Genomic DNA, 115,343 nt, shown 5'->3' on the forward strand with positions numbered 1-115,343 from the left:
AGCAGAAGTTCGGAGATGGCGGGCCCGGGTTCGTGCAGGCGGGCCGGCCGTTTGCCGGGTTCCGCCGGTTTGATGCCAGGGCGACGATGTCGCGCAACTGGAAGCCGGAAGGCCTGCTGGCCCGGGAAGGCGATGGTTTGTATGGGATCGCCGGGGTGAGCCTGGCTACCACGCGAGCGAACGAAACCATCTCGCTGGAAGCGGAAGGGCAGACGCTGGAGTTCTATTATCTACAGCAGCCCGGCGGCGGCTCGTTCACGTTGGAAGACAACGATGTGGTGTTGGACACGGTTTCGACCGATGGTACAGTCGGGCCCGGATTTTACCGCAAGGAATTGGCGGCGGGCGCACACCACCTGGTGTTGAGGACGGTGAACAACGCGCCGGTGCGTGTGCACGGCTGGGTGCTGGAAAAGCGCGGCGGCATCACGTGGGAGCCGTTGGGCATCAATGGCGCGCAGGCCGATCTGTTGCTGTTATGGGACCAGCAGGTGTTGAGGAAAGAGATTGAACGGCGGAATCCGGCACTGGTCGTCCTGGCTTACGGAACCAACGAAGCGCGGCGGCCTGACTGGACGAGCGAGTCGTATGCGCAGGCGCTGGGGCAGGTAGTGAAAGCGATTCGAGCGGCGTCCCCGACGACGAGCATCCTGATCATTGGCGCCCCGGATCAGGCAATCTATTCGCGCCGGCGTGTTGTGCCGTACGAAGCGGTTGATAAGATCTTAATAGCGCAACGCGACGCCGCACTGGCCAACGGCTGCGCATTTTGGAATTTGAGAACGGCCATGGGCGGCAAGGGATCCATGAAACAATGGGTCCAGGCCGGTCTGGCACAGGGCGATTTCGTACACCTGACCTCGCCAGGATACCGCCTGGTGGGGGATTCTTTATTCGAGCTCATCATGGGCCAGTACGGAGTCTTTCAAACCGTGCGACGCCAGGTATTAGGAGCTAACGAAAATGGACCGTCGATCAAAACTCATTGAAATCCTGAAGACAGTGACGAAGCAGGACACCTTACCGGCGCCTGGCGACTCGCTGTTCGATTCCGGATTGCTCGACTCGTTCGCATTGCCGGACCTGGTGAGCGCCCTGGAACAGGAGTTCTCCATTCAGATCCCCGATGCGGATTTGAACCCTCGCAAGTTTGACTCTATCGAGCGGATCGAAGAATATCTCGACTCTAGGAATTGACTCGGGCAATGGCATTTATCAAGGAATTCGGAAGCTGGCTGCCCGAGCGGGTGGTAACCAGCCAGGAGGCTGGCAGCTGGGTGGGCGCTGACTCCACCTGGGTGGTCAACGTCTCAGGGATTGAAGAGCGGCGGTTCGCCGTGGATGCAGACACCGTGGCCGACCTGGCGGCGCGGGCGGGCCGGGACTGCCTGGAACGCGCCGGCGTGGCTCCAGGTGACCTGGGCATGGTGATGGTGGCCAGTGGATCGTCGGAACGCTCGTTCCCCGGCCCGGCTTGTGTCGCGGCGCAGAAGATGGGCGCGGCCGGGGTGCCGGCCGTCGACCTGCCAATGGCCAGCGCAGGTTCCCTATTCGGCCTGTCGATGGCGGCGCGGCTAACCTCCCAGATTGGCCCGATTCTCGTGATTGGCGCGGAGAAGATGTCGCGGATTGTCGCGCGCGAGCCGCAGGAGCGCGGCGTAGCGGTACTTTTCGGCGACGGCGCTGGCGCCTGCCTGATTACGGCAGAGAAGGGCCGCGCTGAAATTGTGGACTCCGTTTTGGGCACCGACGGCAGCTACTCAGAAGACCTGACGCTGGAAAACGGCATGCCTATCAAAATGAACGGGCGCAGCGTCATCCTGCAGGCTTCGCGCAAGATTCCGGCTGCGATCCGGTCGCTGCTGGACCGGTACAAGATTCAGCCGCCCGAGGTCCTGGCATTCCTGATGCACCAGGCCAACCAGAATCTCATCGACAGAGTGGCCAGCACGCTGGGCGTACCCAGTGCCAAGTTCTTCTCCAACATCCGCAAGTATGGCAATACGTCGTCGGCCTCCATGCTGATTGCCGCATGTGAATGGAGCCAGGACAATGACTTCGAGCCCGGCTTGCCCGTAGTCTTCGCGGCCTTCGGCGCCGGTTTCAACTGGGGCGCACTGCTCGTCCGCGGAGTATAAGTTCACACATCCCTTGTTCGCTGCGTCTACTCTGTAGAAAATGGCGGAGGAGACGCAAGGGCTGGTCGAAGCTGCGCAGCGCGGCGATCGTGCGGCCTTTGGTTCGCTTTATGAACGGTATGGCCGCATGGTGCATGCCGTGCTGTTGGCCCGCGTCCATCGCCAGGAGACCGACGATCTGGTCCACGAGGTCTTCCTGCAGGCTTGGCGGGCCCTTCCTTCCCTGCGGGAGCCGGCCGCCTTTCCAGGCTGGCTGGCGCGTATCGCCCGAAACAAAGCCATGGATCATTACCGGCGGAGCCACGAGGAGGAGGAACTGCCTCTGACTCTGGAGGGCCGTGGGCGTCCGGGTGAAGACGGCCAGTATATTCTCGCCACCGTGCGGAGCTTGCCTGAGGCGTATCGCGAGACCCTGTTGATGCGTCTGGTGGAAGGGATGACCGGGCCCGAGATTTCGGTGCTGACGGGACTGACTCATGAGTCGGTACGGGTGAATCTGTCGCGGGGCATGAAGATGCTGCGCGAAAAGCTGGCGCCGGGATCCGGTGAACCAGGATCGGGCGCGGAGAGACAGTCATGAGCGACTGGCACGACGACGAACTCGAGCGGATGCAGCAGGCGCTGCGGCCCCTGCGCTACGAGCCCAGGCGGGCTGAGCTGGAAGCGCGCCTGGAGCCGCGTGTCCCGGCGTGTGTCACGCCCTGGCGCCGGTATGCGATCGCCGCCGGCGTGCTTCTCACGGTGGCCGCAGCCACGGCCGCCTATCTCTATCAACAATCCCCGGGATGGGCCATTGCCAGTACGGACGGGGAGGTCCGGCTGAACTGGGGTTCCCGCTTGACGCGGGTGCTGCGGACTGGGGAGCAACTGGAGACGGCGTCAGGCCAGGTGCAGTTGCGCGTGGGTAACATCGGCGACCTGACCATCGGGAAGAACTCACTCATCCGGCTGATGTCCGCGTCCCCCAACCAGCAACTGGTCTCGCTGGAGCATGGCGAGATCCGGGCGAGCATCCTGGCGCCGCCACGGCTGTTCCAGGTCGTCACGCCGTCGGCGAAGGCAGTGGATCTGGGCTGCGCCTATACGCTCAAAGTCGACCACGACGGCAACGGGCATCTGGAAGTGACGATGGGCTGGGTGAGCTTCGAGGATCGCGGACGGCAGTCATTCATCCCGGTCGGTGCCGCATGCCGGACGCGCAAGGGCCTGGGGCCCGGGACGCCCTACTATCTCGATGCCGGGCCCGGCCTGATTCGCGCGCTGGAGCAGGTGGATTTCGCGGCCCAACCGGCGGAACGGCTGGCGGCCCGGAAAACGCTGCTGCCGTTGGCGCGGCGCCGGGACATCCTGACGTTGTGGCACCTTCTCACCCGCGGGACCGAGGAAGAAAGGGCGATGACGGTGGACCGGTTGATCGTCCTTGCTCCGCTGCCACCGGGGGTGACCCGTGACGCTCTATTGAAGCTGGAGCCCGCCGCGCTGCAACAGCTGTGGGATGGGATGAACCTGGGTCCAGGCGCATGGTGGAAACTGTGGGGCTTCACGCCACCGCCGGCTCCGGTGGTCCGCCGGTAGCGGGGCGAAGAGCAGGGTGCCGGGGCAGCCTTGCTGGGGTATCCTGGGATCACAGGAGACTTTCGATATGGGATGCGGCGGTTCGATGCCACCGAGAGAAGAAGATTTGACGGGTAAGCGCACCGTGATGTGCGTGAAATTCGGGAAACAGATGGTCGGTCTGGATGAAGCTCCGTTTGACGGGCATCCCCTGGGCCAACGGATCTACGAGAACGTCTCGAAAGAAGCCTGGCGCATGTGGGTGGAGCACATGAAGATGCTCATGAACGAGTACCGCCTGAATCTGGGCACCAAGGAAGCGCAGGATTTCCTGTTGGTGCAGATGGAGCAGTACTTCTTTGGCGATGGCGCGCAGCTGCCGCCGGATTTCACCCCTCAAAAATCAAAGAGCTGAACGCTGTGGCTTTGCCATCACCGGCAGGGCCGTGGCGAATTGGAATTGCAGGCAGCCATGGGCCCGGCGGAGCGAGGCTTCGACCTCCGCCGGAGCCGGCCCCCTCGCAAAGAGGAAGCCCAGATAGCTGCTGCCCTCCGGCAATTGCTGAAACCGCTGTCCAGGCTGGGCTGTAATTTCCACCCCGTCGATTCCGCCCACTCCCAGCGCCGCTTCCACTCCCGAACAGCCTTCATAGAGACCATTGCGCGGAATCGGGATCATCATGACGCCCGAGGCAGGTCCGTCGAGGGTGAGTTTCCCCAGCGGATGCCCGAGCGCGTGGCGCAGGATCACCTCCTCCAATGGGGTACCTCCATTGAACGTGAGCACGCGTGAGCAGAGGCCGCCGATGGGCCGGGCCGCGACTTCCAGCACCCAGGCTCCGCGGTCGTTCCAACGCAGTTCCGAGTGGATGGGACCGTCGGACAGTCCCAATGCGGTGGCGGCGCCCTGAATCGCCTGGCTCATGGCCGCCTGGGCTTCCAGGGGTTCGCGGGAAGGGGTGACGTAAAGGGTCTCTTCGAAGAACGGGCCCTCCAGTGGATCGGGCTTGTCGAAGATGGCGAGCGTTTGGAGCTTGCCGCGGATCATGAGTCCTTCGAGGGCGAATTCACGTCCCGGGATGTACTCCTCCACCTGAATGAAGCCGAGGGCCGGATGGCGGTGGCGCAGCAACTCCGGTGCATTCAGCAAAGTGCGGATTCTTTCAAACGCCGTGACAAATTCATCCGGATTATTGGCCCGGATTACGCCGCGGCTGCCGGATAGGCCGAGCGGCTTGAGGACGCAAGGCCAGGGGGCGCGCAGACCGGCTTCGGCCGGATCAGTCGCCAGGGGGACTCGGAAGAAGGTGGGCACCGGCAGGCCGGCGGCGGCAAACCGCTCGCGGGCGAGGTATTTGTTGCCGGCTGCCTCCACGGCGGCGGTCGAGTGAAAGGGCAGGCAGAGACGCGCCGCTATGTGTGCGGCGGCCACGGCCGGCAGGTCGCCGACGGCCACAATGCCTGCGATGCCAGAGATCTCGCGGGCCAGCCGTTCGGCGGACTCGGCGGGCTGGTGGAACTTCAGCGGGAAGGCCTGGTCGCCCCAGGGATCCTCGAGCGAGCCGCAGCGATCGGTGGCCAGGATGGGTTCCAGGCCAAGCCGGCGAGCGACTTCCGTGAAGCTCCGGGTCTGGTAGCCGAGCTTGGAAGCAACGATGAGGATCTTCACCAACATTAATTCTAGCTGGTGAAAAATGGGTGCGTTATTGTAGAGCCATGAAGGGCCTTTTCTGTTTATTTCTCGCACTGGCGCCGCTGCAGGCGCAGTCTTGGTCAGTGGGCATTCCGGACTCCTTGATCACCTATCTCGCGTTGACGAGCCGCCAGGCCGATCAGCTCGTGCGGAATAACAATGCCTACTCAGAGCTGGTATCCCGGAAGAATTCCCGGATCTACGAGGTGCAGAACGAAATCTCTACGGAGACGGCCAAGGACCCTATCGATCCCAGCGCGCTAGGCGTGCGGTACATGGAGATCGAGCTGATTTGCCGCGACATCAAGCAGGCTGGAGACGACCTGCGCAAGAACAACACAGCATTGCTCACGGATGCGCAGAAGTTGAAGATGACGGCGCTGGAAGAGGCGATGAAGCTGGCTCCGGTGTACACGGCGGCTCAGAACGCGAACCTGCTTGCGGGGATACGGAGCGGGGATTTCTCGGCGATCATCGGCATACCGTCCGCTGCGGTCTTCTACCAAAGTGGGCCTGCTGCCTGCAACACGCCATCCGCTGTTTTCATATACGACCCGCTGGCCATGCCAACACAGCGGCCGTGCCGGGACGCCTCCTGCGCCGACAAGCAGAAGTAGGAATTAGAGAAGAGCAACCTGCTCTTCGGTGGGTTCCGCTCAACAGTACCAGGGCTCGTCCAGATAAGGCACGGCGGCGCGTGGGATGAGGTCGAAGTTTTCCGGCGGCGCAGCACCGTGGGCCAGTTGCCAGATCTGGCGGAAGATCTCGTGCGGCGGATCGGCCGCCTTCTGACGGGACGCCACCAGTTCGAAGATGCGGCGGGCCAGTTGGTCCACACTCGGATCCGGGTGATGCCAGCGGTGAAGGAGCCCGGCCGGATCGAAGCCGTCCAGCAGCGGCTGGACGTCCGGCAAGTCCAAAATCAGAGAATGCGCCGGGATCAGCAGCCGTAGGGCGAGCTGGATGGGTGTGACAGAGCGCGCCAGGCCGGTTTCCAGCAGAACCCGAAGCAGATCGCGGAAGCCCTCCGGTGTCGTCCATGGAGTGAAAGGCACGAAGGTCGGATTCAGGTGCAGCCCGGCTTCGCGGACCAGAACCAGGGCGGCCAGGAAATCGGCACGGGTATGGCCCTTGTCGAGCTTCTCCAGCACCAGATCCTCGGTTGACTCCACGGCGGTCGTGATCAACAGGCAACCGGTGCGGCCCAGGGCGGGCAGCAGGTCGCGGTGCTTGAGCAGGTGCTCGACCTTGATGGTGGCATCGTAGGTGACCTCCGGCCATTCCTGGTGCAGTTGCTCCACGAGGCGCATGGCGTGGGTGGGGCCATTGAAGAAGTCGGGATCTCCGAAGGTGATGTGTTGCGCTCCGGCGCTGACCTGGCGGCGTATATCCTCCAGGACAATGTCTCCCGGAACGACGCGAAAGACACCGTTGTAGACCGGGACAACGGGACAGTGCCGGCAGAGGTGTTTGCAGCCGCGGGAGGCTTCGGTGTAACCAACGACGCGGCGCTCGCCGTTCACGTGGAGGTGGGCGTAGCGCTCGAGCTTGGGCAGGGTCGAACGATCGGGTACAGCGAACGCCTGGCGCTCCAGTTGAATCAATGCACCCGCCGGGCGTCCCTCCACGGCCTCGGCCAACGCGGTCTCGAATTCGCCGCCGATGATTTCATGGACCCCCAACTGCCGCAAGTACTCCGCATTGAGCGGCGCATAGAGGCCATAGGCTACCAAACGAACCGAGGGGTTTACGTCGCGAACGCGCTCGAGCACCGGCAGGGCCATGCGCGTAGCCGTGTGCATGGGCAGGTGGAAGGCGACACAGTCCGCCTCACGGACAGCCTTCACCGGAAGGAGTCCGACGGCCAGGTCGGCGCAGGTGACATCGTGCCCGCGGGCGCGCAGCCAGGCGGCCGGGGACGCCAGTCCGAACGGCTGCCGGCCCAGTTCGTAGGTGGAGATCAGAACGACGCGCAAAAGGTCCGCCTGCTTTCATTATCAGGCCTGTACAAAAGAAGAGGCTCCGTCCGAAGCAGGGGGAATCGGACGGAGCCAGCGGCGAACAGGGCCGTCGAGTTAGAAGATGTACTTCAAGGCGAACTGCAGATTCCGCATGTTGGTGCGGGTACCGCCGATCACACCGTAGCTGCCGGCATTCGTGATATTGCCGGAGGAGTCGCGCTGGATCTGTCCGGCATTGGTGTCCGGATTGCCCCAGTTGGGATGATTCGGCAGGTTGAATGCCTCAAAACGGAATTGCAGAGTGTGATTTTCCGTCTTGGGGATGCGGAAGTTCTTCAGCGCCGAGAAGTCGACACCGAGGATTGAGGGGCTGATGAGCGTATTGCGGCCCACATTGCCGAAAGTGCCGAACGGTTGCAGCACAAAGGCCGCGGGGTTGTACCAGCGCTGCGGATCGCGATTGCTCAGGTTCGGGTCGGTGCCCGAGTTATACATGGGGCGGTCGAAGCCGGCGCCGGTATTCGACTGATCGCGGCCGGAGGTGACGGTGAGTGGGAAGCCGGTGGAGGCGGTCACGATGGTGCCCACCTGCCAGCCGCCGATAATCGCATCGGCGAACCCATTCGATACGTTCCAGCCCTTGCCCTTGCCGACAGGCAGGTCATAGAGCAGCGAGGTGACAAAGCGATGGCGCGTGTCGAATGCGGAAAGACCGCGCTCGCAGCGCATGCAGTAGCTGTTCTGGGGGAAGAGCGTGTCGCCGTCGTTCACGCGGATGCCCGAGGTCTCGTCAATGGACTTCGACCAGGTGTAGGACATGAGCGTGGAGAGGCCGCGGGAGTAGCGCTTGGTGACCTTGACGCCCAACGAGTTGTAGTTGCCGCGGCCGCCGTTGTCAACCAGTTGGATGCGCCCAAAGAAGGGATAGGGAGAGCGCTGGACGACGCTGCCTGTGGTTCCAGGCAAGGCTTCGTTGACCGCGCGCAGTGATTCCAGCTTGCGGCTGACTGAGCCGAGGTAGCCGGCTTCGATGACGAAGTTCGACGTGAATTCGCGCTGCACGTTGAAGAGATACTGCATGGAATAGGGTGTGCGGCGCTCATACAGGTTGGCGAATGAGTAGGGATTCGCGATCTGCGGGAAGGCGCCTACGATGGAGGAGAACGAGTTCGCCCACTGGCTGTCGGGCCGGTCGCTGACCGATTCCTTGCGGAAGCGGCCGGCGGTATTGCGGGCCAGATCGAAGCGGGGATTGCCGGTGTCCTGCGTATAGAACATGCCGGCGCCGGTACGGACGACCCACTTGGAGGTCGGACTCCAACTGATGCCGATGCGCGGGGCAAAGTCGTTCAGGTCGCGGCGGACCAGGGTGTTACCCAGGCGGCCGTCCTGCGCCACATCGATGCCGGGCCAGCGGATGGCGATTCCTTCGTACGGATCCTTGCCGATGCCCTGGCGCAGGAAGATGGGGTAGCGGCTACGGTCCTGGATCGCCGGAGTGGAATCCATGAACGGCATGTACACGGTGAATAGACGGCCGCTGTCATCGGTCCAGGCCGGCGTGTTCTCGTAGCGCAACCCGAGCGACAGGGTCAGGTTGGACGCGATCTTCCAGGTGTCGTCCACGAAGAACGAGAAACTGGTGGCGCGGAAACGGGCACTGCCGATGGCGACGGCCTGCTCCGCGCGCCTAACCTCGCCCAGCAGGAAGTCGGCGAAGGCGTCGCCGCCCAGATTCGTTCCGGTGGGTCCACGGCGGGAAGCGTTCACTTCAAAGCCGAACGAGCCGCGGGCGAACTGGTTGCCATCCTGGTTGAACTGTTCGTTTCGTACCTCGCCACCGAAGCGGAGAGTGTGGTGGCCGTGGATCCATGACGTGTTGTTCAGGAACTGCATGGAGCGGTTCTTGTTCTCATAGGGTCCTTCGGAGTCGTCGCCAAAACCGGAGTAGTTGGTGAGTCCGATGGCCGGAATGCCGTAGGTAATGGGCGCCCCGCCCTTGAGTCCGGGAATGGCGAGTTCGTCCACGACATTGCGGACGTTGGCCAGCTCCCGGGCGGTGGAGTTGTAGAACCGGGTGTAGCCGAAGCGGGTTTCGTTCACAATGTTCGGCGTGAGCGTGCGGGTGTTCGAACCCATGTACTGCTCGACATTGGTCAGCACCTGGGATCCGTTCAATTTGAGCCCGGCGTTGAGCTGGGCTTCGTCACCCCAGCTGTAGCGGCCGGCCCATTGGGATTTCGGCGATTCCACCCAATCCATGCGCAGGATGAACTGGTCGCGATTGATGGGGGCGCCCTGGGCCTGTTGGAAGTTGTTTACTCGCGGGGTGGAGGTGGCCAGGTTGGGCGCCGGGTAAAACTCAAGCAGCTTCTTGGAGATCCCTTCGATCCGGTTGGCTGGGATGATGCCCCCTGCGAACGGAGTGGATGTGATGGATCCGTCGGCGCCTACGGTCCGGGTCTTGGGGTCGTAGATGCCGCCCGCGATCTCGCTGAAATCACCACCGCGCATGGCGGCGCTGGGCAGGCTGTATAGGGACTGAGTGGAGCGGCGCTGGCGGAACGCTTCATAGTTGCCCATGAAGAACAGCCGGTCTTTCCCATTCAGCAGTTTCGGGATCATTACCGGCCCCGAGAGAGTGCCGCCATACTGGTTCCACTTGAAGGGGTCCTTGGGCGGGCGGGCGCTGCGGAAAGCGTAGTTCTTGGCGTCCAGTTTCTCGTTGCGCAGGAACTCGAAGACCGTGCCATGGAACTGATTCCCACCGGACTTCGTGAGCACGTTGATCTGCGCAGTGGCGCGGCCGAACTCAGCCGGGTAGACACCGGTCTGGACTTTGAACTCCTGTAGGGCGTCGATGGACGGCTGGATCACGAATGTGTTGAAGTTCGGATCCGTATTTTCCACGCCGTCGAGGGAGTAGTGGTTGAACGAACTGCGCTGCCCGGCGACGGCGATGGACTGTTCTGATCGGAACCCGCCCTGCCGAGAGCGAGCCTGGCCTGCGGAAGGGAATCCCGTGGAAGTATTCGGCGAGAGGGAAACCAACTGGAGGTAGTTTCTGCCGTTCAAAGGCAGCTCCACGATGCGTTTGTTCTCGACAACCGTGCCCAGGGTGGAGTTCTCCGTCGTCAGGGCGCTGGCTTGCGCCGTGACCTCGATGGTTTCCGAGACTGAGCCGACAGCGAGATCGAGGTCCAATCGGACCGTTTGCTGGACCTGGACTTCGATGTTGGTGGAAGCGGCTGCCTTGAACCCGGGCTTTTCGGCCTTGAGGTTATATGAGCCCGGTGGGAGCGAAGGGAAGCTGTAGATACCCGCGTCGTTCGTTACGGAAGAACGGGTAGCGTTTGTGGCCAGATTCACAATGGTGACCACAACTTCGGGCACGGGCGCCGAGGTTGTGTCGCGGACCTGGCCGGTGATTTCACCCAGAGTCTGCGCAAGCATGGGTAGGCCCAAAACGAGCACAAAACAGACAACGTAGAAGATCCTCTTCATTGAGGCACCCCAGAGAGTGATGTATCGCCACGAGGCGAAAGTGTAGGTGGAGCATATCAGTACATATTGAAGATTTCAAGTTTGTGAACAGAACTTATTTGTGATCGGTTCACGTAAACAGACACGAAACTCCAGTTTCCAGTGGGGATTGAAGCGAGGAACCGGCGTATCAGCGGATAGCCTGAGAAGGCTCAGATTGGGCATTCTGACCTGGCCAGAAAGCGGCGCTGCTCTCGCTGCGAAAACCGGCTATCTGTTCACCTCACAGCCGGTAAACAACTGATTAGTGGTGGTATGCGGTGATCGCCCCAGTCAAAGGAGCGACGGCAGGCGATCGGCCAGGGCCAAATCAGCGGGAGAGTTCAATCCTCAGCCAGCAACATGCTCAAGTCAGTGCGGATTGACCGGATGGTGCGGCGGCACCCCGAATACACACAACTCACAGTTTTGATATGAATCAATTCACGCGGGGCCGGACCCGTCCCGCCTGCCCTGATGCAGGTCGGGCGGCGGACTGCCAACACGGCGTCCCGCCGCCCGGTTCTGAGTTGATTCAAGCTGTGGCCGCAGGGCTAACTGCGGGCGAAGTAGAGATACACAGCGCGTTCGATGTCCGGCTTGGTGACCTGCAGCGGCCGGTTCTCGTACTGGCTGATGGAACCGATGATGTTGATGATGTCGAGCGGATAGCAGGCTCGTAGCTCGGTTCGCCCGCCGGCCAGGCAAAGCTTGCGGAGATACTCGCAGCTATCGTATTCGGCCGGGACATTCTTGGTGGAGACGACCCGCTGGAAGATCATGTCGAAGACTTGCGGCGCCACCGGTTCGACTTCGATCTTGTTCTGAATACGGCGCAGGAAGGCTTCATCGGCCAGGTCCGAGGGGTCCAAGTTCGTTGAGAAGACAACCATCAACTCGAATGGAATCTGGAACTTAACACCGTAGCGAAGGGTCAGGTAGTCGACGCGGCGATCGAGAGGCACGATCCACCGGTTGAGCAGGTCGCGCGGGCTCATCAACTGGCGTCCAAAGTCGTCAATGATGAAGATGCCGTTATTCGCCTTCATCTGCAGCGGCGCGGCGTAAATGCCGGATGCCTCATCCAGCCGCAATTCCAACATCGACGGAATCAGTTCGCCGCCGACGACGATGCAGGGTCGCTTGCAGAGCACCCAGCGAGGGTCAATGTCCGGATCGTCGAGTTCCAGCCGAGTGTGCACTACGGGGTCGTACAGACTGAGGATCTGGTTGTCGACTTCCACCGCGTAAGGGATCAGGACGGCGTCCTGGTAGACGCGCAGCATGCGCTCGGCGATCGAGGTCTTGCCGTTACCGGAAGGACCGTAGAGGAAGATGGAGTTTTGCGAGATCAGCGCGGGGCCCAGTTGATCCAGCAACCGGTCTGGCACCACAAGGTCTGAGAAAGCGGCGCGCAATGCGCGGCGGTCGATGTTGACCTTCGCCGCCTGGCGCTTGGTGGCGGCGTGATAGTCGCGCAGCGCGACTGGACAGGCGCCGGCATACTGCGAGATCTGGAAGCGGTCGGAAGCCAGTTGCTTGCCTGCCTGCGTGAGCACGAACGAGTAATCGTTGCCCACCATTCCTTTGACTTCGATAATCTGCTGCTGGCGCAGCTGACGAAACGCCTGGTCGATGATCGGCAGGGATAGGCGGAGGGCGCGGCTGAGGCTCTCCAGCGTGCTGAAGCCTTCGAGCATGGTGCGTCTGACCACGAGGTCGATCACCAGGGATTGGGAGATGCCCAGGTCCTGCAGGTTCTGGGGGACAGGCGGGGCATAATTGGCGCGAGGACCGACCAGGGAAGTCATGGCAGTGGTCTATCGGCAGAATCTTGACGGGAGTTTAGCCGAACCAGGGACGAATCAGTCTGCACGTCCTGCCAGGGCAGAGCGTCAATCCTGGTGTATTGCTGTCTCTTCGCATCTACGCGCTCGCGTTCTGTCTGTGCTCGGTCGGGATCGCCGGCGAGAGTGCTTCCTCGCTCTACAAAAAGGCTCGCAAAGCTGAGTCCAAGCGCGACTATGCGGCCGCCTATCTCCTTGCTTCCCAGGCGGTTGCCGCCGATCCGCAAAAGCCTGAGTATTGGAATTTCGCACAGGCGGTGCGCAGCAGGGCGCTGCCCAATCTAAAAGTCGGACTGGACCCGCTGCCCGTGGCCGCCGCACCAGGCGTCGCCTCGGCTGCGGTTCAGGAAGCGGAGGGCCAGCCGTCTGGCGGCGCCGCTAAGGACGCCGGGGCGTCCGGCGCTCCGGAAGGCATCACGTTCCCGGAGATCACCGAGAGTGAAATTCGGGAAGCGCGGCAGATCCGCCCGCTCCCGACCCTCGCTGGCAGTTCCGCCCTGAAGAGCTTCAACTTGCGCGGCGACGCCAAGCGGCTGTTTGAACAGGTGTTTAGCGCCTACGGGTTGAATGTTGTGTTCGATTCGGACTACCAGGCGGGTCCGCCGGTCCTGTTCCGGGTGGAGAACATCGGCTGGCAGGAGGCCATCCACGATCTGGAGAATGTAACCAGTTCGTTCGTGGTGCCCATCAGCCCCAAAGTCGCGCTGGTGGCCAAGGATACGACGCAGAAGCGAACTGAGATCGAACCCGTCATCTCCGTGATTATTCCCTTCCCTGAGCCGCTGAGCCCGCAGGAAGTGCAGGAAGCCGCGCGCGCGGTGCAATCCACGTTTGATATGACGAAGATGGGCATCGACAACGGCCGCCGGCTCGTCCTGTTCCGGGACCGTGTGTCGCGGCTGCAACCGGCCATTCAGGTCTTCCAGGAACTCATGCTGCATCGCGGCCAGATCGTGACGGAAATAGAGCTGATTTCCGTCAACCAGGATTCATCGCTGAACTACGGCATGACATTGCCCTCCAGCTTCCCGTTTACCTTCGTGGGCGATCTGTCGCCCATCGGCTACACGCCGGCCTACAGTTCGACCTCCAGCCCCTACGCAACCTTCGGCGGAGGGCGAAGCCGCGTCGCGATGGGCCTGGTCGGCGCCAGTTTATTCGCCAGCATGTCGCGCGGCCAGACGAATTCGCTGATGAAGGCGGAACTGCTCGGCCTGGATGGGCAAGCGGCGCAATTGCACGTGGGGGACCGCTACCCGATCATCACCAGCATGTACTCGGGTGCGGCCACGGGTTCCACCACCGGCGGCTATGGCACAGCACCGAGCATTAACTTCGAGGACCTGGGCATCGTGCTCAAGGTGACACCGCACCTGCATGGCACAGAGAGCGTGACACTGGAAATCGAGGCAGAGTTCAAGTCGCTGGCCGGCTCGGCCGTCAACGACATACCGGTTATCTCCGAGCGTAAATTCTCGACCAAGACGCGGCTGAAGTACTCGGAAACTGCTGTGATTGCAGGACTGGTGCGCGAGACGCTGACTCAGAGCTGGAGCGGCATCCCGGTCATCTCCGTGCTGCCGCCGTTCCGTTCGAACGACAAGTCGATGGAGCGGACACAGTTGCTGCTGACCGTTCACCCCAGGCTGGTAAACCTGCCGCCATCGGAGTTCCCTGCCCCCCAAGTCTGGGTGGGTTCAGAGACCCGGCCGCGGACGGTTCTCGAACCAACCGCCAATTGACAGCAGCCCACCGGATGCTGTCCGATCAAGAATAGACTATGCTTGGCTCTGAACCGCATGTGCGGACAAAGGAAGGAGACGGTTAATGAGCGAAGGAACTGCGAAATCCCCTGAGGAACTGGCCGCTGAACTGGAGAAGTTGAAGGCGGAGAATGCATCGTTGAAGAAGGCCCGCAATGCGGGTGTCAGCTTCAAGGTGAGTGAAAAGGGAGCCGTTTCGGTCTACGGCCTGGGCCGTTTTCCCGTCACGCTGTACAAGGAACAGTGGGAACGCCTGCTTGCATCCGGCGACCAGATCAAGTCATTCATGGCCGATAACGCAGACAAACTGAAGATCAAGGAGTAGACTCCCCCCTCCATGTCGAAAATGCTGGCTGAGATCCGTGAGCAGCCCACGGCGCTCGAACGGACACTGAAAGCGGAGCTGCGCGGATTTGAACGCCTGCGCGCCCGCTTCGAGAAGGAGCGGCCTCGCCTGGTTGTCCTGGCAGCCCGTGGGACTTCCGACAACGCAGCCCAATTTGGGCGCTATCTGATTGAAGTGACAACCGGAATTCCGGTTTCGCTGGCCGCTCCATCGGTCTCGACGCTCTATCATGCCAACCTGCGGATGGAAGGCGCCCTGCTCGCCGCTGTCTCGCAATCGGGCGAATCCACCGACACGAATGTAGTCCTCGAAGAGGCGAAGAAGCAGGGCGCATTCACCATCGGCATCACCAACGAGCCCGACAGCACCTTGGCCCGGATCGCCGATCACGCGGTGTTGGTTCGCGCGGGACGGGAGAAGAGCGTCGCGGCGACCAAGACATACACCGGCCAACTGCTGTCGTTCTACCTGCTGGCGTACGCGCTGGGGGCGAAGATCCGGATCGACGATCTACGCCTGCTGCCGGATTTGGCGGCCAAGGCGCTTACATTGGAGAAGGAAGTGGCGGCGCGGGCCGAGAAGTATAAGTACGCCCGGCACGCCGTCGTGATCGGGCGTGGCTTGAACTACGCGAACGCGTTTGAGTGGGCGCTCAAGTTGATGGAGACCTGCTACATCATTGCCGAGCGCTTCTCCCAGGCCGACATCCTCCATGGGCCCATCGCGATGGTCGAACCGTCGTTTCCGGCGTTTGTCCTGGCGCCCCCTGGACCGACCTGGCCCGTGATGAACGAGATGATCGCCAAGCTGAGCGGACTGCATGCCGAAACGCTCGTTCTTACCGACAAGTCGAACGGAGAAGCGCCGAAATCCGCCCTGCGCATCCCGGCGAAACTTGCCTTCAAACCCGGCAAGAACGGACCAGCGCTGCCGGAAGATCTGCTGACTCCGATTCCCTACATCATTCCCGCCCAGATCTTCGCCGCCTCTTTGTCGGCAGTGAAGGGACTGGACCCGGATCAACCGCGGGGACTTTCAAAAGTCACCCTCACCCTCTAGCCGTGTAATACGATACAGGGCAGTCATGCTCAAACAGACTGCCCTGTCCGCCCTCTTCTTGTGCCTGCCCGGCATTCCTCATACACCCCTCTTCGCGGAAGACAAGATCGTCGGCGGTCCGTTTGCCGTCAATGTGACGGGGAAGAGCGCCACAATCGGCTGGGTGGTCCAGTCGGGTGACGTGAAGGTCGGGGAAACCCGCCTGGTTCCGGTCCTCCGTTCTGAGAAGGTCACGATGACCGGATTGAAGGCCGGCGAGACGGTGAACTACACCATTCCAGGTGGGCTGCGCGGGTCGTTCAAGACCGCTCCAGCGAAGCCGGCCGCATTCGAAGCTGTGGTATTTGGGGATACGCGGACCCGCCACGACCTGCACCGCAAGATTGCGGGCGCCATCGAGAAGGCGAATCCGGACCTGGTCTTCCATACCGGCGATCTGGTGACGGACGGGCTGGATACAGAGCAATGGCCGCGGTTCTTCGATATCGAACGGACGATGCTCAGCAAGACGGCATTCTATCCGGTGCTGGGCAATCACGAGCGGAACAGCCGCCGTTTCTACGAATTCTTCGATGTGGGCACGCCGTACTACTCGCTGGACTGGGGTGGCGTCCACTTTGTCCTCCTGAATTCTGATTTAGGGAACGCTGCGCTGAGTGCCCAGGCCCGGGAGGCCTTCTGGTCTGAGCAATTGCGCTGGCTGGACGAGGACCTGGCCAAAGCGCGGAAAGCGGAGTTCCGCGTGGTGGTCATGCACCACCCACCGTTCACAGCGATGAAGTCCCGGCAGGCCGGGGACACTCCGGTGAAGGCGATGGTACCCGTCTTCGAACGAAACAAGGTATCGGTGGTCTTCAGCGGTCACGATCACAACTACCAGCACCATTTGAATCAGGGAGTGCACTATGTCGTCACCGGTGGCGGCGGTGCTCCGCTGTACCCGGTGGATGCGCCCATCGAGGGTACGACGGTGAAGGTGGAGAGCACTGAGCATTATGTCCGGCTGGTGGCAGCGCCGGGCTCCCTCCGAATGGAAGCGATTGCATTGGATGGCCGGATCCTTGAGATCTTCGAGTTGAAGCCGTGAGCACGAGCTGAGCAACTGCTGTTGAAGTTTTCGATACACCGGGCTCTCTTTGTGCCCGAAATCGGACCCGAAGCTCCGGAGCAGGCTACGCTGACAGGGTCCGGCAGTATATGATGTTGTTTCGGTTCGCGCACCATGACCCTACACCTTATTGACTACGTCGTCTTGACGCTGTACTTCGGGTTCGTCCTGGGTATCGGCTGGTTCCTTCGAAAGAACGTCAAATCCAGTTCGGACTTTCTGACCAGCGGTCACTCGCTGCCGCTCTGGATTACCTCTCTGGCATTCCTGGCCGCCAACATGGGCGCGCTGGAGATGATCGGCATGTGCGGCTCGGGCGCAAAGTACGGCATGATGACGTCGCACTTCTACTGGGTGGGCGCTATCCCAGCCATGCTGTTCGTCGGCGTTTTCATGATGCCGTTCTACTACGGCAGTAAAGCGCGCAGCGTGCCGGAGTACCTAAAACTCCGCTTCGATGAGAAAACCCGCGGCTTTAATGCCATTACGTTCGCCATCATGACGATCTTCAGCTCGGGCATTTCGATGTACGCGCTGGGCATCCTGCTGCAGGCGATCTTCGGCTGGAGCTTCACGTTCTCGGTGCTTGCCTCGGCAGGCATCGTCCTGGCCTACACCTACCTGGGCGGCCTCTCGAGCGCAATCTACAATGAGGTGCTTCAGTTCTTCCTCATCGTCGCCGGATTCGCTCCGCTGGCCATCCTGTCAGTGAACAGGGCCGGCGGCTGGGACGGTATTGCTTCGCGCCTCAGCCCGAAGATGACGCAGTCGTGGCAGCACATCGCCGCGGCTGGCGACAATCCGATGGGTGTGGAGATCATCGGCCTGATCATGGGCCTTGGGTTCGTTCTGAGCTTCGGCTACTGGTGCACGAACTACCTGGTGGTGCAGCGCGCGATGGCGGCACGCAACATGACGGATGCGCGCAATACGCCCATCGTCGGCGCATTCCCGAAGATGTTCATCCCGTTCGTGGTGATCGTGCCAGGCATCGCCGCCGCGGCTCTCGCCTCGATGAGCGTCGGCTACGCGCTGCCTCTCAAGAACGGCAATCCCGACTACGACAAGGTCCTGTTCAGCCTGATGTCGCAGTTCTACCCCAGCGGCATGCTGGGTGTCGGACTCACGGCCCTGGTGGCCTCTTTCATGAGCGGCATGGCCGGAAATGTAACCGCCTTCAACACGGTGTGGACCTACGACATCTATCAGAGCTACATCCGGAAACATGCCCCCGACGAGCACTACCTGTGGATGGGCCGCATGGCGACCATCTTCGGCACAGGCCTTTCGATCGGCGCGGCCTACATGGCACAGTCCTTCAACAACATGATGGACTTCCTGCAGCTCATCTTCGGTTTCGTGAACGCACCGCTGTTCGCTACGTTCCTGTTGGGTATGTTCTGGAAGCGGTCCACCGGACATGGAGCATTTGCGGGCCTGGTGAGTGGAACCGCGGCCGCCGCCGTCACCTACGGCATAACGGAAGCCGAGGGCAAGGGCGGATGGCTGAGCGTCCAGTATCACTTCCCCTCGTCCATGGCCCAGAATTTCTGGGTGGCGATCTCCGCTTTCTGCTGCTGCCTGGTGGTGACAACGATTGTCAGCCTCGCCACCAAGGCCAAGCCGGATTCCGAACTGGTGGGCCTCGTGTACAGCGTGACACCCCGCCAGACTGAGGAAGCGGAATGGTATCGTCGTCCCGCAACCCTGGCAATTGTGGCCAGCGTGATTTGCATTGCGCTGAACTTCGTATTCTTCTAAAGGGATAACCATGCTGGATCTGAGAAAACCGGCCGGCTACTTCTTCGGGCTTCTTGGCCTGCTGCTGACGGGGACGGGGCTGATGGCGAACTTCAACGCGCCATTGCTGGACTCCAACCTGAATCTGCATTTCGGAGTTTTTTCCATCGCATTTGGAGGCATCTTTCTGTGGCTCGCGCGCCGCGCATAAAGCATTATCACGCCCCAGGGCGCGTCAACCTCATCGGTGAACATACGGATTACAACGCAGGCTTCGTCATGCCTATCGCCATCGCGGTGGGCTGCGATGTCCGGGCTTCCTCGATCCGTAAAAAAGAGATCCGGTTGACCTCAAAGCAGTTCGCGGGTGACCTGGCTTACCCGATCGATTCGATCGCGGGCATGTCAAAGACGGGCACCTGGGCGGATTACGTCCTGGGAGTGGCCAAGCAGATCCTGGCGCTCGGTTTCGAATTGAAACCGATGCAGCTGGCGATTGATTCTTCCGTTCCGACAGGCAGCGGCCTGAGTTCCTCCGCGGCATTGGAGGTCTCCAGCGCCCTTGCCCTGCTGGGCGATAACGAAATCTCCAAACTGGAACTGGCGCAACTGTGCCAGCGGGCCGAACGCGAGTTCGTCGGCATGCCTTGCGGGATCATGGATCAATACGCCTCTGTCTTCGGCGAGGCGCACAAGGCGATCATGCTCGATTGCCGGTCCAATACCCACAAGCTGGCGCCCATCCCTGAAGGCGCGGAAATCGTGGTCGTCAACTCCATGGTGAAGCACGAATTGGGCTCCTCGGCCTATCGTGACCGGGTGGCCGAATGCCATCAGGCGCTCTCGCACTTCCCCGGCAAACCGGCGCTACGCGATGTCACCCTGGGCGAACTGGAGCGCACCGCGTCCAGGATCGAGGAGATCCCGCTGGCCCGCGCACGGCACGTCATCCTGGAAGATATGCGCGTGGAAGACTTCCTCGCGGCGGCTCAGAACAACGATCTGCCACTGATGGGGAAGCTCATGGTGGAGTCCCACCGCAGCTTGCAGCACGACTACGAAGTGAGCTGCGTCGAGCTGGATTCCCTAGTGGATACAGCCCTTACCATCGACGGCGTCTATGGCGCCCGCATGACAGGCGGCGGCTTCGGCGGCTGCACCGTGAACCTGGTGGAACCGCCAAGCGTTGATCAATTCGAGAAAGAGATCAGCGCCCGTTACCATGCCAAATGGAATCTGACCCCGGCTGTTTACCGCTTTACGCCTTCAGCCGGCGCGCGGCGTGTGGAATAGGCTCCTGCACAGGCGGGCCGCCTGGCTTGCCTGTGTGCTCGTCCTCGTCACGCTGCAATTCGCCCGGCAGTTCACCGCGGCCCTCCAGGAGACACAGGTCTTCGACGAGGGCCTGCACCTCTCCGCGGGCTATACGATTCTGCTCACCGGCGATTACCGCCTGAACCCCGAACACCCGCCGCTGGGCCGCATACTGAACGCACTGCCGCTGTTGTTCCTGAAACCCGACCCGAAACTGGACACGCAGGGTTGGAAAGATGCGGACGCCATCACCGTCGGGCGGGAGTTGCTATATCGTCAGCCGCACCTGACTCCGGACCAGATCTTGTTGCCTGCGCGCCTCGTCACGATCATCCTTACCCTGGTCCTGGCCCTAACCCTGGCATTCTGGGTGCGAGCCCGCTACGGCCCGGGGGCAGCGCTGCTGGCCGTATTCCTGGTGACCCTCGACCCGAACTTGTCGGCGCATGGACACTACGTCACCACAGACTTTGCCGCGACCCTGACGTGCTTCCTGGCCGTCATCGCCTTTGACCGGATGCAGCGGCGCAATCGAGTGCTGGATATTCTGTGGGCCGGACTCGCCCTGGGGGCAGCCCTGGTCTCCAAATTCTCAGCCGTCTTCCTACTTCCGGTATTCGCCGCGCTGTGGCTGCTGCACCGGACTTCCTGGCGTGCTGTGCTGCTCCAGTCGGCCGGCCTGATCCTGCTCAGCGCAGTGGTCGTCGCTGTCAGCTATGGTCCGGAGACCTGGCGGTCGCGCCATGCCCCCAGGCTCAACGAAGTTGTCAAGAAAGACACCGCGATCGGCTATGCCCTGCGCGTGGGCGGACGCTATCTGCACCTGCCGGCGCATCCCTTCTTCCTTGGCCTGAATGAGATGGCGCTGCACCAGAAAAGCGGCCATCCCTCCTACATGCGGGGGACCGTACGCCAGCACGGCTCCTGGGATTACTTCCCCTTCGTCTTCGCCGTGAAGACTCCGCTGGGCACACTGCTACTGTGCCTGCTGGCGCTGCCGCTATTTCGACGGTTCAGTCGTGACCTGCTCGTGATGGCGATTCCGCTGTGTATCTATTGGGCGCTTTGCCTGACCAGTGGGATCAATATCGGAGTGCGCCACCTGCTGCCGGTCTTCCCCTTTACATATGCGTTGGCGGCCATCCTGATTGCGCGGCACGCCGCTCAGTTTTACAGGCAGGCCGCTCCGGGTCTGGTGGGTGCGGCCTGCCTCGTTCTGGCATGCGAGTCTGCCTATATCGCTCCGCACGATATCGCTTTCTTCAATGCCGCGGTGGGGGGACCCGCGAACGGCCCCAAGCTGCTGCTGGACTCCAATCTCGACTGGGGGCAGGACCTGGGCAATCTCCGGCGCTGGCTTGACGCACGCGGGCGGAATGATGTCTGCCTGGCCTATTTTGGCTCGGCCGACGAGAAATACTATCGCTTCCAGGGTTGGGCGGTCCCGGCGAACATGCACCTGCGTGCCGGTGAGCGGCCGCCCTGCCATTTTGCGGCCATCAGCGTAACTCTATTGGAGGGCGTGTATCACGAACGCGCCTGGTACACCTGGCTGCGCGCGCGACAGCCGCTGGCTCGCATCGGTTGGTCGATCTACGTCTACGATGTGGCCGACGTTTCGGAAGGCAAAGTCCCCAAAGAGAGCTTTTGACCGCCCAGCCGCGAGCGATGGCGGAACACTTAGTCCGTGGCGCCTTCCACCCGCCCTGGAATAGGCTGGCGGTGCTTCTTCTCCAGGTACTCGGACAGCTTGAGCAGGGTGCGCCCGCCTCGGTCGACATATCGGTTGGCGGCCTTCTGGTAGCGGCGCAGCACTTCGCGGCGGTTGGCATCACGCAGTTCGCAGGATTCGATGTCCAATAGCACCTCAACCTCCCATGACTGGAAGGTGTTGCGCTGGATGCGGCCTCTCAGCAACTCCTGCATCAGCTTGTTGAACTGGTGCAGACGTGCCTCAAGCTCGTGAACTGGTAAACTCATTTCCTCCGAGTACTGATTTTAGCTGGAAATTGGATGCAATGGCGGGATTCATTCCGTGGGAACCACCATCACGGCGTAACGAATCGCAGCCAGCTCTCCACGAGGCCCGCTCTTGGGTTGTCTCCGGCTCGGCGGTAGGAGCCCCACAAATTACGCAGCATCCGGGCCACAATCGACCGCTTGTCGCACGGCGTGAACTGCAATTCCACCTTCTGGCCGGGCCGGGCGGTGAGTTCCCGTATCTTCTCGACACAGTCCTCTTCCGTCAGCAGCCGGCCCTGATCGAACACATCGACGTAGACCCGCACCAGGCCATCGTTGTACTGGCACACGAAGTGCGCAGGTAGAGCGACCCCGTAGACCGGCCTCAACAGCCGGCGGGCGATTTCCAGGTAGATGACCGAAAGCGTGATGGGCAACCCCTTCCGCCGCTCGATCACGAGGGGCAGGCAGCTGTTCTCCGCCGCATAGTAGTCCTCGTGATCACCACGCAGGCCTACTCCATCAAATAGAACCCGGTTGACCGCACTGAGGAAGTGAGCCCCACCCGCGCCCGGCATCAGCATCTGGTCAATCTGTCCGGCCCATTCGTCCAGCAGGCGCAGCACCGGGGCCGGGTCGCAGGGTCCGGTATGGATCGAAGCCAGTTCCACAGCGGCCGCGTCGAGCTCCATTGCCTGCTCGTCGCCGGCCATCAGGGCCTGGAATGCGGCCGAAGGCTCTACCAACATGTATTGCGGCAGGATTGTCTCCCATTCCCGAACGCGGATGGCGTCACGCCCACTGGCTCAATCCACCGGCCAGCGAGACAACCCCGAGTGTCGCGACTACGGCGCCCGCGATGCGAAACGCTGCGCCCGCCGGCGGGTGATCTGGCAAAGTATCCGGGTTTGCTTGCCACCAGGGCGAGCCGCGCAGACTGCTCTCGAATCGCTGGATGCCTTCCACCAGACCCTGCATCAGGCGCCAGGCGCCGGCGGGCTGGAGGACTATCCAGACGCCCGCGTAGATCAATCCAGCGCCCACCATCACCGGCGCCATTCCGTTAGCTGAACCGGTCGAAGGCAAAAGCATGCCTCATGCTACCACTTGGGCGAGTGCACAGACCCGCCACGGTTCACCCGCCGCCCGGCACTGCTGCGGCCTCGTTACTTGAAGAAGATGTCCAGGAATTTTGTGTTGCGCCCGGTAGCGTCGACGCAGTACTCAAACGGACTGAAACTCAGGTTCCGGTCCTTCCGGTCGACGTACAGCAGGACTTCTTCCTTCGGAAACTGGAGAATCTGAATTACGCCGCCATCGCACGATCGCGTGCGGCGAATGCTCGCCACAGTGATATCGGCATGCGCGCTTTTCGGTCCCCAGTCCTCGAGGAATTTCTGCAAGTTATAGTCACGACACGGCTTAGCCGGGTCGCAACCCCACAGACGATAAGCGTCTTCGTACTTCTTGTCCTTCAACAGGTCGAGAAACTTCGAGATCTGCCGCTTCTCCTGGAAGTCGTGCAGAAAGAAATATCCGGCCAATGAAAGAAGGACGACAGCCACGGCGGCGATAACGACGCGCTTCACTCCACGTTCGCGCTTCGAATCGGAGACTCCGTAGCTGTCCAGATACCCGGCCATGATGCGGGTCCTCCTGTCCTACACTACTTCTTCGACGGATACGCTTTGTCGTAGGCGGCGGTGACGTCGGCGGAGATGTCCAGTGTCGGCTTGAAATAGAGGAGGTTCGCGCCATCGACCACAAGATCGAAGCCCTTCTCTTCAGACACCTTCTTGACGACTTCCTGCAGCCGCTGGCCAACCCGCTGCAGAATGTCCTGCCGCTCGCGATTGACTTCGTTTTGGAGGCCTTCGCTGTTGCGCTGCAACTGGCGCTGCTTCAATTGAATCTTGGCGGCCATGTCGGCCAGGGCGGATTCGTTGTACTTGGCCTGATTGGCTTCGTAGTCCTGGCTCAGCTTGGCGACTTCCTTTTCGAGGTTCGCCAATTCATCCTGGCGAGGCCCGAATTTGGCCTTCAGATCGGCTTCAGCCTGCTTGATTTCGGCCGTGTCGGCCAGAGCCTTTTGCAGGTTGACAGCCGCGACCTTCACCTGAGCCGAAGCAGCCAAGGTGGCGCAGAGCATCAGAGCAGCCAGACCGGCGAGACGTTTCCAGCGGATCGCAATCATGAGAATCTTCAAACTCCTTAAACTTACTTTGAGGGGCCCAGCTCTAGCCGAGCACCGCCAGAATTTCGTCCTCGCGTAGAATCAGGTACTCGACTCCATCAATCTTTACATCCGAACCGGAGTACTTGCCGAAGAGAATGAGGTCACCGGATTTCACTTCGAGACCGCAACGCTGCCCATTCTGCAGCAACTTACCATTGCCGACGGATACAACCTCACCCCGCTGCGGCTTCTCCTTCGCGCTGTCCGGAATGATTATACCGCCCACCTGCGCTTCGCCTTCCTCTACGCGCTTTGCCAGCACTCGGTCGTTTAACGGGCGCAGTGCCATAGGTTCTCTCCCTCGCTATTAGACGCCAGAACTTCGAATTCGGACGCACACCCGCCATTGTTGCGGGCCGTGCTCGTCCATCTTGCATTGTAGAATCCCGGGGGCCACATCCTCAACTGCCGAATGACCCCCTCGTCCGTTATCATGATCTCTGGAAGATCGCCTGCAGCAAGGTCGCACGGATTTGTTCCCGCGAGCCTCAAGCGCTGTCTTAACCGTTGTATGACGGAAGCGGGCATCCAGGCGTTTCGGAAAGATACAACGCCGCATGAACGAATTCAGCGACGAAGAGCTGGTGGCTCGGGCGCTGGAGTCCGGCCCTCCGGACCCGTCAAATCCTTGGCTGCACGAACTTTTCTCCCGGCATCAGCGCCGCGTCGTCCTCTGGTGTCTGCGGTATTCCGCCAACCGCGAGGAGGCCCTCGACCTATCGCAAGAGGTCATGGCCAACACCTTCAGGCGCCTCGAAACCTTCCAGGGCAACTCGAAATTCACCACCTGGCTCTTTACTGTCTGTCGCAATCATTGCCTCAACGCCATCAAGAGCAAGGCCAGCCGGCCCGAGTCCGGCGGCGAAGAACTGCTGCTCAGCCTGGCTGCTCCTTCCGGTCCTTCCATCGAGGATCGTCTCACCCAGGAATCGCAGCTCGAACTGGCCAGGACTTGGATTCGGGATTCCCTCGACAAGACCGAACAACGTGTGTTTGTCATGCACTTCCTGGAAGAGATCCCGCTGGAAGCCATCACCCGGGCCATGGGACTCACCAATCCAAGCGGGGCCAAGGCTTACATAGTCAGCGCCCGCCGAAAACTGTCCGAAGCAGCGCGCCGCTGGAGGTCGCAGCATGAACGATAACGAAGCGCTCCGCGCCCCCGGCCACTGCCTGGAACCAACTGAAATTGAAGCCTTTATCGAAGGACGGGCGGATCAGTTCGCGGCTCACGTGGAGGCCTGCCCCGCCTGCAGCCATGTGGCCGCCTCCTATCGGGAGTTCCTGGCTGCCGACGTCCGGATGGAGGAAAAGGCTGACCTGGAGTGGATCGAGTCCCGTCTCAAGAAGCAGGCGCCGAAACGCAACTGGTTCGCCTGGCTCGGCCCCTCGCCTTTGCCCCGCTGGGCCTTCAGCCTCGCTGCGATCCTGCTGATTGTGGCCGGATCCCTGCAACTGCGCCGCATGGCCGGCCCCGGACTACGGCCGCCCGATTCGGGCTCCAGCGTCGTCCGCTCCGCCCAGGTCCACCTGCAATCGCCCTCCGGGGATGTCGAAACCGAACCCGCATTCTTTCAGTGGGATCCGGTCGACAAGGCCAGCGCCTACGAGTTTCAGATCACCGAAGTGGACGGAACGCCGCTTTGGACGTGCCGGACAAATCAGACGAAACTAAATTCTGCGCCGGACATCCAACGCTTCATGCTTCCGCGCAAAGCACTGCTTTGGCGGGTCAAGGCACTTACTGCCTCAGGTGGGGTGATTGCAGAGTCCGCCTCCGAGCGGTTTAAAGTCCTTCCTTCCACCATCGGCAAGTAAGCTATCCTGTTCGAAACGCACGTGTGCGTGTCAGAGGGCAGATCGCATGAAACTGGTGTTGGTTTTCCTCACAGCCGGGCTGGGACTGTTATCAGCCGGCGACTACTCCGGATACTACGGCGGACGATATAAGGGCCTTTGGCTGGAAGTGTCGAGCGAAGCAGCGCCGCCGGGTGGCGTCGCCCAGGTTCGCATCACACTGACTGAGCCCAAACCCATCATCCGCACGAAACTTTACCTCGAGTTCGACGAGCAGGTGGTCGACCAGATCATGTCTGTCGGCGCTTACAGCGAGAACGTCGAGGCTACCGGCATTGCCGTACGAAAAGGTAATGTACTGATCGTCGAGGCCGCCTCGCCCACTGGGAACCTGGGTAAGATGCCGTGGTACCCCATCTTCTCCATCTCGGTGAAGTTGCGGGCAGGCCTGCCCGCCGGGACCACGACACTCTTCTCAGTCGGGGCGAATTCCGAGTTTTACCAGCCGGATGGGACACCCTGGACGATCGAGAGCAACAAGGCCGGAACAGTGGCCGTGGACGGGTCCCTGTCCATCGATGACGTCTTCCCGGGCGGCGGAACGATCCAACCCGGCGAATTCGTGAAGATCACGGGCAGCGGCTTCACTCCGCAGAGCCAGGTGGTGGCCTATAGCGCCCCCGGCCTTACGAATTACGCGACCGATGCTCTGCGGGTGCAGTACGTCTCCTCGAACGAACTCCGCGTCAGCGCGGAAAACGCCTTCAGCCTGGATCTGCGCTACCTGGAAGTCATCAACCCGGATCAGTCTGAAAAACGCTTTTACACCTCCCTCAGCGGCATCGACACCTCGCCCAGCCTCTTCGACAACCTCAGCGCGGCAAAGCCGTTATTCGCACCGCGCGCCTTCGATTCCGCCACCCTCGCTTTGGCTGCGGCGGGCTCGGATTCGGGCGCTTTTCAGGGAGTTGCCCTCCAGAACCCGTCCCAGGACGCAATCGCTGTCCGGCTGGAATTGGCCGGCCCGGATGGCCTGGGCCTGGCCGCGTCGAACGCAACCCTGCTGCCACGCGAACAGCTATTGAAAGATATGGAAGAAATCTTCCCGGGCCTCACCGTACCAGCCGGGGCCACGTTGCGAATCCAACCCAGCGCGCCCGTAAGGATCATGGGGATCGCTGGTGATCGCAATGCCGGCACAATCCAGCCGGTTATCCCTTCTTCGCCCGCTTCGAACTAAGAACCAGGCCGGCGGCCACCAGCACGGCGGCGCCGCCGGCCAGCAATACACTCCACGACCAGTAAGGCGTGAGCGGGCTAAGTCCGTCTCCAGACAGGACGAAGGCGGCCCAGTCCTCCACCGGCGCACCATTCCGGATCATTTCGAGCTTGGCCGTGCGCAGTGCCTCGCCGCGCGGCGTTCCATTGCCCAACTCGCGGTAGAACCTCCGCATGAAATCGTCCGCGGCCGCATCGCGCACCGCCCACAACGAGCCCACCACGCTCCCGGCACCCGCTTCCAGGAAAGCGCGGGACAGGCTCATGGGCGAATCTCCACGGGCCGCCGCGCCGGCCTCAGTTTCGCAGGCGGAGAGCGTCACCAGTTCAACCCCGCGCAGGTCCAGCTTGGCTACATCTCTCAGGTATAGATACTCCGGCCCCGAGAAAAGAATGCGCGAGCGCGCCGGATTCTCGAAATCAGCGGCCGCGTGCGTAGCTAGGTGGATCACCCGGAAATCGCGCGCCTCATTCAAGGCCTGCTTGCGAGCCTCGCTCTTCACCCGCAGGTCGGACTGTCCATTCAGCTGCTTCGCCACCATGACCAGTTCCGCCGCGGCCCGCGGCAGATGGACCCAGTCCGGGTCGCCCGGCAACGCCGTCCTGACCTCCGGATCGCCCACACCCAGGAGTTGCGCCTCCCACGGCCAGCGCGCCCGGGCATTCCGGGCGGTAGCCGGCAGAAAGGTGGAGGAAGGCAGGCTCCAGGTCTCGTAGCGTTCCACCACCTTCGTCCCATCGGCCCAGGCCAGGGCATCGAATGCGATGCCGGCCAAGGTTCCATCCGGCACCAGGATGAGGCGGCGGACTCCGGCCAACGCAGGCACCACGTCCTGTGCCGCACGCGCCGGGATGCGCACCGCGCTCCACTCGCTGCCCGCCGCCGTGATCTTCAGCACGCCGGCCTGCTTTCGGCCCACCCAGTAAACCAGGAGGGCCGAATCCGCGGGCACCTTTTGCCGCAATTGCAGCAGGGGCAGCGCGCTACGCCCGCGGGAACGCTCCAGCCAGTCCAGACGCTCGGCGTCTGTGGACGAACTCTCGATCAGGGCATCGAACACATCACGCTTGTCGGCCAGGAAGCCGCCGCGCAGCTCCGCCCGGCGCAGGTCGGCGCGCGTCGATTCAATGACCGCCGCGGCGGCCTGCCAGTGCGACCGGTCATGCTCCACCCGGCCCAGCCCGTAGAGCGCTTTCCACTCCTCTTCGGGCAACTTGAGGCTGCGCGCCTTTTCCAGCACACTGCGCCACCTCAGCCGGGCTCCGGCTTCATCTCCGGAGCGGAACAGCGCCTCGCCCAGGTAGAGTTCGCACTGCATCTCTTCCCTCTGGTTACCACTGCCCTGTGCCAAGGCGAGGGCGGCGGTGAAGCCCGTGCGGGCCGCGGCATAGTCCTGGAAATCCATGGCCTGCGCAATGGCGATGTTCTTCATGGCGCCCAGCTGCCCGTCAATGTCCCGCACTTGGCGGAACAGGACCATCGAGGCCCGCTCCGTTTCCAGCGCCTTATAGGGATCGCCCAACCGGCGGTAGAGCGCACCAAGGTTCGCCAGGACCCGCGCCTCCTCGGCCGGTTCCTGTTTCTGGCCCGCGCGGCGCAGCTTCAGGTAGATCTCCAGGGCATCGTGGTCCTTACCCAGCTTCTGCAGCAGCGCGGCGCGGTTCACGTCGACGAATTGCAGTACGTCCGGCGCCCAGGGTTCACGGGCGCGCTCCTCCGCCATCGCCGCGGCGCGATTGTAGACGTCCCAGGCCTCGACATAGCGGCCGCGGTAGAAGTGGACCGCGCCAATGTTGACCCACGAGACCGCCTCCTGCTGCGTTGCCCCGCGCTCGTGAAACAGGATGCGGGCCTTGCCAAACGCATCCAGCGCTTTCTCATACTCGCCGCTGTACAGGAATGCCCCGCCGGCTTTATTCAGCGCCTGGGCTTCATTGGCGCCCTGCGCACAACATGCGGATGCGAAGGCGATCCAGATCGCCAGGCCAATGATATGATGGCCCGGAAACGGAGCCTCTCCCCTCATGAAAACCCTTCGAATCGCATCCATTTGCCTGATCGCTTTGGGCTTGTGCGCCCCCGTCAATCATACCCTCCAGGCCCAGGCCCGCAAGAAGAGACTCCTCGTCATCGGAGCCAACAACACGGTTGGTGAACGCCAGGGCTTTCAGCACGACTCAACGTCGCAGGCCATGGCGACTCTCTGGAATCTTGGTCGCGAGTCCACCCTCTGGGATACCTACTTCAAGAGCGACACCTACCTGCTGACCAAGCAGAAATTGCCCGGCAACGCCAAAAACCTCGACTATTTCGACGCCGTCGCCTTTTACACCACCGGCAACTTCCAACTCACCGACGAGCAGAAGTCCGCAATCCTCTCCTTTGTCCGGGACGACGGCAAGGGCTTCATCGGCATACACTCCGCGCCGGACAGTTTCTACGACTGGCCGGAATATGGCGAGATGATCGGCGGCTACTTCGACGGTCATCCCTGGAACACGTTCCAGGCGCCTGTCATCGTCGAGGATCCTTCCAACCCCATGGTGCGCCACTTCCCGAAGGAGTTCGCGACACTCGATGAGATCTACCAGGTGAAAAACTTCTCCCGTGACAAGTGCCGCGTACTGCTGCGCCTGGATGAGAACAAGCTCGACCTGGCCAAGCCGGCCGTCAAGCGGACCGACAAGGACTTCGCGGTGGCCTGGATCAAGAACTACGGCAAGGGCCGGGTCTTCTATTCCACCTTCGGCCACACTCCCGAATCCTGGGATCGGCCGGACGTTCGCCAGATGTGGCTGGAAGCGGTGAAGTGGACGATGGGCCTGACGCAGGCCGATGCCACTCCTCGCCCCCGTCCCGCAAAATAGACATCTCCTCAGGCGCACCCTGGCCCAGTTTTGCCAGGGTGCGCTCACCACTCAGGTTTCGTTCCACCCGCCCCACCATCCGCTTGACCGCTTCGCCGCTTCTCCGCTATCGTTCGCTCCCGCTCCGTGGATGGCTCGATTCGGGTGTGAATTCGCACTTCCCCACTAACCCTCGCATGGTCGGCCGCTTACACCAGGGGGGTGGCGGCTGGAGGTTTTCCGGCAGGGCCGGCCTCTCTCGCTCTGCCCGAAAGACAGGGCCGCGCGAACCGAGGCTCCAGGGTAAGATCCTACCCGGATCGTCAAGTTGTCTCAATTCGGCGTAACGAACGGTTGAGCCCGGATCTCCGGCCGTATTGGAAACTCCGGCACCCCTCTGATCCCTGGCAGTTCGAGTCGTTCCCTATCGCCGGCTGCATTGTCCAAAGAAAAATACGGAGGGCTTTCATGACGACTCGATTGCTGATGATTACGTTCGCAGCCGGGAGCTTCGCCGGGCCCGCGCTGCTGGCCAGTCCCATCGCTGGTTTCACGCAAACGAACCTTGTGTCCAATATCCCAGCCCTGGCGGTTATCACGGACGCCAATCTGAAAAACCCCTGGGGCATAGCAATGAGCCCCACCAGCCCGTTCTGGATTTCTGACAACGGCACCGGACTCAGCACCCTCTACAACGGAGGAGCGACGAAAATCGGCTTGGAAGTGACAATCCCCGGGAATGGCACCCCCACGGGACTGGTCTTTAACGGCACAGCGGGCGCTTTCAATGGTGACGCCTTCATCTTCGCAACGGAGGACGGCAGGATCGCCGGTTGGCGAGGCGGGCTTGGCACAAACGCGGAAACTCTCGTGGACGCCACGGGCTCGGGCGCCGAGTTCAAAGGCCTGGCGATCGGGACGAATGGAGGGGTCGTCACGCTCTACGCGGCAGACTTCGCCAATGGCACCATAGCAGCCTTCACCAACGGAGGGGGCCCCTCTCCTTCCGGATCCTTTTCCGACCCGAATCTCCCCGCCGGCTTCGCTCCCTTCAACATTCAGAACATCGGTGGGGCCCTCTATGTGACATACGCCAAAGTTGGCGTAGGCGGGGATGACGAAGCCGGCCCGGGCAACGGTTTCGTTTCGAAATTCGACCTCGATGGTAACTTCCTGCAACGTGTGATCACTCAAGGCGCCCTGAATTCTCCCTGGGGGCTTGCCATCGCCCCGGCAGGGTTCGGCGGGCTCGGCGGCAAACTGCTGGTCGGTAACTTTGGAGACGGAAGGATCAACGCGTTCGACCTCAACGGAACCCTGGTCGGCACACTGGCCGACCTTGGCAGCAATCCCCTGGTGAACAACGGTCTGTGGGGACTCACCTTCGGGAACGGAAAGCAGGGCGGCAGCGCGAATTCGCTCTACCTGACCGCCGGGTTGAACGATGAGGCCGACGGCCTGTTCGCCCGCGTGGATGCCGTACCCGAACCGGCCACCTGCACCCTCATCGCGGCCGGACTGCGCCTCTGTACCCTCGTCCGCCGCAGTCGGCGCGACAGGAGTGTCACCGCGGACTGAACTGCGCGGCGCCGGCTAATATGGCTCCGCTCGCGCTGGAAAGACGCGGGCGGAGTCTTTCGTTGCGTGCTCAGCGCCGCGCAAATTCGTCATAGAGCTTGGCAATGTCGGGCGCACCCTCATAGACAACAGCCCTGTAGCGCAGCACCAATCTCTGGCCGGCCGGCAGCGTATAACCGCCGTCGGCGTTCGGATCCTTGGTGAAACTCTTCAGCGCGAAGGGATTGGCCGCGTTCAGGCCATATCCTCGCGCATGCCAACGCGTGGGATGCCGCAGGTTCGACGGGTGGTCGAACAAAGCCACCCCAGCCTGGCCGCCCTCCACCACAGCCGAGTAGTCCACCCATCTCGCGGGCTTGCCCCAGATCTCTTTCGTGCCCGTGAGAGCGTCTGAGTTGCGCAGCCGCGCGCCGCGGTCCTCTCGGAACGACTCGTTCAGGCGGAAGGCGAAACCGCCATCGTCGCTATCGCCAAATACGAGGTCCACGCCGCAGTCGGCCAGGATTGTGATCTCCGCGTCGATGGTGCGCAGGCTGCCTTTGTCGGCAAAGTGGAACTCCTGGCGCATCTCGCCCATTGCCTTGCCCGAGGGAGGGGTCATCGAAAGAGCAACCGCGACGATCCCTTTGCGCACGAGCGGCTGGGCCTTGTTGATCAGGCGGGCGGTCTTGTCCCGGCCCTGCTCCCGCCAGAAGTCCGCTCCGTTGATGCTGCCGTGGCCGTACCAGAATCCGCGGTGCCAGGCATGGTCCTTGCTATCGCCTTCGTTCGGTTCCAGCGGCCAGCCCCTCGACAGCACTTTGCCCGAGACCGTCCTGATGGGATACAGAAAGGGCTTGTCGTAAGCTTCGCCGGAGTAGAAGCCCGCGGCCACCTGCGATCCCACCTGGATCGGCAGTGGGCCATCCTCGGCCGCCATCAGGCTGGCAGCGCAGCCGAACAGGAAGTTTCTTCTATGCATGAGAGCCTTTCTCCACCGAGGCCTGCCTCGACGCAAGCCAATGCCAGACAGTGCCCTTTGCGCCCGCCTCGGCTGGCCGGTCCAGCAGGCTGGCCGCCAGGCCGGTCACAAACAGGATGATGTTCCCCGCCGCTCCAATCGTCAGGTCGTCGCCGGGATAGTTCAGCGGCGCGAGATTCACCAGCGGAGCCGCTCCTTTGGTGAGGACCGCCCAAACGGTGAAAACGGAACTGCAGGCGATGCCCACCCAGGCGCTGCGGCGGGTCGCACGGCGGCTGAGGAAGGCGAGGAAGAAGAGCCCGGCCAATCCGCCGGAGGCGATGGCGGACACCGCGAACCACATGGACAGCGCGCTGCCTTTCGTCTGGACCAGGATAATCGCTGTCACAACATTCAACAGGCCAACGGCCACCACCAGCAATCGGGCTACTTTGAGGCGCTCTTTGTCCGTGGCCGCGGGCCGTGCGGACCGGTAAAAATCCTCCACCAGGACCATCGCCAGTGTATTGAGGTCGCTGGCGAGCATGGTCATCGCCGCTCCGGTCAGCGCGGCCAGCAGCAACCCCATCACACCAGGCGGCATATGTGCGCTCAGAAAGTAGGGGAACATCTGATCGGCCTTCTGGATCGTCTTCGGGATCGTCTCGCCCGTCAGCCGGAAGAACGACCAGACGCACGTGCCAATCAGCATGAAGAAGGCCCACACAGGCACGCATAGCAGCGCCCCCATGGCCACGCCCCTCATCGCCCCGCGATCGGATTTGGCCAACAGGTAGCGCTGCACCATGGTCTGGTCGGCCACATAGCGCTGGCCGTACCAGAACAGCCCATACAGGATCGCCACCGGCACGGTGGGCCGCGTGAAGTCGAAATCCGGGCTGCCCAGTGCGAATTTTCCGCTCTTTGCGGCGACTGCGAAAACGGCGGCGGGTCCGCCGGGCGGCAGGAACAGCAGGTAACCTAGCGCCACGGCGATGCCCGCCCACATCACAAACCCTTGCACAACGTCCGACCAGACCACCGCCTCGATGCCGCCGATCACGGTGTAGAACACCATAACCACGGCGACCACGCAGATGACGGTGACGATGTCCCACCCCGTCATGCTGGCGATCGTCAACGCCATCAGGTAGAGCACGAAGCCCATTTTGCTGAAATGCGCCAGCGAAAAAGCCACCGCCGCATAGATCCGCGCGGGCCGGCCAAAGCGCCGCTGGAAATATTCATAGGCGCTCATCCCGACCTCTTCCCGATAGAACGGGATGATGATCCGGCCGATCACCGGCAGCAAAGCCAGCAACAGGAAGCCGGGCACCAGCAGGGACCAGTCCTTCGCATAGGAGGATCCAGGGTAGGCGACGAAAGTCACGCTCGAAACCATCGTGGCCAGCATGCTCATGCCCATGGCCCACGAAGGCACAGAGCGCTTTGCTACAAAGTAGTTCTCAGTCGAGGTCTGGCGCCTCGAGAACCACAACCCCAATCCCGCCATAAAGGCCAGGTAAATGGCCACAATGGCCAGGTCGAAAACACGCGTCATGAGGCCACCTGGAGCCGTCCGCTCCCCTCTCGCTCTAACCGCATGCCACCATCCCCATCATTCTCCTCTGGAATTCCTCACCACGTCCGGAAGCGATTCGCATGACGTCGCTCAATTCAGCCGGCCCGTGGTCCGCCGCAGTACCGGTGACCGCGCAATTACCTTGCCGCCCGCAAACACCAGCAGGCCTTTACCACGGCCGAACTTGCGCCCCGTACGATCCCACAGGATGGTGAGCGTCGTGCCGTGATACGGCACATTGTCCAGGCAGAACCAGTCCCAGCGTCCGGCCGGCACCAGGGGATTCACTTCCACGATCCCATCGGCCCTGGGCCGCAAGCCGGCCAGGCCGGTGATCACAAGGTCGTTGTAGGAAGAGTGGTTGTAGTGGTCCCCGCGCGCCGTAAACTTGCCCTTCTTAATAGCCAGGGCCCGCGCCCACCACTCGCCGGTCTGCGGATGCAGATTCTCGTCGATAAACGGCACGACCGACCCGTCGGGCCGCCGCAGTGTCTGGCTCTTTGTATAGATCTCGAATGTCTTGAAGTAGTCCTCCACCGAGATCTCGCGCTGCTCGTAGTCGTTAAGGACGTTCGCCAGCGCTTTCAGCGTGATCGCCGTGGAGAAAGGCCAACTCGGGCCGTTCCATTGGCAGTTGTCGCCCACCTCGCGGATGCCATAGGCCGGGTGCCGCTGCTCAGCCGTCGTGGGTCCGTAGGGGGCGAAGAAGCCTTGCGGATCCATCAATTGCTTCCAGGCGGCCTCAAAGGTGTGCCGCGGCGCGGGCAAGTCGAACAGCCAGGGGGTGAAGCCGATCTCCTCCCGGACACTCGCCAGTTGCCCCGTGTCCAGGCGTGCCTTGAAGAACTGCGCATCCTTGTCCCACAATTGCTGCTCCACCAGCTCACGCAGCCGCGCGGCTTTAGCCTCGTACACCTGGGCCAGTTCCACCTGCCCGGCAAGGCGGGCGATAGCCGCGATGGCCTTCGCATTGCCGAACATGTAGCTGTTGATGGTGGGCCTGGCGTTCTTGTTCTTCCTCGAGCCGCTGGCCGACTCCTCCATGCCATCCCGTACGTCATACTGCCAGAACAGGCCGCTGGGCAGCAGTCGGTCCCTCTCCCATTGCTCGTAATCACTCACCAGCACTTCCAGTAGGGAGGTGACGTATTTGGTATCCCCGTCGGCCAGCCATCGCTCATAGGCCGCCCACGCCGTCCAGCCGCTGTACTGGTGATAGTGGCGCTGCATGCCGCCTTGCTCACCCTTGCGCAGCCAGAAGTCGAGGTATTCGTCCATGTAGCGGCGGTCCCGCAACCAGCGCCCCTCGGCCAGATGGTGGCCCAGCGCGCAACTGATCGTGTTGTGCGCTCCGGCGTGCCTCACCGGCCGCAGGAACTCGGTCAACACAAACCCGTCCGGCGTCTGCTTGATGTGCTTGCGGAAGGTCCACCAGCGGTAATACCAGGTGCGCTCGATGTCCGGGTCCGGGCATGTGAACAGAGGGGTGTTCTGCGCCATCCACTCCGCCGCCTGGGCGTCGGGAATCGCGTTGACCAGATCCTCCGGGAAAGCGCGGTTGAACTCCTGCGCGTAGTGCGTGAAGTGCGCGCTCCGCAGCACCGTCTGGCCGCCGGCCGCCGCGGTGAGGATCAGGAGTCCAATCAGTGTTCGCATATTTCCAGCGCCCGGCTCCATCCTATTACGGGACGGAGCCGGACCATGGCCCCCACCATCAGAAGCTGAACCTCGCGTTGAACTGCATCACGCGGGCGCCCCGGGTGGAGGTGAAGCGGCCAAAATTGCCCGCCTCGATCGCCGTGGAAATGCCGGAAAAGTTCGTGTGGTTCAGCGAATTGAACATATCGGCGCGAAGCTGCAGCCGGTAGCGCTCAGTGAAATCCAGATTCTTGGCCAGTGCCATGTCCAGATTCCAGAATCCGGGCGCACGCAGCGCGTTGCGGCCGATATTGCCAAAGTGCAGGGGCGCATTGGCCATGCCCACCGGAATCTTCGCGAATACGGCCTTGTTCAGGAACTGCAGTGTGGCGGACGCATCCGCCGTGTATGCATTCCCGCCAATGTAGTCGGGCCGCGTGCTCTGGTACGACGTGCTTTGCGTCAGGTTGATCGGCGGTCCACTCTCTGCCGTGTAGATGCCGGAGAACTGCCAGCCGCCCAATAGCAGGCGGGCGCCCCTCCCGGTTCGGCCCGTCAACTTCATCAGCGGAAGTTCATACAAATAGTCAATGTTGAACCGGTGTCGGATATCGAACGGGCTCGGCCCGTAGTCGCCGCGAATGTTGTTCGAGTCCTGGGGAGGATTCGGGAACCCGATGTTGGCTGCGTTGCTGTACGACATCGACCGCGCCCAGGAGTACATGCCGCCCATCTGGAACCCGTTCGAAAAGCGCCGCCTCACCGTGTTCTGCCAGGCGTTGTAGTTCGTGCTCTCTGAACCATCGTAGTAGTTGTACTCCGAGTAGCCATCGTACGGACGCAGACCAGTCAGCGGGTTCACCTGGTTGATCCTGCGCACAACATTGGCGTGGATCGCATGGTTGCCCATGTACGCCGTCTCAACCGAGAGAGTCTTCCCGATTTCCCGGGAAACGCTCATCGTCCATTGAATGCTGGAGGGTTGCGGAAAGCGCTGCCCGATCACCGTACCCGAAATCGGTCCCGCGCCCTTCACCAATGGCAGCACCGTCGCATTGGTCGTCGGGTAGGAGATGCCGAAACGGCTGGCTTCCACGGCGCTGAACACCACTCGGTTGGGCTCATCTATGGCGTTCTGGATCAGTTCCACCGGCCCGCCGAACTGGTTATGGGCGCTGGTGAAGATGCCGCTGCCCGCCCGGATCACGGTCTTCGGCGTGATGGTCCAGGCGAAACCGGCGCGCGGCGAGTAGTCAAACTTGCTGCCGCTGTAGATACTGTCGGAACTGGTATACGGACCGATGCCGAAGGGGCCCGTGCGGTTGAAAATGCGGCCGGAATCTTCCGTAGGCACCGAGAACCAGTCGGCGCGCAGGCCCAGGTTCACCATGAAGTTCCGGCTGACGCGGAAATCGTCCTGCACGAAGAAGCCGGTGATCCAGTTGCGCAAAGTATATGGACGCACCCCAAAACTGATCGTCACCTGGCTCGGCTTGTTCGCCAGCAGATCGTTCGCATTGGCGAATTGGAACTCCGGAACCGTCTCGTTATTGCGCCCCGACTCATACATCTGGAACAGGCCGCCAAACTTGATCGAATGCCGGCCGCGGGTCAGGGCGATGATCTGGTCGAAGCTGTAATTGACCCCCAGGTTCTCCATCAGCTCCCCGGAGTTCGAGAACCCCAGCGAACCGGTGATGGCGCTCACCCCCAATGTGAAGATGTTGTCGAGCCGCGCCCGTTCAAACCGGTTGTAGCCGACTCGCGTCTCCGCACTGTAGCCGGCGCTCGAATGGATGTAGCTCACCACGCCCTTGTGCGTCGTCACATCGAACGTGCGTGTGTTTTGCGGAGATACGCGCGGTGTCAGTTGGAACGGCGTGTCATAGGTGTAGCGCACCGAAAACATATCGCGGTCGGTCATCATATAGTCGCCGCGCATGCTGTAGTGATTGCTGTCCTCCACCCCCGACGCGGCGCTCTGGTAGAAACCGGTCACCGCTCCGGCCGCATAGCTGGAGTTCGGCAGAGGGAACGTATCGAAGAAGGTCTTCATCGCCGGATTCGCCGCCGTCACCAGCGCGCGGAATTCGCCGGTCGGCACATTGCCGCTCACCGCCGTGAATGCACGTGAACGGTAGCCTTCATAAACACCAAAGTAAAACAGCTTGTTCTTGAGGATCGGACCACCAATGGAGCCGCCAAACTGGTTGAAGGTAACCGGAGGGCGCGTCATCAGGAACTGGTTGCGGGCCGCGACGTCTTCCGTACGATTGTTTTCAAACAACGACCCGTGCAGATCGTTCGTGCCGCTCTTCGTGATGACGTTCACGTTGCCCGACATCGTGGGGCCTGTCTCGGCCGGGGCGATGCCGCTGGTCACGGTCACTTCACGGACGGCCTCCAGGCTCACGGCCTTGATATAGCCCAGCGAAGTGAGCGTCTCCGATTCTCCACTGCCGCTCGCGTTCGCCCCGTCCACCGTGAACCGGAACCCGTCCTGCGGCAATCCATTCATTGAGACCGCGTTGTTGCTCACCGTCATGCCTGCGCCCAGGCTGAGCAGCGAGCTCCAATCCCGATTCGCAGTGGGTAGTTCCTTCACTCGTGCCAGGTTCAGGTTCAACGACTGCTCCGCATTGGCCGTATTGATGAGCGGAGTCTCCGCGCTGACCGTCACGGTCTCTGTCACGTCTCCCAACGCCAGGGCATACTTCAGGCGCAACTCCTGGCCCCCGGAGAGCTCAATGCCCGTATTGCGGGATTCCTTAAACCCGGCTCCTTTTGTGGTGATGGTGTACAACCCAGCCGGCAGGAAGGTGAGCGTGTACTCGCCCTGCGCGTTGGTGACCGTGTTCCAACTGCCGCCGGTCTGCAGATTGGCCGCATTGACGGCAGCCTGTGGAATGGCCGAGCCGCTCGGGTCCGTGACAGTACCATAAACTGTTGCGGTATTGACTTGAGCGAGGCAAACCGCGGACCAGAGCACTGCCGCGGCCCAAACCCGGGGCCAATGTCCAACTTGAGACATGGTTTACTTCCTCCCAACTTCTGTTCGTTCGGCTGTGGTTCAAACCCCGCGCGGCTTCGACCAGTGATCACGGTAGGTACGCCTGGTGAGCTTGGCTGCCTCGGCGTCGCCGGTCACCGAATCGGTGTTCGCGTCATAGTGAACCGTCCGGCCTGTTCGCGCCACGATGTTGGCCAGGTGGCAGTGCACCACCGAGCGAAATCCCACTTCGATCTCCGCGTTCGGCGCCTTCCGCGACTTCACACAATCCAGGAAGTTCCGCACATGCGCCTCATCCTCGCCCGGGCTCTGCTCGTGCTTCACCAGCTTGCCCTTCTCGTCAAAAACCTTGTAGCCCCACTGCCGGTCCCACTTGCCGATCTGCACCATGCCGTTTCCGCCGTAGACCGCCACACCGTTTTCCACCCCTTCCAGGCCGTACGGATTCCAGATCCGCAGCTCGAACATCAGCATTTTGCCCGGATAGCGGAAAGTGGCGTTGATGGTGTCCGGCGTCTGCTGGTCGTCTTCGAAATAGAGCTTCCCGCCGGTGCCCGCTGCTTCGGTGGGTAGCTCCACGCCCAACGCCCAGCGCGCCATGTCGATCTGGTGCGCTCCGTCATTGCCTGCGTCACCCGTCCCGAAATTCCAGTGCCAGTGCCACGTATAGTGGAACCGGTTCTCGTTAAAGGGCATCAGTTGGGCCGGACCCACCCAGGTGTCGTAGTCGACCTCGGCTGGAACCGGGCTGTCTGCCTTGTGGCCGATATCACTGCGCCGCTGCACGTCCCACGCTTTGGCCATCACCACTTTGCCGATGTTGCCGGCGTGGATATAGTCGATCGCCGCCCGTGTAATCTCGCGGCTGCGCGACTGCGTACCGTGCTGCACGATTCGCTTGTTGCGTCGCGTCGCTTCCACAATCAGCCGGCCCTCGCGGATGTTGTGCGAGCACGGCTTCTCCAGGTACACATCCTTGCCGGCCTCACAAGCCATAATCGCCGCCGGTGCATGCCAGTGGTCCGGAGTCGCGATCACCACCGCATCGATCGACTTATCGTCGAAGACACGCCGCATGTCGCGCACTACCTTCGGCGGCGTCCGTCCCGCCTTCTCCAGTAGAGCCGCCGCAGCGGGCACCACCCGGTCATCCACATCCACCAGATACTCGACATTCGCGTCGGCCAGCTTCGCAAATCCGCCGGTCAGGGCCCTGCCCCGCCCGCGCACCCCGATCACCGCCACATTCACTCGGTCGCTGGCCGCCGGTGCCTGCCGGACCGTACTCAGTCCCGCCGCTACCGTCGGCAGGAAATATCGCCTGTTCATTTTGGCTCCTTTCGGAATGCGAAACTATATTCGGATTTGTGTTGATGTTGACGTTATCATGCTATGAAAAGCGCGTCAATACAGGTGTACAAAGTTTGCCGGTTGAGTTAGCATGATGTTTTCGATGAAAGTTTCGGATACCGAGTCTTCCAAAAGTACGGTGATGTCGCTGGCCAAGGGCTTCCGGGTCCTCGAGGTCTTTGACGCCCGCGAACCCGAGCTGACCCTCTCGCAGATCGCTGCCCGGGCCGAGCTAGACCCCGGCACCACTTACCGCCTCGCCAAAACCCTCGTCATGCTCGGCTACCTGCTACCGGCCGAAGGCAAACGCTACCGCCTCGGTCTCAAGGTCCTGGATCTTGGCTTCAATGCCTTCGGACAAATGGACCTCAACACCATCGCCCGGCCCATCCTGCGATCGCTCATGGGGCCCATCAATGAGGCGGCAAGCATCGCCGTGCTGGACGGCCCTGAACTGGTCTATGTGGAACGCCTGCAGATGCCTCTCGGCCGCCTGGGCATCTCCCAACGTGTAGGAGCGCGGGTGCCCGCCTTCTGTACCGCCATCGGCCACGCTATCCTGGCCCACTTGCCGCTGGAAGAGCGCCTCCAGATCCTCAACGCCAAACCCCGGACGAAGATGACCCCGAACACACCCGTCACCATCCCGGAAATCGAGTCGCGGCTCCAGAAGGTCCGCGAACTCGGCTACGCCGTCTCCGATCAGGACACGGTGATCGGGGTCCGCGTCATCGCGGCGCCCATCTTCGATCCCGATGACCGGCCGTGGGCGGCCATCAGCGCCGCCGCCCCCTGGATGGCCTGTTCACTCCAGGAGTTCGTCGAACATACGGCTCCGGCTGTGGTCAGCGCAGCCAAGCAGTTGACCAAGGTCTCGCGCATCTCCGGCTCAACCGGATTCGCGCCAGTGCGGCGGGGGGCTTGATGGACCGCGTGGGCATCATTGGCATCGGCCTCGTGGGCACTGCCGTCGCTGAACGCCTTCTGGCTTCCGGCTACACCGTCACCGGCTACGACGTCCGGGCCGAGCAGATGGACGCCCTCCAGTTGCTGGGAGGCGAACCCGCCTGCTGCGCTGCGGCTGTGGTCTCCGACTGTGAGCGGATCATCCTCAGCTTGCCCACCTCCGCCATCGTCAGTGCCGTACTGGACGAAATCAAACCCAAACTGAAACCCGGCTCAATCTTGATCGACACCACAACCGGCGATCCCGAGGATGCCGTCGCGTTCGCTTCCATGCTCAGCCCACTCGGCGTCGACTATGTGGACTCCACCGTGGGCGGCTCCAGCCGCCAGGTCAAGACCCGTGAAGCCATCTTCCTTTGCGGTGGCTCCGACGCTGCTTTCGCACGCTGCCACGACCTCTTCGAACAGTTCTGCAAACATGCTTTCCATGTCGGACCGGCCGGCAGCGGAGCGCGCATCAAACTGGTGATGAATCTGGTCCTCGGCCTCAATCGCGCCGTCCTCGCCGAAGGTCTGGAATTCGCCCGCGCCTCCGGCATCGACCCCTACGTCGCACTCGAAATCCTCCGCGCCGGCCCAGCCTACTCCCGGGCAATGGATACCAAAGGCCCTCGCATGCTCAACGAGGAGTTCGAGCCCGAGGCCCGTCTCTCCCAACACCTGAAAGACGTCCGGCTCATCCTGGCCTCCGGCGAACGCCAGGGTGCGCGGCTACCCCTGTCCCATGTCCACCTGCAACTGCTGGAGGCTGCGGAAAACGCCGGCTTTGGCGCACTGGACAACAGCGCCGTCATCAAAGCGTTTCAAAATGGGTTACCCAAGGAGTAACTCCGCTCCGAAGTTACTGCCGCCGTCCCCAAGCCCGCTCAGCTCCTAGCCCAGCACCTTCTGGATTACTGCGAGCAGTTGTTCCGGCCGGAACGGTTTCACGATCCACGCCGTTGCCCCGGCGGCTCTTGCGGCTTGCTTCTTCTCCGCCTCCGACTCCGTCGTGAGAACCACAATCGGCACGTACTTGAAAGCTGCGTGAGCGCGCAACTGGCGGATCAACCCGATGCCGTCAAGATTTGGCATGTTCAAGTCGGTCAGGACCATTCCAAGCGCCACGGGATTCGCAAGCTTGGACATTGCATCCTGCCCATCGCGGGCCTCGATCACCTCATAGCCCGCGGAAACCAATGTGAACGAAACCATCTGCCTGACGGTGCTCGAATCGTCCACGGCCAGAATTTTCTTACCCATTCCGCCCTCTCTCTCGTTGGCCGAGTCTCTCCATCATTTCATTCACCCCTCCCATTCAGCCCCACGTCCCTACTAGAAGAATTCGACATCGTCCCCATCTCCGCTCTCGCTGATCGCCGGCACACCGTCTTCATCCTTTGGCGTCCGCCCATCTGACAGTGCGGCGTGGATCGAGCGCTCAGACCTCATTGTGTAGTTCACAGGGGCCGCCGCCGAATTCCGCGGATCGGGCATTGGTGCGTCGAGCGCCGCTGTTTGCAGGACACCGCTCGCCCACGCCAGAATTCCGATTGCCTCTTCCTGGGTGCCAAATCCGTCGACGCTGGCGGCGAGACTTTGCTTCAACCCTTCGACTAATTCCATAGACTGCTGGTAGTCGCGGCCCGCATGCGCCTGGGACTGGTCCAGTGCCGCTCCGTCCTGGCGCAAACCCGCAATTTCTGCTTCAGTCTCGCCAAATGACTCGGCCGTCGACTCCAGGGAGTTGGCCCCGCTGCTGATCCCTTCCAGCAGCTTCTCAGTCTCCTCGGACGCCTGCTCCGCCTCCCTCGCCAACTCCTGAATAGCGTTGGCGACGATCTCCATGGACGCCCCGGCCTCGCCTAGCCGGGCTGCCTGAATCGTGGCGTTCAATGCGATTCGCTGCATCATCAGCCCCACCGCCCGGACTCCGGCAATCGCTTCGACAATTTCGCTCACGCTCTGGCGGACTGTGGCTGCGGTGGCCACCAGACGCTGTTCCGCTTCCCGATTGCTGCTCAGAAGCTCCACTGTGAATCCCAGGCTCTTCCGGACACCCCCAAAGAAGGTGGGCTCGCCGCCCTCCGAGGTTCCCAGCAGGTTGGTCGCCTCCGTTGCCACCTCGCTCACTTTCCTCTCGATCAGGCACAAGGCGCCCCGCACCTGATGGACGGATGCTTCAAAGACAGCCCTGGCATTGTTCAGTTGCGCGGCCTGCAATCGAGCGATTGCCGGCAGCTGACTCCGGGGTCCGGATGCGCCACTGCACTCGAGCAAGGCCTGCTGCACGTGCTCTATCTGCTGCCGCACAATATCCTGCGCTTGGAGCGCAACGACCAGATCGCCCACCGACACCGCAATCCCATCGAATTGGGAGGCCAGGTGAGCACTCGCCTTCGCTATCTCACTTCGATGCGCCCCAATCTGGCGCAGCCCCGTGCTCGTCTGCTCCATCAGCGGCTCGAGATTCTCCTGCCTCTGCGTCGCGACCGCGGCTGCTTCCGCCGCCGCCGCGGAGACGGTTCGCAGCAGCACCGCGACTGACGTCGCACTTGAGCCCACCTGCTCACGAATCTGCTGCGACAATTCCAGTACGGAAGTCGCCAGCCCGGCGAAGCTGCCCTCCACGTCAGCAAACCGCGCGCTCTCGATTCTGGTCATGACCGCCAGAACGTCAAAGGTGTGCAGAATCGGCGCAAACGCCTCAATCGTCGATCCCAGTGCTTTTGCGTCCGTGCGCAACCCCTTGACGCAGTCAGCGATGCGCGCCCCCGCGCGATCGCCCCCGGAGGCCAGCAACACACGGTCCAGCGACGTCACCGAAGCGTCATGGTCGGAGAGCCGCCCAGCCACGCCGGCCACCTGTTTTGCTACCGCCCCCGCCGTGGATTGGATGCCCATCAGGCGCGCGCCCACCGGCAGGAAGACCTCTTCGGTCAATCGGTTGAAGTCCGAAAGTCTCGAACCCACCTCTTGCATCGCTACGCGTTCTTCGGACGCCGTCAGACGTCCATGTCGGTCCACTATGCCGCCTACCCTCTTCCACAGCCTTAGGCAAGTCGACGAAATCGACCCGGCGCTGGAGTCCATGACCTCTAATTTCCATGACATCGACGCACTACCTCGGCCGCAAGATCACTGAGGGCCAGCACTCTGTCAACTCCACCAGCCTTGATGGCCTCGGCGGGCATGCCGAACACCACGGAAGTCGCCTCATTCTGCGCAAAATTAAAGCCGCCGGCCTGCTTCATCTCCAGCATTCCCTTCGCCCCGTCGTCCCCCATGCCCGTCATGATCACCCCAATCACATTTCGCCCCCCGTACCGTGCAGCCGACCGGAATAGGACGTCAACGGAGGGTCGGTGGCGGTTGACCAGGGGCCCGTCCTTCAGCTCGACATAGTAGCGGGCTCCGCTCCTCTTCAACAGCACATGGCGGTTGCCCGGTGCGATCAACGCCTGGCCGCGAATCACTGAGTCGTTGTCCTCCGCCTCTTTCACAGAGATCCGGCAGGTCTGGTCCAGCCGCTGCGCAAATCTGGCCGTGAAGGCCTCCGGCATGTGCTGGACAATGACGATACCTGGCGCGTCCAGCGGCATTGCGCTCAGGAACTCGCGCAGGGCCTCGGTTCCCCCCGTCGACGCACCCACCACAACCACGTTCTCCGTAGACTGGATCAACGCCTTCGATACGGTGACGGCAATTACCGCATCCGCCGACAATTTAGGTTCGACGGGCTTGAAGTTCACTCGATGCTTCTGCAGCCTCGCGCGCGCAGCCGATTTGACCACATCGCAGATGCGGACGCGCGCCTCTTCCAGGAACTCCTTTGCGCCCAGCTTTGGCTTGGTGATGATGTCGACGGCGCCCTTCTCCAGGGCTGCCAGCGCCGTGTCCGAACCATCGCCGGTGAGCGTCGAGCAGATCACCACCGGAATCGGATGCTGGCTCATAATCCGGTCGAGAAACGTGAGGCCATCCATGCGCGGCATCTCGATATCCAACGTTATGACGTCCGGGACTTCCTGCCTGATTCGCTCCACGGCAACATATGGATCCTGCGCGACGCCAGTGACCTGGATCTGTGGGTCGGACTCCAATATCTCCTTCAGCACCTGCCGCACCGAAGCGGAGTCGTCCACAATCAAAACGCTCACTTTTCCGGGAGACTTCATCTCAGGACCTCGCACCCACAAACGCTAACCCCGCCTCTGGTAAATCGCAGTTCCAATCGCCTTCAGGGGCACATCCAAAGCGGAAAGAGATTCCGAATGGCTGGCGAAGAAGTACCCGCCGGGAATCAGATTGCGGCAGATCTTGTTCACCACCGCCTCCTGGGTCCGCAGGTCGAAGTAGATCAGCACGTTGCGGAAGAATACGACATCGAAAATGTCCTTGATGTGGTAATCCTCGTCCATGAAGTTCAACTGGTGAAAACTGACCCTCTTTCGCAGCCCCGGCACAATCCTCATCAGCGGCTCCGAACGGTTGCGGCTCCTCAGCAAATACTTGCCGCGCATCTCCTTCGGAATGGGCTCAATCAGGGACTCCCGGTAAATTCCATTGCGGGCATGCTCCAACACCTTCGTTGAGATGTCGGTCCCCAGTACGGCGAAGTCGAAGCCTGGGTTCACGCTCGAATACTCAGACAGCACCATCGCAATCGTGTATGGCTCCTCACCCGAAGAACATCCGGCAGACCAGACCTTCAGGCGCGACTCGATCCGGTTGTTACCCTGCATCAAACTCGGGATCGCAACACTTCGCAGGAATTCGAAATGCCCCGCCTCGCGGAAGAAGTCCGTCTTGTTCGTCGTCATGGCGTTGATCAGATGCTCCCGTTCATTGGCGTTCGAGGCAGCGAAGAAGTACTTTTCGTACTCATTCAGCGAGCCCAGCTTCAGCTCGCGCGCCCGGCGCATCAGGCGGCTTTGCACCAATGCCATTTTCGAGTCCGGCATCTTGATCCCAAGCTGACCCGTGATGTATTGCGCGAACCGCGCAAATCCCTCCCGGGACAGCTCGATGAGACCATCCGCGACTTGACCTGTCACACTAGCCCCAGACTGTCTCATCTCGTCACTTCCTTTTCACTTCACTCGATCTCCCTCTGCAAAGGCCTCATTGGGCCATCCGCCACACCCTGGGCCGTCCGAGGATTCGTGGCGCCAGTCATCAAACCAGGGGCTGAACAGTCTGTGGCAAAAGCCCCGCTAGCCGCGCGGCAAGGGCTTGCGGACCCAGGGCGCAAATGGCCGGCCAGGCTAGTGCCGGCCACCCGGAGGTCGGCTCGACACTCCCCTGGGCCGCAACCCCTTGCCCCCCGTGACCGGCGGCGGTGCGAACCGGCTGCGCGACTTCTGCCGTCGGCTGTTAACTCAGCTCTTTTGGAGGCTGCCTTCCAATGCTGCGTCTATCGCGGCTAACAACTGCTCCTTCGTAAAGGGCTTTCTCAAGGTCTGGCAAGCCCCCATCAGGCGAGCTACCTTCAACATGTCCCGGGGACCGCTCATGCCGCTCATTGCGACGATCGGAACACCAGGACACACGCTCCGCCGCGCACGGATCACCTCCAATCCGTCGGCGTCCGGCATGTAGATGTCCGTGACAATCAAATCCACCGCCTCTTCCTGCAGCCTTTGAAAGGCGGTCGCCGATCTCGAGTGGATCAGCACCTCGAATCCGTGGGCTTGCAGCATTGCCTGGATCGCCTCCAGGACCGACGGGGAATCATCTATCACCAGGATTTTGGGCATGGGTCTCTCCGCTGAAAGGCTGGTCACTGCTCAACTCCGGGCTGGTTCCATGCTCAACTGAAGCTCCTCCGCCTGCACGCCCGGTTCACCCGGCGGCGAAAGCTCTTCGGATGAAAATACGGCATTGACGTCGAGAATGATAATGAAGTCCTCCCCACGTTTTCCCATGCCCCGGATAAAGTCACTCCGCCACTGCATGGCTATGCCAGGAGCAGGAACCGTGTTGCTTGCATCCAGCTCGATCACCTCGTGCACGCTGTCGGCAATGCCTCCCAGCACGGTCGGCTGCCCTCCCAACTCCAGCTCCATGACAATGATCCGTGTGTGTACTGTGTCAGCCCCCGGAGGTAACCCAAATCGCACCCGCATATCGACGACGGGTGTCGCCTGCCCGCGGACGTTGACTACGCCACGCATGTAAGGCGGAGCCGTCGGCACCTTCGTGACCTGGCAAACCTCCAGCACCTCTCGCACCTGGGCGACGTCGATCGCAAACAACTCGTCTCCGAGCTTGAACGTCATATATTGACTGCATCCGGTCAGCATGGCTTCTTTCCTCTCCGCAACTACTCCTGGTATTGCGAGAACTCCATATCGCGCGCGTCCGTACCCCCGGGATTGCTGTCGAGGTCGATAGCCGCACCTCCGCCAAGCGCTTGATGCATCTGCGCCAACCCGGCGGAGGTTGACCTGCGCGTCATGTTCTTGCCTTCGGCTCCACCCATTCGCGAAGCTTGCTTGCGCCGCCTTTGGGTAGCCCGGAAGAGTTGCTCGTCCCCTGTCTTGAAGAAACCGATGCTGGACTGCAGTACATCCGATTGGCTCGCCAACTCCTCTGCGGTCGACGCCATCTCTTCCGATGCCGCAGCATTCTGCTGTATCACCTGGTCCAGTTGTTGCATCGCCTTGTTTACCTGATTGGCTCCGATGCTCTGTTCCAGGCTCGCAGCTGCGATCTCCCTCACCAACTCCGCAGTCTTCTGGATATCCGGAACCAGCCTATGCAACAGATTTCCCGCTCCTTCGGCCACCCGTACTCCATCCACGGTCAACCGGCTGATCTCGGCGGCCGCTGTCTGGCTACGCTCCGCCAGCTTGCGCACTTCCGAAGCCACCACTGCGAATCCCTTGCCGTGCTCGCCGGCCCGTGCGGCCTCAACCGCTGCATTCAGCGCCAGCAGATCCGTCTTGCGGGCAATCTCCTCGATGATGTTGATCTTCTCCGCGATCTGCTTCATCGCTCCGACAGTCTGCACAACGGCCTCTCCGCTCGCCCTGGCATCCTCTGAAGCTTTCGACGCGATCTTGTCGGTCTGCCTCGCATTGTCGGCATTCTGCTGAACACTGGAGGCCATCTCCTCCATCGCAGAAGTGCTTTGCTCCGCCGCCGCCGCCTGCTCCGTGGCGCCTTGCGCGAGTTGCTGGGCAGTCGAGCTCATCTCAGTGCTGCCGGTAGCAACATTGGCCGACGCTGTCGCGACCTCAGATACGGTTTTCCGCAAATTCGTCAACATGCGGACCAGCGCCTGCCCTAACCGGTCCTGCCCGGAACGGGCGTTGGCCAGCACAGTCAGGTCTCCCTCCGAAATGCTGGACGCCACCTGTGCCGCTCCATTCAGGTTGTCCACCATCCCGTTCAGGGCCACCAGCATCTGCCCGAGTTCGTCCGTCGACTTCACCTCTGCCTTGTTCGTCAGGTCGCCTTCGGCCACCTGGTTCACCAGCTTGACGGCTCCTGCCAAGGGTTTGGTGATACTACCTGTCACCAGAATCGAGATCAGCAGCGCCATCGACAAAGCGATTGCCAGTCCCGCAATAATACCCACCCGGGCGCTGCTCACTGCCGCCTGCACCCCCTGCGAAGCACGATCGGCGTTTGCCTTGTTGTAATTCACCAGGTTCGTGCTGGCATCCAGGTAGCGCAGGAACAGCGGTCTTTGCCTGTTTGCCAGTTCCAGGGCCTGCTTCACCGCCTCCGGCGCCCGCTGCCGGCTCACCCGGTAGATCTGATCCGCCGCGCCATTGTATTCGCTCCTGGCCGCTTTCAGGCGTTCGAACAGCTCCCGATCCTTGTCATCGATCAACGACTTCTCGTACGTCGCATACAGCGTTGTCGTGCGGCTGCGCAGATCCTGCACTTCTGTGTCCAACCGATCCATCTCCTCCTGGCTTCGACTGATGATGTGCTGCAGCTCCAGGCTGTAGGCCGCCTGTGTGTTCGCTTGGATGATGCCGATGACATAGACCCCCGGCAGGGCCTCCTCTGTTACCAGGGCCGCCCCCCGGTGAATCCGTTCCACCTGGGTGTACGCAAACACTCCAAGCACCAGGGCAATCGCAATCACTATTCCGAATCCAGCTGAGATTCGTGTCCCGATCTTCCAGTTATTCATGTCCTTCTTCCTTCCTGGTCTTCCTGCCGCGACAGGATTCGCTCAACTGCCCCGGGCTTTCTTTTCCGTACGTCCGCCGTGTCCGCCACGGAGTAGACTTCCTCTCTCGAACCTTCAAGTCACATGACGCACACAGGCTCCGCGTGTTGCTCCCGCGCCAGCCTGGAGATTCTCGCCGCGGCCTGCGCGGAACTTGTAGCCCTCGCACCAGCGCCCGCCGCGTAGTGAGCCTGAGCCATTCGCACCACCGCCGGGATATTCAGGATCAGCGCCACTCGTCCGTCGCCCATGATCGTCGCGCCGGAGACAGCTTCGATATTCCTGTAGAACTCCCCCAGCGACTGGATCACTGTCTGGTGCGTACCCAGCACGAAATCCACCACTAACCCAACCCGTTGATCTTCATGCTGGACTATGACGACCTTCTCGATCGGCAGCGCTGCGCCATCCACTCTGAACATGCTCCGCAAGTCGATATAGGGCACCAGGTCACCCCTGACGGCGATCAGATTCCTCCCGTTGCTGCTCGCACGCTGCGAGCGCAGCAGCTCAACGTTTTCGTTGACCACCGCCATCGGAACAATGAACTGGTCGCTCCCAATCTGGATCAGCAGCCCCTCAATGATCGCCAGCGTCAGCGGCAGCGTGATGCAGATCCGCGTGCCTTTGCCGCGTTCGCTGGTAATCGCCAGGCTGCCTCGCAGTGCGTCAATTTGCCGCCTGACCACATCCATCCCAACCCCGCGGCCTGACACATTCGTCACCTGGCTGGCCGTCGAGAAGCCGGGAAGCAGGATCAGGCCCAGCAACTCTTTCTCAGTGAGACTGGCATCCGCGGCAATCAGTTGCCTCTCCACCGCCTTGGCTCTCACCGCCTCCAGGTCGACGCCTCGTCCGTCGTCCTCAACACAAACCACGACGCTCGAGCCCATGTGCGCGGCGGAGAGACGCACTTTCACCCGCCTCGGCTTACCCAGGACCTCCCGCTCATCCGGCAGCTCCGCTCCATGATCCAGGCAGTTGCGCAGGCAGTGCACCAGCGGCTCACCCAACTGATCCAGAATGCTCTTGTCCAGTTCGGTCTCCGCCCCCTCAGTCACCAGCTCCGCCTCCTTGCCCAGCTCATTGGACAGATCGTGCACCAGGCGGCGGAACCCGCCGAACAGGGTGCCGATGGGGAACATACGAATGCCCAGCACGTTATCCCGCAGCTCCGCCACCAGGCGCTCCAACTCCTGCACGGGGTTCGCCAGCTCCGGCAACTTGTGCTGCGATGCGGCTTGGGCCAGGCGCGACTGGTTCATGACCAGCTCTCCCACGAGGTTCACCAGCCGGTCCAACCTGCTGGATGGCACGCGGACGGTCGCCTGCTTGGCCACACTCCTTCCGAACGGCGCTGCTGGCGTTGCCGGCGCCACTGGTCCGGCCTCCGCAAGCTGGACCTCCGGTGCGCGGCTGGAGCTCGCCAATCCTTCGCTGAGCTTCACCTCCAGGCGGCTCTCATCCTCCACGAAGATGAAGACATCCTTCACCGCATTCTCGTCGCACTGGGAACTGAGCCGGATGCTCCACCACAAGTAACATTGGTCCGGCTGGATGACGTCCAGTTCCGGTACGAGATCGGTATGCGCCTCCACCTCACAGGGCCCAAGGCGCCGCAAATCCTTCAACAGCGCGACCGGGTTACCCCCTCTCGCGAACAACCCGGCATGGGGGCGAAACTCGATCAGCCATGTCCGCTCGCTTGCAGCCGGGCCAGTCGCTCCAACGGGCTTTCGTATCGCCGGAGGCCGCTCGATTCCAGGCGCGCCCGCCCCGATGAATCGACGCACTTCGGCAATCAGCTTCTCGCTCGATCGTGCCGGCGGCTCCACTCCGCCCTGCTCCGCGTTGAGCAGGCAGCGGACCTGGTCTTTGGCCAGCAGGATCAGGTCGGCCAGGTCAGCCGATACGGGAATCGCACCGTCCCGCACCTGGGCGAGCAGATTCTCGATATGGTGTGTGAACTCAGCCAGGGCATCCAGCCCGCACATCGCACCCGAGCCTTTGATCGTATGGAACGCACGAAACAGGAGATGCACCGTCTCTTCGGGCTGCTCCTCGGCCGCCATCGACAGCGCCGCCATCTCAATCTCAGCCAGCAGGTCCTCCGCCTCGTGCACGAAGGTATCGACGGGGTTATGCGGCACGCCCGCCTCCAGAAGTAGATTCCTCACAGGCCAGTACGCTCCCCGCCTCAAAGAGCCCCAGTCCCAGGCTTTCGCAGCACTCACTCACAGACGGTGAGGGTGCGGAGAGCCGCAGCCGGCCGCCCAGCCGCGTCGCCGTCTTCACCGCCGAGTAGAACAGCTGAACCGAGGTCGAGTCGCAGTGAGACACTTCCGACAAATCCACTTCCACCACGGAATGCCCCCCCACCATCCCGCACAATGCATCGTGCAATGCATCTGCATCGGTGATCTCGATCGCCCCGCTGATCTTCCATTGCCAGCCGGATCCGGCCTGCAGGATCTCCACTTCGTACTCCCTTCGACACCGTCCACTTCAACCCGGCGCTTGGCCCGCAAGGTTGCGGTTTCGCCATAAGGGCGGAAGTACGCCCTCGCCGGATCATATCGGCCGTCTCCGGCCGAGCTATCTGGAAAATGCGTTGCCTCAGGGATGTTTTTGTGAATCGGCGCCTGGCTCCTCGCTGCACGCCGCTACTGGCAGGCTAAAACCATCTGGAAGGGGCTGCCTGGCCACGCCGGCCGACCCATCATGGATCCGGTTTGCCGCCTGGGAATCGCAAATCTTGCCCCTACCCGAGCCCCCTCGGCTGCAGGCCTGTTCAATCCGCCTGCCCCGTACGCGATAATCTAGCTCAATGCCCGAATTGGCAATCACAGCGCCCGACGGTAGCGTTCGCAACCTGACACTGGATCAGGGCCACCTCTCGCTGGGACGCTCAGGGGACAACAACCTGCCGTTCCCCGAGGACGATTCCCTCTCGCGGCACCACCTGCTCTTCGAATCCTCAACCGACAGCTGGTTCGTCACCGATCTCGGCAGCAAGAACGGAACCTTCGTCAACGGCACCCGCATCCCCAGCCGCCGCACCCTCGCCCCCGGAGACGTCATCTCCGCCGGCCGCGTCCGCATGCAGTTCCGCTCCGCCGGTCCTCCGCCCGCCCCAGCCCCCGCCATCTTCGACGAAGACAGCTCCCCTTTCCGCCTCACCGCCTCCACCAATCTCGCCAGCGTCCTCTCCGCCCATATCGCCGGAGCCGCCCGCTCCGATCGCACCATCTCCATCCTGCTCCATGCCGGCCGCGAACTCGCCGCCCGCCGTCCGCTCGCTGAGCTCTTCCCCCTCATCCTCGACCTCGCCATCGAAGCCTCCGGCGCCGAACGCGGCATCGTCCTCACCCTCGACAACGCCAACCTCGTCGCCCGCGCCTCCCGCGGCGAAGGGTTCCGCATCAGCAGCGCCATCCGCGACCGCGTCCTCCACCAGCGCGCCTCCCTCCTCGTCCGCGATACCAGCCTCGAGGAATCCCTCCGCGACCGCCGCAGTATCGTCACCCAAAGCGTCCGCTCCTTCATGGCGGTCCCACTCCAGACCGAGGACCGCGTCTTCGGCCTCATCTACGTCGACGCCAGCGAATTCGTCCACTCCTTCTCGCCCGGCGACCTCGATCTCCTCACCGTCATCTCCAACGTCGCCGCCATTCGCATCGAACACGAACGCCTCGTCGACATCGAACGCCAGGACCGCCTCCGCGAGGCCGAACTCGAACAGGCCGCCCACATTCAACAGGGCCTGCTCCCGGGCGAGCCCCCCAACCTCCCCGGCATCGACATGGCCGGCTTCAACGCCGCCTGCCGCACCGTAGGCGGTGACTATTTCGACTACCTGCTCACCCCCGATGACCGCCTCGCCATCGCCATCGGCGACGTCGCCGGCAAGGGCATGCCCGCCGCCCTCCTCATGGCCAGCCTCCAGGCGCGCGTCACTTCCCTAGTCGAATCCGCCGTCTCCACCGCCAGCCTCGTGCGCAGCCTCAATCGCGGACTCTCTTCCTACTGCCCGCGCAACCGCTTCATTACGTTCTTCATCGCCCTCCTCGATCCCGCCTCAGGCGAACTCCTCTACACCAACGCCGGCCACAATCCCACCATCCTCATGCGCAGCGGCGGTCAGGTGGAACTGCTCGACGACGGCGGCCCCGTGCTCGCCATCCTCCCCTCGTTCCCTTACTCCGAACACCGCACGCAGCTCCGCCCCGGCGATCTTCTGTTTCTTTATAGTGACGGCCTCACCGAAGCTGAAAATGCCGACGGACAGGAATTTGGAGAGACCCAGTTGCTTTCGATTCTCTCCGCCAACCCCACCGCTTCAGCCGATTCGCTGATCACAGCCGTTCGTGGCGCCGTCCAGGACTGGACCGGCGGCCGGGCGCTGGCGGACGACCTCACCATGCTGGCAGTCCGCCTGGCCGGTTAACTGGGGCGCACCGCCCCTTACTCCTGCGGCTTGCCGTTCTTGAAGATCCGCGACAGCCCCTTCAACGCGCGATCCACTTCCTTCTCCGTAATAATGTACGGCGGCAACATCCGCACCACGTTGTCGTGGGTGACGTTGAACAGCATCCCTAACTCCATCCCCTGCTTCACAAAGTGACGGCACTGGAAGTCGATCTCGACACCAATCATCAGCCCGGAGCCGCGCACGTCCCGCACAATCGAATGCTTCTGCTGCAACACCCTCAGCCCATCGAAGAAATACCCGCTCACCCGCCGCATCTGCGGCAGCAGCTCTTCCAGGATGTCGTAGAACTCCAACGCCACCCGGCAGGCCAGGGCCCCGCCGCCAAACGTCGTGCCGTGCATCCCCGGGGCAATCGACGCCGCCGCCTTTTCATTACACAGGACCGCTCCCAGGGGCAGCCCGCACGCAATCGGCTTGGCCATCGTCACAATGTCCGGCAGAATCGCCGGCTCGTGCAGTTGGTACGCGAAATGGGTGCCCGGACGCCCGATTCCGCACTGGATCTCGTCAAACACCAGCAGCGCATTGTGCTGCTCCGTCAACGCTCTCGCCCTCCGCAGCAGCTCCGCCGGCATCGGGATGATCCCGCCTTCGCCCTGGATCGTCTCCAGGAACACCGCCGCCGTCTTGTCCGTGACCGCCGCCTCCAGCGCCGCCCCGTCATTCATGTTGACGAACTTCACCCCGGGCATCAGCGGCTCGAAGTCATTGCGGTACTTCGGCTGTCCCGTGATCGACAAGGCGCCCATCGTTCGTCCGTGGAAGCTGTTCTCCAGCGCCACGATCTCCACCTTCGCCGGATCGATCCGGCGTCCGTGGGAGTGCGCCATCTTGATAGCGCCTTCAATCGCTTCAGTACCCGAATTGCAGAAGAACGTCCTCTGTAACCCGCTGGTCTCACATAACTTCTTCGCGAGTGGGCCCTGGTATTCGTGGTAGTACAGATTCGAGCTGTGAATCAGCTGCCCAGCTTGCTCTTTCATCACTCGCAGAATGCGCGGATGGGCATACCCTAACGAATTCACACCAATGCCCGAGATCAGGTCCAGATAGCGCTTGCCTTCCAAATCGGTCAGCCAGCAGCCTCTCCCTCTCTTCAGCACCAGTGGATAGCGCCCGTAATTCTGCAAGAGATACGCGCGCTCCAGTTCCATCACCGCCTGCGTCGGCGAAGCCACGTTTTCCATTTATCCATGGTACCGTCCTCCGCCCGCCCGGTCATCGGCGGACCCTCAGCGCACCACAAACCCGTCCAGGTCCAGATAGCAGCTCGCAATCGGTAACTTGCTGACTCCCTGCGGGAACCGCATCTGCATCAGGTGGTCCCCCTCACTCAGCGCACTGTATTCCGGCGACAACGTCTGCCACTTCGTTTCCAGCGAGAACTCGTTCAGCGCCTTCTCTTCGCCCTCGTCAATCGAGACCAGCCCCGAACACCGGTTCGCCGCCGCCGTATACCGCAGCTGGATCGACCGCCCGTGGAACCGGATCAGCAGCCTCGACCGCGTGTCGTTCGTATACACCAGCGTCCCCTGGTACGCCTGCGTAAACTGCAGGTCCCTCGACCACCGGCCCGAATAGTGGCTATACCGCGAAACTTCGTCATACGACCCCGGCGGCGCATGCGCCGGCGGCGGCCCCTGCATCCCCGGCTCCGGCGGAGACCACACCCGCAACTCCACATCCCCAAACGTCACCACCGGCTTCGTGAACGCATCCAGGAAATCCCGCGAGTACACATTCGTCGCCGGCTTCGCACTCGACGCCGAGGGCGCCACAAAATACTTGATCTTCAGGTCCTGCGCCAGCCAGGAATGCCCCTCCGGCGATGTCGAATCCCTCAATCGCGTGGAAAACAGGACACTGTGCCACGAATTCGTGTACGCATACCCGTGGAAATCCGCAATCGCATTGCTCTCCATCCAGGCCGCCCGGGCATTCGGGTCATTCGCATTCAGCCAGTCCACCAGCTTCCGCTCCGGCGCGATCTCCGCCAGGTAGGCGTCCACCTGCGCCCGGCCCAGAATCTGGTTGAACGCAAAATCCCGGTGATACCATCCGGCCGCCGGCAGGAAGCACAGGTTCAGCACCACCGTCAGGCCCGCCGCACACCCCAAAGCCTTGCCAAGATCAGGCCCGTGCGCCCGGAATGAGGAGATCGCCACCCCAATCAGCAGCGTCAGCATCGGCAGCGCCGGATACGCATACCGCACGTTCGATTGCCCGGCAAACGTCAGCGCCAACCCCGTCACACCCACCCAAAGCAGCACGAATCCGGTTCTCGGCCACCGCCGCCTCACCCCGATCAACGCGACCGGAGCCAGCAGGAAGAAGAAGAACCCCAGGCCCCCATCCAACCCTTCCAAATACCGCGAGGTATGGAAGGTCATGTCGTACCACGCCCGCCAGGTCGCCGGAGCCGTAAATCGCGGATCCGTGAAATTCCTCTGCGCGTCGTACAACGGTGAATGAAACACCGCGTTGAAGAACGGGAAAACCGGGTTCGAAGTCCGCAGCCACGCCGCGAAGTACGTATACCCGCCCACCAGCACCGCAATCGGCAGCCCCAGCACCAGGTGCCGGAACTTCACCAGGATCACCGCCGCCACCAGCAGCGGCAGGACAAACGCCAGCGCCCCCACCTTCGTCGCCAGCGCCATCCCGGCCAGGAAGCAGCTGGCGTAAAAATACACCCCGCGCCGTTCCTTCACGTGAATCCTCAGCAGCAGCGCCGCCCCCAGCAGCAACACCGCCTCCAGGTTCTCCACAAACAACGAGCCCGTCACATGCTGCGTCAACGGCGTCGATAGGAAGGCCGCCACCAGCACACCCGAAATCCAGCCCGGCACCCGAGCGTGCAGCCGCTCCATCAGGATCCAGACAATCAGCGCCAGCAGGCCCAGGTTCAGCAGCCGCGCACCGTACTCACCAGCCATCTGCCACCCGATCGAGTACAGGAAATCCCCGCCCATCGGCATCACGGCCCAGATGAACTCGTGAATATTGAAACTCCAGGCATGCGCATAGGTCATCCGCGCCGGAATCACCATGTGCATCGCCAGCCCGTCCGCGCTCACCTCCGGCTTCAGGCTCACCAGCCAGTGGCACACCAGCGGGAACAACGCCACCGACATCGGAATCAGGTCGTGCGCCGTCTTCGCGTACTCAAATTCCAGCTTCGGCAGCCACTGGTAGCGCAGCGCATAGTAAATCGGGATCGCCGGCAGAATCCAGTACAACACCCGGTAATGGATCGGCAGCGACGCCGTCACCAGCACACAGAACACATAGGTCGCCAGGCCCGTCAGCATCGCGATCTGTGGATTCCGAGCCGTGAACTCCGGGTGCCGCCGGAACCAGATCCCACCCACCGCGAAACTCGACGCGCCAAGGTAGCCCACCGCCAGCGGTGCCAGCGGCCCCACCGTCAATACCGTGTACACCAGCGTCACCCCGGCCAGCGCCGGCAAATACCACCTCGGAGCCAGCCGCAGCATCGCCGCCGTGAACAACCCGTACAACACACCGAAAATCGCAAACCGCACCAGCCCGGCCGCCGTCCACACACGCTGCCCCGCCAGCCCGTTGTGGACGATTCCGAAAATCGTCAGCAGCAGGAGGATCGCCAGAACTGCCCACGCTAGGGCGCGTTGTACCATAGCTGCGTCAACCCGCTTACTGGGCCAGGCGCGCCAACGGCTGCGGATCGTTTTCCGGAATCTCTCCGAAATTGATCCCCTGCTTCGCCGCGTTCTGAATGAAGTAACTCACCGCTAACTCCGCCGCCGATGTCTTCAGAATCTTGAAGTTCCCCTTCAACGGAGGCTTCAGGTCAAAACTCACCACTTCACTCACCAGCCGCCCTTCAAAGCTGAAACTCACCTTCGGGTTCAGCTTCTCCCCAGCCGGCACCGCATACGTGCACTCATACTTCCCCTGAACCTTATCGCCTTCCTGCGTGATCTCCGCCCGAGCCGCAACCCATTGATACACATCACCGTTCTTCTTGGCATTAGGATTGGAGTAGGCCCAGATTCCCGCCAGCGTCGGTAGCACCATCTGCATCGCGGCGGCTGGTTCCCCCCGTCCGGGGGCGGTCGGCAGTTCCTGCCCGGCCATGGCTTCAACCGCGGCCAGCATCGTCAACAGGGGCACAGCTAGATATCGCATGGAGAAAGACCAGTGTATCTCCACTCCAGCGGCCTGTCATGGATTCCGGCATAGCAGCCCGTAGACAATGCCTCGAACCATGTCTAGCCAGGACTACAATCGTCCCCAAGCCGGACGACCTGACTGCCCATACGGTTTCTCCTCCAGAGCGCCACCGTGCATCGGTGTTCAAAGCTGATAGCTGAGAGCAGCTAGCTGCTAGCTTCTGGTTGCTAGCTCCGCCCGAGCTGCGATTTCAGGTGAGAATAAGCCGTCCAGCCATCACGATATTGAAGGAGCCTGTCCTGTCAACAGCATGGACAGGGCACCTCGCCTGCGTTAGGATTAGAAATTATTATTTTAAGGACGGCCGGCCCTTCGTGTAGGTGAAAATACTACCACTCGCCTGGGGCTCGCTGAGCGGCAGCTTTGTCTCAAAACAAGCTTTCTCACAACCCGCCAAACTGGTATGCCCTGCGCGTCCGGCCCAATGCGGAGAAGGCCGCCGCCGAATACCTGCGCCTCGCCGGCCTGGAGGAGTTCCTCCCCCTCGCCCGCACCCGCCGCAATTGGTCCGATCGCGTCAAATTGCTGGATATTCCTCTTTTTCCCGGCTATTTATTCTGCCGAGTTTCTCTCGATATTCCCTACCGCATCGTCGATACCCCCGGCGTCATCGGCTTCGTCGGCTTCCACGGAACCCCCGAACCCATTCCCGCCGTTGAAATCGACGCCGTCAAACGCATGCTCGATGCCCGCCGCCGCCTCCGCTGCATGGCCCTCCTTCGCGAAGGCCAGCGCATCGAAGTCCGCGACGGCCCGCTCGCCGGCCTCCAGGGCGTCCTCGCCCGCATTAAGAACGAAAATCACTTGGTCGTACACCTCCACCTGCTGCAACGCTCCGTAGCCGTGGAATTGGAAGGGGATGCGGTAATTCCTTATGCCTGAAGATAAATTCGACGCGCTGGATCTCACCGGGCCCGTGCGCCGCATGACGCCCGCTATGGCCTATCAACAGGCTCCGCTGGCGCCCGCCACCGTGATCCTGTCCGAAAGCGACGCGGATCAGGTCTCCCTGCCCCTCTCGCACTACCTCTGGATCCTCCGCCGCCACCTCTGGAAGATCGTGGCGTTCGTCGCCGTCATGCTCATCGCCACGGCCGTCGTCAGCCTCCGCCTCACCCCCGTCTACGAATCCACCTCCACCCTCTACGTCGACCGCCAGGAAGCCAAGGGCATCGTCGGCCAGGAATCCCAAAGCCAGGCCTACTCCACCCTCGACGCCGAATCCTTCCTCGCCTCCCAGATCCGACTCATCCAGAGCGATTCCGTCGTCCGCCCCGTCGCCCAGCGCTACAACCTCCTCGAACGCGAGAAACAGATCAAACAGGAGTCCGACGTCGCCCGCGCCAAAGACGCCCCCATCCTCCTCAAGCAGCTCAAAGTCACCCGTCCGCCCAATACTTATCTGCTCCAGATCAGCTATCGCTCCACTGATCCCCAACTCGCCGCCGACGTCGCCAACCAGGTCGCCCAAAGCTACATCGAGCACACCTACAACATCCGCATCCGCAGCTCCGTCTCCCTCTCCAAATTCATGGAACGCCAGATCGAGGAACTCCGCGCCAAAATGGAGTCCTCCTCCGGCCGCCTCGCCCAGATGGAACGCGAACTCAACGTCATCAACCCCGAGGAAAAGACCAATATCCTCTCCTCCCGCCTCCTCCAGCTCAACACCGAGTACACCAAGGCCCAGTCCGACCGCGTCGCCATCGAGGCCGCCTTCAACTCCACCCGCGCCGGCTCCCTCGAATCCGCCCAGGTCTCCGCCCAGGGCGAGGCCATCCGCCGCCTCATGGAACGCCTCAATGAATCCTCTGAGCGCTTCGCCGAGGTTAAGTCCCACTTCGGACCCAACCACCCCGAATACCGCAAATCCCAGGCCCAGGTGAAGGAAATTCAGGAACAGGTCGACGCCACCCGCCAGAACGCCATCAAACGCGTCGAAGTCCAGTACAACGAAGCCAGGGCCCGCGAACAGATGCTCCAGAAGAGCGTCGCCGAGACCAAGGGCGAATACGATACCCTCAACCTCCGCAGCTTCGAATACCAGCGCGCCAAACGCGAGGCCGATGCCGACAAAAACCTCTACGACGAGCTCGTCCGCAAGATCCGCGAAGCAGGCATCAACGCCGGCTTCCAGAACAACATGGTGCGCATCGCCGATCTCGCCCGGCCCGCCTGGAAGCCCGTCTTCCCCCGGCTCAGCCTGAACCTGCTCCTCGCCCTCCTCTTCTCCACCCTGCTCGCCATCGGCGTCGCCATCCTCACCGATACGATGGACAACACCATCCGCGACCCAGAGCAGGTCACCCGCACCCTCAAGACCCACATCATCGGCACCCTGCCCGCCGTCAAGAACACCAAGGAACTCATCCTGCCCGCTGTCGTTGACGGCGCCGGAGTACTCCAGGCCGACGGAGCGCTCGTCAAGGTCCCCGGCAAGATCATGGACCGCCAGTTCTCCACCTACGAAGAGGCCATCCGCACCATCCGCAGCTCCGTCCTCCTCACCGACTTCGACCGCCGCCTCCGCACCCTCCTCTTCACCTCAGCCACCGCCAGCGAAGGCAAATCCACCACCGCCGGCCACCTCGCCTACGCCCACGCCGAACAGCAGAAGAAGACCCTCCTCATCGACTGCGACCTGCGCCGCCCCTCGCAGCACAAACTCTTCGGCATCCAGCTCCACAACGGCCTGTCCAATGTTCTGAACGGCGAAACCAATTGGCGCGACGTCATCGTCCACCCCGCCAATAACCCCTACCTCGACATCATCTCCGCCGGACCGCCCAGCCGCCGCGCCGCCGACATGATCGGCACCCTGTTAGGACCCATGATGGAAGAGATGGCCCGCGACTACGACTTGGTCATCCTCGACGCCCCGCCTCTGCTCGGCTTCGCGGAAAGCCTCCAGATGGCCAGCTCCGCCGACGGCGTCATCGTAGTCACCCGAGCCGGAGAAACCAGCCGCAAAGCAGTAGCCGCCGCCCTCTCCACCCTCCAGCACCTCCGGGCCAACGTAATCGGCCTCGTGCTGAACCAGGTGAAAAAGCACCACTCGGATCACTATTACTACTACGGCTACTACGGCAAATACTACAAGAAGTACCAGGCCGCCTCCGAATCCGCCACCTAGCAGCGGGGCCGTTCAACAACTGTCCCAGCAGCGGGGACGTTCATCCCCTGTCCCAAATCGTCGTCGATCCCAATCAAATCGAACGACTCCAGGTGGACAGGGCGAGAACGTCCCCCTCCGCCGCAGCAACACCGTAAACCCCAACCGAACGAAACGACACCAGCCGGACAGGGCGAGAACGTCCCCCTCCGCCGCAGCAACGCCGTAAACCCCAACCCAACGAAACGACACCAGCCGGACAGGGCGAGAACGTCCCCCAACGCCCTAGCACCGAACACCACCCAACCCCACCCACCACCCCCAGCCCCAAACACCCAAACACCCAAACCCCCAAACACCCACCCCCCGTGCCCGCCCCCACCCCACCACCATCCGTCCTAACCCCCCACCTCCTGGGCGACCTCCTCGCCCTCTACGGCGTCCAGGCCATGAACTTCGCCGTCCCGCTCCTCACCCTCCCTTACCTCACCCGAACGCTAGGCCCCTCCGCCTGGGGCGCCCTCGTCTTCGCCGAAGCCTTCGCCCGCTACTCCGCCATGCTCGTCGAATACGGCTTCCAACTCTCCGCCACCCGCGAAATCGCCCGCACCCGCCACGACCCCGCCCAACGCGCCGCCCACATCGGCGGAGTCCTCGGCGGCCAACTGCTCCTCGCCGCCGCCGCCCTCTGCGCCATCCCGCCCCTCCTCCTCTGGAGCACCCCCTTCCAGGGCCGCGGACCCCTCCTCTGGACCGCCCTCGCCTGGGGCCTCGCCCTCGCCGCCAGCCCCCTCTGGTACTTCCAGGGCATGGGCCGCATGAAAGTCATGGCCACCATCGACATCACCGCCAAAATCATCGCCGCCGCCGGGCTCTTCCTCCTCGTCCGCCACCCCGGCGACGAAGGCCGCGCCGTCGCCCTCCAGGCCTCCATGGCCATCTGCTCCACCCTCTCCGGCTTCCTCCTCGTCGCCCGCGAAACCGCCCTCCCCCGGCCCTCCGCCGCCGCCGGCTGGGCCGCCCTCCGCTCCGGCTTCAGCATGTTCCTCTTCCGCAGCGCCGTCAGCCTCTATACCACCGCCAACGTCCTCATCCTCGGTCTCTTCGCCGCCTCCGCCTCCGTCGGCATCTTCGGCGCCGCCGAACGCCTCATCCGCGCCGCCATGGCCTCCTTCGCCCCCCTCAACCAGACCTTCTTCCCGCGCATCTCTTACCTCATGGAACACGACCCCGCCGCCGCTCGCCGCACCACCCGCGCCTCCGCCCTCATCATGCTCGTCCTCGGCCTCGCCCTCGGCCTCTTCCTCGCCGCCGCCGCCCCCTGGATCGTCGCCTTCCTCCTCGGACCCCGCTACGAAGCCGCCATCCCCATCCTCCGCGTCCTCGCCCTCCTCGCCCCCCTCGTCGCCATCAGCAACGTACTCGGCATCCAGTGGATGCTCCCCCTCGGCCTCGAACGCGACTTCAACGCCATCCTCCTCGCCGCCGGACTCCTCAACGTCGTCTGCGCCTGCGCCCTCGCCCCCCGCTTCGGCGGACTCGGCATGGCCTGCTCCGTCGTCGCCGCCGAAACCGCCGTCACCCTCGGCATCCTCCTCTGCCTCCGCCGCCGCGGACTCAACCCCCTCGCCCCTCCTCGGTCCTGGGAGCAGGCCGCCGCATGACCTTCCCCTGGCTCATCGTCGGCGCCGGTTACGCCGGCTCCGTCCTCGCGGAACGCATCGCCTCCGTCCGCAATCAGTCCGTCCTCCTCATCGATCGCCGCGATCACATCGCCGGCAACGCCTTCGATGCCCTCGACGAACACGGCGTCCTCATCCACCGCTACGGCCCCCACGTCTTTCACACCAACTCCCTCCGCGTCTGGGACTACCTCTCCCAATTCACGGAATGGCGCCCCTATCAGCACCGCGCCCTCGGCCTCGTCCAAGGCCAGCTCGTCCCCGTCCCCTTCAATCTCGAATCCCTCCGCCGCCTCTGGCCCCCGGACGCCGCCGCCGCCCTCCAGGCCCGCCTCGTCGCCGAATACGGCATGGACGTCAAAGTGCCCATCCTGCGCATGCTCGAGCACGCCGACCCCGCCATCCAGCACCTCGCCCGCTACATCTACGACAACGTCTTCGCCGGCTACACCCGCAAACAATGGGATCTCGAACCGGAGCAGCTCGACCCCTCCGTCATGGCCCGCGTCCCCGTCCATGTCAGTGAGGACGACCGCTACTTCCAGGACCGCTTCCAGGCCCTCCCCCGTGACGGCTACACCGCCATGTTCCAGCGCATGCTCAGCCACCCCAACATCCAGGTGCGCCTCAACACGGACTACCGCGCCCTCCCCCCCGGCCTCTCCTGGGGCCGCATGGTCTATACCGGACCCGTCGACGAATTCTTCGACCACCGCCACGGCCGCCTGCCCTACCGCAGCCTCCGCTTCGAGTTCCCCCATCAGCCCACCGACCGTCACCAGCCCTGCGGCCAGGTCAACTACCCCAACACCGAACTCTTCACCCGCGTCTCCGAGTTCAAACACATGACCGGCCAGGAAATCGCCGGCACCACCCTCGCCGTCGAATACCCGCAGCCCCACGAACCCGGCCGCAACGAACCCTACTACCCCGTGCCGCGCCCCGAAAGCGCCGTCATCCACGAGAAATACCAGGCCGAAGTCGCCGCCCTCGCCGGCCAGACCATCTTCGTAGGCCGCCTGGCCGACTATCGCTACTACAACATGGACCAGGTCGTCGCCCGCGCCCTGAAAGTCTTCGAGGACACCATTGAGCCACTCGACCGCGACTAACCCGGCCTGGCCCGATCTGCGCCCCATCCCCCTCCCCCCGCTGGAGCCCAACCCCCTCGTCTCCATCCTCATCGCTAACTACAACTACGCCCGCTACCTCCCGGATTGCCTCAACAGCGTGTTCGCGCAGTCGTACAGCCATTTCGAAGTCATTGTTTGTGATGACGGCTCAACGGATGAATCGCTACAGGTCCTTGCCAGGTTCGCAGCGGCGGACCAGAGGGTTCGGTTTGTCGCACAACCGAATGGCGGAATGGCCTCGGCTCTCAATCATGCGTACGAGCAAGCCCAGGGCCAACTGATAGCGCTCCTCGACGCGGACGACGTTTGGTACCCTTCCAAACTCACAAAAACCGTCCAGGCGTTCCTCCAGAATCCCGAGGCCGGTATGGTCACACATCAACTTTGCGCGGAGGAGACTGAAGGGAAAGTCGTCCGCCGGTTCCTGCCCCCCAGGCTCGACAGCGGCTGGCTCGCCCCACAGTGCGTCAACGGCGAGTCGCTTCGCTTGCCCCCGTGTTCAGCTCTTGCCGTCCGGTCCGAGGTAGCGAAGTCGATCTTCCCAATCCCACCCATCTTCAGAAGCTCGGCGGACAGGATCGTTCAGGAGGGGGCGCTGCTCCACTCACACGTGGCCGCTATTCCCGAAGTCTTGGCAATGTACCGGGTTCATGGCAACAATCTCACTGGACTCGCCGGTCCTCTGGATTCACAGTCCATCCAGAAAACGATAGCCTTCCTCGAGAACGTCTGGAGAACAAGATCGCAGTTCCTACACCAATTGCACGGCATCTCGTTGAAGCCAGATCGTTGGCAACTCGCCGAAGGCTCCGAATATCGCCTGGCTCTCTCCCTTCTGGCGAAGGATAGAACCGCACGCCCGGACATTAATCTCATCACCGATAGGAAACGTCGAATCGCGTGGTCGATTCTCACCAAACTGCCCGATGCTCTCGCCATTCAAGGTCTCCGATTCTGGTGGAGGCCGAATCCTGTGAAGCGGATCACCGATTCCCTCAGCCGCCTCTTCTCTTAGTGCTTCGAGACACCTCACCAGTGCGAAACCAACGGTTTATCAATCCGGCCAGGGTCAGCCACAAACCACAATGCAGGTGACATTCCTACCCACTGGCGAGACCGTCGTCAAGCTCTCGGGAGCATTGGCACGTCAAGTTCAGTCCGACCCTAAGCCACTGCCTCGCTACCTCTCGATTGCGGTCATCGCGATCCAGACCTTGGCCCTGTTCAAGTTGACTACCCGAGACCCGCTCGCAACAGACTTGGGCATCCAGGCCACATTTGAAGTAGCCTGCGCCGGGCTTTCCCTCTTTCTCGCGGTCTGGACACAACTACTTTCGAAGCGCCGCATCCCGATCAAACCTCAGTACTGGATTCTGGCCCTTGTCTACCTGATCTGCCTCGCCTCCAGCGCCAACTCCTTCTATCCCGTCTTGAGTGCGGCCAAAGCGCTGCTCTATCTCGCAAACCTCTGCACGATTATTCTCGCCAGCCGGCAACTGGGCGCAGACAGGACCCTCAACGTCATTTACTGGACGTTGTTCTCCGTCATTACCCTCGGACTTTGCATCGGGCTGTACCGTCCGGACATTTACCCACTGTTCCTCGGTGAGTACGGCAACTGGAGAAGCCGCTTGGCGGTCTTGGCCCTCCACCCGGGACTTTTGGCGGAGATGGCGGGCATTGCATTGCTCATCGGCGCATCCCCTCGCACGTCGAAACACTGGGCAACTCAACTCTTCTTTGCTACGGTACTTCTCCTGACGGTCGCGCGGACAAGTATTGTCGTCGCACTGGCCATCTTCGGAATCGCGATCGTCAAGAACCACACTGCTGCCGCACGCCGGGCCATCGTCGGCCTCAGCTATTGCTTCGTGTTTGCCCTGATCGCGGCTGTCCTGATTACTCTCCAGGGAGATCTGATCCAGCCAATCCTTGGCTATATGGATTCGGTCTATTTGCGGACTGTCAATGACAGCACGCTGAGCGGCCGCAGCTTCCTCTGGGCACCAGCCATGGACATCCTCCTCAATTCCTGGGCGTTCGGCTATGGTGTTGGCGGTGCCCGAGGACAACTATTGAGCACTGTCGCGTGGGCTGGGGAAGCACACAACAGCTATTTGGACATAGGCTTGGCCTGCGGCTTTATAGGCGGAATCCTGTTCCTGCTTGCCTGGTTCCTGGTAGTCAGGCAAGGTCTCCGGGATTTCGGCAGGAACTACTTCTACCGTCTCCTCATCCATCTGTTCCTGTTCTCAGTCTCATGGGTCGGCGCTCTCATGTCCCTGGGCAGCACGATCGGAATTCTGATACTCATCGTCCTTGCATCGGAGGAGCCTGAGGCGAATTACGCTCACATCATCAAGCGAGCTGAGGCTGCACTCAGGGCTGCGGGCCTCAAATCCTAGTCGTCTCATGCGCATCCTCCTTGCACATTCGTTCTACAGGGCTCGCGGAGGCGAGGATGTAGTTTTCGAGGCGGAGACGGCCCTCCTTCGGCAGCATGGTCATAGCGTCTTCTGCCTCACTCGCCAGAACAAGGACTTCGAAATCCTCGGCGTCACCGGGCAGCTTTCTTCCATGATCTGGAATCAGGGCATCTATCAGCAGACGAAGCAATTGGTTAGGGACCACCAGATCGAACTGGTTCACGTCCATAACACCTTCCCCTCGATGTCCCCTTCGATCATCAGGGCAGCATGCTCTGAAGGCGCCTCAGTGGTTCAAACACTGCACAACTACAGAATCTTCTGCCCCGCTGCAACTTTCCTTCGAAATGGAGCGAAATGCGATGAGTGCCTTGGCTCAACGCTGATGTGGCCCGCCGTTCGCCACGGATGCTATCGACACAGTTCTGCCGCCTCGGCGGCAGTCGCGGCAGTGTATTCAACACACCGCGCAATGGGCACGTGGACCAGGCATGTCGACCGCTTCATCGCACTTTCCGACTGGATGAAAGAGAGAGTCGTGACGGCTGGGTTGCCCGAGCCAAAGGTTGCGGTCAAGCACCACTTTGTGGAAAACCCGCACCCTGTCTTGGATCGCCCCCGCAAGGGAGCATTGTTCGTCGGACGTCTGACCGAAGAGAAGGGACTTCGGACCTTGCTTAGCGCCTGGTCACTGCTTGAAGCGCCTCCACCCCTCACAATAGTCGGAGAGGGTCCACTGGGGTCGGAGTTTCAGTCCAGCCTCTCCCAAAGAGGAGAAATTCGATGGATGGGCCAACTCAGCCGGAGTAAGATCCTGCAGCTAATGGAGGAGGCGGAATGCCTCATCGTCCCGTCCATCCTGGAAGAACCATTTGGGCTTGTCGTGATTGAGGCTTACTCCGCTGGGCTACCTGTCATAGCCTCCCGCGTCGGCACTTTGCCCGAACTCCTGGTTGGTGAACAAACCGGCTTTCTCTGCCAACCAGGAGATCCACATCAACTGGCAGCTGCAGTGCTCAGGATGTTCGCCGACTCGACACCTCGTCATCGCCTACGGGAACAGGCACGGGCGACCTACGAAACCAGCTACCAACCGGAAGCGAACCACCAATTGCTGATGAAGATCTACCAGAATGCCAAGCAAGATCGCCACGCACGGAAACAGCCGGAATAGCGCCATCTTGCGTAACACTGCCGGCCGGGACACAACCAACACCCGATGATCTGCATTTCCTATCCTCAAGGCGAACCAAGAGAGCCACGTTGTTGGTCTGGAACGCCGAGCAACATCGTTCGGAGCCTGGAATCCATTGGCCTTCCAGTGCAGACTGTGAATCTCGATTACCCCAAAGCATGGAAGGCTATGTACCTTGCCTTGGCTGTCGTGCAGGGCCTCGGAAGAGACTTCCACCGTGCTCGCAATCTTCGAGCCGCAAGTTTCCACAAACTGGAGAATTTCATGGCGACTTGCGGCAGCCGCCAAGCGCTCCACATGACGACGATGTCGATGCCCGGCATCAGCACGAATCCCGAGCTTCAACACTTCGTGTATATCGACTCCACCTATGCCCTTCAGCAGGCCCAGCGGCCGGGGGTCGACCCGCCTCACGCCAACAGGCTATTCGATGAACTCGAGAGAGAGACATTTCGCCAAGCCAGGCACATCTTTACTGTTGGTGAATACGTTCGGGAGAATGTGATCTCCCACTACGGGATCGATCCGGCCTGTGTGACTGCCGCAGGGACCGGCCGTGGCAGCATTGCGCCCTTCGATGGGACCAAGAACTTTGAAGAAGCCCCAATCCTCTTCGTAGCCAAGGAGAGATTTGTCGAAAAGGGTGGCATCTTGCTTCTGGAAGCCTTTCGGATTGCCCATGCCCGGAATCCGCGCCTCAGCTTGGTAATGGTCGCTCCGCCGGAGTTTCGCGGCCTCATCGAGGGCAGGCCCGGGGTGCAGTTCCGCACATCCTTGCCGTGGTGCGAACTGGAAGCTCTGTTTCAGCAGGCTGCGCTCTTTGCAATGCCGGCTTTATATGAGCCATGGGGCTTGGTATTCCTGGAGGCGCTTGCGTGTAAGTGTCCGGTTCTTGGCATGAACCGCAACGCGTTACCTGAACTTACTGCAAATGGCAGCTTCGGGTTTCTGATCCAGGAACCCACCGCCGAAGCCATCGCCGAAGGCCTGCTGGATGCCTTCAGCGATCCCGAGCGGCTGCGGCGCATGGGCGACGCAGGTCAGGCTGAGTGCCTTCGTCGCTACACATGGAAGCGAACGGCGGAGATCATTGCCAATGTGCTGGATGGACAGCGCACCGGACTTAAGCCGATAATGTCGAGCGCAACCTCAAAGGAGTCTTTCGAATGAACAACGCCCGATGGATTGTCGTAACAACAATCAACCCGCCCACCGAGACGGTGCGGCGGTTGGTCGATCTGTGCCCGGAGTGGCAGATCCTCGTTGTTGGCGACAGGAAGACTCCACCGGATTGGCATTACCCCGGGGTTCGCTTTCTGAGCGTGGATGAACAAAAAACTTTGAATTTTGCGCTCGCCGAGAGTTCGCCATATAACCACTACGCGCGCAAGAACCTGGGGTACTTATACGCCATTGCGCACGGAGCGGAGGTTCTGCTCGAAACGGATGACGACAATCTTCCTTATGACTGGTACCCCGGCTCCGTAACCCCTGAGGTGCTCGCCCGGCGAGTTGAATCAACCGGCTGGCAAAACGTCTACCGCCATTTCTCTACCGCCCGCATCTGGCCCCGCGGATTTCCACTGGAACTGGTCAATGAGAGCCTGCGGACAGACAGTTCACTCTCTGCTCCGAGTGCTCAGAATTGCGCCATTCAGCAATTTCTCGCCGATGAGAATCCGGACGTGGACGCGGTCTACCGGCTCACTGCGGAAGGTGACATCTTCTTTCGCGGAGAGGATATCGCTCTCGAGTCCGGCTCCTGGTGCCCATTCAATTCGCAGAATACGCTCTGGTGGCCGGAAGCATTCACCTATCTGTACCTGCCTTGTAGCGCCACATTTCGTATGACGGACATTTGGCGTTCGTTTGTGGCCCAGGTCTGCCTCTACGCCTCTGGAGGACGCTTGGCATTCCGCGGCGCGAATATGTTCCAGCGCCGCAATGACCACAGCCTCATTCGGGACTTTGCCGATGAAGTCAGTGGCTACCTGAACAACATGGCCATCATGGAGAAGCTCAGCCGGCTTCAGTTGGCCGGCTTCGACCCGGCCCATCAACTGTACGCCTGCTACGAGGAAATGACGACCGCAGGCTATCTCCGCCCGGAAGAACTCCAACTCGCCCGCTTCTGGCTCGACGATCTGCACTCTGCACGTAACTCCGCTCTCGCTTCCAGAGAGGGCACGCCCCTCCTTCGATGACAGTTCGTTTCCAATGAACACTGAACCGACACGCTACTCGCAAGCGCTCAACGCTCTGCGTTTCTTCGCCGCAATGTGGATTGTCTTCGCACATTTCGGCATTCGGCCGCTCGGCACACTCGGCATCCCCGCCGGGGTTCTGGACCTCCTGCAAACGAGGTCGCTTGCGACATCCTTCTTCTTCCTTCTCTCCGGCTTTCTGCTTACACAATCGCTCTATGGAAAAAATGTCCGCATATCCTCATTCCTAACCCGTCGGCTCACCAAGCTCTACCCTGTTCATGCCTTGTGTTTCCTGGTCATGGTCCCGACTGCTTTCGTCGGATACGAGAGATTCCGGGTCGAGGACGTTGCTGTCCACAGCCTACTGTGGCTCAGCATGCTTCATGGCTTCTTCCCTCGAGTTCAGCTCCTGTACAATTCCCCGGCCTGGGCCGTCACCAGCTTCGCGCTCGGCTACCTCGCAATCCTCTGGACACGTCGTTGGGTGCGCTGGGGGACGCCCAGCCTGCTTGGGGTGATGGGCATCCTCTGGGTCATCGACCTGACGCCCAATCTGTGGCTCGTCACCCATTTCCAACAGTCCTTCCAATACTCTTTCCCAGGTGATCCAGCCGTCCAGGTCCCCCCCGCAGTCAATTGGGCTACCTCGTTCATACACGGGTTTCCTCCCCTTCGGATCATCGAAGTTATGTTCGGCTCAGTGTTGGCAATCCTGGCTCGCCGGGTGAAACCCAATGCCGAATCTCGATGGTGGGCCGGAGACCTGTTCCTCAGCGTGGCCGGAATCGCGTTGGCGTTCGCTCTTTCTGTCCTGGGCGGATCTTACATCACTCGGTATCTCGCCGGCCACGCATTGCTGCTTCCAGTACTCGCGGTTCTCACCCTGGGTGTCTGGTTCAATCGCGCATACCTGGAACGCATCCTTTCGAATCCCACCTTGCAGTTGGCCGGCAGTAGCTCCATGTTGATTTACTTTGGCCATTGGCCCGTGTGCTGGGGCATCGTCTGGTTTGCTCGGAATTTCGGCGGGATGCCCAGCCAGGAGGTGATGCAGAGCCCGGTCATCTTCCTGCTCATGCTGATTGGTTCGGTATTGCCTGCATTGCTTCTCCAGCGCCCCTATGATAAGTTTTGCGGCGTTGTTGCACGCCGTCTGGCCGCCTTCTGGGTGACAGCCGCGGCGATGCCACCAAAGGGAGCGGATGCAACAGTTGCCCGGTCTCAGGCCTCGGAACCGGCCGGCGCAGCAAGGTGACAGGAAAGATCGATTAGGAGGAGTGCAGGGTTTGTCCGGTCGTCATCTCGGTGCAATTTTTCAGCCGCTCTTGCTGCTCGGCGCAGGCCTCGGGAACTCTAACCTCGCGGGCGAAACCCTTCTGCCTGTTGATCTCCATGCGGCGCCCATCGAGGCGGCTCCGACTTGCGCCGTCTCAGCCTTTGCCTCCAATTGGATCACCCAAACCCCGCCAGCCTCCGGCTCGCGAAGAATCGTCATCCTGGGTTCGTCCAGTGCTGCGGGCCTTGGCGCCAGCCGCTACGATCTGTCGTGGGTAGGCCTCCTCACCCCTGAACTCCACAATCGTGGTTTTGAGGTCGTCAACAGCTCCATCAGCGGTAGCGGGACTAGCACTTCGCTAGCCCGCTTCGACACGGATGTGGCCCCTCACCAACCGGATTTCGTAGTGCTGGCCACCTCCATCTTCAATGAGGGATTTGTCAGTGCACCCCAGCCCGCGCTGAACCGCTACATCATCAACACCCGTGAGCTGATCCGAAAGACACGAGAACTCGGGGCCATCCCTATCGTTGTCGGGATGTACCCAAGCGACTTCTACAACTCCACGAACATCTCGTTGATCTCCCAGTTGTATCGGACCGAGGAAACCTTGGGCGTCCCTGTTTGGGATTTTTGGAGCATCGTCTCCGATCAAGCAGGAAACTGGCTGCCGGGCTTGACCAGGGATGGGCTCCATCCGACAGACGTCGGTCATAGTTACTTCTTCAATTCGATTCCCATCTCACTATTCGACGTCGCCTACAGCGCGCCCCACGTAGATTTGGCAACCGTTCCAGGTTCGTGGCGGACTCCACAACCAGCGGAAGGGCAGGACCACGGCAGAATCGACATCAGGCTCGATCGTCCCAGCGACTCGTGGACCTCTGCTGCATGGATCCAGGACTCTGGAGTGGATGCCTGGCAGGTTTATCTGCGTTTTGGATCGGACAAGGGTGAGCGCTTCCGCCTCGAACGGCACGGACCCGAACTGGTCCTGAGGGAAGCCGAGGATGAGACCCTCCGCGCGCCACTGACAGTTGGCTCGGAGCGGTCTTGGCATCACGTCGCCGTCTCCTACCAGTTCGCCACAAGAAAACTGCAGGTTCTCCTGGATGGTTCAGTCGCGGGTGAACTCCAAACCAGTCAGGTCGAACCGATGTCCTATTTCGAGTACGGCAGTGGCTGCTCAGGTTGTTCTTTCAGTGATCTGGTCGCGTATAGAACAAACCTGGACATGGATCAGGTAGCTCTCATCAAGAGTGGTCTCATACCCAGGCGCTCACTGGAGTTTTGGGCGCCCCTCCGACAATCCACGATGGACTCGCTCAATCTGGCTCGGACCAATCCATCTCTGACCATTACCGGCAGTTGGCAGTACCAGGCGGGTGAATCCCCGGCCTCCTGCTCACTTGAGCCAACTCAGCAATCCACCGGAATCCAAGGATCCATGCCCAGAGCTTCGAGTGCCTTCCACTGAGTTGACCGTGGCAGGAAACGCAGTTACCCTCGGCTCACTTCGGGACGATAGAAGCCAGAAATCATGAGCAGTGTTGTCCAAATTCCGCAGGCACAGACGAGCCGGCAAATCCTTGGGACCCGTGTGGATGCCACCTCGTATGAACTCGCATCCTCGAAGGCCTGCGCCTGGGCCCGGCACGCCGAGTCCCGCTATATCTCCACCGCCCCCGTCTATAACGTCATGCTCGCTTACGACGACCCCGCCTACCACCAGGCCCTCTCCGGCGCCGACCTCGTCGTCCCCGATGGCGTCCCCGTCGTCTGGGCCCTCCGCCTCCTCGGCGCCCGCCACGCCGCTCGCGTCTATGGCCCCGATCTCACCCTCCACCTCCTCGCCGCCGCCCAGCATCTCAATCTCCCCGTCGGCTTCTACGGCGGTACCCCCCAGGTCCTCGACCTCCTCCTCCTCAACCTCCGCACCCGCTTCCCCCAACTCAACATCGCTTACGCCTTCGCTCCGCCCTTCCGCCCCCCCACCCCCAGCGAAGACCTCGAAACCATCGGCCAGATCCGCGACTCAGGCGCCCGCCTCCTCTTCGTCGGCATCGGCACCCCTAAACAGGACTTCTGGATGGCCCAACACCACGGCCGCATCCCCGCCGTCATGGTCGGCGTCGGCGCCGCCTTCGACTTCCTCGCCGGCGCCAAACCCCAGGCCCCCCGCTGGATGATGCGCTCCGGCCTCGAATGGCTCTTCCGCCTCGCCTCCGAACCCCGACGCCTCTGGAAACGCTATCTGTTGTACAACCCGCGCTTCGTCGCCCTTTTCGCTTTACAATTGCTTGGATGGCAGCGGGGCGATCAAAGCCGCTGAGATTCCTGGCCGCCTGCCCACACGAAGTTATTGTGCATACCGCCCGCCCCAGTCATGCCGGCCTCCCTCCAGGCCAGCCCGCGGACTCCGACCTGTCTCTCGGAGACGCCTTCCCGCGGCTCGACGCCGAATCTGCTTCCGCTCACCCCCAGGTCCGCGCCTCCGGCCGCGTTCGCGCCACCTGGGCCATCCTCCTCGCCGATCTCGTCGCCCTCGAGCTCTCCCTCTTCCTCGGCTACTCCCTCCGCATCTTCTTCCTCCCCTGGTTCCCCCAGGAGTTTCAGCCCCAACACTACAAAGGTCTCGCCCTCGGCGTCCTCGTCATCCCCCTCGTCTACTTCCTCCTCGACCTCTATCCCGGCTACGGCATGAATCCCGCCGAGCGCCTCCGCAAACGTGTCCAGGCCACCTTCGTCGTCTTCAGCCTCCTCCTCGCCTGGGACTACCTCGTCCAGGGGCACCAGTGGTCCCGCGGCATCGTCCTCTGTACCGGCCTCTTCGCCTTCCTCCTGCCGCCCCTCTTCGACGAAATTGCCCGTCATTTCCTCTCCAATGCCGGCATCATGGGCATCCCCGTCCTCCTGCTCGGCGGCGGCAAAACCGGGCGTCACATCCTTCGCCATCTCCTCGAAAACCCCGGACTCGGCCTCCGCCCCGTCGCCATCCTCGACGACGACCTCGCCCTCGAGGAAACCCGCATCTATGGCGTCCCCGTCGCCGGAACCCTCGACGAAGCCCCCCGCTTCAGCCGCACCATCGAAACCGCCATCGTCGCCCTCCCCGGCATGGAGGAAGGCCGCCAGTCCCGCCTCATCCAGAAACTGCCCTTCTCCCACGTCATCGTCGTCCCCAATCTCCAGGGCATTCAGAGCCTCTGGGTCACCCCACGCGACCTCGGCGGCATCCTCGGACTCGAGGTCAACAAAAACCTCCTCATGCAGTCCAACCACACCATGAAACGGTGCATGGACTTGGTCATCGCCTGGCCCCTCCTCCTCCTGTCCCTCCCCCTCATCGCCCTCTGCGCTCTCTTCCTCAAACTCCTCAGCCCCGGCCCCGTCTTCTTCCGCCAGCCGCGCGCCGGCAAAAGCGGCCGCCTGTTCAGCATGTTGAAACTCCGCACCATGCACCCCAACGCGGAGCAACTCCTCCGCGAACACCTCGCCCGCTTCCCCGATGAACAAACCAGTTGGGCCCGCTTCTTCAAACTCAAATCGGACCCCCGCATCATCCCCTTCGTCGGCTCCGTCCTCCGCCGCTTCAGCCTCGACGAACTGCCCCAGCTCTGGCACGTCATCACCGGCCACATGAGCCTCGTCGGCCCCCGCCCCTTCCCCGCCTACCACCTCGACGCCTTCCCCACCGAGTTCCGGGGCCTCCGAGCCAGCGTCACCCCCGGCCTCACCGGCCTCTGGCAAGTCTCCGCCCGCAGCGATGGCGACATCGACGTCCAGGAAATCCTGGACTCCTACTACATCCGCAACTGGTCCCCCTGGCTCGACCTCCACATCCTAATCCGAACCTTCCGAGTAGTAGTCCTAGGCCGAGGCGCCTACTAACCCGCCCCCCAAACGCCCAAGCCGCCGCAACCGCCGAGCGATCCGCGAAACCCGTGCAATCCGCGAACCCATCGCGAGCCGCAAACGCGTTGCCACCCGCGACAACGCAACAACGCGGCAACGCAACACATGGAGCCGCGAACGTAAGTGAGTCGGTGGAGTCTCCGCAAACCCCACACCCCAATCGTGCACCACCAGCCACGCCCAACCAACGCGAAAGAACCCGCTTTCAGAGCCGCGAACGTAAGTGAGTCGGTGGAGTCTCCGTAAACCCCACACCCCAATCGTGCGGCACCAGCCACGCCCAACCAACGCGTCCACAAACAAGAGAGCCCCACCGCGCTGCGAACCGCGACTGGCAAGAAGCGGGCCACGTCGAAAACCTCTCAACCGCACCGCCCCCCCAATCCGCCCCATCCGCGCCAACCGGTGAACTAAACCGCTAACGCGGTATCCCCCCTCGGCCTTTTCCGAACTCCCTGCGATCATCGGGCCCCGGCGAAACCGGCTCCAGGCTCACACTCAAGTTGGTTGTTATCCGCAACCCACTTTGTCGATTGAAGGAGCGACCATGAGCCTCTTGCGCCAACGCATGCTCGAAGACATGCAGATGAGGAACCTTTCCGCCGGAACCCAGCGTAGTTATATCCACTACGTCGCTGACTTTGCAAATCATTTTGGCCTCAGCCCCGCCAGGCTGGGCCTCGACGACATCCGCAACTACCAGTTGTTCCTCATCGAGCAGCGCCAACTGTCACCCGAATCCATCAACTGCTTTCTCTCCGCCGTCCAGTTCCTCTATACCGTTACCCTGGAAATGCCTTGGAGCAACGCCCAGTTCGGACGCATGAAAGTCGGCCAGAAGCTGCCGTCCGTACTCAGTGCCGACGAGGTGGTCCGGCTCTTCAGCCACATCCACATCCTCAAGCACCGTGTCGTGCTGATGCTCTGCTACGGCGCCGGGCTCCGCATCTCCGAAGCCGTCTCGCTCAAGGCCGCCCATATCGACTCGGGCCGCATGCTCATCCACGTCGAGCAGGGTAAGGGCGGCAAGGACCGCTTCACCGTCCTCAGCGCCCGCCTCCTCAGCTTGCTGCGCGCCTACTGGAAACTCCAGCACCCGGTCGACTGGCTGTTCCCCGGCACCAAGGCGGGCACGCATCTCCAGCCGGCCAGCGTGCAGCAGGTGTGCCGCCAGGCGGCTCAAATGGCGGGGCTCACCAAACACGTGACACCCCACCTGCTGCGGCACAGCTTTGCCACTCATCTGCTGGAAAACGGCTCCGATACGCGCGCCATTCAAGTGTTGCTCGGCCACACCCGAATCGACACCACCGCACGCTACATCACGATCTCCCCGCAGACCGTGGCTCGCATCGTGAGCCCTCTGGACAGCCTGCCCGCCGAGGCGCCGCCCAAGAGAAAGCGCGGCCGTCCGCCGAAGAATCAGACAGTGCAGTTGCCCGGCTAAAGTCTTGCCGAGGCCAACCCTTGAGGTGGCCAGCATCTTCCGCCGCCATGGCGAACGGTTTCGCGCCCGGCAGCGTCTGCCCGTTCAGCAACTCCGGCTGATGCAGGCGGTCGAAACCTGCCGCACTGCCGCTCTCGGCGGCCATGTGGAGCGCTGCAGCCACTGCCAGCATCAACGCATCAGCTACAATTCCTGCCGCAACCGCCACTGCCCGAAGTGCCAGAATCTGGAGCGCAACCGGTGGCTGGAGCACAGGCGGGCCGAACTGTTGCCAGTCCCCTACTTCCACGTCGTCTTCACCATCCCGGACCAATTCAACGCGCTGGCCTTGCGCAATAAGGCCGTCGTCTACGGCATCCTGTTTCAGGCCAGTGCGCAGGCCTTGCTGACCATCGCGGCCGATCCCCGCCATCTCGGCGCCCGCATCGGCTTCTTCTCGATCCTCCACACCTGGGGACAGAACCTGCTGCTGCACCCGCACGTCCACTGCGTTGTCACCGGCGGCGGCCTCAGCCCGGACGGTGAGCGCTGGATCAGCTGCCGTCCGGGTTTCTTTCTTAGCGTCCGTGTGTTGTCGCGCCTCTTCCGGCGCCTGGTTCTTGATGCCCTTCGCCGCGCTTTCGACAAAGGCCAACTGCAGCAAGCCGGCGATCTGTGTCCATTGCTGGCACGGCTGTCAAAACGCGAATGGGTCGTTTACGCCAAGCCGCCTTTTGGCGGTCCCGCCCAGGTGCTCGACTATCTCGGCCGCTACACCCATCGCGTGGCCATTTCCAATAACCGACTCCTCGGCATGGACGGCGAGCAGGTGAAGTTCCGCTATAAGAACTACCGCGCCAAGAACAAAGACCGGCACCGCACCATGACGCTGGAGGCGGGTGAATTCATCCGGCGTTTCCTGCTGCATACCATTCCGCCGGGCTTTCAGCGGATCCGTCACTATGGTCTGCTGGCGAGCCGGCAGAAACAGGCCAACCTGGCCCATTGCCGCCGACTACTGCCCGGGGCACGGCCGCCAGAGGCGCCACTTGCCCCAGCAATCCATGTGCCGAGTGGACCGGATCTCATGGCTCCCTACCTGCGCTGCCCAGTCTGCGAGACCGGTCAAATGCAGAGGGTAGAGGTGTTGCTGCCGCGCCTGTACCGCTGCCGGGAGATGAACTCCTCATGAGGCCATCGGCTTCGCCCACAGGTCTGGAAGCGACCCGGCATTGGGCTGCAACTTGGAGTGTGTTCGGAACCACTCAACTCCCGCCAGAAGGAAGCCGTCAACTCCCATTGCGACCGAACGGAAGGCGTCAGCCGGCATTGCCATCGGCCGGCGTTACGCGAAGAGTTCGCGGAGCCATCTTCGTGGAGCCGGAACACCAAGCCCGGACAGCCAAACCAACTGGCGAACCAAGCAAAACCCATATCGCCAAGCCCTGAGCCCGCGGTTTGAGTTCATCGAACGTTCTCATCACCGGGACGGGGCACAATCTCCCAAGCCGCCGCGTTTTCGCCCCGTCCCGCCGATGAGAACTTATGCGGTCACACCCCCACGAAAAATATCTCAACCCCATAAAACCAACAACATACGACCTAAACCACCGCAACCCCTGACCACCCCCATGCCATAATCCTCCCGCGGCGGAGACCCAACGTTCTTCGCCAGGCCCGAACTGCGGCAAACGCAGCCTCGGCCCGGATCTTTGACAAAAAAACCACCGCACCACCCGCGGACGTCCGAACAAACGAGGGCACCCGGACGTCCAAGCATCCGCAATTTTGAGCAATCAAACCCATTCCGAACGATCCCAGTCGACAGCGCCCAGCCACCCGCAATCCCGCCGCTACGAGGCATCAAAGCCAACGAGTCCACTCCAGCCGGGATCCAATCGAACGCTCCCAGCCACCCGCAATCCAGCTGCTACGAGGCAACAAACCCAACGAGCCCAACCCCACTCGGGATCCAATCGGACTCCTCCAGTCCCCCGCAATCCCGCCACCGCGAGGCATCAAACCCAACGAGCCCAACCCCACTCGGGATCCAATCGAACGCCCCCAGCAACCCGCAATCCCGCCGCTACGAGGCATCAAAGCCAACGAGTCCACTCCAGCCGGGATCCAATCGAGCTCCTCCAGTCCCCCACAATCCCGCCACCGCGAGGCATCAAACCCACCTCACCCACACCCGCTGGCACCCCACCCCCCCAATGATTCAAACTGAACATATACATATGTTCATCTCGTGCAGGACCCCAGTCCGGCCCCGACCCTCGAGACACTCCAGCCAGCCCCACACTCTGGCCCTGGGGCAGCAACACCCCGCATGACGCCCAAACAGCGACGCCTCCTCTGGGCCCTGTGGATCTTCCTCGGCGTCCTCGGCACCGCCTACTCCCTCCTCCCCGGACCCATCGCATCGCAACTCCGGCACGGCGGAGCCGCTGACCACGCGATCGCCTTCACCGCCTGGGGCCTCCTCGGCGGCATCGTCGCCCGCAAACATCAGCTCCTCCCCACCGCCCTCACCATGCTGGCCGTGGGCATCTTCATCGAACTCGCCCAACGCGCCGTCCCCGGACGCGCCAGCGAATGGATCGATCTCTTCGAGGATTGCTCCGGAATCCTCCTCGGCATTGGGGCCATCAGCTTCTGGAAGCTCCGCCAGCCCAAATCCATCCCGACCTCCGGGTCCGCCGATTAGCCCACGCCCGGCCCTCACCCAACGCATTAAACTGTTCTAATGAGTGCTGATTTCCTGGATGACTGCCTGGCCGTCCTGTCACGGACTCCCGAGACCCTGAATGCGCTGCTCCGAGGTCTCCCCGCCTCCTGGACCCATGCCACCGAAGGCGAAGGCACCTGGAGCCCCTATGTCGTCATCGGCCACCTCATTCATTGCGAGAAGACCGATTGGATGCCCCGCGTTCACATCATCCTCGAACACGGGCCCACCCGCCCCTTCGATCCCTTCGACCGCGAAGCTCAGTTGAAACAGCCCCAGGACCGGCCCCTGGGCGACCTGCTCGATGAGTTCTCCACCCTGCGCCGCGAGAGTCTCGACGCTCTGCGGACCCTCGAACTACAGCCCTCGCAACTCCTGCTCATGGGGACTCACCCTGCCTTCGGTCCCGTCACCCTCCGCCAGTTGCTCGCCACCTGGACCGCTCACGATATGGGGCACCTGCTCCAGATCAGTCGGGTCATGGCAAAAAGGCTCAAGACGGATGTCGGTCCCTGGACGGAATATCTGTCGGTAATGAAATAACCGTACTCAGTCGAACAGGACGCGAAGGTTATGTTTATCTTGACCAGGCCATGCAGTCCGCGTATGATTCCGCGATGACTCTAAAAAGTGCCGCCTTCTTCGCCTTGATCGGGATGGCCCTGGCTACCTTGCTCAAAGTGGCTGTCTTCATCCGCGACCTCTCCGGCATGCTCGGCGGAGCCGTGGCCGCGGTCCAGTTCGTGGGCTCGGGCATTGAGGCACTCGCCGCTCTCAGCTTGCTGGTCTTCTTCTTTGTGTTCCATCGCGCTCAACGGTAGTGGGCCTGCACCCCGCGCAGCGGTCCGGCAGGCTGCCGGGCTATGATTGGGGAAGCAGATTTTGAAGGCGTGCAGTGTCCGGTTGGAGACTCATTATGCCTTGCCTCCTACTCATCGTCGTCCTCCTCTTCCCCCGCATCACCCTCGCGCTGATGTTCTTCTTCTCCACTTACCTGGAGCGCGCTTTCCACGGGGGCTTGCTGTTGCCGGTCCTCGGCTTCTTCTTCCTGCCCCTCACCACCCTCGTCTACGCCTGGGAAATCAACAATAAGATGCCCACCGCCGGCATCAACCTGCTCTGGCTGCTCATCGCCGTCATCATCGATCTGGGCGGCTTGGGTGGAGGCGCCAGGCGCCGTTCCAGGGATTGATCGGCTGCCGGGCTATTGTCCTGGGGTGACGTCCACCGGCACGCTGATCGGGCCGTTGGCAGTGGAGTCGGCGGAGACATACAGCAGCCCGCTGCGAGGCAGTTGGGTCGTGGCCGAGAGCCGCACCCGCACCTCGAACTTGCGGGGATCGGACGTAGGCTCAACAGACAGCCAGTCCCGGTCTTCACCGCGAACCTGGATGCGCGCCACCACCGGCCCGTCCTCGCTCCACACGGTCAGCAGCTTCTTCGCTTCCACCGGACCGCCCGCTTTGGCTGAGATGCTCACCCGCCCCGGACCCACGGCCAGCCGCGGCTGCCCGGGCGCCTGCGCGAACTCAAAATCCCGGTCGCCCAGGTGCAGCGCAACGGTGCGAGCCTGGGGTGTCCTATTCTGGGCCACGTGGTAGCGCATCACGTAAGGCGCCCCCGTCGAACCCGGAGGCAGGATGGAGACCCGCACCCACGAGAGCGCGTAGGTCTCTTCAAACTTGCAGCCCTTGCCGTCGGAGACCAGCGGCAGTTCCGTGGTCCCTCCATCGGCCGAAACATGCAGCCGCGGCTCAGGCGCGGAGATCCGGCAGGGTGCCTGGTACGCGCTGCCAGCCGTAGCCAGAAGGAAGACGGCCCACAGTGCATAAGAGCGTAAGAACTCGTGGATTGATTTCATAAAACCGGACAAACCGGGAAATTCAGCCCCAATTGTATCAAGCACGGCCACGCCGGACCGGCCCAACAACCGGCGGGCGTTCCTGACATAATGCGTCCACAGTCAGGAGGTCACAATGAGACAACGATGTGGATGGCTGCCGGGTCTGGTCCTGTTTGCTGGAGCTATGCTGACCGCGCAGCCGCCGGCCGGCGGACCGGGCGCGCCCCCGAGCGTGGCGCCGACCTATGCCGACATCGACTACGCTCCTGCAGATCCGGAGACCAGCAAAGGCCATCAGTTGGATCTCTATCTGCCCGCCGGAACCATGCGCCCACTGCCCGTGGTCATCTGGACAGCCGGCTCGGCCTGGATGGCGGATACGGGCAAGCGCAGCGCCGGCGCCCTCGCGGCCCAGCTGAATCCGGCCGGATATGCGGTAGCGGGCGTCTCCATCCGCTCCAGTTCGCAGGTGAAGTTCCCGGGCCAGTTGCACGACATGAAGGCGGCCGTGCGGTGGTTGAGAGCCAATGCCGCCAAATACAACCTCGACCCCAATCACATCGGCATCATCGGAGACAGTTCAGGCGGTTGGACCACCTCCATGACGGCCGTGACCGGGGACGCCCCGGAAATGGAAGGCGCTGTCGGAGTCACGGGAGTCTCAAGCGCGGTGCAGGCCGCGGTGGCCTTCTACCCGCCCACCAACTTCCTGACAATGGACGCCTGGGCGGTGCGCAAGTGCAACGGGCCGCAGTGCCACGACAGCGAGGGTTCGCCGGAATCGCGGCTGGTCGGGTGTCCGATCCAGACCTGCCCGGAGAAGGTGAAGGCGGCCAGCCCAATGACCTACCTCACGCCGGCCGATCCACCGCTCATGATCCTGCACGGCGGCTCCGACCAACTGGTGCCGCACAACCAGGGCGAGCATCTCTACATGGCGCTGAACAAGGCCTGCAAGGAGGCCGTGTTCATCAGTCTCCCCAAGGCCGCGCACGGAAACTGGCACGGTTTCCTGACAAACGACTCCCTGCGGGAAGGCGCGACGATCCGCTCCACGTCCGTCACGGACTGCTCAGTGGTGAATCCAACGCCCTATCAGCCGACGTGGAAGACGGTGATCGAGTTCCTCGACAAGTACCTGAAGTGAGGGCTGAAACCAGCTTTGAGTAGGAAGGGAGTCCACAGTCGCCGGGCGGCGTTGTGATGGGTGTTGGTTGCGGGGGTAGGATTTGAACCTACGACCTTTGGGTTATGAGCCCAACGAGCTACCAGGCTGCTCCACCCCGCAACACGATGGTATCGCAGCGGGTGGCTAACGTCAATTTTCCGAGCACTTTTTTCGCTTTGGGCGGCGCGTGGCCGCCCCTCTTCGGTCAGGCTTTGACTTCGAAGACCTTCTCCGCATACTCGCGGCTGCTCTTCAGGTTCACTTCCAGGCTATGGGTCATGGGCGTCTCCTTGTCGTAGGCCAGTTCGACGACCAGGTAACCATGGAAGGCGCCCTGCTTCAGGAACGCGGCCACCGCCGTATAGTCGACTTCGCCTTCGCCGAAAGCCTCGGTCCAGACACCCTTTTGGGAATTGCGGAGATGGAGGGCGGCGAGGCGCGGGGCGGCTTCCTTCAGCAAGGTCATGGGGTCCTGGCCGCCGCGCAGCACCCAGTGGACATCCAGGCAGATCTCGACCAGCTTGGGATCTGTGTTCTTCAGCATGTGACGCCACTCGCGCGCGTCCTGGGCCATCTCCGCGTCGTGCTGGTGCAGCATCAGGCGGACGCCAGCCTTTTTCAGGTCCTTGGCCAGCTTATTCAGGCTCTCTGCCTGCAGCGCGAGTTCGGCGTCCGTCTTGGGTTCCTTGTTGGGCTTGGGGCTGGCATTGAAATTGATCAGCTCCAGGGGACCAACAGCTTTGACCCGCCTGGCCAGGGCCACGGTCTCCTGCATGGTCTGTTTGGCGCCTTCGGCGGTATGCATGATTCCGCCGTTGTAGACGATAGGGCATTTCATGCGGCCCAGCATCAGGGTCTGCGCGGTGTTGGTGACCACGTCGGGCGCAAAGAACTGGCTGACGAGCTCAACTGTATGGAAGCCGGCCTCCTTCAGCGTCTCGAAGACCTCAGAGAAGTGGTCGTCGATCTTCTGGCCATGCAAAGCATAGACCTGGCTGAATATATAGGCCTGGGCGGCAATGACGGGCTCATAGCCGGAAGCGCCGGCAGCCAGAGGGGCGCAGGATAGGGTCGCGAGGAATTCTCGGCGTCGCAGCATGGTTCGGACCTCCAAAGTAGGCGGTGGGCGGAAGGAGACCTGTTTCAGCTCACAGGGCACGCTATCATCACCGGGCGGTCCAGGGCAAGGCCAAATAATTGACAGATTCCGGCAACGCGGATTGATTCATAATACGTCTCAGATTGCGGTGTTTTCGATTATGTTCAACAAGCTTTCAGTTTGCCTGTTCGTTTTCATATGTGCCGCCTCTGCACAACCCGCGCAGGGACCCAAGCAGCAGAACCAGAAGACGGCCAGCGTGGAAGGCGTGGTGCTGAATGACTTGACCAGGGAGCCGATACGGCGGGCCGAGGTCCTGCTCAACCTGATGAAGCCGGGCACCCAGATGGGCTCGAACCAGCCCTCCTCCGCCGTGACAGATGCGGAGGGTCGATTCCGGGTGACCGAACTGGAAGCCGGCCAATATGTCGTTTACCTTCGCAGGCAAGGGTTTGTCATGGCTGGCAATGCGTCGGCGGCCTCGGCCATCCGGCTGCAATTGACAGCGGGGCAGGAGTTAAAGGGCCTGCGCTACTTCCTGACACCGCAGGCCGTGATTGCGGGCCGGGTGATCGACGATGAGGGCGAAGCGGTGCAGGGCGCCCAGGTGACGGTGTTGCGGCCACGCAAGGTTCGCGGGAAGAACACATGGCTGCCGGACGGCCAGAACGTTCGAACGAACGACAAAGGCGAGTTCCGGGTGGCGAACATCCAGACGGGCCGGTACATTGTCATGGCGCAATCCTGGATGCAGGTGGCGATGGAAAGCGGCAGTGCGCAGCGTCCGGCCACGAGCTATGTACCCACGTTTTATCCCGGGGTGACGGAAGCGGCCCAGGCGACGTTGGTGGAGGCAACCCCCGGCGCAGAACTCACCGGGTTCGACATTACGCTGAAACGCGTGCCCGTATTCAGGGTCCGCGGCAAGGTATTGACGGCGGAAGGCCAGCCGGCGAAGAACTTTCACGCGTCGATGGGTTCGCGGGAGGGTGGGAGCTTCGGTGTGGCCGGACGCATGATCCAGAGCAAGGAAGATGGCAGTTTCGAGATGGCCGGCGTACCCAACGGCTCGTGGGTACTGGTGGTGAACAGCGGCCGAGGCGGACCTCCGGGCACTACGAATGAACAGCAAACCACGGCCCTGCCGGTCGAAGTATCGAATCAGGACATCGACGGGCTGGAGGTGCGCTTCTCGCTGCCATTCACGCTGCAGGGGAACGTAGTGGTGGAGGCGGCGACGGACGAACAGAAGGCGGCGCTTTCCGGCTTCAATGTCTCCCTTCAACCGGAAGCAAATACCTTCGTGATGGGCGGACAACCGGCGCGCACGCAGGCGGACGGCTCGTTCTCATTGCGAGTGGGTTCCCCGGGCAAGTACATCCTCAATGCCTACAGTCCGTCGGCCACCGGGCTGTACCTGGCCGCAGTGCGCGTTGGGAACGAGAATCACTTGTTCAGGCCGGTGGACCTGAGCGGCGGCTCCGCCGGACCGGTGAAGATTGTCTTCCGCGGAGACGGAGGAAAGGTCTCCGGCAACCTGGACCTGCCCGCGGAGAACAAGAGCCAGGCCAACGGGATGGCCATACTGATCCCGGTGGAGCCTGAACTGAGAAGCGCCGCGATGGGCCGCACGGTGCGGCAGTTGGACCAGACGGGCGGCTTCCAGTTCGATTCGATCCGGCCGGGCGAGTACTTCCTGGTGGTGACCGCCAGTTCCGACTATGGGGCTGTGCAGGAAATCGACCAGGCAAAGGACTTTGAGAGCAAGGCGGCCAAGGTCAAAGTGGTGCCCGGCGGCAGTACCAGCGTGCAGGTGAAGCTGTTTGAGCCGGCGGATCGATAGAGTGCGGACGCGATTGGGATGGTCGTGTTTGGCCTGGCTGGCCCTGGCCGGCGCGGGGCTGGGTGCACAGAGCCAGCAGGACGAGCAACTGTGCACGGTGGAGGGCGTGGTGGTGGACGCGCGCACGCTCGCCGGCATCGCGGGCGTGCAGGTGGGCGCCATGCGGTTTGTCGAGGGGCAATCCGGCGACAGTACGACAGGGACAGCGGCGGTCACCGACAGCAGCGGGAAGTTCCGCCTGGTGAAGCTGAAGCCGGGGCAATACTGGCTGACTGCCGACAAAGGTGACTATGCGCCCGTGCGCCGAGGGCTGCTGATGCTGCCGGCCCTGGAAGCCGGGCGGGCGTTGAGGGGCGTGCGGATGGAACTGCAGCCCCTGGCGAGTCTCAGCGGGCGGGTGGTGGACGAGAATGGCGACCCCGTCTCCGGAGCGACCGTGGAGCTGATGGCCCGGGTCCATGCGTTCAACCGGACGTCGATTGTGTCCAGCGGCGGCTCCGCCAGCACCGATGACCGGGGCATCTTCCTGATCCATCGCGCCTCGCCCGGCCGTTTCCTGTTGTCAGCCAGCCACATGGAGTCGCGCAATGTCATCTATCCGCTGCGCAGCGGTGGCGTGAGCGGGTATGTGACGACGTTCCTGCCGGGGGTTTCGGATCCGGAGCAGGCACAGTGGCTCGACATCGCGCCCGGGTCGGAGCAGACCGGACTCGAAATCCAGTTGCGGCGGGAACCGGTGTACCGGGTGCGCGGCCTGGTGCTGAATGAGAGCGGAGCGCCGGCGCCGCGCTTCGTGGTTAGCGCGCGGAGCGGCCTGGGCGTGACGCCGCTGCAGAACAGGACATTCATGAACGGCCAGTTCGAGATCGAGGGATTGCGTCCGGGTCTGTATTCGCTGATGGCGCGGTCGGTGACGATAGGCGACAGCGGGCAGAGCGTGAGGATCTCACTCAACGTGGGCCAGGGTGATGTTGAGAATGTGCAGATGCGGCTCTCGTCTGGAACGCGGGTGCAGGGGATTGCGGTGCTGGAGGGTGCCGGAGAGACGAAGCCGGACTGGCAGCGCGTAGAAGTTTCGCCGATGTTCCTGGAGCCGCTGGGGCCCGCCACCGGACAACGGGCCAAGCCTGGCGCGGATGGCTCATTCCTTTTGGAGATCGACGGCGCGGGATCAATGTGGTTCAAGGTGAGCGGGTCGCCCGCGGCGGGCAGCTATCTGGCTGAGATTCGCAGCGGGCCGGAGAATCTGCTGGGCCGGGAGATTGACGTCAGCGCCGGATTGCAGGGCCCACTGCGTTTCGTCTTCAAGACCGGCAGTGCGAGGCTCAGCGGGCAGGTGGAGGATGCCAGCGGGCGGGCCGCCGCACCGGGCGCGAGCGTGACGGCATTTGCCGCCGAGGCGGCCAAACGGAGTTTCAGCCCGGCGCCTACGACGAGCGTCCGGGCAGACGGGTCCTTCGATCTCGCGGAATTGCCGCCCACGGAGTATCTGGTCTATGCAACGGCGGAAGTGATGCCGCATCCCTATGGGATGACGCAGCCGCCGGAGGATCTCGAAAGCCGGGGTACGCGGGTCCGGCTGGCGGCGGGCGGCACGCAATCGATCCGCCTGAAGCTGCCCGAGGAGAAGCCGAAGTGAAGGCGATCTGGCTGGCTGTCGCGTTCGGCGGGTGGGTGTGGGCTCAGTATGGACCCTGCACGGCATCCGGCGTGGTGGTGCAGGAGGGCTCCGGCCAGGGTATCCCGCGTGCCAGGTTGCTGTTCACCCAGGCGACGCGCCCCGGCAGCATCACGCTGGGCTACTTTACTGACGACCAGGGACGTTTCGACGCCTTTGGCCTGGACCCAACCAGTTATGCGGTGAGCGTGCAGAAGGCGGGCTTCGTTGAGTCCGCGCGGGACCTGGCCGGCGGAGGCGGCGACCTGCTGCGCTTGGGCGGCCGGTGTGAAGCGAAGGGGCTGCAGTATGTGATGGCGCAGGCCGCGGTGATTTCGGGGCGGGTTGTCGACCGGAACGGGCAGCCGCTGGGGATCACGACGGTCGACGCGATGCGCCGCGGCTGGCTGAATGGTCGCTGGCAGTTTCGCAAGGTGGCCAGTACGTTTTCGGACGGCCAGGGGCGATACAGGATTGCCCGCCTGCCGCTGGGCACGTATGTATTGCGGGCGCACCCGCCGGCTCCGGTTACGGTGAAGTACGGCGAAGGGAGCGGGCTTACGCAGGTGTCGGCGCCGGCGTACTATCCCGGTGTCTATGAATCGTCGCGGGCGCAGTTGATCCATGTGCGGGCGACGGGTGAGATGGGCGGCTACGACTTCGGCCCCATGATGACGCAGTTGCTGCGCGTGGAGGGGCGGGTGACGGGCCTGGATGGCCAGATGGCTCCGGCGGACTGCCGGGTATTGCTGCGTCCGGCGGACCTGACGGATGCCAGGCAGTACGCAGCGCAGTGCCAGCCGGAGAGCGGCGCGTTCGCATTCGCCGAGATCCCACCGGGCAGCTACCAGGCTGCGGCCTATGCGGCGGATGCCGAGAATGTGATGAGCGCCGTGCGTGAGGTGGAGCTGCAGGGTGGCGATGCGACCGGGTTGACACTGGCCCTGGAGCGGCCGTCGACGGTGAAGGGCCATGCGGCGCTGGCCGGCGGTGCGCCGCTGCCGGGTGGGGCGTGGCTGAAGCTGCTGCCGGCCAGCGTGTTTCCAGCCATCGACGATACCAGCCCCATCAGTTCCGGCGGGCAGTTGGAGTTCAACCTGGTGCTGCACGACCGGTACCGGTTGTCAGTGGGGAGCACGCAGCCGAATCTCTATTTGCAGTCGGTCCGCGCGGATGGGAAGGTTCTGGAAGGCACGCTCCTGGATTGGAGCGTACGTCCGGCGGCGCGCCTGGAGGTGGTGCTGGGCCACGACGCCGGGCGGGTGGAAGGTACGGTTCGGGCGCCGCTGAGCCAACCTGTGCGGGGGTACTATGTCGTGCTGGTGCCCGCGGATCTGTCGCGGTTGGCCGGTGCGGAGTTGCTGACGCAGCCTACCCAGGCGAACGGAGCGTTCCAGATCACAAATGTCCCGCCGGGCGACTACTACGCCTATGCATTCGCGTTCCTGGTGCGCGATCGCATCAACGATCCAGCGATGTTGGCGGACCCGCTCTGGGTGCCGGCCTACCGGGGCCAGCCCACGACGGTGCATGTCGAGCCGTATGGCGCGGTGAAGGTGGAATTGCAGCCGCAGCCCCTGCCATGAGATCGCCACCGGCCGGACAGAGGCGTATGCTGAAGGCAGAATGAGACTCTGGCCGCGTCACCCTGCCGCAATTCCCCTGTGCCTGGCTGCCGCCGTGGAAGCGCAGGACTGGGCCGCGTTGCGCGAGAACATGGTGAGAACGCAGATTGAGCGGCGGGACGTGCGCGATCCGGCGGTATTGAAGGCGATGCGCGCGACTCCGCGGCATCTCTTCATCCCGGAGAATGTGCGGAACTCCGCCTATGAGGACCGGCCCCTCCCGATCGGGCATGGGCAGACCATCTCGCAACCCTACATCGTCGCCTCGATGTCCGACCTGCTGGAGATTCAGCCGGGGCACAAGGTGCTGGAGATCGGCACGGGCAGCGGGTACCAGGCCGCCATTCTGTCGCAACTGGCGAAGCAGGTATTCAGCATAGAGATTGTGGATGCCCTGGCGAAGACGAGCACCAGGACGCTCAGGGAATTGGGCTACCGGAACGTCACGGTGCGCTCCGGGGACGGCTACCGGGGCTGGCCTGAGGAAGCGCCATTTGACCGGATTATCCTGACGGCCGCGCCGCCGGAGATGGTGCAGGCGCTGGTGGATCAACTGAAGAACGGCGGGCGCCTGATTGCGCCGGTGGGCACGGGATCGCAGGTGCTGGTGGTGGTGGAGAAAGACGCCCAGGGGCGGACGCAGCAGCGCACGCGATATGGGGTGGCGTTCGTGCCGATGGTGCCGGGGCGGAAGTAATCAGTCGAGGTCGCGCTGGACGTTGACGCGCATATAGAACAGGCGGAAGCCGCAGCGTTCGTAGTTGCGGTGGGAGGCGGTGCCCGGCACGACGCACGCCATGGCGTAATCGCAGCCGGCGCGGGCCGCGTGTGCAACCCGGTGGCGGATGAGGGCGGTTTGCAGGCCCTGCCCGCGCGCTTCGGTCAAGGTGGAATCGCCGAAGAGCATGGCCATGCGGCTGTGGATGGCCATGGCCGCCGCACCTACGGGTTCGCCGGAGATCTCGCCGAAGAAGGTGTCTCCTACGGAGGTGAGGTTCATGAGGAGATCAGCAGCCTCGTCCGGCATGTCCACTACCCCGCCGAAGCCGCGCATGACCAGGCGGCACCACTCGACGTGGCGGTCGCTGGTGGTGCGCGTGACGCCCAGCGGTGCGGGCGGAAGGTAATCCGCATCGGCAGGTTCCACGGGCCGCAGCATCAGATTGTTGAACTCGATGATGTGGTAGCCGCGCCCCATCACCTGCTCCACGACGGTGGGATCGGCCAGGGGACAGAGGTCGATGAGCGAGGCGCTGCCGCGGCTGTTGAAGAACTCCTCCATGCGGTCGAATTCATCGGTGGAGACCGGGCCGTTCATGCCGATGCCGAGGGCGTGCGTCATGGGCGAGCCGACCCCGGCAAAGACGGCGCAACCGCCGGCCGCGGGGATGGCTTCCAGGGAGCCAGGGCGGGCCTTACCCACGAGGGCGAAGCCATTGGCGGCCTCCGCGGCTTCCGTACGCCGGGCCAACGCGAGGTCTGCCGTGGAAAAAGGGTGCTGCACCGCTCTAGTATAATCGGCTGATCCTGGAAACATCCGCACCGCAACTGGAGCAACGGCTGAAGCTGTGGGACGTGGTCTCGCTGGTGGTGAGTGCCGTGATCGGTTCGGCGATCTTCCTCATCCCTGCCACGCTGTTGCGGCCGCAACCCTCGCCACTGGCCGCCATGCTGGCGATGGTCTTTGCGGGCCTGCTTTCCTGGTTTGGCGCGCTGGCCTATGCCGAGATGGGCGCGATGTTCCCTGATACGGGCGGCGAGTATGTCTACCTGCGGGAATCATGGGGGCGGTTGTCCGCGTTCCTGTTGGGGTGGTCGTTCTTTGCGGTGATCCAGGGGGGTGGACTGGCGGCGCTGGCGGTGGGCTTCTCCACCTTGCTGGGCGGAGTGGTGCCGCTGACACCGTGGACCGCGAAGGCGGTGGCCGTGAGCCTGCTGATGGGGCTCACCTTCGTGAACGTGCTGGGCGTCCGGCAGGGTGCGTGGTTCGGGCATGTGATGAACGCGATCAAGCTCTCCGGGTTGCTGTGGATGATTGTCACGATCGCCACGAGGCCGGCGGCTGCCGCGCTGGACTGGTCGTGGCCCCGCAACTGGACCCTGCTGCAGTTCAGCGCCGCGCTGGTGCCGGCGTTATGGGCGTACGAAGGCTGGAACATGGCGCCCTGTGTAGCGGGTGAGATGGTGGATGCGCGCCGCACGTTGCCGCGCGCGCTGGGCATCGGGCTGGGCGTGGTGATGGCGGTGTACTGCGTGTCCTTGTGGGTGACCATGCGGGCGCTGCCGGTGCCGCAGATTCTCGCCACCACCGCGGCCGGCACCAGTGCGGTGCAGACGGTGCTGGGCGGCGGAGCGGCGCTGTGGGTGACGTTGACGATCCTGTTCGCCCTGGTGGGCTGCACGAATTCGTGCATTCTGGGCGCGGCGCGGGTTTATTACGCGCAGGCACGCGACGGGCTGTTCTTTGAACCGTTTGGACGGGTGCACCCGCGGTTCCGGACTCCGGCGTTTTCGCTGATCGCGCATGGAGTCTGGTCGTCGCTGCTGGTATTCACGGGGACGTACGAGACGCTGATCTCCTACTGCACGTTCGGGGCCTGGATCTTCTACGCGCTGGTGGTGGCGGGGGTGATGCTGCTGCGCAGGCGGAACCCGTCCACGACGCGGCCTTACCGGGTATGGGGTTATCCCTGGACTCCGATGATCTTCATTGCGGTGGCGGCAGCGTTCATCCTGAGCTGTTTCATCACGACGCCGGGTAGCTCGTTCGCCGGGCTGGCGCTGATCCTTTCGGGGATTCCGCTGTACCTGTACTGGCGGCGGCGCGTCACGCCCGGCCGGGCATGACCATGCGCAGATAGCGGCTGGGCATCTGCTGCCGGCCCCACCCGCCGATGACGGGGTAGCTGAAATAGAGGCGCCGTTTGGCGCGGCTGACCGCGACGTAGAACAGGCGGTGCTCTTCGTCCTCGAGTCCTTCCTTCACGCTGCGGCGATTGGGAAACTCACCATCGGCGGCCCCGGCGATGAAGACGGTGTCGAACTCGAGGCCTTTGGCCTGGTGCACGGTGAGCAGCAGGATCTTGTCTTCGTCCATGGCTTGGCCGTCGATCTCCTTGCCCAGCGAGGCGACGCTCAGGACGTGGATGAGGGCATCCATGGGTTGCAGCGAGGGGTCGTCGAAGCGCTGGAACAGAGTGAGCAGTTCGTCCAGGTGTTCGCGGCGCGGAGCATCGGCCGGATCGCGTTCATAGTGTTTGACCAGGCCGGATTCGTGGAGGATGCGATCGAGCAGTTCATACGGCCGCTCAGTCAGCATGCACTGCCGCCACTGCTCCAGCAAGGCGGCCAGCGGTTTGAACTTGGCGCCATACTGTTTGACCGCGCCGACGCGCGCCATGGCGCCCGCCTCCAGGCCGGGCAGCAGCACCTGCAGCAGTTCGACGGTGGCGGCCACATCGGCATCGGCGCGGTGGGTGGGGATGCTCTTCAGGCCCAGGCGGCTGCAGATCTCGCCCAGTTTGTAGCGGGGCAGGCGATGGAAGCGGCGGGTGATGTCGAGGGTATCGAAGACGTGCCTGGCCTGCCAGGCGGGCAGCCCCAGGCGGGCGCAGACGCTGCGCACGATGGGCACGTCGAACAGCGCCACGTTGTGGCCGGCCAGGACGCAACCTTCGCAGAAGGCCTCGAACTCACGCAGCACCTGCGCCGGATCGCGGCCCTCGCGGGCGAGGAACTCGTCACTGAGATGGTGGATGGGTTCGGAATCGCCGACGGGCCGGGCAGGTTTGAGATAGGCGTGGAACTGCGCCAGTACCGCGGAGCCGTCGCAGCGGGCCGCCGCGATCTCCACGATCTCGTCGTCGCCAACGGAGAGGCCGGTGGTTTCGATATCAAAGACGACGACACGTCCGGCGCGGGCGGCTTCGAGCAGGGGCCGGAATGGATCGCCGGTGTCGAAGGTGGAGGGCGTCAACAGGTCGGCCGGCTTGAGTCCGGCTTGCCTGGGTGCGCCGGCCAGAGCTTCGATGGTGGCCTCGCCGATGCCTTTGGGCGGGGTCTTGAGAAAGCGCATCAGGCTGTTGGCATCGTGCGGATTCAACAGCAGGCGGAGGTGCGCCAGCGCCTCTTTGATCTCGGCCCGCTGAAAGAACTTGAACTGATCCACCTGGAGGTGAGGCAAGCCGAGCGCGGTGAAGTTGCGGGAGAGTTCGCGCGAAGTGAAGTTGCTGCGGGTGAGGACGGCGATCTCGCCCAGGCGGACCCCCTGCTGGTCGACGAGCGTCTCCACCTGGTCACGGATCCAACGCGCCTCGTCGCGGGTGTCATCGGCTTCGTAGACGCGCAGGGGTTCGCCCTCTTCGGCCTGCTGAGGCTCGATGTTCTTGGTGAGGGCGCCGGGGCAGGCGCGAATCAGACGCTCGCAGGCTTCGAGAATGCGGCGGGTGGAGCGGTAGTTGCGCGTGAAGCGGATCTCACGTACGGGCGCGAATACGGACTTGTACTCGGCCAGGATTTCCAGCGGTACGGAGCCGCGCCACTGATAGATGGTCTGGTCGATGTCGCCGAAGAGGGAGAGACGCCGGTGGCGCGCGGCCAATAGGGAGAGCGGGCGATACTCGCCGCGATTGGTGTCCTGGATCTCGTCGACTTGGATCCACGAGAACTTGGTTTGCCAGCGTTCGAGGACCTCGGGATTCTCCTTGAAGAGGCGGTTGACGCCGGCGATGAGGTCGGCAAAGTCGACGGCATGGCACTCGCGGAGGGTGTGGATGTAGTCGGCGAGCAGGGGCTTGAACATGAGGCCGCCGCGATATTGCAGGAAGGAAGCGCGGCTGTCGCGCAGGCAGGCGTCGAAGACCTGCTGGGGTGTACGCGGGACGGCGTCGTCAAACTCACTGAGACGGGCGCGGGCGGCGGCATCGAAGAGCAGGAATTCGAAGGTATCGCGCTCTTCGTCGGGCGGCTTGATGTTGGCGCGGCGGGCGACTTCGCCGAGGATGGAGCGGCAGTCCTCCTCGTCGTAGATGAGGAAATCGCGATCCCAGCCGACGGCGGGCGCTTCGACGCGGAGAATCTGGGCGCAGAGGCCGTGAAACGTCTTGGCGGTGACTTCCCCGCCCCGGCGGCCCAGGTGGCGGGCCAGGCGGTCTTTCACCTCACGCGCGGCTTTGTTGGTGAACGAGAGACAGAGGATGGAGGAAGGCGCGACGCCCTGTTCGACGGCGTTGGCGGCGCGCAAGGCGAGCACGTTTGTTTTGCCGGTCCCTACCGGGGCCATGACGAGCAAGGCCTCATTCCAGGCCTCGACCGCTTCGCGTTGCTCGGGATTGAGCGTTTCCCAGGGAATCATGTAGACCGCGGGAGATGGCGGGAACCAGTCGGAGTCGAACCGACCAACGATCCAGAGAACCGTTCAGCGGTTTTGAAGACCGTGCCTACCACCGGGCAAGATTGGCTCCCACTGCATCTTAGCAAGTCGGCGCACCCCTGCTGCGGCTAGAAGCAGGGGTGGCGATGGAGACGTTTAGTCCGCGAGGGGACCGGCGGCGGCAATATCCGCGCCGACAGAGCCGAACTTACTGGAGAAGTTCTTCTGGAAGCGCGAAGCGAGATCCCTGGCGGCGGCGTCATAGGCTGCTTTGTCGGCCCACATGCCGCGGGCGTCCAGGACCTCGGTGGGCACACCGGGACAGAATTGCGGCACCAGGACCTGGAAGACCGGGTGGGCTTTCACCGGCACGTCGCCGAGTTCGCCCTCGATGGCGGCGTTGACCATGGCGCGTGTGTGGGCGAGTTTCATGCGATGCCCGACGCCGGCCGGACCGGCGACCCAACCGGTGTTGACCAGCCAGACGCGAGCCTTATGCCGTTCCAGCTTTTCGCCGAGCATACGGGCATACTCCAGCGGGCTGCGCGGCAGGAAGGGTTCGCCAAAGCACGAGCTGAAGGTGGCCTGCGGCTCCTTGCCCAAGCCCCGTTCCGTGCCGGCCAGGCGGGCGGTGTAGCCGCTGAGGAAGTGGTACATCGCCTGCTGCGGGGTCAGTTTGGAAATGGGCGGCAGGACGCCGAAGGCATCGGCGGTGAGGAAGACCACGTCGGAAGGGTGGCCGCCGAGGCCGGGCACCAGCGCGTTGCTGATGTACTGGGCGCGGTAGGCAGCGCGGGTATTCTCGGTAAACTCTTCAGAATCATAGTTTAAGATCCGAGTCTCTGGATCTATTACCACGTTTTCCAGCACACACCCGAAACGGATGGCGTCGAAGATCTGGGGCTCGGCTTCGCGGGAGAGCCGGATGCACTTGGCGTAGCAGCCGCCCTCGAAGTTGAAGACGCCGGTATCGGACCAGCCATGCTCGTCGTCCCCGATGAGGCGCCGCTCCTTGTCGGCTGACAGGGTCGTTTTGCCCGTGCCGGAGAGGCCGAAGAAGAGCGCCACCTTCTTGTGGGCGCCAACGTTGGCCGAGCAGTGCATGGGGAGCACGTCTTTTTCGGGCAACAGGTGGTTCAGGATCGTGAAGACCGACTTCTTCATTTCGCCGGCGTAGAAGGTGCCCAGAATCAGCACCATCCGGCGGGTGAAATTGACGCAGATGCAGGTCTCGGAGTTGGTGCCGTCTATCTTGGGATCGCAGGTGAATTCAGGCGCGAAGACGATGGTGAAGTCGGGGACGTGGGCAGACAGTTCAGCCAGGTCCGGCTTGATGAACATTTGGCGGGCGAACATGGAGTGCCAGGCGCGCTGGGTGACGACGCGGATGGGCATCGTGTAGGCGGGATCGGCTCCGGCTTTGAGGTCGGCGACGAAGACTTCGCGGCCATCCAGGAACTGCTGGACGCGGGCCCAGATGCCGTCGAACTGCGCGGGGGAGAGCGGCTGGTTCACGCTGCCCCAGGCGACGGTGTTCTCGGTGTAGCTATCCCGGACAATGAACTTGTCCTTGGGCGAACGGCCGGTGAACTGGCCGGTCCTGACGACAAGGGCCCCGTTGCCGGCGAGGACACCCTCCTGACGTTGAAGCGCCATCTCCGTGAGGCGCCCCGTTCCGAGATTCCACCACTGTGTGGTGGGTCTCAATCCAAGAGATTCTAGAGTATGATTGCTGGGACAGACACCGGTATTGCTCATAAAGTATTCGATCCTGGAATGATGAGGATCCACTATCTTCGGTGGATCTCGAGACGACCCGTTCCAGTCGCCAGTCTATCATGTAGATATGTACTATTACGTCATCCGTAGCGCCCTGTTGGCCGCGATGGCGTGGTGTGTTTGCCCGCTGTTCGGGCAGGCGATCGAGTTCGAATCGAACGGCCTGAAGTACCAGACGCTGACGCGGTCGGGGCTCACGGTGATGTTCGCGCCGCTGCCTGCCAACCTGAAAGAGTACACGGTGCTGCAGATAGCTATCTCGAACGGCTCGGCCTCGGCACGGTCAGTGAAGCCGGACGATTTCCGTTTCGAACGGTCGGACGGCACGGTGTTGCCGGCGACTCCGGCGCGGAACGTGGTGCAGCAGTTCCTGCGGCGCGGCGGACGCAACGACGTCATCAAGCTGGTGGGCACCTACGAGTTGGGGCTATACGGATTGAGCCGGTTTCAATCCACGAATGGCTATGAGCAACGGCGGCAGGCGGCGCTGGCTGAGGTGAACTCCTCGAAGATCAAGGCAGCGGCGGCGGCTTCCGCGATCGTGCTGGTGGCCACGAAGCTGATGGCTGGCGAGTCCACGGATGGCGCCTTGTTCTTCGAGACGCAGGGCCGCCCGCTCGGGATCGGGAAGCTGACCGCCGTCATCGGGGCGGAGCGTTACGAGTTCGAGATTGGCGGGTTGAAGCATCCCGGCGAACTCGTACAGCGCCCGTAATTGCGGAAGTAGCCGTCATTCGCTGCGGAGCGCTCTGAGCGGGTCGATGCGGGCCGCTTTGGCGGCGGGCAGGAATCCGGCCAGGGCCGAGGCGATAAGCATCCCCAGCGTGGCGGCGGTGATTGTCAGCGGGTCCGACGCCTGCAAGCCGAACAGCAGGCCGGAGATCTGGGTGGCGGCCAGGCGAGCGCCGATCAATGCGGCCGGGACGCCGATCGCCGCACCGAGCAAGGCCACCGCCAGCACTTCGCGCATGACGGTCCAGACCACATTGCCGGGCTGCGCCCCGAGCGCCATGCGAATGCCTATTTCCTTCGTCCGCTGAACGACGGCGAACGCAAACAGTCCGTACAGGCCGACGGCCGCGAGCAGGGTGGCCAGAAGACTAAAGAGTCCCGAAAGTGTGGCCATGAGGCGTTCGCGGACCAGGACGGCATCCATCTCCTGCGCCAGGGTCTGGATCTCGAACATCGGCAGCTCCCTGTCGACGTTCTGGATTGTCTCGCGGAGCTGTGGAAGGACTGCGGGATTGCTGCCATCCACGCGGACGTACAGCGCCATCTGGCCCCGGCCCGTGCGGACCTGGAGGAAGGGCTGATAGACGGCGGGCGATGTTTCGCCGCGCGGATTGAGGTAGCGGGCATCTTTCACCACGCCGATGATTTCGAGCACCTCATTACCGAGGGCAATGCGCTTGCCAACGGGATTCTCGTGCGGGAAGGCGCGGCGGGCGAAGGTCTCGTTCACGACAGAGACGAGCGGTGAATTCTCCGCCAGATCCCCAGGGGTGAAGTCGCGGCCGGCGGCCATTGCGATGCCCGAAGCGGCGAAGAAGTTGGGGTACACCATGGACAGGAAGGCGCGGAGTTGCTCGCCCGCAGGCAGAGTGTAGGAGACATTGGCACCGCGGGGCGTGGTGGGCGTGAACTGCGCCATGCCCGCCGCTTTGACTCCAGGAATTGTCCCAACGCGCCGGAGCAGGTCCCGATAGGTGCGGTCGAGCCGGGGCAGGGCGCCTTCGGCATTCCTCTGATTGCTGCCCTTGGGCTCGACCCTGACGACGAGCACGGACTCGCGGGCGAAGCCGGCGTCCTGGCTGTTCACTTTCTGGAGGCTGCGCACAAAGAGCCCGGCGCCGACCAGCAGCACCAGCGAGAGGGCGACCTGCACGACGGCGAGGATCCGGCCGGACCACAGGTTGCCGAAGCTGCCCCTGGTGGAGCCGGAGATGGTCTTCAGCGAAGGTCCAGCGGCCAGGCGCGTGGCCCGCAGCGCCGGCACGAGTCCAAAGAGGATCCCCGTAAGGAGGGAGACGGACACCGTGAACGCCAGGATGCGCGGATTGGGGTTCAGATCCAGAATGATGGGCGCCCGGCCGGAGGAGAGGTAGGCGACAAGCAGGCGGGTGGCCCAACCTGCGAGTAGCAGGCCGAGGGCTCCGCCGGCCGCGGAAAGCACGACGCTCTCCACGAGCAACTGGCTGACCAGGCGGCTGCGCGGCGCACCCAGGGTGACGCGCATGGCGAATTCCGGCTGGCGCGCCGCGGCCCGAGCCAGCAGCAGGTTCGCCGTGTTCGCGCAGGCGATGAGCAGCACGATTCCGACCAGGGCCATCAGGAGGAAGAGCGGAGCGGAGAACTCTTGTCTCAACTCAGACAAGCCGGCGGCCGCAGGCGCCAGGAGGAGCCTCTCATTTTCCATGGACTTGAACTTGCCGCCCTTGGGAATCTGCTGGCCGAAGGGCGCCTGCAATTGTGAGGCGGCCTGGGCAGGCTTCAACGGCGGATTGAGCCGCCCGAACACCTGGACCCAGGTGAGGTACTGACCGGGATTCTCGAGCAGATTCTCGGAGGACGGCACCACGGTGGGCTGCATCATCATCGGCACGAAGATCTCGGGAGCGGATCCTACCTCGAGACCGAAGAATTCAGGTGGCGTGACCCCGATGATGGTGAACGGCAGGCCGGAGAGCACGATTGTGCGGCCGATGGCGGAGGGCGCGAGTCCAAAGCGGCGGTTCCAGTAGGCATGGCTGATCATGGCGACCGGATGGCCGTTCGGAACCAGGTCATCCTCGCGGCCAATCGTCCTGCCCGCCACGGCGCGTACGCCGAGCACGGAGAAGTAGTTGCCGGAGACAAGCTGCCCGGCGGCCGGCGGCTCGATTGCTCCGTCCACGCTGACGTTGATGCGGGCCGACGACCATCCGGCGAGATCCTGGAGGACCCGGTTCTGGCTGCGCATGGACTTGAACTGACCGTAGGTGAACCCGCTTTCAAAAGAAGAGCCCTGGCCGTGAGTGAGAAGCTGCAGTTCAGCGGGCCGCTCCACGGGAAGCAGCCGCCACATGACGGCGTCGATGAGGGTGAAGATCGCGGTGTTGGCACCAATCCCAAGCGCCAGCGAGAGTGAAACGGCCAGGGTGAAACCGGGACTCTTGCGGAGCACACGCAGGGCAAACCGGAAATCCTGGAGGAGATTCTCGAGGGTGGCGACGCCGCGCGAATCACGGCATTCCTCCTTGAGCTGTTCCAACCCGCCGAGGTCCAGGAGTGCCTGGCGGCGCGCCTCCTGCTCGCTGAGGCCAGACCGCTTCAGTTTCTCTACGCTGTGCTCGAAGTGGAACTTCAACTCGTCGTCCAGGTCGTTCTCCAGCGTTCGCCGCTGGAACAACGCGCGCAGGCGGTACAAGTGGTCAGTCAGCATCCAGCTCCTCGGAAAGGTTGATGTCTTCGAGAGGCAGACAGGCCTCCCCTGCTTCTTCTACAGGAATAATCTACACGGACTCATGTAGAAGTGCAAGGGGAAACCATCTGGTGCCAGGGTCTTGTGATTACGGCAAGGGCGGATTCCCGCTATCCTGGGAAGTCCCGCTCATGATTCGCAATCTTCTCATCCCATTCGCCCTGGGTGCCTCACTGTGGGCCCAGCAGGCTCCGGTTCCGGCCCCGCCCAAGCCGCCGGCTGATCCGGCGCCGCCGATCGTCAAGCACCAGGAGATCACGCTCAACGGAAAGGTGCTGAAGTACACCTCGACCACCGGCCTGATGCCCATCAGGAATGGCAGCGGCGAGATCGAGGCGACGATCTTTTACATGGCCTACACGCTGGACGGGGTGCCGGATACGAAGAAGCGCCGGCTGATGTTCTCGTTCAACGGCGGCCCGGGCTCGGCTTCGGTATGGCTGCACATGGGCGCGCTGGGGCCCAAACGGGTGCGGATGATGGACAATGGCGCCCTGCCGCCCGCTCCTTACCAGTTGGAGACGAACCCTGCGACCTGGCTGGACGAAACGGACCTGGTCTTTATCGACCCTGTCGGCACGGGCTACAGCCGTGCTACTAAACCCGAACTGAACAAGAAGTTCTCCTCCGTTAAGGGCGATATCGAGAGCGTAGGCGAGTTCATCCGGCTGTATCTGGGCCGCAACAGCCGCTGGCTCTCGCCGCTGTTCCTGGTGGGGGAAAGCTATGGCACGACGCGCGCCGCCGGACTGTCAGGCCACCTGATTGAGAAGGGCATTGCGCTGAATGGCGTGCTGCTGATCTCGACGGTTCTCAACTTCCAGACATTGAGCTTCGATCAGGGCAACGATCTGCCTTACGAGCTTTTCCTGCCCACTTACACGGCCACGGCCTGGTACCACAAGAAACTGCCCGCCGACCTGCAACAGAAGGACCTCAAAACGGTCCTGCACGAGGCCGAACAGTGGGCGGCCGGCGGCTATGCCCAGGTGCTGGGTCGGGGCGACCTGTTGACGGCGGAAGAGCGGACGGCGGCGGCGAAGCAACTGGCGCGGTTCACCGGACTGCCGCAGAAGTACGTCGAGCAGAGCGATCTGCGTGTCGAGATCATGAAGTTCATCCGGGAATTGCGGCGCGATGAGAACGTCACCGCCGGCCGCTTGGACAGCCGCCTGACGGGCCCGAGTCCGCGTGAGGCTACGGACAGCGCCGAGTTCGATCCGAGCATGACGGCGATTCGTCCGCCCTATACGGCCGCCTTCAACTACTACGTGCGTACGGAACTGGGGTATGAGAGCGATCTGGATTACTTCATCCTGGGCGGGGGGATTGCCCGCTGGAACTGGGGCGACGAGAACCGCTATGCGGATGTGAGTGAATCGCTGCGGTCCGCCTTTGCCAAGAATCCGCACATGAAGTTGTACGTCGGAGCCGGTTATTACGACCTGGCGACTCCCTACTTTGCCGCCGGCTACACGTTGAACCACATGAAACTGCCCGCCGGCGCGAAGGACAACATCCGCATGCACTATTACGAGGCGGGCCACATGTACTACATTGACGTCACTCCGCTGGCCGCCCTCAAACGCGATGCCGCCAGCTTCATCCGGTGGGCTGCTCAGTGATCGATCTTCACACCCACACAGCGGCCAGTGACGGGACCGACACGCCAGCCCAACTGATTGACCACGCCGTGGCGCTGGGCCTGGAAGCGCTGGCGATTACTGACCACGACACGTTCCGGGGCTCTGATGAGGCCGTACCGCTGGCTGCCGCCAAAGGTCTTCGATTCGTGCGCGGGCTGGAGTTGAGCACCCGCCAGCCCAACGAGGCGAACCCCGCCAGCCGCAGCGTCCACGTGTTGGGATTCTTCTTTGGAGAGCCCTCGCCGTCCTTCTGCGCCTGGATCGAAACCCTGCGGACGGCGCGCCGCGAACGCAACTGCGCGATGGCTGAGAAGCTCACCTCGCTGGGCATGCCCGTGACGGTGGAAGAGGCGGAAGCCCATGGCAGGAACATCACCGGCCGGCCGCACTTTGCCCGGGTGCTGCGGGATAAAGGCTACATCTCCTCTCTTGACGAGGCATTTCAGCGTTTTCTGGGCGAGACCGGCAGTGCCTATGTGGAACGCCAGGATCCCACTTCAGAAGAGGGCATCCAGCGGATTGTGGACGGCGGCGGCCTGGCCAGCCTGGCGCACCCTTTCCGGCTGAACAAGACTGACCCGATCGAAGAAGAAGCCCTGATCCGGCGCTTCGCCGACGCGGGCCTGGGTGCGATTGAGGTCTGGCACTCCGACCACGACCAGAGCACGCGCGATCGCTATATCCACCTGGCGCGCAAATACGGCCTGGGGATGTCGGGCGGCTCGGACTATCACGGGGATAACAAGCCGCACGTCCTGCTGGGCCGCGGCCGGAATGGAGTCAATCGCGTCCCGCTAGCCCTGTTGGACGACCTCTGCCACCGCGCCACCCACCGTTAATCCTGCTTCCGGGGTGATGAACTTGGCCCGCAGGTAAGCGAGGGCTCGCACGCACGATCCGGAGGGAGAGTAGGCCGCCGAAGTCACTGCGCCTGCTTCCTGCTCGCCGGCCATCACTTTTTCGCCCGGCGCCGGAATGGCCGTTCCTTCGATCCGCAGTTGCGAGAGCAGGCGGTTCACCTGGCCGCGGGAGCGGACCCTTTCGACGATCTCCTGCCCCAGGTAGCAGCCTTTGTTGAAGTGCACACCCTGCAGTTGCTGGGTTTCCTGCACCAGGCTGGCATCCGAGATGTCGTCGCCATAGCGGGGCACGCCGTTCTCCAGGCGAACCGCGAGGATCTCCCCGGCCGTCGCCGGGACACCGCCCGCAGCCTGCAGGGACGCAATCAGGGCATCCCGTTCTTCCACCGGGACCACCATCCGGAACCCGGGCTGGCCGGTGACCGTGGCACTGACGACCACGCCCTGCTGCTGCATAGCTGGAGCGGCGGGCCCTTCCACGGCAATCTCAGCGGTGCTGGCGCTGATGTCTTCCAGCGTCACGTCGTCGGCAATGATGAACTTGTCCAGGTGGGCATAGACCTTCTCGCGGACCTCGGGTTCGACGTCGAGCAGGAGGTAATCTTCCTCGGCGTGAATCCAGACATCGGCCTGAATTCGTCCCTGGGCGTTCAGGAAGAAGGCGTAAATCGTCCCGCCGGGCTCCAACTCCTGCACATGATTCGTGGTCATCGCGTGCAACAGCCGTTTGCGGTCTTCTCCGCTGGCGCGAATGCGGCCGCGGGCCGAGAGGTCGAGAATCGCGGCGCCCTCTCGCAGCGCCTGATATCCGGGAGTCTGCATGATTAGCGTGCGAAGTTGCTGAAGTACAGTCCGATCAGAATGACAATCACGGCCGAGCCCAGGGCACTCTTGCGCCAGCGCGCTTCCTTTTCGGGTGAGGCGCCGCCGCGTGCAATCAGGAAGGCCATCGTGATGACGTGAAGCGCCAGCAGGATCTTGATGCCGATGCCCGCATGCCAACCCGACGGAGCTCCTTTCATTCTGGTCATGAAGTTATACCCGCCCGAGAGGACGAGCAGCAGCGCCGCGGTCATCACCCCGCCGCGCCATTGTTTCACCTTGTTGGCGCCCAGCGCGATGAAGAGGAACAGGCCGAGGGCCAGGTGGAGATAGAGAACGTATTCGGTCATGAGTGCTTACCTTCTATACTGATGGGAAAATGATCCACGAGATTCTTCCGGTCGGCCAGCTCCAGTGCAACTGCTCCATTTTCGGCGACGAAACCACCCGTGAGGCTATTGTCGTCGATCCGGGGGACGGAGAGGATCTGATTGAGATCCAGGATGTGCTCGCCCGCCACGGGCTCACCGTCAAAGCGATCTTCATCACGCATGCGCACATCGATCACATTGGCGGCGCTGCCAAGTTGAAAGCTCTTAGCGGCGCTCCAGTCTACATGAACGATCACGACATGGAGCTTTATGACCATCTGGATACCCAGGCCCAGTGGCTGGGCATGCCGCCGCCGGAACGAACCGGCATCGATATCCAGGCAGAAGAGGGCGACACGCTCCAGTTGGGCACAACCGACTTCCACGTGTTGCATACGCCGGGCCACACCCAGGGCAGCCTCTGCCTGTTCATTCCGGCGGAGAAGAAGCTGGTCGCGGGCGACACCCTGTTCCGCGACTCCATCGGCCGCACCGACCTGCCGGGCGGCAACGGACGCCAGATCCTGAGTTCGATCCACACCAAACTACTCACCCTGCCCGAAGAGACGCAGGTGATCTGCGGCCATGGGGACTCCACCACCATCGGCCGGGAGAAGGCGAGAAACCCCTGGCTGCGATGAAACCTTGACTTTTCAGTACGTTCCGGTCAAAGTAGACCAAACTCCATGGAGAATCAGGTCGACCGGAACAATGCGCCGGCTCCGCTCCACGAGGTACTGGCGGAGGAGTACGCGGCACTGGGGATATCCCTTCAGCCGGGCGGAGGCTCGGAGGAGGATGGGCTACGCGATGTCTACGCGCAGCTTCACAACTCCGGCAAGCGCCTATCTGCCTTGTGTATCTCGGGCGGCGGCATTCGCAGCGCCACCTTCGCCCTGGGCGCGATCCAGGGTTTGGCCGAGGCCGGCATGTTGCAGCAGTTCGATTACCTTTCCACCGTCTCCGGCGGAGGGTACATCGGCAGCTGGCTGACGGCCTGGATCAAGCGGGCCGGAGGTCTCTGGAACGTAATCCCGCGGCTCACCGGCAGCACCGAAACGAACGATGATCCGTGCGACGATCCGGGGGCCCACCCGGGCGACGCGCAGCCGGACCCCATCGCCCATCTGCGGGATTACAACAACTACCTGACGCCCAAACTGGGACTGGGCTCCGCCGACACCTGGAGCATGATCTCCATCGTCCTGCGCAACCTGCTGCTCAACTGGCTGGTCTTCATCCCCATGCTGATGCTGGTGGTGATGGCGCCCCGGCTGCTGCTGGCGTTTCTGCAATTGGCGCCGCCTGTCACGCAGTTGGGCCAACCGTACATCCTCGCCTTGGGTATTGCTGCCGTCCTGTTCGTGTACTCCGGCTACCAGAAGCTGCTCGACCTGCCCAGCATTGGCCACGTGAATGCCACGCAGACCCAGTTCCTGAGGGATTGCCTGGCGCCGCTTTGCCTCAGCGGACTTCTGGCGATGATCGGCATCTGGTGGGGTGGGGCCGGGGTAGCGGGACAGCTCACCATCGCCAGCACGATCCTCTTCACCCTCGGCCTGACGGTCATTTGCCTGGTGCTCTACCTGCTGCGCTCGCTTTGGTTGAAAGAGTTGCCGGTGCGCGGCGCCGGCCGGGCCTGGCACTTCATCCTGGCCATGCTGCTGGGCGGCATCGCCTCGGGAGCGGCTGTTTACCTGCTTGGCCGGGATCTGCTGGGGGCCGCCTTGCGCGACGGCAATCCCACACTATATGCCACCTTCGGTCCGCCACTGATCATGGCTACGATGCTGCTGGGCGACATCCTGCTGGTGGGCTTTGGCAGCCGCACGCTGGAGTCGGAGGATCTGGAATGGCTGGCACGCTCCAGCGGCTTCAAACTCAGCACCAGCCTGGCCTGGATGATCCTTTGTGGCCTGGTGCTGATCGCCCCTCACTATGTGTTCGCGCTGGGGGGCTGGGCTCAGTCCGCCCTGAGTTCCATTGGCGGGGTCAGCGGCCTGATCACGGCCTTTGCGGGCCACAGTGCGACAACTGGCGGGAAACCGGATAACAATCGCAAAACCGGGCTCTCCTCGCGTCTCATGGAGATCGGGACGAAGCTCACCCTGCCGCTCTTTGTGGTTTCGCTGATCATTGCGCTCTCCATCCTGCTGGACGTCATTGTCGACCAGCTTCACCTCACGCCCTACAGCTTTCAGCAGCATACGCAGGTACTGACCAGCACGCCCTTCCTGCCGTTGATGGGCCTTACACTGGCCATCGCGGTCTTCTGCGCGCTCATGGGCCGCTTCGTCGACATCAACAAGTTTTCATTGCACGGCATGTATCGTTTCCGGCTGATCCGCGCCTACCTGGCCGCCTCGAATCCCGACCTGGACAACCAGCGCTTCACCGGCTTCAACGAATCCGACGACATGCGCATGCACGAGTTCCGCGGCCAGCGTCCGCTGCATATCGTCAATACGGCGCTGAACCTGGCGTCCGGCGCCCGGCTCGACTGGCAGCAGCGCAAGGCCGCCAGCTTCACGATCTCGCCCTACCACGCCGGCAGCGCCGACCTGGGCTTTCGCGACGCAGCGCGCTATTGCGGCGGTATCCGTCTCGGCACGGCCATGACCATATCCGGAGCGGCCGCCAGCCCGAATATGGGCTACCACACGTCGTCGCTGGTGGCGTTTACGATGATGCTCTTCAATGCGCGACTGGGCGCCTGGCTCGGCAACCCGGGGACGCCCGGGGATGACACATGGCCCCGCAAAGGTCCGCGTTTCGCCGTTTCGCCGATGATGAGCGAAGCCCTCAGCCGCACGGACGAGAACGGTCCGTACGTCTACCTTTCCGACGGCGGCCATTTCGAGAATCTGGCGCTGTATGAGATGATCCGGCGGCGCTGCTCACCCATTGTGGTGCTCGATTCCGGCTGCGATCCTCACTACACCTACGAGGACTTGGGCAACGCCCTGCGGAAGATCCGCATCGACATGAAGATCCCGATTGAGTTCCCCGATTCGCAGTTCGCCCCGCTGATCGAAAAGGAGCGCCGGTGTGCGGTGGCGGCCATCCGCTATTCCTGCGTGGACGCCGGGGCGCGTGACGGGGTGCTGATCTATTTCAAACCGATGGTGCGCTCCACGCAGTCGCCCGACGTGCTGAGCTATGCCGCGTCCAGCCCCACCTTCCCGCACGAGACGACGAACGACCAGTGGTTTACAGAGGCGCAGACGGAGAGCTACCGCGCGCTGGGCATGCAGACGATCCGCGAAGCGGCCGCCGGCTTCGCGGGAGGAACCCTGGCTGAGTTTGCGGAACACCTCAGCGGCCGGCGCGGTGCGGCCGCCTGAACGTCAGCCTTTCTGCTTGTTTCTGAGCTCCTCCAGCACCGACGCGACCAGTTCCTTGGCCTGCAGAATCCCCAGGGAGATCATCTGGACGTCCATTTTGGGCTTACCGGGCTGCCGGGCGCTCTGGCAATAGACGCCGTGCTGGCCCACCAGCACCAGCGCATCGGTGAGCACGTCCAGCGTCACCGCCAGGCGGCCCGCCTCGAGGCCCATTTGAAATTCGAGCGATTCCAGTTCGTTCTTTCGATCACGGAAGACAGAAGGGTGTGACATGGGTCGTATGATGGTGGTGGTGATGAAACTCTCGTTGCTAGCTACTATTCTGATGTTCTCCGCCGTGGCACAGACTCCGCAAGTATCCCTCAGCAAGCGGTTGAAGTCCGACACCGCGCTCAATGTAGACCCCAAGTCGTCTCTCTGGAAATCGGCGCCTGCCGTCTTCGGCGAGAATAACGCCAAAGGCCAGCCGACACCCGGCCATCGCACGGAATTCCGTTCGCGGTGGACGGATAAGAACCTCTACTTCCTGTTCATCTGCCCCTATCAGGAACTGTACCTGATCCAGCCGCCGGTGACGGACAAGGAAACGAACAAGCTGTGGGAGCACGACGCGGCCGAGATCTTCATCGGCGCGGACTTCGAGAAGATCTGGCAATACCGCGAGTATCAGGTATCGCCGCAAGGCGAATGGGTCGACCTCGACATCGACCGTAAGCAGCCCAAGCCGGAAGGCGGCTGGCGCTGGGACTCGGGCTTTACCGTGGCGGCGCATATCGACAAGGAAAAGAAGATCTGGTACGGCGCCATGAAGATCCCGATTTCCTCCATTACTGACAAGGCCGTCAAGCCCGGCTTCGACTTCCGGGTGAATTACTACCGCTTCCAGGGTCCGCCGCCCAACCGCGCCAACATCGCGTGGCAGCCCACGGGGCCCACGGGGAATCATCACATTCCGGAAGCGTTCGGACTGCTGCGTCTGGAGAAGTAGCCGGATGGCCCAGGAACGCAGTCTGCGCATCTCACAGGTGGGCCTGCGCGGCATCGTCGGCAACGGCCTCACCGCCGCCCATGTGCTTGATTTCGCGTCCGCCTTCAGCACCTTTCTGGAACCGGGCGGCAAGATCGTGGTGGGCCGCGACCCGCGCACGTCCAGCATCATGATGCGCGAAGGCGTCATTGCCGGGCTTCTCGCGGGAGGACACGATGTCATCGACCTCGGCATCGTCTCCACGCCCATCATCCAGCACTCCATCCGCCGCCTGGATGCCTGCGGCGGCATCAGCATCGGGGCCAGCCACAATGCGGCCGAGTGGAACGCGCTCAAGTTCTTTGGGCCGCGCGGCACTTACCTCTCCACCGGCGAGGCCGGCGAACTGCTCGACATCTACCACCTGAAGAAGTTCGCGATGGCGGAATGGCGCGGCATCGGCCACCTGCATGCCGACCCCGACGCGACGGAACGCTACCTGGACGAACTGGCGCAGGTGTTCGACATCCCGAAACTGGCTCGCTACAGCGTGTTGGTAGACTGCACGAACGGCACCTCCGCACCGATCCTCAGCCGGATGAACGAGCGCTTCGGCACGCGCTTCATCCTGATCAACGAGCCGCTGGAGGGCCGCGATTTTGCCCACGAGCCGTCCACAACCCGCAAGATGGTGGCGCTGCAACTCGCGCCGCTGATGCAGCACGTCGGGGCGGACGCCGGTTTCCTCTTCGACATCGACAGCGACCGTGTGGCCTTCGCGACCGAGCGCGGCCAAGCCATCAGCGAAGAGATGGTGCTGGTGCTGCTGGCCGACGACTTCCTGGAACGCGGACCCGGCAAACTGGTCATCACCAACGTGTCGACAACGGCGCTGCTGGAAGAGATCGCCGCCCGCCACGGCGGACAGATCGTGCGTGTGCCCGTCGGCCGCCAGTCTGCCATTGACGCCCTGGCGAGTTACCGGCCGGAGCAGGTCGCCGTAGCGGGTGAAGGCACTGGGGCTGTCATGATGCCGCAGTTTCGTTTCGTCTACGACGGCATCGCCTCCATGTTGGCCATCCTGTCGATGATGGACCGGCGCGGGCAGTCGCTCTCGGCCATCCTGGACGGCTACACGACGTACTCAATCCTGAAAGGCAAGATCCCGCTGGAAACCCACCGCATCCCGGAAATGCTGCTGGAGATAGAAGAGCGCTTCCCCGACGGTGTTCGCAATACGGTGGACGGCCTGCGCATCGACTGGCCCGGCCGCTGGGTACACGTTCGCGTCTCGCAGACGGAACCGCTGGTGCGTGTGATCTGTGAGCAGCGTGGCGGCCCGCCCAGGACTTTGTTCGACCAGGTGATGGATCTCGTGAGGAGCTACGGAGTATGAGCCGCGTGCATCAACTGAAGATCAGCGTCTCGGGCATCCGGGGCGTGATCGGCGATTTTCTGACCCCCAACCTGGCCTGCGCCTTCGCCCAGGCCTTCGGCACCTACGTGGGGCCGGGTCCGGTGGTGGTGGGGCGCGACACACGCTCCAGCGGCGAAATGCTGGAACATGCCGTCACGTGCGGACTGCTGGCCGCCGGTTGCGAGGTGGTGAAGGTGGGCGTCGCACCCACACCCACCATTCAGGTGTACGTTTCGGAGATCCGGGCCCGCGGCGGCATCGCCATTACGGCTTCGCACAACCCGCCTGAATACAATGCGCTGAAGCTCTTCAATCGCGAAGGCCTGTTCTTCAACCACTACGAACGCACAGAACTGCTCGACCTTTACCACCAGAGCGAATTCCGCCAGGCGACAAACAACGAGATCCGCCGTGTGGTGACCGACTACGACACGCCGCCCCAGCGCCACTTCAAACGGGTGCTGGCCCACGTCGACGCCGAACGAATCAGGAAGCGCGGGTTCCGCGTCGCGCTCGATGGGGTCAATGGCGCGGGTTCCATGATGAGCACTCACTTCCTCTCGGAAGTGTTGGGCTGCGAACTTCACGCCATCTCCGTGGACCCCACCCAGCCGTTCCCCCGGGAAGCCGAGCCAAAGCCGGAGGTGCTCGACGACCTGCGCGCGCTGATCCGGGAAACAAAGGCCGAAGCCGCCTTCGCCCAGGATCCCGATGGCGACCGCCTGGCCGTGGGCGATGAGACCGGCCGCATTCTGGACAATGACGACGTGCTTGCCCTGGCGGTAGATTGCGCCCTGCACCGCAAGAAGGGGCCGGTGGTGGTCAACCTGACAACCTCCTCTGTCATCGACGACGTTGCGGCTCGGCACGGCTGCCCGGTCTACCGCGCTCCGGTCGGCGAGGCCAATGTTGTGGAACGCATGCGCCTGGCCGGAGCCGTGATCGGCGGCGAAGGCTCCAACGGCGGGATTATTTTCCCGGCTGTTCAATACTGCCGCGACAGCTACATGGGCATGGCGTTCCTGCTCGACCGCATGGCTGAAACTGGGCAGACGATGAGCGAACTCGCGGCGGGCCTGCCGCGCTATTACCGGCGCATGGGCAAGATGGCCTACGAACACGGCCGCCTGGGGTCGATGATGCAGGCCCTGGAGAGCCTCTTCCCCGGCGCGCGCATCGATCGCAACGACGGCCTGAAGCTGATGTTCGCGGACGGCTGGATTCACGTACGGTCGTCCAACACCGAGCCGATTCTGCGCCTGGCGGCCGAAGCCCGGACGGAAGAACGCCTGGAAGAGCTGTACTCGCGCGCGCTCAGCGTTTCGTAGGGAAGTGGACTGATGAAACTGGAGCGGCCGCTTGGCGCCGCTCAATCCTGCGGTGGGACTTTGCCGTCTTCGTCCTGCAGGAAGATCGTCGTCTCGTGCTGCTTGGCCTTGCGCGTATGTTCGCGCACGGCGCGCTCACGCGCTTCCGAGCTGTTTTCGAGCTGATCGATGATGACCTTTTTCTTTTCGATCTCCTGCCGCATGAGCTCGTTTTCCTGCTTCATGCGTTCGATCTGCTGCTTCTTTTCCAACATCGCAGGAATGCCGTTCGGCCCCCGCAGCACCAGGAATACATAGAAACAGGTGACAGCGGCGGCGGCAACAAATCCGAGTTGGCGCAGAAGGGTGTTCATCGGTCGGGACGAGAGCCTATCTTTGTTTATAATCCGTTTGGTATCGCAAGTCCACACTTCACCGGATACTGAATGACAAAATGACTAACAAAATCGTGGTACACACCACTTGCGGGTCGGAAGCGGATGCGCGCCGCATCGCACGGCACCTGGTGGAACTGCGCCTCGCGGCCTGCGTGGCCATCACTCCGGGCGTGTTGAGCACCTATCACTGGAAGGGCGCGATCGAAGAGGACCAGGAGTGCGCTCTCACGATCAAGACGCGCCGTGACCTGTTCGCGGCGCTCGCGGCGGAATTGCGCAAAGTGCATCCCTATGAGGTGCCGGAGCTCGTTGCGCTACCCATTGTCGACGGCTCCCCTGCTTACCTCGATTGGATGGATGCCGAATTGCAGCCACCTGTCGAATTGCCATAATGCTGTTGCGACGGCCATGACACCTGTGATTGGATAGGTGCTCATGCTGAACCAGCAGGCCCCTTCTCGCGCCCGCCACTGGGTTGTGGTATTCGCAGTGACCCTGGCCGTCCTGTCGTACATCGATCGTGTCGCCATCTCCAAAGCGACCCCCTACATCATGGACGACCTGGGCCTCACCAAGACGCAGATGGGGCGCGTGTTCTCGGCCTTCGCGCTCAGCTATGCGCTGGCCGAAATCCCCAGCGGCTGGATGGGCGACAAGCTGGGGCCACGCAATGTGCTGATGCGCATCGTCATCTGGTGGTCGGTCTTCACCGCCTCGGTCACCATGATGTGGAACGGCCTCTCCCTGGCCATCAACCAGTTCCTCTTCGGTGCCGGCGAGGCGGGCTGCTTCCCCAACCTCACCAAGACATTTACCACCTGGCTGCCCTCCAATGAGCGTGTTCGCGCGCAGGGCATTATGTGGATGTCGGCCCGCTGGGGTGGAGCCTTCACGCCCATCCTGTGCGCCATGATCTTCACCGTGCTGCCGTGGCGCGCGGCTTTCCTGATCTTCGCCTGCCTGGGCGTCATCTGGGCGGTCTTCTTCTTCCGCTGGTTCCGGGACGATCCCAAGGATCACCCGGCGGTCAATGCGGCGGAACTCGCCCTGCTCTCCGAGAACCGCAGCCTCACCGGCAGCCACGGCGACGTACCCTGGCGCAAGCTCATCTCCAACCGTTCCGTCTGGCTACTCTGGGTCCAATACTTCCTCATCACCTACCCCTGGTACTTCTACATCACCTGGCTCTCCACCTACATTCGCGAATACTACGGCATCCAGGACGAGATGCTCAGCGCCCGCTATGCCATCTTTCCCCTGCTCTTCGGCGGCATTGGCTGCATCCTGAGTGGACTCATGCTGCCTCGCATCGCCAAGCTCCTGGGCAGCACCACCAAGGCACGCCGCGTCCTAGCCAGTTCCGGCTTCCTCGGCGCCAGCGCCTTCCTGCTGGTCTGTATCCAGCAGAAGGACCCGCTCTACGGCATGCTGGCGATGGGCATGGCCAGCTTCTGCAATGACCTGGTGATGCCCTGCGCCTGGGGTTCCTGCATGGACATCGGAGGCAAGTACGCCGGGACGCTCTCTGGTTCGATGAACATGATGGGCAACATGGCCGGCTTCGTCGCGCCCCAGGTGGGCGGCATCATCCTGGACGCCACGCGCACCACCGCCACACCCCAGGGCGACTACAACATGTTCATCTACACCATGGCCGCAGCCTACTTCCTGGGCGCGTTCTGCTGGCCTTTCATCGACCCGACGAAGCCGCTGGAACAAACCGAAGCTCACTGAGAGAATTCCGTGGTAACCTCCACTAAACTGTCGTGGATCAGAAAATAACTGAGTTCACTCGAGACGTCGAGAATCTCATCCGGAGCTCCGGCGAGGACACTACCGACGCCCTCTGCGCCATCAACCGCACGGAGCATTCGTTCGACGCCGCGGCCGCCGGCCTGCGGGAACGGCTGCTGCAGATTCCCCAGGCTGAGGAGAAAGCGCCTGTTTTCATTCCAGAGGCAGTCCCGGCGCCGGCCGGACGCAGGATCACGCGCCGCGACCTCAGCATGGGCTGGCTATTGCTGCTGGCCGCCGCCATGGTCGCCTTTGCCTGCGGCTATATGATGGCGCTGCCGCCCGATCAGCGTTTTCGCTCGCGCAACAGGTAGGTGGGGTCCGGCTTTGCCGGAGTCGCAATCTCCTTCACGCGCTCCAGATCCGGCGCCGAGAACTCCACCACCTTGTTTTCCGCCTGCGCCGAAACATACAGCGTCCGGCCGTCCTCTGCCAGCCGCAATCCCTCCGCCCGTTGCCCCACCGGGACACGGTTCACTTCCAGTTGCGTATGCGCGTTGAGCACCGCCAGCTCCCCACTTCCGATCAGGCTCACGTAGATCCAGCGGCCGTCGGGGGATGGCGCCATCCGGGCCGGCTCGCCCGGCACGCCAAGCTTGCGCTTCAGCTTGTTCGCCACGGCATCCAACTGGACCACCATGTTGTTCGTTCGGGTCGCCACGAAGAGATTCTTCTCATCCGTCGTCAGGGCAAAGCCCATCGGCACCCCACCCACTTCGATCTGGGTGGTCTGCCGGCGATTCGCCAGGTCGATGACACTCACCGTGCCCGACCCGGCATCCGCCGTCCATGCCTTGCGCTCGTCCTTCGTCAACTGCACCATGTGCGGCAGCTTGCCGGTAAGCGGAATCGCCTTCACGATCTTCGCTTTCTTTGCGTCCACCACCACCAGCGAGGCAGGAAAATCCGTGGTGACGTAGAACAGTCCCGATTTGCCGCGCTCAATGCCGTGCGGCCGGTGATACTCGCCCAGCCCGATCTCCCCCACCGCTTTGCGAGCCACAAGGTCAATCACCGTGATCGTGTTGCCGCCAGGCTGTGTTTCCGTGTAGGTATCCGCTCCGTAATTCGTCACGTAGGCGAACTTTTCATCCGCCGAGAGCGCAAATTCGTGCGGCTTCCGGCCCACCGCAACCTTCGCCTCGAGTTTGCCGCTGGCCGCATCGTAGAACCCGAAGGAATCGTCCAGTTTGTGCAGGACCAGCAGTTGATCCGCGCCCGGCAGGCAGCCTGTGGCCGCCAGGATCGTCAGCAGCAAACGCTTCATGCTTTCATTCTCGCGGAACAAGACAGCCGCCCGCCATGCCACCTATTTCCGCCATTTCTTCGCCTGTTCCGGCACCGCCTGGCACGGAAATCCTGCGCTATGCCGCCCCAGAACCGCTCCTGCACCATCTTTTCACCGCCGCTTTGCTAAACTGGTGGTTTCCGTATCCAAATACAGGAGTCCGTTTTTCGCATGATTCAGGCGACACAATTGCGTCCGGGGATGGTCATCAAGTTCAACAACGAACTGCATACCGTCTTCACCATGAACCACCGTACGCCCGGCAACCTCCGCGGCTTCGTTCAGGTCAAAATGCGCAATCTCCGCAGTGGGACGATGTTCGAGCATCGCTTCTCTTCCGAAGACCGCGTCGAGAAGGCGATTCTCGAGGAAGTGGAAATGGAGTACATGTACGACGACGGCGAGTACTACTACTTCATGAACACTGAGAACTACGAGCAGACGCATCTCACCAAGGATCACCTGGGCGGCGGCGTTGACTTCCTGATTCCCCAGCTCAAGGTTCACGTCGAGTACTACGAAGGCAAGCCCATCAGCGTGGAATTGCCCCCGTCCGTGGACATGAAAGTGGTCGAAACAGAGCCCGGCATCAAGAGCGGTTCGGTTTCGAACGTCGGCAAGCCCGCGAAGATGGAGACCGGCCTCATCGTCTCGGTCCCGCAATTTGTGAATGAAGGCGATGTCATCCGCGTCAGCACCTCGGAAGGCTCCTACCAGGAACGCGTCACTAACTAGTCTTAAGAGCCGGTGAGGGTGCCTGTCGCGGCATCCTCACAGCGCCTTTCTGATCGCTTCGGCCAGCTCCGCTTCTTCCTCCGGACGCACCGTCCGCAAATCCAGCAGCAATCGATCTCCCTCGATCCGCGCAATCACCGCGGGCTCGCCCCCGCGCAGCTTCCGTTCCAGCTCCGCGGCCTGCCCCGGCAGCGCCACAAGCCACGTGGGCAGCACTTGCTCCGGTGTCGAGCCTCCGCCCAGCAGCGAATGCCCCGGCACCACCGAAGCGCCTTCCACCGCGGCGGCCAGTCCTTCCGCCCGCGCTTTGAGCTCCTCGGCCGTCAGCCGGATCATGCGCATCACCGGCAGCGCCTGCCACTCCTGCAGCAGGATGTGCCGCAGCGAGGTCTCCAGCGCCGCGATCACGAGCTTGTCGACGCGCAACGCCCGGAACATCGGGTTCCGCCGCAGGCGATGCACCAGATCCTCGCGCCCCGCCAGCACACCCGCCTGTGGCCCGCCCAGCAGCTTGTCGCCGCTGAACGAAACCAGGTCGGCGCCGGCGCGCAGGCTGGATTGAACCGTCGGCTCAGTCACCCCGAATGGTGTAAGGTCCGCCAGGCTTCCGCTGCCCAGATCCTCGTAGACAGGCACGCCCCGGGCTTTCCCAAGCGCCGCCAGCTCTTCGATGGAGGCCCGCCCGGTAAATCCCTGTATGCGGAAGTTGCTGGGATGCACACGCATCAGCAGCCGCGTCCGCTCAGTAATCGCCCGCTCGTAATCTTCCACGCGCGTACGGTTCGTGGTCCCTACTTCCACCAGCACCGCACCCGAGCGCGCCATGATATCGGGGATCCGGAAGCCATCTCCGATCTCCACCAGTTCGCCGCGCGAGACAATCACTTCGCCGCCCGCGGCCAGTTCGTGCAGCGCCAGGAACACAGCCGCCGCGCCGTTGTTCACCACGATGCCGGGTACACCCAGCAATCGCTCCAGCAGGCTGGCCGTGTGGCTGTCGCGCTTGCCCCTGCGGCCCGTACCCAGGTCGTATTCGAGATTGGAGTACCACCCCGTGGTGGCAGACTCCGTCAGCGGAGCGCGGCCCAGGTTCGTGTGCAGCACCACGCCGGTCGCATTGATAACCCGCTGCAGCGAGCTCCGCCCCAGCGCCTGCAAGCGATCCTGCAATAACGTCAGCGGATCCGGCAGGGTCTTCTCGCCCGCACGGATCATCGCCCGCAGCTCTTCGAGCACGGCGCGGCATTCCTGCACCGCCAGTTCATGCGGGACGCCGCCCCCGGCCCGCGAGACCAGCTCGTCGACCGAGGGCAGCAACCGGAACAGCTCTTCGATTCTCA

At 62.6% G+C, this 115,343-nt stretch carries 101 protein-coding genes and 2 tRNA genes (3 of these 103 only partly in view); 60 read left to right on the plus strand and 43 right to left on the minus strand.

Going from position 1 to position 115,343, the window contains the following annotated elements; translation table 11 throughout:
- The 6 genes from ACR9Y2_RS00490 to ACR9Y2_RS00515 all read left to right on the plus strand — a co-directional run.
- Positions 1-989: the 3' portion of a GDSL-type esterase/lipase family protein gene (locus tag ACR9Y2_RS00490; protein WP_435039056.1), read on the plus strand. The gene continues 376 nt to the left of window position 1, outside the view; 989 of the gene's 1,365 nt are visible here — the last part of the coding sequence; its start codon lies beyond the left edge, outside the window; its stop codon occupies positions 987-989.
- A complete protein-coding gene (locus ACR9Y2_RS00495; protein WP_435039057.1) occupies positions 964-1,197 on the plus strand; it encodes an acyl carrier protein in 234 nt (77 codons plus the stop codon). Before ACR9Y2_RS00490 ends, ACR9Y2_RS00495 begins: the two co-directional genes overlap by 26 nt.
- A gap of 8 nt (positions 1,198-1,205) precedes the next feature.
- Positions 1,206-2,138, plus strand: a complete 933-nt coding sequence (locus ACR9Y2_RS00500) for a 3-oxoacyl-ACP synthase III family protein (protein WP_435039058.1) — start codon at positions 1,206-1,208, stop codon at positions 2,136-2,138.
- Positions 2,139-2,178: 40 nt separating this feature from the next.
- The gene (locus tag ACR9Y2_RS00505; protein ID WP_435039059.1) at positions 2,179-2,718 is read left to right on the plus strand and encodes an RNA polymerase sigma factor; all 540 of its coding nucleotides are present in this window, start codon (positions 2,179-2,181) and stop codon (positions 2,716-2,718) included.
- Complete coding sequence (locus tag ACR9Y2_RS00510) at positions 2,715-3,713, plus strand: FecR domain-containing protein (protein WP_435039060.1); 999 nt, start codon at positions 2,715-2,717, stop codon at positions 3,711-3,713. Before ACR9Y2_RS00505 ends, ACR9Y2_RS00510 begins: the two co-directional genes overlap by 4 nt.
- An 85-nt stretch (positions 3,714-3,798) precedes the next feature.
- The gene (locus ACR9Y2_RS00515; protein WP_435039061.1) at positions 3,799-4,107 is read left to right on the plus strand and encodes an oxidative damage protection protein; all 309 of its coding nucleotides are present in this window, start codon (positions 3,799-3,801) and stop codon (positions 4,105-4,107) included.
- Here ACR9Y2_RS00515 and ACR9Y2_RS00520 read toward each other — a convergent pair.
- Positions 4,096-5,361: an ATP-grasp domain-containing protein gene (locus tag ACR9Y2_RS00520; RefSeq protein WP_435039062.1), complete on the minus strand. Its 1,266-nt coding sequence runs from the start codon at positions 5,359-5,361 to the stop codon at positions 4,096-4,098. The two genes, ACR9Y2_RS00515 and ACR9Y2_RS00520, sit on opposite strands and share 12 nt — an antisense overlap.
- Positions 5,362-5,408: 47 nt before the next feature.
- Here ACR9Y2_RS00520 and ACR9Y2_RS00525 point away from each other — a divergent pair, with 47 nt between their 5' ends.
- Entirely contained in the window at positions 5,409-6,002 is a 594-nt protein-coding gene (locus ACR9Y2_RS00525) for a hypothetical protein (RefSeq protein WP_435039063.1), read from the plus strand.
- A gap of 39 nt (positions 6,003-6,041) precedes the next feature.
- Here ACR9Y2_RS00525 and ACR9Y2_RS00530 read toward each other — a convergent pair whose 3' ends face one another.
- The 3 genes from ACR9Y2_RS00530 to ACR9Y2_RS00540 all read right to left on the minus strand — a co-directional run bounded on the left by ACR9Y2_RS00530 (position 6,042) and on the right by ACR9Y2_RS00540 (position 12,679).
- Positions 6,042-7,361, minus strand: a complete 1,320-nt coding sequence (locus ACR9Y2_RS00530) for a CUAEP/CCAEP-tail radical SAM (seleno)protein (protein ID WP_435039064.1) — start codon at positions 7,359-7,361, stop codon at positions 6,042-6,044.
- Positions 7,362-7,460: 99 nt separating this feature from the next.
- Positions 7,461-10,850 (minus strand): carboxypeptidase regulatory-like domain-containing protein, encoded by a 3,390-nt coding sequence (locus tag ACR9Y2_RS00535; protein WP_435039065.1) that lies wholly within the window; start codon positions 10,848-10,850, stop codon positions 7,461-7,463.
- Between the two features lie 572 nt (positions 10,851-11,422).
- Entirely contained in the window at positions 11,423-12,679 is a 1,257-nt protein-coding gene (locus tag ACR9Y2_RS00540) for an AAA family ATPase (RefSeq protein ID WP_435039066.1), read from the minus strand.
- A gap of 98 nt (positions 12,680-12,777) precedes the next feature.
- Here ACR9Y2_RS00540 and ACR9Y2_RS00545 point away from each other — a divergent pair, with 98 nt between their 5' ends.
- From ACR9Y2_RS00545 to ACR9Y2_RS00580, 8 genes are all read left to right on the plus strand, one after another.
- Entirely contained in the window at positions 12,778-14,457 is a 1,680-nt protein-coding gene (locus tag ACR9Y2_RS00545; RefSeq protein WP_435039067.1) for a type II secretion system protein GspD, read from the plus strand.
- A gap of 85 nt (positions 14,458-14,542) precedes the next feature.
- Positions 14,543-14,803, plus strand: a complete 261-nt coding sequence (locus ACR9Y2_RS00550; protein WP_435039068.1) for a hypothetical protein — start codon at positions 14,543-14,545, stop codon at positions 14,801-14,803.
- 12 nt (positions 14,804-14,815) lie between these two features.
- The gene (locus ACR9Y2_RS00555) at positions 14,816-15,883 is read left to right on the plus strand and encodes an SIS domain-containing protein (RefSeq protein ID WP_435039069.1); all 1,068 of its coding nucleotides are present in this window, start codon (positions 14,816-14,818) and stop codon (positions 15,881-15,883) included.
- Positions 15,884-15,908: 25 nt separating this feature from the next.
- Positions 15,909-16,970, plus strand: a complete 1,062-nt coding sequence (locus tag ACR9Y2_RS00560) for a metallophosphoesterase family protein (protein WP_435039070.1) — start codon at positions 15,909-15,911, stop codon at positions 16,968-16,970.
- Between the two features lie 135 nt (positions 16,971-17,105).
- Positions 17,106-18,752 (plus strand): sodium:solute symporter family protein, encoded by a 1,647-nt coding sequence (locus tag ACR9Y2_RS00565; RefSeq protein ID WP_435039071.1) that lies wholly within the window; start codon positions 17,106-17,108, stop codon positions 18,750-18,752.
- A gap of 10 nt (positions 18,753-18,762) precedes the next feature.
- On the plus strand, positions 18,763-18,942 hold the full coding sequence (locus tag ACR9Y2_RS00570) for a hypothetical protein (RefSeq protein ID WP_435039072.1): 180 nt from the start codon (positions 18,763-18,765) through the stop codon (positions 18,940-18,942).
- Complete coding sequence (galK, locus tag ACR9Y2_RS00575) at positions 18,921-20,024, plus strand: galactokinase (protein ID WP_435039073.1); 1,104 nt, start codon at positions 18,921-18,923, stop codon at positions 20,022-20,024. Before ACR9Y2_RS00570 ends, galK begins: the two co-directional genes overlap by 22 nt.
- On the plus strand, positions 20,014-21,696 hold the full coding sequence (locus ACR9Y2_RS00580; RefSeq protein WP_435039074.1) for an ArnT family glycosyltransferase: 1,683 nt from the start codon (positions 20,014-20,016) through the stop codon (positions 21,694-21,696). Before galK ends, ACR9Y2_RS00580 begins: the two co-directional genes overlap by 11 nt.
- A 29-nt stretch (positions 21,697-21,725) precedes the next feature.
- Here ACR9Y2_RS00580 and ACR9Y2_RS00585 read toward each other — a convergent pair whose 3' ends face one another.
- The 6 genes from ACR9Y2_RS00585 to groES form a co-directional block, all read right to left on the minus strand.
- Positions 21,726-22,025: a hypothetical protein gene (locus tag ACR9Y2_RS00585; RefSeq protein WP_435039075.1), complete on the minus strand. Its 300-nt coding sequence runs from the start codon at positions 22,023-22,025 to the stop codon at positions 21,726-21,728.
- Positions 22,026-22,093: 68 nt separating this feature from the next.
- Positions 22,094-22,756 (minus strand): transglutaminase family protein, encoded by a 663-nt coding sequence (locus tag ACR9Y2_RS00590; RefSeq protein ID WP_435039076.1) that lies wholly within the window; start codon positions 22,754-22,756, stop codon positions 22,094-22,096.
- 43 nt (positions 22,757-22,799) lie between these two features.
- Positions 22,800-23,099, minus strand: a complete 300-nt coding sequence (locus ACR9Y2_RS00595; RefSeq protein ID WP_435039077.1) for a hypothetical protein — start codon at positions 23,097-23,099, stop codon at positions 22,800-22,802.
- Between the two features lie 74 nt (positions 23,100-23,173).
- Positions 23,174-23,650: a hypothetical protein gene (locus ACR9Y2_RS00600; RefSeq protein WP_435039078.1), complete on the minus strand. Its 477-nt coding sequence runs from the start codon at positions 23,648-23,650 to the stop codon at positions 23,174-23,176.
- A gap of 23 nt (positions 23,651-23,673) precedes the next feature.
- Complete coding sequence (locus tag ACR9Y2_RS00605; protein WP_435039079.1) at positions 23,674-24,201, minus strand: OmpH family outer membrane protein; 528 nt, start codon at positions 24,199-24,201, stop codon at positions 23,674-23,676.
- Positions 24,202-24,244: 43 nt separating this feature from the next.
- Positions 24,245-24,532 carry a co-chaperone GroES gene (gene groES / locus ACR9Y2_RS00610; RefSeq protein ID WP_435039080.1) on the minus strand — a complete coding sequence of 96 codons (288 nt, stop codon included), beginning with the start codon at positions 24,530-24,532 and terminating at the stop codon, positions 24,245-24,247.
- A 268-nt stretch (positions 24,533-24,800) separates the two neighbouring features.
- Here groES and ACR9Y2_RS00615 point away from each other — a divergent pair, with 268 nt between their 5' ends.
- Genes ACR9Y2_RS00615 through ACR9Y2_RS00625 form a run of 3 tightly spaced genes read left to right on the plus strand, consistent with a single transcriptional unit; the run spans position 24,801 to position 27,280 of the window.
- On the plus strand, positions 24,801-25,388 hold the full coding sequence (locus ACR9Y2_RS00615) for an RNA polymerase sigma factor (protein WP_435039081.1): 588 nt from the start codon (positions 24,801-24,803) through the stop codon (positions 25,386-25,388).
- The gene (locus tag ACR9Y2_RS00620; RefSeq protein ID WP_435039082.1) at positions 25,378-26,061 is read left to right on the plus strand and encodes a hypothetical protein; all 684 of its coding nucleotides are present in this window, start codon (positions 25,378-25,380) and stop codon (positions 26,059-26,061) included. Before ACR9Y2_RS00615 ends, ACR9Y2_RS00620 begins: the two co-directional genes overlap by 11 nt.
- 46 nt (positions 26,062-26,107) lie before the next feature.
- Positions 26,108-27,280, plus strand: coding sequence for a hypothetical protein (locus ACR9Y2_RS00625; RefSeq protein ID WP_435039083.1), 1,173 nt, complete (start codon positions 26,108-26,110; stop codon positions 27,278-27,280).
- Here the strand turns inward: ACR9Y2_RS00625 and ACR9Y2_RS00630 are convergent.
- Positions 27,252-29,345 (minus strand): CHAT domain-containing protein, encoded by a 2,094-nt coding sequence (locus ACR9Y2_RS00630; protein WP_435039084.1) that lies wholly within the window; start codon positions 29,343-29,345, stop codon positions 27,252-27,254. The two genes, ACR9Y2_RS00625 and ACR9Y2_RS00630, sit on opposite strands and share 29 nt — an antisense overlap.
- On the opposite strand from ACR9Y2_RS00630, the gene ACR9Y2_RS00635 reads away from it, so the two are divergent.
- Positions 29,344-30,186: a ThuA domain-containing protein gene (locus tag ACR9Y2_RS00635; protein WP_435039085.1), complete on the plus strand. Its 843-nt coding sequence runs from the start codon at positions 29,344-29,346 to the stop codon at positions 30,184-30,186. The two genes, ACR9Y2_RS00630 and ACR9Y2_RS00635, sit on opposite strands and share 2 nt — an antisense overlap.
- A 447-nt stretch (positions 30,187-30,633) precedes the next feature.
- Entirely contained in the window at positions 30,634-31,743 is a 1,110-nt protein-coding gene (locus tag ACR9Y2_RS00640; RefSeq protein ID WP_435039086.1) for a TIGR03118 family protein, read from the plus strand.
- A gap of 70 nt (positions 31,744-31,813) precedes the next feature.
- Here the strand turns inward: ACR9Y2_RS00640 and ACR9Y2_RS00645 are convergent, their stop codons facing one another.
- The 5 genes from ACR9Y2_RS00645 to ACR9Y2_RS00665 all read right to left on the minus strand — a co-directional run bounded on the left by ACR9Y2_RS00645 (position 31,814) and on the right by ACR9Y2_RS00665 (position 40,242).
- The gene (locus ACR9Y2_RS00645; protein WP_435039087.1) at positions 31,814-32,704 is read right to left on the minus strand and encodes a PmoA family protein; all 891 of its coding nucleotides are present in this window, start codon (positions 32,702-32,704) and stop codon (positions 31,814-31,816) included.
- Complete coding sequence (locus ACR9Y2_RS00650; protein ID WP_435039088.1) at positions 32,697-34,244, minus strand: sodium:solute symporter; 1,548 nt, start codon at positions 34,242-34,244, stop codon at positions 32,697-32,699. The genes ACR9Y2_RS00645 and ACR9Y2_RS00650 overlap by 8 nt, the downstream gene beginning before the upstream one ends.
- Positions 34,245-34,355: 111 nt before the next feature.
- A complete protein-coding gene (locus ACR9Y2_RS00655; RefSeq protein ID WP_435039089.1) occupies positions 34,356-35,921 on the minus strand; it encodes an MGH1-like glycoside hydrolase domain-containing protein in 1,566 nt (521 codons plus the stop codon).
- Between the two features lie 58 nt (positions 35,922-35,979).
- Entirely contained in the window at positions 35,980-38,934 is a 2,955-nt protein-coding gene (locus ACR9Y2_RS00660) for a TonB-dependent receptor domain-containing protein (RefSeq protein WP_435039090.1), read from the minus strand.
- Between the two features lie 39 nt (positions 38,935-38,973).
- Positions 38,974-40,242: a Gfo/Idh/MocA family protein gene (locus tag ACR9Y2_RS00665; protein ID WP_435039091.1), complete on the minus strand. Its 1,269-nt coding sequence runs from the start codon at positions 40,240-40,242 to the stop codon at positions 38,974-38,976.
- A gap of 124 nt (positions 40,243-40,366) precedes the next feature.
- On the opposite strand from ACR9Y2_RS00665, the gene ACR9Y2_RS00670 reads away from it, so the two are divergent.
- Positions 40,367-41,188, plus strand: a complete 822-nt coding sequence (locus ACR9Y2_RS00670) for an IclR family transcriptional regulator (protein ID WP_435039092.1) — start codon at positions 40,367-40,369, stop codon at positions 41,186-41,188.
- On the plus strand, positions 41,188-42,057 hold the full coding sequence (locus ACR9Y2_RS00675; RefSeq protein WP_435039093.1) for an NAD(P)-dependent oxidoreductase: 870 nt from the start codon (positions 41,188-41,190) through the stop codon (positions 42,055-42,057). The genes ACR9Y2_RS00670 and ACR9Y2_RS00675 overlap by 1 nt, the downstream gene beginning before the upstream one ends.
- Positions 42,058-42,102: 45 nt before the next feature.
- Here ACR9Y2_RS00675 and ACR9Y2_RS00680 read toward each other — a convergent pair whose 3' ends face one another.
- From ACR9Y2_RS00680 to ACR9Y2_RS00720, 9 genes are all read right to left on the minus strand, one after another.
- Positions 42,103-42,471, minus strand: coding sequence for a response regulator (locus ACR9Y2_RS00680; RefSeq protein ID WP_435039094.1), 369 nt, complete (start codon positions 42,469-42,471; stop codon positions 42,103-42,105).
- A gap of 72 nt (positions 42,472-42,543) precedes the next feature.
- Positions 42,544-44,322 carry a methyl-accepting chemotaxis protein gene (locus tag ACR9Y2_RS00685; RefSeq protein WP_435039095.1) on the minus strand — a complete coding sequence of 593 codons (1,779 nt, stop codon included), beginning with the start codon at positions 44,320-44,322 and terminating at the stop codon, positions 42,544-42,546.
- Positions 44,307-45,386, minus strand: a complete 1,080-nt coding sequence (locus ACR9Y2_RS00690; protein ID WP_435039096.1) for a protein-glutamate methylesterase/protein-glutamine glutaminase — start codon at positions 45,384-45,386, stop codon at positions 44,307-44,309. The genes ACR9Y2_RS00685 and ACR9Y2_RS00690 overlap by 16 nt, the downstream gene beginning before the upstream one ends.
- A 24-nt stretch (positions 45,387-45,410) precedes the next feature.
- Complete coding sequence (locus ACR9Y2_RS00695) at positions 45,411-46,286, minus strand: CheR family methyltransferase (protein ID WP_435039097.1); 876 nt, start codon at positions 46,284-46,286, stop codon at positions 45,411-45,413.
- Between the two features lie 303 nt (positions 46,287-46,589).
- A complete protein-coding gene (locus ACR9Y2_RS00700; RefSeq protein WP_435039098.1) occupies positions 46,590-46,967 on the minus strand; it encodes a response regulator in 378 nt (125 codons plus the stop codon).
- A 30-nt stretch (positions 46,968-46,997) separates the two neighbouring features.
- The gene (locus ACR9Y2_RS00705; protein ID WP_435039099.1) at positions 46,998-47,513 is read right to left on the minus strand and encodes a chemotaxis protein CheW; all 516 of its coding nucleotides are present in this window, start codon (positions 47,511-47,513) and stop codon (positions 46,998-47,000) included.
- 20 nt (positions 47,514-47,533) lie between these two features.
- Positions 47,534-49,360 carry a methyl-accepting chemotaxis protein gene (locus ACR9Y2_RS00710; RefSeq protein WP_435039100.1) on the minus strand — a complete coding sequence of 609 codons (1,827 nt, stop codon included), beginning with the start codon at positions 49,358-49,360 and terminating at the stop codon, positions 47,534-47,536.
- A gap of 119 nt (positions 49,361-49,479) precedes the next feature.
- Entirely contained in the window at positions 49,480-51,576 is a 2,097-nt protein-coding gene (locus ACR9Y2_RS00715) for a chemotaxis protein CheA (protein ID WP_435039101.1), read from the minus strand.
- Positions 51,539-51,877, minus strand: a complete 339-nt coding sequence (locus tag ACR9Y2_RS00720; RefSeq protein ID WP_435039102.1) for an STAS domain-containing protein — start codon at positions 51,875-51,877, stop codon at positions 51,539-51,541. The genes ACR9Y2_RS00715 and ACR9Y2_RS00720 overlap by 38 nt, the downstream gene beginning before the upstream one ends.
- 349 nt (positions 51,878-52,226) lie before the next feature.
- On the opposite strand from ACR9Y2_RS00720, the gene ACR9Y2_RS00725 reads away from it, so the two are divergent.
- The gene (locus tag ACR9Y2_RS00725; RefSeq protein ID WP_435039103.1) at positions 52,227-53,846 is read left to right on the plus strand and encodes a SpoIIE family protein phosphatase; all 1,620 of its coding nucleotides are present in this window, start codon (positions 52,227-52,229) and stop codon (positions 53,844-53,846) included.
- 17 nt (positions 53,847-53,863) lie between these two features.
- On the opposite strand, the gene ACR9Y2_RS00730 is transcribed toward ACR9Y2_RS00725, so the two are convergent.
- The 3 genes from ACR9Y2_RS00730 to ACR9Y2_RS00740 are packed head-to-tail and all read right to left on the minus strand — an operon-like array spanning position 53,864 to position 58,061.
- Entirely contained in the window at positions 53,864-55,078 is a 1,215-nt protein-coding gene (locus ACR9Y2_RS00730) for an aspartate aminotransferase family protein (protein ID WP_435039104.1), read from the minus strand.
- A 45-nt stretch (positions 55,079-55,123) separates the two neighbouring features.
- Positions 55,124-57,550 (minus strand): hypothetical protein, encoded by a 2,427-nt coding sequence (locus ACR9Y2_RS00735; protein ID WP_435039105.1) that lies wholly within the window; start codon positions 57,548-57,550, stop codon positions 55,124-55,126.
- Between the two features lie 16 nt (positions 57,551-57,566).
- Positions 57,567-58,061 carry a hypothetical protein gene (locus ACR9Y2_RS00740; RefSeq protein WP_435039106.1) on the minus strand — a complete coding sequence of 165 codons (495 nt, stop codon included), beginning with the start codon at positions 58,059-58,061 and terminating at the stop codon, positions 57,567-57,569.
- Between the two features lie 408 nt (positions 58,062-58,469).
- On the opposite strand from ACR9Y2_RS00740, the gene nusG reads away from it, so the two are divergent.
- The 19 genes from nusG to ACR9Y2_RS00835 all read left to right on the plus strand — a co-directional run bounded on the left by nusG (position 58,470) and on the right by ACR9Y2_RS00835 (position 80,401).
- Complete coding sequence (gene nusG / locus ACR9Y2_RS00745; protein WP_435039107.1) at positions 58,470-58,988, plus strand: transcription termination/antitermination protein NusG; 519 nt, start codon at positions 58,470-58,472, stop codon at positions 58,986-58,988.
- Complete coding sequence (locus ACR9Y2_RS00750; RefSeq protein WP_435039108.1) at positions 58,981-61,239, plus strand: GumC family protein; 2,259 nt, start codon at positions 58,981-58,983, stop codon at positions 61,237-61,239. Before nusG ends, ACR9Y2_RS00750 begins: the two co-directional genes overlap by 8 nt.
- A 347-nt stretch (positions 61,240-61,586) precedes the next feature.
- A complete protein-coding gene (locus tag ACR9Y2_RS00755) occupies positions 61,587-62,882 on the plus strand; it encodes an oligosaccharide flippase family protein (protein WP_435039109.1) in 1,296 nt (431 codons plus the stop codon).
- Positions 62,879-64,012 (plus strand): UDP-galactopyranose mutase, encoded by a 1,134-nt coding sequence (glf, locus tag ACR9Y2_RS00760; RefSeq protein ID WP_435039110.1) that lies wholly within the window; start codon positions 62,879-62,881, stop codon positions 64,010-64,012. Before ACR9Y2_RS00755 ends, glf begins: the two co-directional genes overlap by 4 nt.
- On the plus strand, positions 63,990-65,048 hold the full coding sequence (locus tag ACR9Y2_RS00765) for a glycosyltransferase family 2 protein (protein ID WP_435039111.1): 1,059 nt from the start codon (positions 63,990-63,992) through the stop codon (positions 65,046-65,048). The genes glf and ACR9Y2_RS00765 overlap by 23 nt, the downstream gene beginning before the upstream one ends.
- Before the next feature lie 70 nt (positions 65,049-65,118).
- Positions 65,119-66,438 (plus strand): O-antigen ligase family protein, encoded by a 1,320-nt coding sequence (locus ACR9Y2_RS00770; RefSeq protein WP_435039112.1) that lies wholly within the window; start codon positions 65,119-65,121, stop codon positions 66,436-66,438.
- A 7-nt stretch (positions 66,439-66,445) separates the two neighbouring features.
- Positions 66,446-67,633: a glycosyltransferase gene (locus tag ACR9Y2_RS00775; RefSeq protein ID WP_435039113.1), complete on the plus strand. Its 1,188-nt coding sequence runs from the start codon at positions 66,446-66,448 to the stop codon at positions 67,631-67,633.
- A 156-nt stretch (positions 67,634-67,789) separates the two neighbouring features.
- Positions 67,790-68,824, plus strand: coding sequence for a glycosyltransferase family 4 protein (locus ACR9Y2_RS00780; RefSeq protein ID WP_435039114.1), 1,035 nt, complete (start codon positions 67,790-67,792; stop codon positions 68,822-68,824).
- Positions 68,821-69,858, plus strand: coding sequence for an STELLO glycosyltransferase family protein (locus tag ACR9Y2_RS00785; RefSeq protein WP_435039115.1), 1,038 nt, complete (start codon positions 68,821-68,823; stop codon positions 69,856-69,858). Before ACR9Y2_RS00780 ends, ACR9Y2_RS00785 begins: the two co-directional genes overlap by 4 nt.
- A gap of 13 nt (positions 69,859-69,871) precedes the next feature.
- Positions 69,872-71,116: an acyltransferase family protein gene (locus ACR9Y2_RS00790; RefSeq protein WP_435039116.1), complete on the plus strand. Its 1,245-nt coding sequence runs from the start codon at positions 69,872-69,874 to the stop codon at positions 71,114-71,116.
- A complete protein-coding gene (locus ACR9Y2_RS00795; protein WP_435039117.1) occupies positions 71,064-72,614 on the plus strand; it encodes a GDSL-type esterase/lipase family protein in 1,551 nt (516 codons plus the stop codon). The genes ACR9Y2_RS00790 and ACR9Y2_RS00795 overlap by 53 nt, the downstream gene beginning before the upstream one ends.
- Positions 72,615-72,677: 63 nt before the next feature.
- Complete coding sequence (locus ACR9Y2_RS00800) at positions 72,678-73,469, plus strand: WecB/TagA/CpsF family glycosyltransferase (protein WP_435039118.1); 792 nt, start codon at positions 72,678-72,680, stop codon at positions 73,467-73,469.
- A 32-nt stretch (positions 73,470-73,501) separates the two neighbouring features.
- Positions 73,502-75,028: an exopolysaccharide biosynthesis polyprenyl glycosylphosphotransferase gene (locus ACR9Y2_RS00805; RefSeq protein WP_435039119.1), complete on the plus strand. Its 1,527-nt coding sequence runs from the start codon at positions 73,502-73,504 to the stop codon at positions 75,026-75,028.
- 571 nt (positions 75,029-75,599) lie between these two features.
- Complete coding sequence (locus tag ACR9Y2_RS00810) at positions 75,600-76,499, plus strand: tyrosine-type recombinase/integrase (RefSeq protein WP_435039120.1); 900 nt, start codon at positions 75,600-75,602, stop codon at positions 76,497-76,499.
- Positions 76,500-76,503: 4 nt separating this feature from the next.
- Complete coding sequence (locus tag ACR9Y2_RS00815; protein WP_435039121.1) at positions 76,504-77,670, plus strand: IS91 family transposase; 1,167 nt, start codon at positions 76,504-76,506, stop codon at positions 77,668-77,670.
- A 1,140-nt stretch (positions 77,671-78,810) separates the two neighbouring features.
- A complete protein-coding gene (locus ACR9Y2_RS00820) occupies positions 78,811-79,188 on the plus strand; it encodes a VanZ family protein (RefSeq protein ID WP_435039122.1) in 378 nt (125 codons plus the stop codon).
- Between the two features lie 39 nt (positions 79,189-79,227).
- Complete coding sequence (locus tag ACR9Y2_RS00825) at positions 79,228-79,752, plus strand: DinB family protein (RefSeq protein WP_435039123.1); 525 nt, start codon at positions 79,228-79,230, stop codon at positions 79,750-79,752.
- Positions 79,753-79,826: 74 nt separating this feature from the next.
- The gene (locus tag ACR9Y2_RS00830; protein ID WP_435039124.1) at positions 79,827-80,030 is read left to right on the plus strand and encodes a hypothetical protein; all 204 of its coding nucleotides are present in this window, start codon (positions 79,827-79,829) and stop codon (positions 80,028-80,030) included.
- Positions 80,031-80,125: 95 nt separating this feature from the next.
- Positions 80,126-80,401, plus strand: a complete 276-nt coding sequence (locus ACR9Y2_RS00835; RefSeq protein WP_435039125.1) for a hypothetical protein — start codon at positions 80,126-80,128, stop codon at positions 80,399-80,401.
- A gap of 12 nt (positions 80,402-80,413) precedes the next feature.
- Here ACR9Y2_RS00835 and ACR9Y2_RS00840 read toward each other — a convergent pair whose 3' ends face one another.
- Positions 80,414-81,070, minus strand: a complete 657-nt coding sequence (locus ACR9Y2_RS00840) for a BACON domain-containing protein (protein ID WP_435039126.1) — start codon at positions 81,068-81,070, stop codon at positions 80,414-80,416.
- Positions 81,071-81,185: 115 nt separating this feature from the next.
- Here ACR9Y2_RS00840 and ACR9Y2_RS00845 point away from each other — a divergent pair, with 115 nt between their 5' ends.
- Positions 81,186-82,199 carry an alpha/beta hydrolase fold domain-containing protein gene (locus tag ACR9Y2_RS00845; RefSeq protein WP_435039127.1) on the plus strand — a complete coding sequence of 338 codons (1,014 nt, stop codon included), beginning with the start codon at positions 81,186-81,188 and terminating at the stop codon, positions 82,197-82,199.
- A gap of 64 nt (positions 82,200-82,263) precedes the next feature.
- On the opposite strand, the gene ACR9Y2_RS00850 is transcribed toward ACR9Y2_RS00845, so the two are convergent.
- Together ACR9Y2_RS00850 and ACR9Y2_RS00855 are read right to left on the minus strand one after the other, a co-directional pair.
- Positions 82,264-82,340, minus strand: a tRNA-Met gene (locus ACR9Y2_RS00850).
- 85 nt (positions 82,341-82,425) lie between these two features.
- The gene (locus tag ACR9Y2_RS00855; protein WP_435039128.1) at positions 82,426-83,319 is read right to left on the minus strand and encodes a sugar phosphate isomerase/epimerase family protein; all 894 of its coding nucleotides are present in this window, start codon (positions 83,317-83,319) and stop codon (positions 82,426-82,428) included.
- 160 nt (positions 83,320-83,479) lie between these two features.
- Here ACR9Y2_RS00855 and ACR9Y2_RS00860 point away from each other — a divergent pair, with 160 nt between their 5' ends.
- The 4 genes from ACR9Y2_RS00860 to ACR9Y2_RS00875 are packed head-to-tail and all read left to right on the plus strand — an operon-like array spanning position 83,480 to position 89,141.
- On the plus strand, positions 83,480-85,162 hold the full coding sequence (locus ACR9Y2_RS00860) for a carboxypeptidase regulatory-like domain-containing protein (RefSeq protein ID WP_435039129.1): 1,683 nt from the start codon (positions 83,480-83,482) through the stop codon (positions 85,160-85,162).
- Positions 85,163-85,190: 28 nt separating this feature from the next.
- Complete coding sequence (locus ACR9Y2_RS00865; RefSeq protein ID WP_435039130.1) at positions 85,191-86,801, plus strand: carboxypeptidase regulatory-like domain-containing protein; 1,611 nt, start codon at positions 85,191-85,193, stop codon at positions 86,799-86,801.
- Entirely contained in the window at positions 86,798-88,405 is a 1,608-nt protein-coding gene (locus ACR9Y2_RS00870) for a hypothetical protein (protein ID WP_435039131.1), read from the plus strand. The genes ACR9Y2_RS00865 and ACR9Y2_RS00870 overlap by 4 nt, the downstream gene beginning before the upstream one ends.
- Before the next feature lie 40 nt (positions 88,406-88,445).
- Positions 88,446-89,141, plus strand: a complete 696-nt coding sequence (locus ACR9Y2_RS00875; protein WP_435039132.1) for a protein-L-isoaspartate(D-aspartate) O-methyltransferase — start codon at positions 88,446-88,448, stop codon at positions 89,139-89,141.
- On the opposite strand, the gene ACR9Y2_RS00880 is transcribed toward ACR9Y2_RS00875, so the two are convergent.
- Positions 89,142-89,948 (minus strand): GNAT family N-acetyltransferase, encoded by an 807-nt coding sequence (locus ACR9Y2_RS00880; protein ID WP_435039133.1) that lies wholly within the window; start codon positions 89,946-89,948, stop codon positions 89,142-89,144. It abuts the gene before it with no gap.
- 62 nt (positions 89,949-90,010) lie between these two features.
- On the opposite strand from ACR9Y2_RS00880, the gene ACR9Y2_RS00885 reads away from it, so the two are divergent.
- Complete coding sequence (locus ACR9Y2_RS00885) at positions 90,011-91,291, plus strand: APC family permease (protein ID WP_435044808.1); 1,281 nt, start codon at positions 90,011-90,013, stop codon at positions 91,289-91,291.
- Here ACR9Y2_RS00885 and ACR9Y2_RS00890 read toward each other — a convergent pair.
- The 3 genes from ACR9Y2_RS00890 to pckA all read right to left on the minus strand — a co-directional run bounded on the left by ACR9Y2_RS00890 (position 91,272) and on the right by pckA (position 95,573).
- The gene (locus tag ACR9Y2_RS00890; protein ID WP_435039134.1) at positions 91,272-93,797 is read right to left on the minus strand and encodes a 3'-5' exonuclease; all 2,526 of its coding nucleotides are present in this window, start codon (positions 93,795-93,797) and stop codon (positions 91,272-91,274) included. The two genes, ACR9Y2_RS00885 and ACR9Y2_RS00890, sit on opposite strands and share 20 nt — an antisense overlap.
- A gap of 15 nt (positions 93,798-93,812) precedes the next feature.
- Positions 93,813-93,907, minus strand: a tRNA-Sec gene (locus ACR9Y2_RS00895).
- A gap of 64 nt (positions 93,908-93,971) precedes the next feature.
- Positions 93,972-95,573 (minus strand): phosphoenolpyruvate carboxykinase (ATP), encoded by a 1,602-nt coding sequence (gene pckA, locus ACR9Y2_RS00900; RefSeq protein ID WP_435039135.1) that lies wholly within the window; start codon positions 95,571-95,573, stop codon positions 93,972-93,974.
- Between the two features lie 88 nt (positions 95,574-95,661).
- Here pckA and ACR9Y2_RS00905 point away from each other — a divergent pair, with 88 nt between their 5' ends.
- Positions 95,662-96,309, plus strand: coding sequence for a hypothetical protein (locus ACR9Y2_RS00905; RefSeq protein ID WP_435039136.1), 648 nt, complete (start codon positions 95,662-95,664; stop codon positions 96,307-96,309).
- Between the two features lie 15 nt (positions 96,310-96,324).
- On the opposite strand, the gene ACR9Y2_RS00910 is transcribed toward ACR9Y2_RS00905, so the two are convergent.
- Entirely contained in the window at positions 96,325-99,015 is a 2,691-nt protein-coding gene (locus tag ACR9Y2_RS00910) for an ADOP family duplicated permease (protein ID WP_435039137.1), read from the minus strand.
- 170 nt (positions 99,016-99,185) lie between these two features.
- Here ACR9Y2_RS00910 and ACR9Y2_RS00915 point away from each other — a divergent pair, with 170 nt between their 5' ends.
- On the plus strand, positions 99,186-100,679 hold the full coding sequence (locus tag ACR9Y2_RS00915; RefSeq protein WP_435039138.1) for a S10 family peptidase: 1,494 nt from the start codon (positions 99,186-99,188) through the stop codon (positions 100,677-100,679).
- Complete coding sequence (locus ACR9Y2_RS00920) at positions 100,676-101,539, plus strand: PHP domain-containing protein (RefSeq protein ID WP_435039139.1); 864 nt, start codon at positions 100,676-100,678, stop codon at positions 101,537-101,539. Before ACR9Y2_RS00915 ends, ACR9Y2_RS00920 begins: the two co-directional genes overlap by 4 nt.
- On the opposite strand, the gene ACR9Y2_RS00925 is transcribed toward ACR9Y2_RS00920, so the two are convergent.
- Both ACR9Y2_RS00925 and ACR9Y2_RS00930 read right to left on the minus strand, forming a co-directional pair.
- Complete coding sequence (locus ACR9Y2_RS00925) at positions 101,495-102,382, minus strand: YgfZ/GcvT domain-containing protein (RefSeq protein WP_435039140.1); 888 nt, start codon at positions 102,380-102,382, stop codon at positions 101,495-101,497. The genes ACR9Y2_RS00920 and ACR9Y2_RS00925 overlap by 45 nt on opposite strands.
- A 2-nt stretch (positions 102,383-102,384) precedes the next feature.
- Entirely contained in the window at positions 102,385-102,732 is a 348-nt protein-coding gene (locus ACR9Y2_RS00930) for a hypothetical protein (RefSeq protein WP_435039141.1), read from the minus strand.
- A gap of 29 nt (positions 102,733-102,761) precedes the next feature.
- On the opposite strand from ACR9Y2_RS00930, the gene ACR9Y2_RS00935 reads away from it, so the two are divergent.
- Positions 102,762-103,394, plus strand: coding sequence for an MBL fold metallo-hydrolase (locus ACR9Y2_RS00935; protein WP_435039142.1), 633 nt, complete (start codon positions 102,762-102,764; stop codon positions 103,392-103,394).
- Positions 103,395-103,439: 45 nt separating this feature from the next.
- A complete protein-coding gene (locus ACR9Y2_RS00940; RefSeq protein WP_435039143.1) occupies positions 103,440-106,097 on the plus strand; it encodes a patatin-like phospholipase family protein in 2,658 nt (885 codons plus the stop codon).
- Positions 106,098-106,100: 3 nt separating this feature from the next.
- Here the strand turns inward: ACR9Y2_RS00940 and ACR9Y2_RS00945 are convergent, their stop codons facing one another.
- Positions 106,101-106,370 (minus strand): hypothetical protein, encoded by a 270-nt coding sequence (locus ACR9Y2_RS00945; protein ID WP_435039144.1) that lies wholly within the window; start codon positions 106,368-106,370, stop codon positions 106,101-106,103.
- On the opposite strand from ACR9Y2_RS00945, the gene ACR9Y2_RS00950 reads away from it, so the two are divergent.
- From ACR9Y2_RS00950 to glmM, 3 genes are read left to right on the plus strand one after another with little or no spacing between them, the layout of a single operon-like run.
- On the plus strand, positions 106,369-107,085 hold the full coding sequence (locus ACR9Y2_RS00950) for a carbohydrate-binding family 9-like protein (protein ID WP_435039145.1): 717 nt from the start codon (positions 106,369-106,371) through the stop codon (positions 107,083-107,085). The genes ACR9Y2_RS00945 and ACR9Y2_RS00950 overlap by 2 nt on opposite strands.
- Positions 107,086-107,089: 4 nt before the next feature.
- Positions 107,090-108,460, plus strand: coding sequence for a hypothetical protein (locus ACR9Y2_RS00955; RefSeq protein ID WP_435039146.1), 1,371 nt, complete (start codon positions 107,090-107,092; stop codon positions 108,458-108,460).
- Positions 108,457-109,809, plus strand: coding sequence for a phosphoglucosamine mutase (glmM, locus tag ACR9Y2_RS00960; protein ID WP_435039147.1), 1,353 nt, complete (start codon positions 108,457-108,459; stop codon positions 109,807-109,809). Before ACR9Y2_RS00955 ends, glmM begins: the two co-directional genes overlap by 4 nt.
- A gap of 41 nt (positions 109,810-109,850) precedes the next feature.
- Here the strand turns inward: glmM and ACR9Y2_RS00965 are convergent, their stop codons facing one another.
- Complete coding sequence (locus tag ACR9Y2_RS00965; RefSeq protein WP_435039148.1) at positions 109,851-110,162, minus strand: FtsB family cell division protein; 312 nt, start codon at positions 110,160-110,162, stop codon at positions 109,851-109,853.
- Between the two features lie 80 nt (positions 110,163-110,242).
- On the opposite strand from ACR9Y2_RS00965, the gene cutA reads away from it, so the two are divergent.
- Genes cutA through ACR9Y2_RS00980 form a run of 3 tightly spaced genes read left to right on the plus strand, consistent with a single transcriptional unit; the run spans position 110,243 to position 112,294 of the window.
- On the plus strand, positions 110,243-110,578 hold the full coding sequence (cutA, locus tag ACR9Y2_RS00970) for a divalent-cation tolerance protein CutA (protein ID WP_435039149.1): 336 nt from the start codon (positions 110,243-110,245) through the stop codon (positions 110,576-110,578).
- A gap of 43 nt (positions 110,579-110,621) precedes the next feature.
- A complete protein-coding gene (locus ACR9Y2_RS00975) occupies positions 110,622-111,920 on the plus strand; it encodes an MFS transporter (protein ID WP_435039150.1) in 1,299 nt (432 codons plus the stop codon).
- Positions 111,921-111,952: 32 nt separating this feature from the next.
- Positions 111,953-112,294, plus strand: a complete 342-nt coding sequence (locus tag ACR9Y2_RS00980) for a hypothetical protein (protein WP_435039151.1) — start codon at positions 111,953-111,955, stop codon at positions 112,292-112,294.
- Here the strand turns inward: ACR9Y2_RS00980 and ACR9Y2_RS00985 are convergent.
- A complete protein-coding gene (locus ACR9Y2_RS00985) occupies positions 112,267-113,247 on the minus strand; it encodes a YncE family protein (protein ID WP_435039152.1) in 981 nt (326 codons plus the stop codon). The two genes, ACR9Y2_RS00980 and ACR9Y2_RS00985, sit on opposite strands and share 28 nt — an antisense overlap.
- 192 nt (positions 113,248-113,439) lie before the next feature.
- On the opposite strand from ACR9Y2_RS00985, the gene efp reads away from it, so the two are divergent.
- Positions 113,440-114,003 carry an elongation factor P gene (efp, locus tag ACR9Y2_RS00990; protein WP_194453213.1) on the plus strand — a complete coding sequence of 188 codons (564 nt, stop codon included), beginning with the start codon at positions 113,440-113,442 and terminating at the stop codon, positions 114,001-114,003.
- A gap of 36 nt (positions 114,004-114,039) precedes the next feature.
- Here the strand turns inward: efp and selA are convergent, their stop codons facing one another.
- Positions 114,040-115,343, minus strand: the 3' portion of a protein-coding gene (gene selA, locus ACR9Y2_RS00995) for an L-seryl-tRNA(Sec) selenium transferase (protein WP_435039153.1). 1 nt of this gene lie beyond the right edge of the window; the window shows 1,304 of its 1,305 coding nt (coding positions 2-1,305); its start codon straddles the right edge of the window (only 2 of its three bases are visible, at positions 115,342-115,343); the stop codon is at positions 114,040-114,042.
- Positions 115,341-115,343: the end of a PIG-L deacetylase family protein gene (locus ACR9Y2_RS01000; protein ID WP_435039154.1), read on the minus strand. 879 nt of this gene lie beyond the right edge of the window; only the last 3 of its 882 coding nucleotides appear in the window; its start codon lies off the right edge, out of view; the stop codon is at positions 115,341-115,343. Before ACR9Y2_RS01000 ends, selA begins: the two co-directional genes overlap by 4 nt.

The sequence above is a fragment of the Paludibaculum fermentans genome (assembly GCF_051172195.1).
Taxonomy (GTDB): domain Bacteria; phylum Acidobacteriota; class Terriglobia; order Bryobacterales; family Bryobacteraceae; genus Paludibaculum; species Paludibaculum fermentans_A.

Bases quoted from the DNA above. Each gene is read 5' to 3' on its own strand.
- ACR9Y2_RS00495 (WP_435039057.1), top strand. From the start codon at position 964: ATGGACCGTCGATCAAAACTCATTGAAATCCTGAAGACAGTGACGAAG.
- ACR9Y2_RS00500 (WP_435039058.1), top strand. From the start codon at position 1,206: ATGGCATTTATCAAGGAATTCGGAAGCTGGCTGCCCGAGCGGGTGGTA.
- ACR9Y2_RS00505 (WP_435039059.1), top strand. From the start codon at position 2,179: ATGGCGGAGGAGACGCAAGGGCTGGTCGAAGCTGCGCAGCGCGGCGAT.
- ACR9Y2_RS00510 (WP_435039060.1), top strand. From the start codon at position 2,715: ATGAGCGACTGGCACGACGACGAACTCGAGCGGATGCAGCAGGCGCTG.
- ACR9Y2_RS00515 (WP_435039061.1), top strand. From the start codon at position 3,799: ATGCCACCGAGAGAAGAAGATTTGACGGGTAAGCGCACCGTGATGTGC.
- ACR9Y2_RS00525 (WP_435039063.1), top strand. From the start codon at position 5,409: ATGAAGGGCCTTTTCTGTTTATTTCTCGCACTGGCGCCGCTGCAGGCG.
- ACR9Y2_RS00535 (WP_435039065.1), bottom strand. From the start codon at position 10,850: ATGAAGAGGATCTTCTACGTTGTCTGTTTTGTGCTCGTTTTGGGCCTA.
- ACR9Y2_RS00540 (WP_435039066.1), bottom strand. From the start codon at position 12,679: ATGACTTCCCTGGTCGGTCCTCGCGCCAATTATGCCCCGCCTGTCCCC.
- ACR9Y2_RS00550 (WP_435039068.1), top strand. From the start codon at position 14,543: ATGAGCGAAGGAACTGCGAAATCCCCTGAGGAACTGGCCGCTGAACTG.
- ACR9Y2_RS00555 (WP_435039069.1), top strand. From the start codon at position 14,816: ATGTCGAAAATGCTGGCTGAGATCCGTGAGCAGCCCACGGCGCTCGAA.
- ACR9Y2_RS00560 (WP_435039070.1), top strand. From the start codon at position 15,909: ATGCTCAAACAGACTGCCCTGTCCGCCCTCTTCTTGTGCCTGCCCGGC.
- ACR9Y2_RS00565 (WP_435039071.1), top strand. From the start codon at position 17,106: ATGACCCTACACCTTATTGACTACGTCGTCTTGACGCTGTACTTCGGG.
- ACR9Y2_RS00570 (WP_435039072.1), top strand. From the start codon at position 18,763: ATGCTGGATCTGAGAAAACCGGCCGGCTACTTCTTCGGGCTTCTTGGC.
- ACR9Y2_RS00585 (WP_435039075.1), bottom strand. From the start codon at position 22,025: ATGAGTTTACCAGTTCACGAGCTTGAGGCACGTCTGCACCAGTTCAAC.
- ACR9Y2_RS00590 (WP_435039076.1), bottom strand. From the start codon at position 22,756: ATGTTGGTAGAGCCTTCGGCCGCATTCCAGGCCCTGATGGCCGGCGAC.
- ACR9Y2_RS00595 (WP_435039077.1), bottom strand. From the start codon at position 23,099: ATGCTTTTGCCTTCGACCGGTTCAGCTAACGGAATGGCGCCGGTGATG.
- ACR9Y2_RS00600 (WP_435039078.1), bottom strand. From the start codon at position 23,650: ATGGCCGGGTATCTGGACAGCTACGGAGTCTCCGATTCGAAGCGCGAA.
- ACR9Y2_RS00605 (WP_435039079.1), bottom strand. From the start codon at position 24,201: ATGATTGCGATCCGCTGGAAACGTCTCGCCGGTCTGGCTGCTCTGATG.
- groES (WP_435039080.1), bottom strand. From the start codon at position 24,532: ATGGCACTGCGCCCGTTAAACGACCGAGTGCTGGCAAAGCGCGTAGAG.
- ACR9Y2_RS00615 (WP_435039081.1), top strand. From the start codon at position 24,801: ATGAACGAATTCAGCGACGAAGAGCTGGTGGCTCGGGCGCTGGAGTCC.
- ACR9Y2_RS00620 (WP_435039082.1), top strand. From the start codon at position 25,378: ATGAACGATAACGAAGCGCTCCGCGCCCCCGGCCACTGCCTGGAACCA.
- ACR9Y2_RS00625 (WP_435039083.1), top strand. From the start codon at position 26,108: ATGAAACTGGTGTTGGTTTTCCTCACAGCCGGGCTGGGACTGTTATCA.
- ACR9Y2_RS00635 (WP_435039085.1), top strand. From the start codon at position 29,344: ATGAAAACCCTTCGAATCGCATCCATTTGCCTGATCGCTTTGGGCTTG.
- ACR9Y2_RS00630 (WP_435039084.1), bottom strand. From the start codon at position 29,345: ATGAGGGGAGAGGCTCCGTTTCCGGGCCATCATATCATTGGCCTGGCG.
- ACR9Y2_RS00640 (WP_435039086.1), top strand. From the start codon at position 30,634: ATGACGACTCGATTGCTGATGATTACGTTCGCAGCCGGGAGCTTCGCC.
- ACR9Y2_RS00645 (WP_435039087.1), bottom strand. From the start codon at position 32,704: ATGCATAGAAGAAACTTCCTGTTCGGCTGCGCTGCCAGCCTGATGGCG.
- ACR9Y2_RS00650 (WP_435039088.1), bottom strand. From the start codon at position 34,244: ATGACGCGTGTTTTCGACCTGGCCATTGTGGCCATTTACCTGGCCTTT.
- ACR9Y2_RS00655 (WP_435039089.1), bottom strand. From the start codon at position 35,921: ATGCGAACACTGATTGGACTCCTGATCCTCACCGCGGCGGCCGGCGGC.
- ACR9Y2_RS00660 (WP_435039090.1), bottom strand. From the start codon at position 38,934: ATGTCTCAAGTTGGACATTGGCCCCGGGTTTGGGCCGCGGCAGTGCTC.
- ACR9Y2_RS00665 (WP_435039091.1), bottom strand. From the start codon at position 40,242: ATGAACAGGCGATATTTCCTGCCGACGGTAGCGGCGGGACTGAGTACG.
- ACR9Y2_RS00670 (WP_435039092.1), top strand. From the start codon at position 40,367: ATGAAAGTTTCGGATACCGAGTCTTCCAAAAGTACGGTGATGTCGCTG.
- ACR9Y2_RS00675 (WP_435039093.1), top strand. From the start codon at position 41,188: ATGGACCGCGTGGGCATCATTGGCATCGGCCTCGTGGGCACTGCCGTC.
- ACR9Y2_RS00680 (WP_435039094.1), bottom strand. From the start codon at position 42,471: ATGGGTAAGAAAATTCTGGCCGTGGACGATTCGAGCACCGTCAGGCAG.
- ACR9Y2_RS00685 (WP_435039095.1), bottom strand. From the start codon at position 44,322: ATGTCATGGAAATTAGAGGTCATGGACTCCAGCGCCGGGTCGATTTCG.
- ACR9Y2_RS00690 (WP_435039096.1), bottom strand. From the start codon at position 45,386: ATGAAGTCTCCCGGAAAAGTGAGCGTTTTGATTGTGGACGACTCCGCT.
- ACR9Y2_RS00695 (WP_435039097.1), bottom strand. From the start codon at position 46,286: ATGAGACAGTCTGGGGCTAGTGTGACAGGTCAAGTCGCGGATGGTCTC.
- ACR9Y2_RS00700 (WP_435039098.1), bottom strand. From the start codon at position 46,967: ATGCCCAAAATCCTGGTGATAGATGATTCCCCGTCGGTCCTGGAGGCG.
- ACR9Y2_RS00705 (WP_435039099.1), bottom strand. From the start codon at position 47,513: ATGCTGACCGGATGCAGTCAATATATGACGTTCAAGCTCGGAGACGAG.
- ACR9Y2_RS00710 (WP_435039100.1), bottom strand. From the start codon at position 49,360: ATGAATAACTGGAAGATCGGGACACGAATCTCAGCTGGATTCGGAATA.
- ACR9Y2_RS00725 (WP_435039103.1), top strand. From the start codon at position 52,227: ATGCCCGAATTGGCAATCACAGCGCCCGACGGTAGCGTTCGCAACCTG.
- ACR9Y2_RS00730 (WP_435039104.1), bottom strand. From the start codon at position 55,078: ATGGAAAACGTGGCTTCGCCGACGCAGGCGGTGATGGAACTGGAGCGC.
- ACR9Y2_RS00735 (WP_435039105.1), bottom strand. From the start codon at position 57,550: ATGGTACAACGCGCCCTAGCGTGGGCAGTTCTGGCGATCCTCCTGCTG.
- ACR9Y2_RS00740 (WP_435039106.1), bottom strand. From the start codon at position 58,061: ATGCGATATCTAGCTGTGCCCCTGTTGACGATGCTGGCCGCGGTTGAA.
- ACR9Y2_RS00750 (WP_435039108.1), top strand. From the start codon at position 58,981: ATGCCTGAAGATAAATTCGACGCGCTGGATCTCACCGGGCCCGTGCGC.
- glf (WP_435039110.1), top strand. From the start codon at position 62,879: ATGACCTTCCCCTGGCTCATCGTCGGCGCCGGTTACGCCGGCTCCGTC.
- ACR9Y2_RS00770 (WP_435039112.1), top strand. From the start codon at position 65,119: ATGCAGGTGACATTCCTACCCACTGGCGAGACCGTCGTCAAGCTCTCG.
- ACR9Y2_RS00775 (WP_435039113.1), top strand. From the start codon at position 66,446: ATGCGCATCCTCCTTGCACATTCGTTCTACAGGGCTCGCGGAGGCGAG.
- ACR9Y2_RS00785 (WP_435039115.1), top strand. From the start codon at position 68,821: ATGAACAACGCCCGATGGATTGTCGTAACAACAATCAACCCGCCCACC.
- ACR9Y2_RS00790 (WP_435039116.1), top strand. From the start codon at position 69,872: ATGAACACTGAACCGACACGCTACTCGCAAGCGCTCAACGCTCTGCGT.
- ACR9Y2_RS00795 (WP_435039117.1), top strand. From the start codon at position 71,064: ATGCAACAGTTGCCCGGTCTCAGGCCTCGGAACCGGCCGGCGCAGCAA.
- ACR9Y2_RS00800 (WP_435039118.1), top strand. From the start codon at position 72,678: ATGAGCAGTGTTGTCCAAATTCCGCAGGCACAGACGAGCCGGCAAATC.
- ACR9Y2_RS00810 (WP_435039120.1), top strand. From the start codon at position 75,600: ATGAGCCTCTTGCGCCAACGCATGCTCGAAGACATGCAGATGAGGAAC.
- ACR9Y2_RS00820 (WP_435039122.1), top strand. From the start codon at position 78,811: ATGACGCCCAAACAGCGACGCCTCCTCTGGGCCCTGTGGATCTTCCTC.
- ACR9Y2_RS00825 (WP_435039123.1), top strand. From the start codon at position 79,228: ATGAGTGCTGATTTCCTGGATGACTGCCTGGCCGTCCTGTCACGGACT.
- ACR9Y2_RS00830 (WP_435039124.1), top strand. From the start codon at position 79,827: ATGACTCTAAAAAGTGCCGCCTTCTTCGCCTTGATCGGGATGGCCCTG.
- ACR9Y2_RS00835 (WP_435039125.1), top strand. From the start codon at position 80,126: ATGCCTTGCCTCCTACTCATCGTCGTCCTCCTCTTCCCCCGCATCACC.
- ACR9Y2_RS00840 (WP_435039126.1), bottom strand. From the start codon at position 81,070: ATGAAATCAATCCACGAGTTCTTACGCTCTTATGCACTGTGGGCCGTC.
- ACR9Y2_RS00845 (WP_435039127.1), top strand. From the start codon at position 81,186: ATGAGACAACGATGTGGATGGCTGCCGGGTCTGGTCCTGTTTGCTGGA.
- ACR9Y2_RS00855 (WP_435039128.1), bottom strand. From the start codon at position 83,319: ATGCTGCGACGCCGAGAATTCCTCGCGACCCTATCCTGCGCCCCTCTG.
- ACR9Y2_RS00860 (WP_435039129.1), top strand. From the start codon at position 83,480: ATGTTCAACAAGCTTTCAGTTTGCCTGTTCGTTTTCATATGTGCCGCC.
- ACR9Y2_RS00875 (WP_435039132.1), top strand. From the start codon at position 88,446: ATGAGACTCTGGCCGCGTCACCCTGCCGCAATTCCCCTGTGCCTGGCT.
- ACR9Y2_RS00890 (WP_435039134.1), bottom strand. From the start codon at position 93,797: ATGATTCCCTGGGAAACGCTCAATCCCGAGCAACGCGAAGCGGTCGAG.
- pckA (WP_435039135.1), bottom strand. From the start codon at position 95,573: ATGAGCAATACCGGTGTCTGTCCCAGCAATCATACTCTAGAATCTCTT.
- ACR9Y2_RS00905 (WP_435039136.1), top strand. From the start codon at position 95,662: ATGTACTATTACGTCATCCGTAGCGCCCTGTTGGCCGCGATGGCGTGG.
- ACR9Y2_RS00910 (WP_435039137.1), bottom strand. From the start codon at position 99,015: ATGCTGACTGACCACTTGTACCGCCTGCGCGCGTTGTTCCAGCGGCGA.
- ACR9Y2_RS00915 (WP_435039138.1), top strand. From the start codon at position 99,186: ATGATTCGCAATCTTCTCATCCCATTCGCCCTGGGTGCCTCACTGTGG.
- ACR9Y2_RS00925 (WP_435039140.1), bottom strand. From the start codon at position 102,382: ATGCAGACTCCCGGATATCAGGCGCTGCGAGAGGGCGCCGCGATTCTC.
- ACR9Y2_RS00930 (WP_435039141.1), bottom strand. From the start codon at position 102,732: ATGACCGAATACGTTCTCTATCTCCACCTGGCCCTCGGCCTGTTCCTC.
- ACR9Y2_RS00935 (WP_435039142.1), top strand. From the start codon at position 102,762: ATGATCCACGAGATTCTTCCGGTCGGCCAGCTCCAGTGCAACTGCTCC.
- ACR9Y2_RS00940 (WP_435039143.1), top strand. From the start codon at position 103,440: ATGGAGAATCAGGTCGACCGGAACAATGCGCCGGCTCCGCTCCACGAG.
- ACR9Y2_RS00950 (WP_435039145.1), top strand. From the start codon at position 106,369: ATGGGTCGTATGATGGTGGTGGTGATGAAACTCTCGTTGCTAGCTACT.
- ACR9Y2_RS00945 (WP_435039144.1), bottom strand. From the start codon at position 106,370: ATGTCACACCCTTCTGTCTTCCGTGATCGAAAGAACGAACTGGAATCG.
- ACR9Y2_RS00955 (WP_435039146.1), top strand. From the start codon at position 107,090: ATGGCCCAGGAACGCAGTCTGCGCATCTCACAGGTGGGCCTGCGCGGC.
- glmM (WP_435039147.1), top strand. From the start codon at position 108,457: ATGAGCCGCGTGCATCAACTGAAGATCAGCGTCTCGGGCATCCGGGGC.
- ACR9Y2_RS00965 (WP_435039148.1), bottom strand. From the start codon at position 110,162: ATGAACACCCTTCTGCGCCAACTCGGATTTGTTGCCGCCGCCGCTGTC.
- cutA (WP_435039149.1), top strand. From the start codon at position 110,243: ATGACTAACAAAATCGTGGTACACACCACTTGCGGGTCGGAAGCGGAT.
- ACR9Y2_RS00975 (WP_435039150.1), top strand. From the start codon at position 110,622: ATGCTGAACCAGCAGGCCCCTTCTCGCGCCCGCCACTGGGTTGTGGTA.
- ACR9Y2_RS00985 (WP_435039152.1), bottom strand. From the start codon at position 113,247: ATGAAGCGTTTGCTGCTGACGATCCTGGCGGCCACAGGCTGCCTGCCG.
- efp (WP_194453213.1), top strand. From the start codon at position 113,440: ATGATTCAGGCGACACAATTGCGTCCGGGGATGGTCATCAAGTTCAAC.